The sequence below is a fragment of the Streptomyces sp. NPDC087845 genome (genome assembly GCF_044742755.1).
Lineage (GTDB): Bacteria > Actinomycetota > Actinomycetes > Streptomycetales > Streptomycetaceae > Streptomyces.
Genome location: NZ_JBIUVC010000016.1, coordinates 1 through 115343, shown reverse-complemented (window position 1 = coordinate 115343; position 115343 = coordinate 1). Strand labels below are relative to the sequence as shown.

The window sequence follows — 115343 nt, the reverse complement described above, 5'->3', positions numbered from 1 at the left end:
CCGCGGATCGCGGTCCTTGTCGATGATCTGGGCACGCACGCCCTCCACCAGATCGTGCCTGGTGAAGGCCGTGCACGAGGTCCTGTACTCCTGGTCGAGCACCGCCTCCAGGCTGTCGAGCCCGCGGGCTCTGCGCAGCGCGGAGAGGGTCACCTTGAGCGCCGTGGGCGACTTGGCCAGGATCGTTTCGGCGGCCTGCTTGGCGGCGGGGACATCGCAGGTGCCGAGCCGGTCGAGGATCTCCTCGACGGAGTCGGCCCGATAGCAGAAGTCGATCCACTCGCGGTGCTCCGCCAGTTCGCCACCCGGCGCGGGCGAGGCGTGCCGTCGTATCGTCTCCTGGATCTCGGCGGCCGTACCGGAGGCGGCGAGGGCCGTGACGAGCTGGGCAAGGCGGTGCACCGGTACGAAGTGGTCGGCGAGCCCGCACAGCAGCGCGTCGGCCGCGCCGACCGCGTCCGCGGTGAGTGCGAGGTGGGTGCCGAGCTCACCGGGCGCAGAGCTGAGCAGCCATGTCCCGCCCACATCGGGGACGAAGCCGATGCCCGTCTCGGGCATGGCGACGCGTGAGCGTTCGGTGACGATACGGACGTCGCCGTGGGCCGAGACACCGACGCCGCCGCCCATCACGATGCCGTCCATGATCGCGACGTAGGGCTTGGGGAAGCGGGCGATACGGGCGTTGAGCCGGTATTCGTCGCGCCAGAAGTCCATCGAGGTGCCGTCGCCGGAGCGGGCGTCGCCATGGATCGAACGGATGTCGCCGCCCGCGCAGAGGCCGCGGTCCCCGGCTCCGGTGATCAGGACCGCGGTGACGGCGTCGTCGACCTCGGCTTCGGCGAGTGCTTCGTCGATGCGCAGCACCATGGCGTGATTCAGCGCGTTGAGGGCGCGCGGGCGGTTGAGGGTGATGTGCCGGATGCGTCCCTCGGTGTGCAGCAGAACGGGATCGTCGTGATTCATCAATGCGCTCCGGTCAGCCCCTGTGCCGTATCGCCCGCCGAACGCGGACGATCTTCCGCTGCCATTCTGCGGGGCGCGCCCAGGGCTCGGGCAGGCAGGGGTACGGGGCCCGGGGCCTGCCCTCGAACCGGGGCCTGCCCTCGGACCGGGACCTGCCGGATGTCCGCTGTGGCAGCCTGCCGGAACCGGTTCGACAATTGAGTCACGCCGTACGGGCCGCGCCGTCCGGCAGTCCCGCCGGACGATCTCCGGAGCAGGAATGAGCGATCACGACCGGCAGCCGCGTTCCTCCGTCCCGCCCCGCCCGCTGATCGAGAAGACGCCCAACGGCGAGACCGCGACGGCGCAGCGGCTTGCCATGAACCGGACGGGCAGTTTCGAGTGGGATCTCAAAGCCCGGACGCTGGACGTCGACGACGCGGGCCTGCTGGTCTTCGGGCTGGATCCCCTGACCTTCGATTCACGGCCCGAGTCCGTGGTGGAACGGCTCGAACCCTCGGAGCGGGCCCGGCTCGACATGGCGATCGACGAGGCGATCAGGGGCGGGCGCAGTTCGTACAGCGTGCACATCCGAGTGCCGCTCGACGGCGGCAAGGACCAGTGGGCCCATATCCAGGCGCGGATTCTGCGCCGTGACGACGGGCGGGCTCAGCGGGTCATCGGGGTGGTACGGGACGCCACGGCGGAGGTCACCCATTCGGCCTTCGTGCTGGACCTGGAAAAGCGGCGACAGCGCCAGACCAATATCATTGAACGAACAACGAGTGCGCTGTCGCGTGCGGTGACCGTGGATGATGTGACGGCCGCGCTCACCGGACCGGGCGGGCTGGCCCGGCTCGGTGCGGACGGGCTCGCACTCGGCCTGGTCGAGAACACCTCGCTGAACGTCATCGCGCTCAGCGGCGACCCGCTGGAGGCGATCAACGGGCTGGGCTCCGGAGGGCTGGACCGCCGCTTTCCCCTGGCCGACACCGTTCTCAGCGGACGACCCCGGTTCCTGAACTCGGTCTCGGGACTCGCCCATCGCTATCCCGTGGTGGCTCCCCATGCAGGGCAGCTCAGATTCCGCGCGGCCGCCTATCTGCCGCTCGTCGCCCAGGCGCGTTCCCTGGGTAGCCTTGCGCTCTTCTACCGCGAGGAAACGGCCTTCAACGCGGATGAGCGCAACCTGTGCCTGGGACTGGCCGCCATCGTGGCGCAGTCCCTGCAGCGGGCGACGCTCTTCGACGAGGAGCGCGAATTCGCCACCGGTCTCCAGGCGACCATGCTGCCCCGGCGGATCCAGGAGATCGAAGGCGGCGAGATAGCCGTGCGGTATCACGCGGCCTGGAGCGGACGGCAGGTGGGCGGTGACTGGTACGACGTGATCGCGCTGCCCAAGAACCGCTTCGGGATCGTGGTGGGTGACGTCCAGGGTCATGACACTCATGCCGCCGCCATCATGGGCCAGCTGCGCATCGCCCTGCGCGCGTACGCCGGCGAGGGGCACTCTCCGTCCACGGTGCTGGCCCGGGCTTCGCGCTTCCTCGCCGAACTGGACACGGAACGCTTCGCGACCTGTACGTACGCCCAGGTCGACCTCGCGTCGGGAACCGTACGTGTGGTTCGGGCCGGGCATCTCGGCCCGCTGATCCGGCACATGGACGGCAGGGTGGGCAGCCCTCAGGTGCGGGGCGGGCTGCCCCTGGGGATTTCGACCGACTTCGAGTACGAGGAGTTTCCGGGGACCCGGCTCGACCTGGTGCCGGGCGACACCCTTGTCCTGTACACCGATGGACTGGTGGAAGAGCCGGGGGGCGATATCGAAACCGGTGTGCAGGCCCTGATCCACGAGGTGAGCGAGGGACCCGCGGGCGCCCGGGCCTTGGCCGACCATCTGTCGGACCGGCTCTGGGAGCGCTGGGGGTCCGGGGACGATGTCGCCCTGCTGGTGCTGCGGCGCAGTCCGGACCCGGGGTCGCCGCGGGCCCCACGGTTGCACCTGTACATTCACCAGGCGGACCCGGAGGGCCTGTCCGACGCCCGTACGATCGTGCGCCAGGCCTTGAACGACTGGGACATGTCCGAACTGGCCGACGACGCCGAGCTGGTGACCGGGGAGCTGCTGGTGAATGTGCTTCTGCACACGGAAGGCGGCGCGGTACTCACTCTGGAGGTACTGCCGGAACCCGTCCGGCGGGTGCGGCTGTCGGTGCAGGACCGTTCGAGCGTCTGGCCGAGACGTCGCAGTCCGGGCGAGACCGCGACTTCGGGGCGGGGCCTGCTGCTCCTGGATGCCGTCGCTGCCCGTTGGGGCATCGAGTCCCGCGGCGAGGGAAAGGCGGTCTGGTGCGAGATCGGGTCCTCCGCTCCCCCGCCGCCCACGGGGCGGAAGTGACGAGGGCGCCGAAGAGCGAGAGCACAGATGAGGTGTGGCGTCTGCGCGGGAGGGCGCACTCCTCGACCGGTGGTCCCGGCACAGTTCCCGTGCCGGGACCACCTTTTTACGTCAGTGCTGTGCGGTACGACGCTTGCGCACGGACCACATGATGCCGCCACCGGCCAGCAGGACGGCCACAGCCGCTCCACCGATGATCGGAGTGGCGGACGAGGAACCCGTCTCGGCCAGGTCCGGCGAGCTGGGGCTCGGGGAGGCCGCGGCGGGGGCGGACTCCGAAGGCGCCTCGCTGGGCGTGGCGCCTTCGGTGGGCTTGGCACTCTCCGTGGGCGCCTCCGAGGAGGGCGACTGCGACGGCGTGGCCTCGGACGGCTCAGGGGACGGCGTGGTGCCCTCGCACACCGGTGCCTGCTTGGTCTCGTCACGCGAGAAGTTGTTGCCGTCGCCGGCCTTGACGACAAGATGAACCGTCAGTTCCTTGTCGTGCTTGGGCAGCTCGAGCTTCCTGTGGAACTCCCTGCCGAAGGTCTCGGTGGGCAGGAGGTCCTTGCCGTCGACAGTGACGGTCACCTGGTTGGTGACGTTGCTGTTGTAGGCGGTCAGGTCAAGGCTCACGTCGGTGCAGGTCACGGCCCAGGTGGGGGTGTGAGCTGCAGCCGGGCCGGCGCAGAGGACCGTGCCGGTCAGGCCGACCACCGCCGCGGCCGCGAGTGTCCCCGCAGCGCGCAACGATCTCCTGGGTATGGTCATGAATTCTTCCTCCGCATATGTTTCAACGCCCGAATGGCGGTGGGGCGCACAGTACTGCCCCAGATATCCACGCATGCGCCCGCCCCATGAAGCATCCGGGGTCACAACTGACCCCACATCACCACCGGCTAGGACATGACGGACACAGCGCACAGAGCGTGGCAGAGGCTTTTGACGGGAACTCCTTCCGGGGCGTCGCCAGAGAGTGCGGTCGGAGCCGATGCCGCGCGGCCGTCGGGGACGGCACGCGCGTCAGAGGCGGCGGTACATGATGTACAGCCCGACGAATCCCTGCTTGGGATGGTTGAACCCCTCGGGCAGGGTTCCGAGGATTTCGAAGCCGAGCGAGTGGTAGAGCCGGACGGCGTGGGTGTTCGTCTCCACCACCGCGTTGAACTGCATGGCCCGGAACCCCGACGAGCGGGCCCAGTCCAGCGTGTACGTGCAGAGGGCCCGGCCCACTCCCTGCCCTGAATGCCCGGGGTCGACCATGTAGCTGGCGCCCGCGATGTGCGCGCCGTTGCCCATGTGGTTGTTGTTCATCTTCGCGGTGCCGAGGACCGTCCCGTCGTCATCGACCGCGACGACCGTGCGGTTCGGCGATTCGAGGAGCCACCAGGAGCGCGCCTCGCTCTCGGCGAGGTCGAGCGGATAGGTGAACGTCTCGCCCGCTGCGACGATTTCATGGAAGAACGGCCAGATGGCGGCCCAGTCCCCGGATGTGGCTTCCCTGATCAGCATGTGGGCCAGGATCCCGGTGCCGTTCACTCCGCGCGAGGTAATTTCAGCGGGGACGCCGGGATGGGTGCCTCCGCAGCCCGAGCCGGGCGAGCAGCCCGCGTGCAGGTTCCGGCACGGTTGTCGGTGGATGTCCGGGAGCGGGATCCTGATCACCCGTCCGATCGGAACCGCGTACGAAAGTGAGTGCGGGTTCGGGCGCCGGGCCGGGGCCGGACGCCGGGGCGGGTTCGGGGACCGAAACAAGTCCCGGCCCCGGCTCCGCACCGGGTTTCGTCCCACCACCGCGTTCAAGCCCGGCCCCCGGGCCTGGCTCGGAGGCGGGTTCGATCCCATTGCCGGGATCGGGTTCGGGATCCCGTCGGCGCTCGTTCTCCACCTCAGGTCCGGGATCGCGCCCGGGGCCGGGACGGGGTCGCCACCCGTCGCCCGGCCGCGGAGCCTGACGGGCCTCCCGGGCATTGTCCAGCTCCAGGATCAGACCGACCCGCCGCCACAGCATCTCGTCCGGTTCGTCGGCCTGCATCAGGCGCGCCATCGTCTCCCGCGCGGCAGGCGACACCGTTGGACCGTAGACCGTTTCGGACCGGATCCTGGCGAGGTAGGCGCGCTCGTACGGATCCTCGACCACCTCCGCGAACTGCACCGGGTCCAGTGTGTCCGCGAGCACGGCCGCACGGGCCCATGGTTCCTCCGTGAGGCTCAACAGCCGTTCGATCCGGCGTGAGCGCCACTCACGCGCCCGGCAGTCCGCGCCTCCCTCCAGCCGGCTGCGCACCCAGGCCGGGCTCCTCCCCACCAGGAGGCGCGGTTCCCGGGCGGCGAACCCTGAGAGCTCCTCGGCGAGGTAGAGCCATACCACCGCCCGGTACCGGTTGAGATAGAAGGTGATCGGCGTGAGGCATCCCGCACGGGCCAGCTTGGTGAACCGGTCCGGGCTGATCCCGAGCAGCCGCGCCCCTTCCGCCGTCCCCACCGTGCGCACCTGCCCCCGCAGCGTCTCCGGGAACCCGGCCTGCGCCCGCAGCCGGTCGACTTCCTCCCTGCGGACCCTTGCCCTTCCCCCACCACCTTGCTGCACCAGCACCCGGACCAGCCCCATATGCACGGCGATGGCGAACTCACCGCGCTTCAGCTGGAGTTCCTGCGCGGCCGTACCCGCGGCCATCGTGCTCGCCGTCTTCGCACACCCGGTTTCGATGACTGTCATGACGTTCTCCCCCCGCGACCCTCAATTACTCTCTGTGAGCAGAGTAGTCCGGGGGAGCCACCGTTCGTACGGCCTGTGGACAACTCCCGCGACAAGGTCAGGGCTGGGTGCCCTCTTCGCTCCCCTCCTGCCGCGCGGCGACACCGAGGTGCTCTCCGACCCTGTTCACGAGCAAGGTCATCTCGTACGCGACCTGGCCGACGTCGGCCTCGGCCTCGCTCAGCACGCACAGGCAGCTGCCCTCGCCCGCGGCCGTCACGAAGAGCAGCGCCTCGTCGAATTCCACCATGGTCTGCCGGGCCTTCCCGGCCCGGAAGTGGCGTCCCGATCCACGTGCAAGGCTGTGCAGCCCGGACGAGACCGCGGCGAGATGCTCGGCGTCCTCACGAGCCAGGCCCGTGCTCGCCCCCGTCACCAGTCCGTCGTTCGACAGCACCAACGCGTGCCGTATGTGCTCGACCCTGCTGGTCAGATCGTCAAGGAGCCAGTCAAGTCCCCTGTCCAGCGCCATTTCCCCGCTCCTCCCCGCTCATGCGTTCCCCGTGCCCCACGTTTCGCGTAAGCCTTGCGCACTGGTCACGTACGGGCAAGCGCTCCTCCGTCATGTGGCCGGGTCCGGGCCCCGGGCCACGCAGCGGAAGAGCGCCGGGAGAGTCGGCTCACCGAGTCGAGGAGCCGGGCCGTGTGCATCCCGCCCCGGCGTACTCGACCACGCGGTTCAGGACTTCCCTGCCGGAGTCCCGGTCGCGTGCATCTCTCAGGACGACGGGTGTACCGAGGCCGAGGTAGAGGGCACGGAACACTTCGCGTTCACCGTACGAACGAGCGCCCGCGAAGCAGTTGGCCGCGACGACGAAGGGGATCCGCCGGTGCTCGAAGCGACAGCGGCGACAGCGGCGACAGCGGCGACAGCGCGGCAAACGAGAACCCGACCCGTGGGGTGTGGTCGCTTTCTTTACGATGTGATTTTCTTTGCGGTGCGGCTTCTTTGCGATACGGCCGTCGCCCGCTCACACGCTGCCCGGACGAGTCCACCGGGCGATGGGTCTGTCCGAGAGCGTCTGCCGGCCGCGGTCGAGAGCGCGCGGGCCCGCGCACGAAGGCATGGGCCCGCTGACCGCAATCGTCCGGCGCCTACACTGGGTGTTTCGGGTGCGAGGGACAGCCCACGCGGACAGGGAGAGCAAGAGTGTCGACAGCTGCCGACGGCGGTTTCGAGGATCCGCCCGCGGAGGTACTGGTGGAGGCGGCCGCCGCCTTCGGCCTGCTGGCGACGCCTGCGCGGCTGCACATTGTGTGGGCCCTGTCCCAGGGCGAAAGCGACGTCACCGGCCTCGCGGACCGGGTGGGCGGCACCCTGCCCTCGGTGAGCCAGCACCTGACGAAGCTGAAGCTGGCCGGTCTCGTACGGTCACGGCGCGAAGGCCGCCGGCAGGTGTACCTGGTCGACGACCCCGATGTGGTGACGGTCGTACGATTGATGGTCGGCCAGCTCGCCGCACGCGCCGGACACCCGCCCGAGCAGTCCGTACACCTCCGTGGGCTCGGTGCCTGAGAGCAGTGCCGCCGCGAGTCCCGGCAGCACCGATCCCGATGATCCGTCCGCCGTCGTCGTGCCGATGCCGGGCACGGCGGCCGGCCCGTGCGATGCCCCTGAGGGCGCACCGACCGCATCGCCGAGTGCCGCCCCGACCTCCTTGCAGGTGCTCCGTTCGCTGGACAGCGGTCCGCGGGGGCTGCTGGAGGCGCAGGCGGAGGAACGGCTGGCGCGGTTCGGCGAGAACACTCTGCCGGCCTGGCGTCCGGTCTCCTGGCCCCGCCGTTTCCTGCGCAGCCTGCGGGATCCGTTCACCTCGGTGCTTCTCTGCCTGGGCCTGGTCTCGGCAGCGGTGGCCTCGTGGGGCACGGCGTCGGTGACACTGGTGCTCGTGGTCGTCAGCTGTCTGCTGCGCTCCGCGGAGGAGCATCGGGCCGACCGCTCGACGGCCGCCCTGCGTGAGCTGGTGGCGACCACCGCGACCGTACTGCGCCGCACCGGCCCGGACGCCGCGCCGCAGACGCGTGAGCTCCCGGTCGGCGAGCTGGTACCGGGCGATGTGATCAGGCTCGGGCCTGGGGATCTCGTGCCCGCCGATGTGCGGCTGCTGCGCGCGAGCGGCCTGACCGTGCATCAGTCGGCCCTGACCGGTGAATCGGCGCCGGTGGCCAAACAGCCCGTCGACACGCCGGACCGATACCTCACGGCCGCCGCCGGGCCCGCCGTCGAGGCCGGGCTGTTCGGGCGGCCCGAGCTGTGTTTCCAGGGCAGCAGCGTGGCCTCGGGCAGTGGTACCGCGGTGGTGACGGCCACGGGTGCGGACACCAGGTTCGCCGCCGCGTACGACGGTTCGGCGCGCCGCCGGGGCACGAGCGCCTTCGACCGTTCGGTGCAGGGGATCTCCTGGACGCTGATCCGGTTCATGCTCCTCACCCCGCCCCTGGTGCTGATGGCCAACGCGGCTCTGCGCGGCCGCGGTCTGGAGACGCTGCCGTTCGCCGTCGCGGTGGCCGTCGGTCTGACTCCGGAGATGCTGCCGGTCATCGTCACGACGGCGCTGGCCAGGGGCGCTTCGCTGCTCGCCCGGAACCGCGGGGTGATCGTCAAACGGCTGCCCGCGCTGCACGACCTCGGGGCGATCGACGTGCTGTGTCTGGACAAGACCGGGACACTCACCCAGGACCGGCCGGTCGTCGAACGGTCGCTGAACGGGTCGGACCGGTCCGACCCCGAGGTACTGCACTGGGCCGGGGTCAACGCGCTCTGGACGCTGCAACTCGCCGATCTGCCCGCACCCGACGCACTGGACGAGGCGGTACTGGACGCGGCCGAGGAGCAGGAGGAGGCGCTGTCCGCGTACGACGGCGTGGCCGCGCTGCCGTTCGATCCGGTACGGCGCCTCGCCACCGCGGTCGTCCGCAGCCCAGGAAAGCTCGGTACGCACACCCTCGTCACAAAGGGGGCGGTGGAAGCGGTGCTCGGCCGTTGCGCCCTGGAGGACGACGAACGGGAGCGGCTGAGGGCCTTGGCCGCCCGTGAGGCCGCGAACGGTCTGCGGCTGCTCGCGGTGGCCCGTACCGAGCGGCCCGCCCGGCTCGGCGCGTACACGACGGCCGATGAACGGGGGCTGGCTTTCCTCGGCTTCGTCGCCCTGCGGGACGCGCTCACGCCGAGCGCCGCGGAAGCGCTGGACGTGCTGGGCCACCGGGGCATCGCTGTGAAGGTCCTCACCGGAGATGATCCGGGGACGGTCGCCCGGGCCTGCCGGGACCTGGGCCTCGACCCGGGCGAGGTGGTCTCCGCGGAACGGATCGACGCGATGTCGGACGGCCGGCTCGCGGAGGCCGTCGACCGGGCCACGGTCTTCGCCCGCTGCACACCCGAGCACAAGGCCCGGATCGTCTCCGCGCTGCGTGGCTCCGGGCACACCACCGGATTCCTCGGCGACGGCGTCAACGATCTGCCCGCGATGCACGCGGCCGATGTCGGTATCTGCCCGCGCAACGCGGTCGACGTGGCGCGGGAGACCGCCGATGTGGTGCTCGCCGAGAAGGATCTCGCCGCCATCGATCACGCGGTCACGGCGGGCCGGCACTGCAGCGGGAACATCGCCACGTATCTGCGCATCACGCTCTCGTCGAATCTCGGCAATGTCATCGCGATGCTCGCCGCAGGGCTGATGCTGCCGTTCCTGCCGATGCTTCCGGCGCAGGTCCTGGTGCAGAACCTGTGCTTCGACGTGGCGCAGCTCGCCTTCGCGTTCGACCGGCCCGCACCCGCGGTACTGCGGCGGCCCACGGTCCTGCGTCCGCGCGACTTCCTCCGCTTCATCACGGGCTTCGGTCTGCTGAACGCCACCGCCGACCTGGCCACTTTCGCCGTGCTGGCCTACGCGTTGCACGGTTCGGCGACATCGGTGGGGCAGGAGGCCTTCCACTCCGGATGGTTCACCGAGAACCTGCTCACCCAGGCTCTGGTGATGCTGCTGCTGCGCACCGGGCGCCGCACCGCCGAGGATCGCAGCGGCGGACCGCTGCGCGCGGCCGCGTCGGGTCTCGCGGTGGTCGGGCTGCTGCTGCCGCTCACCCCGCTCGGTCCATTGCTGGGCATGATCGCGCTGCCACCGCTCTATTACCTGTTGCTCGCAACGGTGCTGGCTCTGTACGCATACGGGCTGTGGGCCGCCCGTGCCCGCTACGAGCGGAAGAGGAGAAACCCATGACCCCGTCGCGCGTCGCCCACCCGGACTCCGGCTCCCGTGCGGGCTCCGGCGGTGGGCACGTGGCGTGTGCTCGACGCGCCACGCTCGACGACGTGCCCGCACCGGAACGGCTGCGGGGCTGATGCTGGACGAGGTGGGGAGGGACATCGGTGGCGCCGACGCCCCGTGGCGGGCGGTTCACCGAGCGGCTGCGTCACTCTGCCACGTCCGCCGCGTTCCTGGTCGACGATCCCGCACTCCGCACCGTCGCCGGTGCGGTGGGAGCGTGCGACGCGCATGCCCTCGGCCCGGCGAACCCGAGCGGTCTGCACGGGCACGTCACCCACGTCAGCACCGATCCCAGCCGGCGCCACCGCGGGCATGCCCGGGTCTGCCTCGACGCCCTGCTCACGTGGTTCCGTGAGGAGGCCCGTGTCACCGTGGTCGATCGGAACGCCACGGCGGACGGCGCCGCTCTGTACGAGTCGTACGGCTTCGAGGCTCCCCGTCACCCCGCGCCCCGGCTTCGGACGGCCCGGGCACCGCGCTGAACGCCGAGTTCCCGGTTCCGGAAGCGTGCGCTCAGCCGTACGAAAGGTCCGCGCACGGGTCGTCGTCGGCCGATCGGACCCCGTCGGCGACGGCGGGTGCCACGGCGGAGTGTGCCGGTGCCCCGGGGACGACCGATGGGTTCCGGGCGAAGGTACTGCCGAGGATCACCTGGATGCCGGCGGTGCCTGACGGCGTCGTCCGGGCTCCCGCGAAGAGCCGTGCGGTGGTCTCCGCCTCGTCCCGCAGGCCCGGTGCGTACTCGATGACGGTCGAGGTGTGGTCCTGGCTGCTCGCCGTGGCCGTGGTGGTGACGGTGAAGCCCCGGGAGCGCAGGAGTCCGGCGGCGCGGGCCGCGAGTCCCCTGACGGTGGTGCCGTTGTAGACGGCGATGCTGATGCCCGCGCCGGAGACCGGGCTGGTGGCCGCGTCCGAGGCCGGGCCGTGCTTCTCCCCCTCGGTCCCGGCCGGTCCCCTGCCGCTGGCGTCCTGGCCGTCGACCGTGCGGTCGGACTTCAGCAAGGCCCAGAGCTCGTCGGCGTCCGGTTCGACGATCGCTACGCGTGCGCCCTCGTAGCGCCAGGGGACGGTGACGAACTTGGTGTTGTGCAGATCGACGCTCCTCATCGACATGGCGAACGAAAGGAGCCGGTCGGCCGAGCCGAGGCCCGGGTCGACGGTCAGCGCGTCGGTGGCCGCGTCGGCGAGGGGCAGCAGGGTCGTCGGGTTCAGCCCCCGTGACCTGACCTTCTTGATGAGGGAGGCCACGAATGCCTGCTGACGCTTGATCCGCCCCACGTCCGAACCGTCGCCGATACCGTGCCGGAGCCGGACGTAGTCGAGTGCCCGCTGTCCGGAGACGGTCTGCGGACCCTTCGTGAAGATCCGGGCTCCTCGGGTGGACCGCTTCGGGTCGAGGTCGCGCTGGTGGATGTCCTGGGGCAGACACACGAGTACGCCCCCGACGGCCGTGGTCAGCGCGGAGAACCCGGCGAAATCGACGACGACGGTGTGGTCGACGCGCAGGCCGGTGAGCTGTTCGACGGTGTTCTGGGTGCAGGCCGGGTTGCCCTCTGCCGTCTCCCCCACCGAGAACGCCCCGTTGAACATCACGTCGTGCCGCGGCACGGTCCACCTGCCCCCCGGCACCTTGCAGGCCGGGATGTCGACCAGTGCGTCACGGGGAATGGACACCGCGACGGCGTGTCTGCGGTCGGCGTACACATGGAGAAGGAACGCGGTGTCGGAACGGCCCACCGCGCCCGTGCCGCCGCCCAGCCCGCTGTTGTCGCCCGAGCGCGAGTCCGACCCGATGACCAGGACGTTCTGTCCCTTCGACGAGCCGGGTGGCCGGTCGCCGGAGATCCCGTCCGCACTGAACGTGTCGATGCCACCGTTCAGTTCGAGGTAGACCCATCCGACGCCCGCGACGAAAAGGACGAGGCAGGACAGCCAGGACGTCGCCGTCCGCCGCAGGCTGCTGTCCCTTCGCCTGTCCGCCGCCGTGCGGCTTCCTGTCATCGGCCATCCCGTCCGTCCGGATTCCCTTGGGGGGAGACACGCCCCGCCGCCTCACGGTTGTACAGTTGCGCAATGTAGCAAGTATTGTTGGGTGGATCACCGGCCCTGCCCACAGTCAGCCTGACGCACGGCCCGCGGACGCCGCGCGAAAACACCGAAAGAAAGGGCGGGACGTACATGTTGCGCAACGGCCTCGAACCCTGGCACCTGTTGATCGTGGCGATTGTGGTGATCGTGCTGTTCGGCTCGAAAAAGCTGCCGGACACGGCCCGCGCCCTGGGCAAATCCATGCGGATCCTGAAGAGTGAGGCGAAGGCCATGAAGGAGACCGACGCGAGTCCCGGCGCCGATCCACGCACATGAGGCTCCGGCCCACCGACGTGAAGCAGCCCTCACAGCTCAATACTTCAGGGATTGCGCAAGCAAGGGAACCACGGGCGCGACGCCGTCGTTGACCCGGGTGACAGCGAAGGAACGCTGATCACCGAATCGCTGGACCACTGGACCACTGGACCAACAGATCAATGGAGGAAGTTCATGGGTGTGACCCTGGCCAAGGGCGGCAACGTCTCCTTGTCGAAGGAAGCGCCCGGCCTGACCGCAGTGACGGTCGGCCTGGGCTGGGACGTACGGACGACGACGGGCGCGGACCACGACCTGGACGCGAGTGCGCTGTTGTGCTCGGACGCCGGAAAGGTCCTCTCCGACCTGCACTTCGTCTTCTACAACAACCTGACGAGCCCGGACGGTTCGGTCCAGCACACCGGTGACAACCTGACCGGTGAGGGCGAGGGCGACGACGAGTCCATCAATGTCGACCTGGCCGCTGTCCCGGCCGATGTCGCCAAGATAGTCTTCCCGGTCTCCATTCATGACGCGCAGAGCCGCGGGCAGAGCTTCGGCCAGGTCCGCAACGCGTTCATCCGCGTGGTGAACCGGGCGAACGGCGTCGAGCTGGCCCGCTACGACCTCAGCGAGGACGCGTCGACCGAGACGGCCATGGTCTTCGGCGAGCTGTACCGGCACGGCGCGGAGTGGAAGTTCCGTGCCGTCGGACAGGGTTACGCCTCGGGCCTGGCCGGTATCGCGTCCGACTACGGCGTCAACGTCTGACCGGAGGAACGCCACGGGCGTTGAGCACGGGCCGCTCCCCTCTCCCCCGCACCGGGGCGAGGAGAGCGGCCTGTCCGCTCTGTGTACTGCCGTCCGGTCGTCTCGTACGGGAACGGGTTCTGATCGACGCTGCCTCACCGGCACCGGCATGACTCCCGGCGACTGACCGCACAGAAGGCCGTCATCCGGACTTCGCGTTCAATCGAGTGGGTTGTCGGCGTCCTGCGACTCAAGCACGAGAGAACTCCACCGGACACGGTCGCGACCGTGAAGATCGGGACGCTCGCTGCGATGGACCGTCGGCAGGCCATGTGCAGCACCCAGCTCGGATGTCTCAGCGAGGGACACGTCGAACATGTGGCGCCCTGCGGGCACGGGGCCGTGGCGGAGGTTGACGAAGAACCGGCCGCCAGGCATCAGCAATGTGGCGATCCTGGCCATCGCACGCCCGCGTTCCTCGGCATCCAGATGCATCCACACCGCAGTGGCAAAGACCGCGTCGAACCGCCCTGTGTGCTGGCTCAGCGTCAGGTTCGGGAGAACATCGTCGACCCAGTCGATCCCGCTGTCCGCATGGATTCGCTGTCCGTGCGCCCGCAGCTCCGCGGTCGGCTCGACCGCCACGACGCTGTGCCCGAGGGCCGCCAATGCGGCAGCATCACGCCCGGTGCCCGCACCCACGTCGAGGATGCGCCCGGGCTCGGCAGGGACCAGCCGCAGCACGTCGCGGTGGACTTCGCCGAAGGTGACTTCCTCGTACTGGACCGCCAGCGTGTCCGCCGCCTCGGCATATCCAGCCGTGCCCCTGGCCGGGCAGATGCCGTCCCCGTTGGTGGGCAATTGATCACTCATGACGGCAGGCTACCGGCCTGCGGATGCCCGACATCACCCTGTCCTACGGCGGCGACAGTTGGAGTGGCCCGTCAGGCAGACCGCCCCGGCCTCACCGGTTCGAGTTCCGTGGTTGCGACGGGGGCGCACCCGGGGCGCATTTCAGAAGCTTCGGAATTACGCCGGTTCCTCGCCCTCTCCGTACGGACGCGCCGACCGGCGAGCGCTCGGCCCTCCTGATCACTTCCCGCCCGGGCGGCGTCCGTCCCGACCGCTCACCCGGCTTCTCACTCGGCCGGAGCTCCGGGGCGCCTGTCGTGCGGAACCGGACAGCCGGAAATGCCCTGACCGGGGAACGTACCGAGCCCGGACACCTCGTAGCCGCTCGGGTAGCCCTTGATCTCGGGGTTCTGCCGGGCGTAGTGCGGGGTGGAGCGCGGCGGCAGCAGTCGCACCGCCCGTGCCCGCAGTCGCAGGGCGCCACGGGTGAGGTTGCGGGCCGCGGGGGTCGGGCGTTCGTACCGGAATGCCCGCACCAGCGAATCGTCGAGAAGTGCGAGGGCCGCCTTCCGCGCGACGGGCGCGAAGGGACGTGGATACCAGGAGCTCATCAGGTCCAGCGTGGCGTCGGAGACGCGGCGTCCCCCTTCGTCCCAGCCGAAGTTCTCGGCCTCGTAGCTGTCGAGGGTGCGCTCGAAATCCTCGTACGTCTCCGGCAGGTCCTTGATGCCCATATGGGCACCCAGGGTCCGGTAGTAGACGGCGCATGCCCGCAGTTCGTGGTCGGACAGCCGACGCCAGCCGTAGTGGTCGAGCCACCGCTTCGGGGTGACGACGAAGGTGCACAGCACGTAGCGCATGTCGTCGTTGCTGATGTCGTAGCTGCGGTGCATCTGATTGATCCGGCGGATGGCCGTGCGTCCCGGGGCGCTCTCGAAGCCGTGCTCGACGACCGCGTCCAGAAGGAGTGCGGTGTCGTCGTAGCGCTTCTGTGGACGGTCCGTCAGTTCGGCCGTCTCGGCGAGGAGTCGTCCGATGCTGGGAACGGCATAGGTGCGGTACAGGGCCAGTTCGAGGGCGCGGGCGAGGTCCCAGGGGAATTCACAGGTGGCCGTGATCCGGTAGATCCGGAGGAAGTCCCGCTCCGGATCGAGGCGCTGAATCTCCTTCAGCCGGTCATACCGCCGCATCCCGCTGCCCCCTTGCCTCGGCCGGAGGTCCAACTCTACGTCGGCGGGGAACACCATAGGTGGTAGTTGTATGCGCAAGTGCCAGACGTGCGGATGCTGTTCGAGCGGCTGTCGCTCGAGCACGTCATGCACGCACAGATCCTCGGAAAGGCGGTCTCCATGATCGACATAATCGGCAGTCTGCGGAAGGTCGTGTCCCCGGACCGGAAGGGCGAGCGGCCCGCCGCCCCTCTCGACGAGGGCCGGCGCAAACAGCACAACCTGTTCGAGGCGGCCGCCACCTATGTCTCGGCATCCGTCGAGGAGGATCAGGCGCGGATCGACGAGGCGAGCGGCTGGGTGTCGCCCGAGGCGCTCTCCTTCGGTATCAGCGAGCTGGCCTGCCGGGCCGTCATCGCGCTGGCCCGCGAGCGAGACGAGTCACCGCAGACAGTGGCCCGCACGCTGCTCGGTCTGCCCACCGACTGAAGAGCCCCGTCCACCGAGCTGCGGGCCCGGCGCCCCCTTGTCAGGGCCTCGACGAGTGGGTTACCGACTCGTTAAGGTGCGCCGACGGAAAACCACGACGGACAAGGAGGGTGCCGTGGCCGGCACGAGCGACGCAGTCGCCGACGACGACGCACTGTATGTGCTGACCGCGGTGCTGCTGACACCGGCGCAGTTCCCTGGCGTGCTCGGTGACGACTACCCCGCCGCGTGCGCGGCGCTCGCCCTCGAACCGTACGCCGAGGGGTACGGGCTGGTCCTCGGCCAGGACAGCGGTGGGGCACGGTGGACCGTCGTCGTCGACGACGTATCGCTGGTCGCGGTCGCCATCGCGGCCTGGGACTGCGGAATGGAGTACGACCTCTCCCCCGACGAGCGTTCGGTGGTCTGCGCTCTGCCCGGCTGGCCGCTCGCGGTGCGGGTCGCCGCTCCAGGTGTGCCCGCCCCGCACGATCCGGTGCCGGACCCGGGTGCCGAGGGTACCGATCCCGCGCCGCTGGCACCCCCCGACACGGAGTCGTGGGGTCCGGCCCAGCGGCGCATGGGAGCGGACGAGATAGCGCACCAGTGGGCGGCCTGGCGTGAGCAGCTCGACGACGGGACGGCCTTCGCCGCTCCGGGCAGTGAGGCGGGCGCGGCCGGGGGCCGGGCCGACGACCGCACCGCACCCGCCGCGGTCCCGGCTCAGAAGGACGATGCCGCCACCGGCGCGGCGAGTGAGGGCTCGGGCGAGCACCCGGCGGAGCCCGAAGGCGCGGGCAAGAACGGGCCCGAGGGGCGAGCCGGGGCCGGAGTCCTCGGCGGGGGCGATACCGAAACCGGAGACGAAGCCGACGTCGAGATCGAGCCCGGAGCCGAGAACCGGACCAGGACCGACGAGGCCCCTACCACCGCCCGCGACCCCGCGCAGGACACTCCTTCCCATGCACACCCCGGTGTGTGCCGGGCCCTCGCGGAGGCCCATGCCTATGTGGACGCCCCGCCGCCGCCGGGCCGCGTCCGTTCCTCCTTCGCCACGAATGACGCCCGCATGCTGCGCGCCGACGGGCCCGGCTGGTCGCTGGTCGCCAGGACCGACGACATCGCGTTCATCCTGCTGGACGAGGAACCGGGCGAAGTGCTGCCGATCGGGCGTGGCACGGAACTGCCCGGCTTGCTGAACGCCCTGGACGCCATGGCGGTACGGCCGGCCTGAGGGAACTCCCGGTGCGCGGCGAAAAGCCGGATACCGTTTCCTGCCCGACGCCCCGGTGCCCACCGCACGGGACCTGCATGCTCCGGTTACACGCGCTCCAGCGCCCGACGCGGCCCGGCCGGCAGCTCGACCTCGACCGGGTCACCGGGCCGGACCACACCACCGACCGCGACGACGCCCCTGATCCCGGCCTTGCGCACGATCCGGCCCGCCGCGTCCCGGCCGACCACCTTGCTTGAGGAGCCCGTCCTGGAAGGTGTCGATCTGCAGACATGGGTCGCGCAGGCCGGCGACCTCGACGACCGCCTCGTCGCCGAGGTACAGCAGAGCGCCGCGGCGGGGAGGGCGAGGAGGCCGACCCCACTGGTGGTGACGTTCTCCCCGAGATCGCCCGGGGCGACTTCGAAACCGGCCGCCCGCAATGCTCCGAACAGCTCCGCGTGGATGAGGTGAACCTGGCGCAGATTCGGCTGGGTGGGATCCCGCGCGACCCGGGAGCGGTGCTTGACCGTGATCCCCGCGTGCACATCGCCCTCCACACCGAGCCCGGCCGGCAGGGTGACGCTCTTCCGATTCGGCTTGGTGAACGAATAGGTCGCGCTCCTGCTCACCGCCGTCACTGTCCCACTCACTGCGGAACCCCCATGGTGGTCGGCTTGCTGTCGGCGACTTGTTGTCAGTGGCCTATTTCCTTGCGGGTGATCCTGCGGAGCCTGCGCCGCTGACTCGGGTCCAGCAGCAGGTAGGCGACCGCCGGGACTCCGATCAGGACCAGCAGTGACAGCCAGAACCCGATGAACGGCATCAGGATGACTGCCGCGACGACTCCCCCGATGGCAATCTTTGCGCTGTTCGACATCGTCCATGCCTCCTTCGCGGCCCGGAGCCGCTCCTGCTGTGAGAACGCCTGTGCGTGCCCATCGGTTCCAGCCGGCCGCGGAGTCCTCAGCGCAGGGGTTCGCCGACCTCGTGCATGTGCTGGAGTGCCTGCCGGTAGGACTCGATCAGCCCGGTCTCCGTGTACGGCATGCCGAGCGCCTTGCAGTGGGCGCGGACCATGGGCTGCGCCAGGCGCAGATGCGGGCGGGGCATGCTCGGGAAGAGGTGGTGCTCGATCTGGTAGTTCAGCCCGCCGAGGAACCAGTCGGTGAGGACGCCGCCGCGTACGTTGCGCGAGGTGAGGACCTGACGCTGGAGGTGGCCCCAGCGGTCGCCGTCGGGGTCGGGCATCTCCATGCCCTTGTGGTTCGGCGCGAAGGCCATGCCGAGGTGGAGCCCGAACAGCGCATGGTGGACGAGTGCGAAGACGACGGCCTTCCCCGGGGACATGACGGTGAGCAGCAGTGCCGCGTAGAGACCGAGGTGCGTGACCAGGAGCAGTGCGGAGAGGGCCCGTTCCCGGGCGGGCTGCTGCCGCAGGTACTGGAAGCCGGAGATCTTGAGCGCGATGCCTTCGAGGAGCAGCATCGGGAAGAACAGCCGGGCCTGGTTGCGCGTGAGCCAGCGGGCGAAGCCTTCGCGCTGGGCTGCCTGCTTCTGGGTCCAGACCAGGGCGCCGACGCCGACGTCCGGGTCCTTGTCGATGTGGTTGGGGTTGGCGTGGTGACGTACGTGCTTGTCGTTCCACCACGCCTCGTTCATGCCGAGCAGCAGATTGGCGTGCACGAGGCCGATGGCCCGGCCGGTCTTGCGGTCGCCGGATATCTGCGCGTGTCCGGCGTCGTGTCCGACGAACGCGGTGCGGGACCAGAAGATCGCCAGCGGCAGTGCGAGCAGCAGGTTCCACCAGGTGTTGCCGAGGAGGAACATGCCGGTGAGCACAGCTCCCAGCGCGACCAGATTGGTGGCGATTCCCGCCGTGTACCACCCGGTGCGCCGATCGAGGAGCCCCTGCCCCTTCACCGCCCGCAGGAGGGGAGCGAAGTCGCTCCCCTGGCTCGGGGCGGGTGTGGCGCCGTCGGCACCCACAGCAGTTCCCGAACTGTCACGGGCGCCTTCCACAACGGCGGCTACGGCCTGGGGCATGATGTCTCCGGTCTCTGAAAGGCTGCGCTGACCTGTAGAAACGTAGGGTCACCGGGGGTGTGGCAACCATGGCGCCACCACCCGGGATTTCCGGGGGCCAGCCCCCTCCCCCCGGAGGGGGCTGGCTGCACCCCGAGGCGTGGCACGCGGTCGCGCGGGGCCGTCGGGCCGCCCGGAAGTGGGATGGATCACGGCGATTCCGCCCACCGGAAGGCGCAGCGGTGGAGTACCCTCGGCGACTCGTACTCCGACTAGTCAAATTTGAGGAATTCGGCATCGCTGTGCACAGGCTCCCTGCGGCAACGCTCTCCGAGATCTCCGCACTCTCCGGCTGCTCCGTGGCCTTCCTGCCCGCGGACCCGTCCCGTACGGGCCGCATCGCCTTCTGGCATCCGGACGGCAGCAGTCCGCCCGACGCCCCCGGATCCGTCGAGGAGCTCACCGTCTTCGGCGCCGACGCCCGGGTGTACGTCGTACCGGCGCGGCTGCTTCCGGTCCGCGACGCGCTGCCCGTGCTCACGCGCGCACGAGGCTCGGCGCACGCCTCCGGCGCGGCCGCGTTCTGGGGCGCCGCCGCTCTCCTCGCTCTGCAACTCGCCGCCCGCGGCTTGCTGTTGCCCGGGCTGACCGCCACCGATCACGACGCCTGGCGAACCGGTCCGCTGACCGCCGACGATCAGTCGCGGATCCGTACGCTCGCCGCCTCGATGCCGCCCCTGGCCCATGCGGTACCGCTCGACGGGACCGCGCAGCCCGTGCTGCTGCCCGAACCGGAGCGGCTGCTGCGCGCGTTCCTCGACGCGGTGGCGGACGGGCTGCCGCGCACCCCCGCCGCGGCCTTCGCCGCCGGCGGCCCGGCTTTCGCCGTCGACGCGCCGCAGCATCTGCCCGGTCAACGGGCCTGGGCCACCGATGTCGCCGCCGGGCACGACGCGGGCGTCCGGCTCTCGCTGCGGGTCGAGGTGTCGGGGCCGACCACGCCGGACCAGGACCGCGAGCAGCCCGCCGGGCCGTCCTTCCGCGCTGTCCTGCAGATCCACAGCGTCAGCGATCCGGCGGTGGTCGCCGATGCCGCCGAGGTCTGGGCCGGCTCGGCGCCGGCCGCCGCCTTCGGCCCCCGGGTCCGGATGGACGCCCTGCTGGCGCTGCGCCGGGCCGCCCGTGCCTGGCCCACGCTCGCTCCGCTGCTGTCGGCCGCGGTGCCCGACTCCGTGGAGCCCGCCGACGAAGAGCTCGCCGAACTGCTCGGCCCCGCCGGACGGGCACTCGCCGCGACCGGCGTACAGGTGCACTGGCCGAAGGAACTGGCCCGCAAGCTCACCTCACGTGCCGTCGTCGGCCCGCCCGGAGACGGAACGGACCAGGAGCACGCGGGTTTCGCCCGCACCGGGTCGGACGCCCCGCCGCTGCTGTCGTCCGACGCGCTGCTGACGTTCAACTGGTGGTTCGCCCTGGGCGATCAGCAGCTCAGCCGCGCCGAGCTCGACCGCCTCGCCGAGGCCAACCGGCCGGTGGTGCGGCTGCGCGGCCAGTGGGTGCTGATCGACCCCGAAGAGGCACGGCGTGCCCGCGAGACCCAGGACCGCAAGGTCACTCCGATCGACGCGCTCGGAGCCGTGCTGACCGGTTCCACCGAGGTCGACGGCCGCCGGGTCGACGTCCTGGCCACCGGCTGGCTGGAGCAGCTGCGCCGCCGGGTGGCCGAGCCGGAGTCCGGCGGGCAGCAGACGATCGGTCAGCCTCCGGCTCTCGCCGCCACTCTGCGCGACTACCAGCTGCGCGGACTGAACTGGCTGCACACCATGACATCGCTCGGTCTGGGCGGCTGTCTCGCCGACGACATGGGGCTCGGCAAGACCATCACGCTGATCGCTCTGCATCTGCACCGCCAGAGCATCGAATCGGCCTCCGGGCCGACGCTGGTGGTCTGCCCCACCTCGCTCATGGGGAACTGGCAGCGGGAGATCGAGAAGTTCGCGCCCGCTACGCCGGTGCGCCGCTTCCACGGTGGATCGCGCAGCCTCACGGATCTGGCGGGCGGCGAATTCGTCCTGACCACGTACGGCACGATGCGGCTCGACGCGGCGAAGCTCGCCGGCATCGGCTGGGGCATGGTGGTCGCCGACGAGGCGCAGCACGTCAAGAATCCGTACTCGGCAACGGCCGGGCAGCTGCGGACGATCGGGGCACGGGCACGGGTGGCGCTCACCGGCACCCCCGTGGAGAACAACCTGTCCGAGCTGTGGGCGATCCTCGACTGGACGACGCCAGGTCTGCTGGGCCGGCTCGGCACCTTCCGCACCCGCTACGCGCGGACCGCGGAGGGCGGCGATCCGGCGGCGGCCGAGCGGTTGGCCGCACTGGTGCGGCCGTTCCTGCTGCGACGGCGCAAATCGGATCCCGGCATCGCGCCCGAGCTGCCGCCGAAGACCGAGACGGACCGGACGGTGTCGCTGACGGCGGAACAGGCGGGGCTGTACGAAGCGGTGGTACGGGAGACGCTGGCCGCGATCTCCGGCGCCGACGGCTTCGCCCGCCGGGGCCTCGTCGTGAAGCTGCTGACGGCTCTGAAGCAGATCTGCAACCACCCCGCGCAGTATCTCAAGGAGAAGGAGCCCCGGATCGAGGAGCGCTCGGGAAAGGTGGAGCTGCTGGACGAACTGCTCGACACGATCCTGGCGGAGGACGCGAGTGTGCTCGTGTTCACCCAGTACGTGCAGATGGCCCGGCTGCTCGAACGGCACCTGGCGGCGCGTGGGGTGCGCACGCAGTTCCTGCACGGCGGCACACCGGTCGCGGAGCGGGAGGCCATGGTGAACCGTTTCCAGGCGGGCAAGGCTCCGGTCTTCCTGCTGTCGCTGAAGGCGGCCGGCACCGGACTCAACCTCACCCGGGCGGCCCATGTCGTGCACTTCGACCGGTGGTGGAACCCGGCGGTCGAGGCGCAGGCCACCGACCGCGCGTACCGGATCGGGCAGACGCAGCCGGTGCAGGTGCACCGGCTGATCGCCGAGGGCACCGTCGAGGACCGGATCGCCGCCATGCTGGCCCGCAAGCAGGGACTGGCGGACGCGGTGCTCGGTTCCGGAGAAGCGGCACTGACCGAACTGACGGACGCGGAACTGGCCGATCTGGTGGAGCTGCGAGGGGGCACGCGATGAGTGACGCATTCGACAGAGACGGGGACGAATCCGTGACCGGCGACGGGAGGGACGCCCCGGTGCAGGAACGTACCTTCGCCGCGCTGCCGCCCGCGCGCGGCCGCGGCTTCGCGGAGACATGGTGGGGCCGGGCATGGCTGAAGGCCCTGGAGGACACCGCGCTGGACGGCCAACAGCTCAAGCAGGGCCGCAGGTTCGCCCGCGAGGGCCGGGTCGGTGCGCTTTCCGTACGGCCCGGCCGGATCACCGCGGTCGTCCGGGACCGGGACTCGTCGGCATACCGCAGTGATGTGCTCCTCCAGGAGCTGAGCGAGGCGGACTGGGAACGGTTCCTGGACATGGCCGCCGCCCGGGCCGGGTACATCGCGGCGCTCCTCGACCGCGAGATGCCGCCGCACCTGGTGGAGGACGCGGCGGCGGCCGGTATGGAACTCCTCCCGGGGATCGGCGATCTGGACCCGGAGTGCACCTGCGGGACGTGGGACCACTGCCCGCACACCGCCGCCCTCTGCTACCAGGTGGCGCGGCTGATGGACGAGGATCCGTTCGTCCTGCTGCTCGTGCGCGGGCGCGGCGAACGCCGGCTCCTGGGCGAGCTCCAGGAACGCATCGCGGCCCGCGCCGAGGGGTGGGCGCCGTCCGGGTCGGCCGTCTCCTGCGACGGGTCCGGTGGCTCGGCTGAGAAGGCGAAGGACCGGGGCGTACGGGCGGACGAGGCGTTCGCCGCACGGGACATCCTGCCGCCGCTGCCCGCTCCTCCGCCGCTGCCGGCGGAACCGGGCCCCGCGCCGTCGCTGGGCACGGAGACGGAACCGGAACCCGGCGTCGATCCGTCGGCCCTGGAGTTGCTGGCGAGGGACGGTGCGGCACGCGCCCACCGGATGCTGGCGGACGCGCTCTCCCCCGGCCATGAACAGCAGCCGCCACCAGCCGGGTTGACGCCGCAGCAGGACGCCGTGCGGCTGGTCGCGGATGCCCGGCCCGAGCCCTGGATCGCGACACGGCTGGCCGTCGGATCGGGGCGGTCCCGTGCCGGACTCGACGCGGCGGTGCGTGCGTGGCAGTACGGCGGGGCGGCCGCGCTCACCGTGCTCGACGAGGAGTGGACGCCGGATCCGCAGACCCTGGCCAGGGCCCGGGCCGGCCTCGCCGCGGCCTGGGAGGAAGGCGAACAGCCCCGGCTCCGGTCCGCCGGCAACCGCTGGACCTCGGTGGACGGCGGCGTGCAGCTCAGGTACGGGCGGGACGGGCGTTGGTGGCCGTACCGCAAGGAGAGCGGACGCTGGGTTCCGGCGGGCCCGGCGGACGACGATCCGGCGGCAGCCCTGGGAGGTCCGTGCGGATCGGACGGCTGACGCCGCCGTTCATGAGGTCGGCTCAGCGGCGAAACGGCGGGACCGGGCAGGACGTCCGGCCCCGCCCCCGTCTGGCATCCCGTTCTGCCCAGGAGTTCATTTCCACGTCACCATCCGTTGATGCTCAGGGCAGAACCTGACGGCCGTCCGAACCGTTAGCACCCCAGGAGGCCCCATGTCCGCGCGTGTTGTCCGTCGTTCCCTTTCCGTCGGGCTGCCGCTCGCCCTGCTCGGGACGGTGTGTGTCGCCGGGACTGCGACGGGCGCGCAGGACCGGCACGGGCGTCCGGAGCGCACCGCGCGGGTCACCGGGAGCGCCGTGCTCGGTGACGTTCCCCTGGCCGGTTTCAGCAACGGGCTGCTCCCGGGGACGGTCGCCGACGACCGCGGTGTCATGCTCGGCGGTATCGGCAGCGACATCTACCCGGCCGACCGCAAGGACGAGTTCTGGACGGTGACGGACCGCGGCCCCAACGGCCAGATCAAGATCGACGGGAAGAAGCGGCGCACCTTCCCGGTCCCCGGTTTCGACCCGGCGATCGTCAAGGTACGAATCAGCGGCAAGCGCGTCCAGGTGCTGGGGGCCATACCCCTGACCACGCGCTCCGGCGCCGCCGTCACCGGTCTGCCGAACCAGCGGATCCGCGACGAGGCCCCGTACACGTACGACGCGAAGACGCCGCTCGCGTACGACCCGAACGGCCTCGACACCGAAGGCATCGTCCGTGCCGCCGACGGCACGTTCTGGCTCGTGGACGAGTACGGCCCCTCGCTGGTGCACGTCTCCGCCCGGGGCCGGGTGCTGACCCGCTATGTCCCGCAGGGGCTCGGGCTCGCCGGTGCCGACTACCCGGTGGTGGAGGCGCTGCCCGGCGTGCTGCTGCACCGCAAGGTCAACCGGGGGTTCGAGGGGCTGGCCCAGCTGCCGGGTGGCGATCTGGTGCTGGCGGTGCAGAGCCCGCTCTCGCTGCCCGACCAGGACGCGGGCGAATCCTCGCGCAATGTGCGGCTGCTGCGCTTCTCGACGAAGAAGCGCGCGGTCACGGCGGAGTACGCCTACCGGTTCGACGCCGTGGACGTCGTGGACCCGGGTGAGGACGACACCTCCGAGCTGAAGATCTCCTCGGTCGTCGCGATCGGACGGGACCGTCTCCTGGTCGAGGAGCGCACGGACAAGGCGGCCCGCTTGCACCGGGTGACGCTCCCGCACGGCTCCGGCATCCTGGGTTCCGCGTGGGACGATCCGTCGGTATCGCCCTCGTACGAGGAGCTCACCGACCCGGCGGCGTCGGGCGTACCGGTGCTCCGGAAGAGCCTGGTCGTCGACCTGGGCAAGGTCGCGGGCATCCCCGGAAAGATCGAGGGCGTGGCGGTGACGGGCCGCGACACGCTCGCTCTCATCAACGACAACGACTTCGGGATGACCGACGGCGCCGAGGCGTTCGACGCGAACGGCCGGCTGGTCGACAGCGGCATCGAGACGTCGGTGACGCTGCTGAAGCTGCCGCGCCCGCTGCGCGGCTGACGCCGTAGCCACCTCCGGGAGGTTCGCCGGCTCCGGCCCTCGACCGGCGAGCGCCTCCCGGAGGTGGCACTCGGCGACGCCCGCCGCCGCCCCGTGGTCCGGGAAGTCTCCGTCGAGGAGCCGCAAGGGTCCGGCGGCGTCCACGAGCACGTGGTCGGGGCCGCGTCCGCCGTCCGCCGTCTCCGCTCCCGCGTCTGCTCTCCGCAGCCCCGGCCCCGTGCCGGGGTTGTCCACCTTCTTGATCCGCCGCGCTCCTTCGTCCACGCACCCGATTCGGGCTGCCGTCTTCCGCAGCCCGCGCGACGCCCGTACGGTAGGGCGCGCGAAACGCGGGGCCATGCATCGGACAACGCCTTCCCGTCGTCGGACAGAGGAGCCACGGGGTGTCGGGGGATTCGGGCAGCGGACTGTTACGTGATGCCGTCGGGCTGCGCGAAGTCCTCTTCCAGAGCATCACGGCGATGGCGCCCGCCGCCGCCATCGCCGCGTCCATTCCGTCCGGAGCAGCGTTCGCGGGCGGGAGTCTTCCGCTGTCCGTGGTGGTGGCGCTGATCGCCTGTCTGTTCACCGCCTCGTGCGTCGCGGAGCTGGCCCGCCATCTGCCGGCCGCCGGTTCGGTCGCCACCTACTGCGCGCAGGGGCTGCATCCGGCCATCGGCTTTCTCGTCGGCTGGGGCTATGTCTTCGCGGAGGCGCTGGTCCCCGCGCTGCTGCTGCTCCAGCTCGGTTTCGCGACAGCGGGCACCCTGCACCAGGAGTGGTCGTCCTACCCGGCGGCCCTGTGGTGGCCGTGGTCTCTGCTGGGCGCGGTGATCACCGCGTTCGCCGGGTTCTTCGGTGTACGGGACGGCGTTCGCCCTCGGCGGCGTCGGGGTGTTCCCGCAGACCTTCGCGCGTCTCCATCCGCGCCGCCGCTCCCCCGTCACCGGGGTGGCCGCGCAGTTCGTGATCGCGGTCGGCGCGGCTCTCGGGCTCGGCTTCGCATACGACCCGGTGACCGCGTTCGTACTGCCGGCCACCGTGATCGTCACCGTGATCACCGGGGTGTACATCGTCGTGAATCTGGCCTGCGCCGGGTACTTCCTGCGCCGACGGCGCGACGCGTTCAACCCCGTACTCCATCTCCTCTTCCCGGTGCTGGGCATCGCGGCGTTCGTGCCCGCGCTGCTGACGGCCGCCGGGATTCCGGTCTTCGACTTCGTCCCGTAGCTCAGTGCGCCGGTCTCCTACGCGGGTCCGGTCGCCGGTGTCTGGATGGTGATCGGGATCGTTGTCCTGGCGGTGCTGCTGCGCAGACATCCGCAGCGGGTGGCCCAGACCGGACGGATCCATCTCGACGAAGCCCCGGGGCATTCCGGGGAGACCAGGACAGGAGCAGTGCAGCGATGAGCGATCCCCGTATTCTGACCGTCCGCCCCAAGGAGGGCGAGTACGCCTGGACCTTCGGCGGAGCGGCGCCGGTCGCCCGTATCGAGCCGGGGACGTTCCTCGACGTGTATACGGAGGACTGCTTCGCCGGCCGGGTGCGCTCCGAGAAGGACCTGGTCTCCGAGGTCTGCGAGTTTCCCTTCCTCAACCCGCAGACCGGCCCTTTCCATGTGGTGGGGGCCGAGAGCGGCGATACCGTCGCGGTGCACTTCGTGTCCATCGAACCGGCCAGGGACTGGGCGGCCTCGACGACCGTCCCTCTCTTCGGCGCGCTCACCTCCACGCACACCACCGCGTCACTGCAGGCTCCGCTGCCGGAGGTGGTGTGGATGTGGCAGCTCGACCGGGCGCGCCGCACCTGTCTGTTCAGCGCTCGGGACAGTGACATCCGAGTGGAGCTGCCGATGGATCCGATGCACGGCACGGTCGGCGTGGCGCCGGCCAATCTGGAGGTACGGTCCGCGCTGGTGCCCGACGCGCACGGCGGAAACATGGACACACCCGAGATGAGGGCCGGCGTCACCTGCTATCTGGGGGTCAACGTCGAGGGTGCGCTGCTGAGCCTCGGGGACGGTCATGCCCGTCAGGGCGAGGGCGAGACCTGCGGGGTGGCCGTGGAGTGCGCGATGAACACGGTGGTGCTGGTCGAGCTGCTGAAGGGCGTCACGACTCCGTGGCCGCGCATCGAGTCCGACACCCATGTGATGTCGACCGGTTCCGCCCGGCCGCTCGAAGACGCCTTCCGGATCTCGCAGTTGGACCTGGTGCAATGGCTGGCGCGCGACTACGGGCTGTCCGAACTCGATGCCTACCAGCTGGTCAGCCAGGCCGGCGAGGCCCCGTTGGCCAATGTGTGCGACACCAACTACACCTGTGTGGCGAAGATCCGCAAGGAGTGGCTCCCCGCAGGTGACCCCCATCGCGGACTCCACCGCCATCTGCGGGAGACCGCGACGCCGCTGTCCGCCCCCTGACCCCGTTCTCTTCCCTTCCCTCTTTCCCCCCACGCACAGGAGTGTTCATGCACCGCAGAAGGATTCTTCAGGGCGCCGCGGCGACGGCGGCCGCAGCTCTGCTCCCCGCGTCGGCCCGCGCCGCGGCTTCCACGACGGCGGGCGAAACGGACTATCCGCTCGCCCACTGGACACCCGCCTCCACGTCCAATTACACGGAGTCGAACCGCCCTTCGGCCTATCCGGTCCAATACGTGATCATCCATGTCACCCAGGAGACGTTCTCGAACACGATCGGGATCTTCCAGAATCCGGCGAAGCAGGTCTCCGCGCACTATGTGGTGCGCTCGGCGGACGGCTACGTGGCCCAGTGCGTCCGGGAGCAGAACATCGCCTGGCATGCCGGCAACTGGGACTACAACACCCGCAGCGTCGGTATCGAGCACGAGGGCTGGGTGGACCAGCCGGCGTACTTCACCAACACCCTGTACGAGAAGTCGGCGCTGCTGACGGCCTCGGTCTGCGACCGCCACGGAATCCCCAAGGACCGTGCGCACATCCTCGGCCACGCCCAGGTCCCGGGCACCGACCACACCGATCCCGGACCGAACTGGGACTGGGTGCGCTACATCCGTCTCGTCAATCTCTACTCGGCCGGCTGACACGTCTCCACCGCCGCATCCGCTCACTCTCCGCATCCAGGTTGTCGCAGACGTCGACGGCGGCCACGATGGGGCATGTACGACGGCCCTGGACGGGAGAGTGAGTTGACGGACCCCTGGGTGGCCCTCGCGACCGATGCGGACCTCGGCGAACGGCTGCGCCAACTGCGACATGCCCACGAGGTGTTCACCACGGCAGGTCGGCTGGAGCGGCCGGTACGTCCGGTGGTCGGCGAGTCGTGGCGGCGCTCGGCACGGGCCCGGGTCAACCCGGACGGCGCACCGCTGGTGGAGCTGGGTGCGGACGAGATCGGGCCGTACCGGGACGGGCATCCCCTGGCCCCAGCCATGCCGGTGATCCGCGAGCTGATGAGCTCGTACGCGACGGACGGCGAACACCTTCTCGCGGTGTGCGACGCGCTCGGCAGGCTGCTGTGGGTCGAAGGACACCCGAGGACCCTGCGGGCCGCGGCCCGGATGAATTTCGTGGAGGGCGCCCGCTGGGCCGAGTCCGTGGCCGGCACGAACGCGCCGGGTACGGCCATCGCCGTGGACCGGCCGGTGCAGGTCTTCGCCGCCGAGCACTTCCTGCGGCCGGTCCAGCAGTGGACCTGCGCGGCGGCACCACTCCACGACCCGCACACGGGTCGGGCCCTGGGCGCCGTGGACATCACCGGCGGAGACCGGCTCGCGCATCCGCACAGCCTGGCGTTCGTGCAGGCGGTGGCGCGCGCCGCCGAGTCACAGCTGGCACTGCTCGCGCCCACGCCCGCCGGGGAGACCGTGCGGCTCAGTGCGCTGGGCCGGGACGAGGCACTGCTCGTCGCGGGAGGCCGCAAGATCCGGCTGAGCAGGCGGCACAGCGAGATCCTGGTGACGCTGGCCCGCCACCCCGAGGGCCTCTGCGGCGACGAACTCCTCGTCGAACTGTACGAGGACGAGTCGGTGACCCCGGTGACGTTGCGAGCCGAACTCTCCCGGCTGCGCCGCCTGCTCGGCCCCGGGCTCCTCCGCTCGCGCCCCTATCGTCTCTCCGCGCCGGTCGACGCCGATTTCGACACGGTCGCGCGGAGACTGGCGTCCGGCGCGGTGGCAGCGGCGCTCAGCGCCTACGCGGGTCCGCTGCTGCCGGGCTCGCAGGCGCCGTCCGTCATCCGGCTGCGGCAACGGCTCGACGAGCAGTTACGGGCGGCACTGATCGCGCGCGCCGACCCGGGTCTGCTGGCCGACTGGGCGTACAGCCCGTGGGGCGAGGACGACCTCCCGGTCTGGCGGGCGCTCGCGGCGGCCGCATCCGCGGGACAGCGCCCCGCGTTGCTGGCCAGGGCGCGCTCGCTGGACACCGAGCAGGGACAGCCCCTTTCGCCTGCAACGGGGTCGCAACGTGGCGCCGCCTACCTTCGCGCCGAGGGCCGTCCAACGGCGGGCGGCACCGGATCCGGGAGGCCACAGAGATGACCCGTTACGCTGCGCCGGGCACCGAGGGATCAATCGTCTCGTACGAGTCCCGCTACGACCACTGGATCGGCGGCGCGTACGTCCCGCCCGCCCGCGGCCAGTACTTCGAGAACCCCAGCCCCGTCAACGGCCGCCCCTTCACCGAGATCGCCCGCGGCACTGCCGAGGACGTCGAGCGGGCGCTGGACGCGGCACACGCCGCGGCCCCCGCGTGGGGAGCGACCGCGGCGGGCGAGCGCGCCTCCGTGCTCAACAGGATCGCCGACCGGATGGAGGCGCACCTGGAGGAGCTGGCGGTCGCCGAGAGCTGGGACAACGGCAAGCCGGTACGGGAGACCCTGGCCGCCGACATGCCCCTGGCCATCGACCACTTCCGCTACTTCGCCGGTGCGTTGCGCGCCCAGGAGGGCTCGCTCGGCGAGATCGACGACGACACGGTCGCCTACCACTTCCACGAGCCGCTGGGTGTCGTCGCGCAGATCATCCCGTGGAACTTCCCCATCCTGATGGCAACGTGGAAGCTGGCTCCGGCGCTCGCGGCGGGCAACGCGGTGGTCCTCAAACCGGCCGAACAGACCCCGGCCTCCATCCACGTATGGCTGAAGCTGGTGGCCGACCTCCTTCCGCCCGGTGTCGTCAACATCGTCAACGGCTTCGGCGCCGAGGCGGGCAAGCCCCTCGCCTCCAGTCCGCGCGTCGCGAAGATCGCCTTCACCGGTGAGACCACGACGGGGCGGCTGATCATGCAGTACGCCTCCGAGAACATCAAGCCGGTGACGCTGGAGCTGGGCGGCAAGTCGCCGAACATCTTCTTCGACGACGTATGGAACGCGGACGACGACTTCCGTGACAAGGCACTCGAAGGATTCACCATGTTCGCCCTCAACCAGGGCGAGGTCTGCACCTGTCCCTCACGCGCGCTGATCCAGCGCGGGCACTACGGCGAGTTCCTTGAGGCGGGCATCGCCCGCACCGAGAAGATCGTGCCGGGGCACCCGCTGGACACGGACACGATGATCGGCGCCCAGGCCTCCAACGACCAGTTGCAGAAGATCCTTTCGTACCTGGACATCGGCCAGCAGGAGGGCGCGAAGGTCCTCACGGGTGGTCAGAGGATCGAGTACGACGGGGAGCTGGCGGGCGGATACTACGTGCAGCCGACCGTCTTCGAGGGCGACAACCGGATGCGGGTCTTTCAGGAGGAGATCTTCGGGCCGGTCGTGGCGGTCACGTCCTTCGCGGACTTCGACGACGCGATCAAGACGGCCAACGACACGCTGTACGGCCTCGGCGCGGGCGTATGGACCCGCGACATCAACACCGCGTACCGGGCGGGTCGCGCCATCCAGGCCGGCCGGGTCTGGACGAACTGCTACCACGCGTACCCGGCCCACGCTGCCTTCGGCGGGTACAAGCAGTCGGGGATCGGCCGTGAGAACCACAAGATGATGCTGGAGCACTACCAGCAGACGAAGAACCTCCTGGTGTCGTATTCGCCGAAGAAGCTGGGCTTCTTCTAGGCGCACGAGAAAAGGCGCCTGACCTGGGATTTCACCCGGCAGGCGCCTTTCACTCAGCCCGCTCTCGACCGAGCCCGGCTTGCGCGCTAACTCCCATTTTCTCCCACTGCTGTACCCCTCCCGACCAGTGCTTCCGGACCAGTCACGGACCAAACCCCCGGTTCAACCCTCGGGTGCGTCACCTTGGCTGACGCGCTGCCACTCGTTCATGGACTGCTCGATGAGGCGGTTCGCCTGCTCTCGAAGGCCGTCGAGGAACTTGGCGTAGTGGCGAAAGAGAACCTCGATGCTCTGACGGGCGCGGCGGGCGCATTCGGCCGGGTCCACTCCGGAGTAGAGCCAGAACGAGGTCCCGGCGTGCCGGAGATCGTAAGGTCGCTTCGCCAGGCGAGAAGTCCTCTCGGTACGAGTCAGGGCGTGCTCCCGGGCCCGCGCCCACGTGATGCCGTAGGCGGCAGCGTCCACGTAGTTGCCAGCCTGGTTCCGGAAGAGTCGACCGTCGGGTGCCACATCGAACCGTTTCACATGGGCACGCAGCATGCGTACGAATTGCGGCGGGATCGGAATAGGTCGCGTCGCGTTTGCCGCGCGACGCTTGAACGAGTGCACCTCGTGCACCTCACCGTCGTCGGTCCGCTCCTTGCCAGACGTGACAACCCCGCCCGAGAGGTTGAGCATCCCCCATCCAGTCTTCGGCAAGTGACATTGATTGATCCGAAGATGGAGGACCTCAGCTGGCCGCATAGCCGTGAAGAGGCGTTGTAGAGGTCGTAGCCCCCGGGGGCTTTGTTGTGGGCACTGTTTGAACGTGCCCGTTGACCGCCTTCTAACTCAGGCCGTCGGCGTGTGGCCAGGGCCATGGGCAGGGCGCGTCCGGCTCCGGCGATACCGACCACTGACCGAGCACACCCGCCGCTTCGACGAATACTCCTCCCACGAGTTCGCCGACGAGCCCGACGCCTACGACCCGCACCTGACGTCGAATTCACCCCGATCCCCGGCGACGGCCTGCCGGCCGACGGATTCAGCCAGGCCGCGCGAGCCGGCCAAGGGGCGGATGCCGAGCGGGCCGGGCGCGTGTCGGCGAGCACCTCACGGTGCCGTAGCACTGCGTCCGAGGGCTGATCCCGGGGACCGGGTTGAGGTCACAGCAACCGGTCGACCAGCCCGTCGATGTAGTCCGGGGTGAGCGGGCCCATGCCGAACAAGACGCGGATATACATCGGGGCCAGGATGTGATCCAGCACCCCGAGCGCGTCGGGTGCGTGCTCGCCACGTTCGCGGGCGCGATCGAGCATGGACTGCAGTTGCCGGGTGCGTTCGGCGCGGAGGTCGTCACGAGCCTGCAGGCCTTGCTGACCGTTGCTGGACAGGGCGACGGCCAGGTGCAGCACCGCCGGACCGTCGGGTCCAGTGATCTCGCGGGCCACCTGGGCCGCGTAAGTGCGCAGGTCGCCGGCCAGGCTCCCGGTGTCGGGCATCGGCGACTGCGTGTTGAGGCGGGTGAGCGCCACGTCGCTGAGCAGGGTTTCCAGGCTGCCCCACCGGCGGTAGATGCTGCTGTCGGCTACGCCTGCACGGGCTGCGACGTCGCCGACGGTGAAGTTGCCGTAGCCGCGCTCGCTGATCAGGTTGGTCACGGCCTGGTGTACCTGCGCGCCGACGCGGGCGCTGCGCCCACCGGGCCGCCGGGCTCGCTGACTCTCGTTCATGCCCCCACCTTAACGCAGTCGTGACTTGCGTTTGCGGAGCGAGCCCTCTTATAGTCACCTAACGCAGTCGCTGACTGCTTTAGGGTGCTCAGGTGTATCGCCACCCGCGCCGACCGTGGCCGGGTGCAACTACCGATTGAGGGGGATCCCCATGGCTGCATCGCATGCGACCGTAGGCAGTCGATCAAACCGGGCCGTGCTGCTCACGGTGGCCTGCCTGGGCCAGTTCATGGTCCTGCTCGACAACACGATTGTTGGAGCGGCGCTGCCCGATATGCAGCTCCGGCTGCACACTCAGCTGACCGGTCTGCAATGGATCGTCGACGCGTACGTACTGCTGGTCGCCATGCTGCTGCTGTCCGGCGGTGTCTTCGCCGACCGGTTCGGCCGCAAGCGGGTGTACCTGACCGGCGTGGCGGTGTTCACCGCCGCGTCGCTGCTGTGCAGCCTCGCCCCCTCGGTCGGCTGGCTGGTCGCCGGCCGGGTGCTGCAGGGCATCGGGGCCGCGGCGCTGAGCCCTGCCTCGCTTGCCCTGCTCGCCGCCGCATATCCCGTGCCGCAAGAACGAATCAAGGCGATCGGGCTGTGGGCCGGATTCAGCGGAATCGGTCTGGCCGCAGGCCCCGTGGCCGGCGGGGTGCTGACAGAAGCCTTCGGCTGGCCCGCCATCTTCCTGGTCAATCTGCCCATCGGCGTGGTCCTGCTGCTGGTTGGCCTACGCCACCTCGGCGAGTCCTGCAATCCGAGCGCCCCCGCGATTGACATCCCGGGCACGGTGCTGTCCGTTCTGGCGGTGGGGGTACTGACCTACGGGCTGATCGAGGGTGCTGCCCGCGGCTGGACCTCACCGGTCATCCTGGGCAGCTTCGCCGCCGCGGTGATCCTCCTCGCCGCCTTCGTGGCCGTCGAAGCGCGTCGTTCCGCTCCGATGCTGCCGCTGCCGCTGTTCCGGCAGCGCCTGTTCACCGTGTCCAACACCGCCATGGTCGTGGTGGGGTTCGCGCTCATGGGTTCGTCGTTCTTCTTCTCCCAGTTCTTCGTCTACGTCCAGGGCAGCTCGATCCTGCGCGCCGGCCTGCAGACCCTGCCGGTATCCCTCGCCATGGTGATCGTCAGCCCGTACGCGGGTCGGCTCGCCGCCCGGTACGGCTTCCGAATCGTGGTTACCACCGGCCTGGCCCTGGCCGGCCTGGGACTGCTGGCGCTCGGCATGGTGCACGCCGACACCGGCTACGGGAACGTGTGGTGGCGGCTGGGACTCACCGGCATCGGCTTCGCCCTGGCCATGTCCCCACTGACAGGCGCCGCCATCCAAGCAGTCAGCCCGCAGGAAGGCGGCCTCGCATCAGGCATCAGCAGCACCACCCGGCAGATCGGCGCGGTGCTCGGCGTGGCGGTACTCGGAGCCATCGTCCGCACCCGGCAATCCGGCGGCGCCTCCTTCGAGACCGGCCTCAACAGCGCCTTCCTCGCTGCCGGCACCGTCGCTTTGGCCAGCGCCTTGTTCACCGGCCTGTGGCTGGCGAGGTCCAGGCCCGCGGAAGGCTCCGCGGCGCCGCACCGTTCCACCGATCCAGATGCGGTCACCACCTCGAACGAGGCATCCGTGAACAGCCGTTGACAACAACCGCCTTGGCCGGGAGAAGCGGCTGCGCGCCGAGAGCGTCGACACCACCATGCCGCTGCCCAGGACCCCAGGGCGAACGCTACTTCCAGGTCACCGCGTACCGACCGCTCGCACACGATAAGGGCGTCCGCCGTGCACGTACCCGCCGACCCCACAGTCCTGCACCCGATGCCTGACCAGCCGCGGGTGGCACTGCTCAAGCCGTTGGTCACGTCCCCGCTGATCGACGTCGGGGAGTACTCCTACTACGACGACCCCGACGACGCGACCGCGTTCGAGACCCGCAACGTGCTGTACCACTACGGGCTGGAGCGGCTGGTCGTCGGCAAGTTCTGCGCGCTGGGCACGGGGGTACGGTTCATCATGAACGGCGCCAACCACCGCATGGACGGCCCCTCGACCTTTCCCTTCCCCACCCTGGGCGGCTCCTGGGCCGACCACTTCGACCTGCTGACTGGCCTGCCCAACCGCGGGGACACCGTCGTCGGCAATGATGTCTGGTTCGGCCACAGCACGACCGTCATGCCCGGCGTACGCATCGGACACGGCGTGATCGTCGCCAGCAGCTCCGTGGTCACCAAGGACGTCCCCGACTACGGCATCGTCGGCGGCAACCCGGCCCGTCTCCTGCGCACCCGCTACAGCGACAGGGACATCGCCCGGCTGCTCGCGCTGGCCTGGTGGGACTGGCCCCTGGAGCTCATCAGCGAGCACGTACGGACCCTCATGTCCGGCAGTGCCGACGAGTTGCAGGACGTGGCACCCTCCCTCCCACACCCGTAATCCACCGCCCACGCGCTCGCCATCACCTCTCGGAAAAGAGCCGCCACCATGCCTGCCGCCACCGATCGAACCTCCTTCACCGACTGGCTCCACGGCCATGCCACCCCGCTCAGCCACCTCGACCCGGCGGCGCCCCTGGACGACCTGGAACCGCTGCGCGACATCCTCGACGGTGCCCGCGTGGTCGCCCTCGGCGAACACTCCCACTTCATCAACGAGTTCGCCGCGATGCGCCAGCGCATCCTGCAATTCCTCGTCGAACGCTGCGGCTTCACCGTCCTGGCCTTCGAGTACGGCTTCTGCGAAGCCATACCCCTCGATGCCTGGACCCACGGCACGGGAGCGGACGACGACCTCTCCGCACTCCTGGCAACCGCGGTCCCCATCGGACTCCAGGAACCACTGCGGTTCATCCGCCGCCACAACCGCACCGCCGCGAAACCGGTCCGCTTCGCAGGAATCGACATCCCGGCGGCCGGCGGGTCGCTGCTCCCCGCCCTGGCCCCGGTCGCCGACTACCTCCACCACACCGACCCGGAAACCCTGCCGATGGTCCAGAGCGCGACCACGATCGCCGCGTCCTTCGCCGGTGACTCGGCAGCCGTGGCCGCACCCGCATGGGCGCGTCTGACCACCACCGACCAGGACACCCTCAGCGCGCTCTTGGCGCGGCTGCTCATCCGATTCCGTTCCCTGAAACCGCTGTACCTCTCCCGCGGAGACCGGCACAGCTACGACACCGCCCTGCGATGCCTGGAGGCCGCCTGCCACGGCGACTACACCTTCCGCGCCATGGCCGCCCTCTTCGCCGGAGACGGTCTCACAGCCGACACCTCCGCCCGCGACCTCTACATGGCGGAGTCACTTCTGTGGCACCTGAACCGACTCGAACCCACGGCCCGCATCGTACTGATGGCGCACAACGCCCACATCCAGAAGACGCCGATCGCCTTCGACGGCCACCTCACAGGGCTCCCCATGGGGCAGCACCTGCACCACGCCCTCGGTGACTCGTACTTCGCTCTCGGCCTGACCAGCGTCACCGGCCACACCGCCGACATGCGTCGTGACGAGGCCGCTCCCTTCGGATTCACCGTCCACGACACCCCGCTGGAGCCACCCGCGCCGGGAAGCATCGAAGCGGCCTTCGCCGAGACCGGCCTCGGACTCGCCGTCGCTGATCTTCGTCAGGCCCGGGCCGAGAACCTCAGCGCCCCTGACCGCATCCGTATGCAGGGGATCTACCAGCACGCCCCGGTCATCGACGCGTTCGACGGCATCCTCAGCACACCCGTCTCCACCACCACCGAACTGGAGAAGCCATGACCAGCAGGTTCACCGAATTGGTCGTCGATTGCCACGATCCGCAGCGGCTCGCGGCCTTCTGGTGCGAAGTCCTGGACTTCACCGTGCTCGACCGGAGCGAGGGCAAGGTCGAGATCGGCTCCTGGGAGCCGACCGTCGAAGCTGTCCGAGCCGGCCAGATGACGCCAACACTGGTGTTCATCCAGGTGCCCGAGGGAAAAACCGTGAAGAACCGGCTCCACCTCGACGTGAGCCCCATCGACGCCAGCACCGACAACGAAGTCGCCAGACTGCTCAGCCTCGGCGCCACCACAGTGGACGTGGGCCAGGTCCCCACCCGCAACTGGACGGTCATGGCCGACCCCGAGGGCAACGAATTCGACGTCCTGCGCACCCTGGCACCCACCACCCACGCCACGCCCACTGCATAGCCAGGATTTGGCGCAAGACCGGGCCGCTCCAAGACTGTCCCCGGGCGATCTCGGCACCGCGCGATAGAGGCCAGACCATTGACAGCCGCGCCGACCCTGGGCAGGTGAAACGTCCCCATCCGCATCGGCCGGGTCAATGTCGCCCTCGCCGCCCGCCGCTACTCCCCCGTCTCTTCTTCGCGGTCCTGCAAGAGGACAGCTCTCCGGGCCCTCGAATCCGCCTGACCGACGCCTGGAACCGGCCCGACAGCACGACAGCACCCCTCCACGGGAAACACCGCCGTCGGGCCGCCCGGCTCCGTCTGATCATGCCGCCTGGCCGTAGCCGTCCGAGGCGGGCAGGCCATCGCCGCGCATCGACTCCACCAACCTGGTACGCCGCACCGCGGCGGTGACCGCCTCCGGCCCCCTCGCCCGCCAGGAGACCGCGGTACACGCACGACCCCGATCGCCTGAGCCCCGGCCCGGCCCGGCCGCCCCGGAAGCTAGTGGGCACGCCGGCGTTCCGGCGGTGTGATGCGAGGGACGCCGAGGGCGGTCTCCAGTTCGTGCCGCAGGCGCTGGTTGTCCAAGGTGACCTGCTGGATGCAAGCGGCGGCGAGTGTGAGGTGGGCGGTGAGTTCCTTGTTGTGCCGCTTTAGGTTTGCTTTCCGGGCAACCAGCCTGTGTTAGCGGCTGGTTGAGGCATTGTCTGCGGACGGGCCGGGCCGGGATGCATCGGCGATGTCGCGGACGATGTCGGGGAAATGGCGGCGGAAGGTGGTGTTACTCAGGCCGAACTCGCGGGCTAGTAGTACTTCGTTAGGTTGATTTGATCTTGGGCATTGGTTTCGTCATGCTGCTCCTGTGGACTTGGGTGAGGTCGAGCAACTCCGGGACGAGGTGGCCGGGTTCGTGGCTGAGGTGTTCGCGTCGGTGTCGCGCAGGGATCGGCGGGCGAAGGGCGACTGTTATCTGCGCGGGTTGATGCTGGACGGCCGGAGGAAGTCGATCCAGCCGATGGCCGAGCGGCTGCCGGACGGCGACATGCAGGCCCTGCAGCAGTTCGTGAACCAGTCGCCGTGGGACCACGCCGCGGTGTTGCGGGCGGTGGCTGTCAAGACGGTCCCGGCGGTCCGTGACCGGTCAGGACACGGAAGATCGGCTCGACTCCGAACACCTGCCGATGCTCGTCGATGAATGCTACGAGCGCTTCGACGGCCGGTCGAGCTCGGCCACGAAGAAAGCCGACGCCGCCTTGAGGATCTCGTTCGCCCGTCGCAGCTCGGCGTTCTCGGCCTTCAGCCGCTTGATCTCCGCGGCCTCCTCCGAGGTCACCCCCGGCCGACTTCGACCCGGACGTTGCTGACCCACGTCCGCACCGTCTCGGCGGCGCAGATACCCAGCTTCGCGGCGACCGCCTTCAACGCGGCCTACTCAGTTGGTAGTTGGGGCGGATCTCCGCGACCATGCGCACCGCACGCTCACGAAGCTCGGCGAGGCAAGGGGATGGACGGGCCATGACTCGATCCTCTCAGGGAATCGAGCCTCCAACAGACCCGGAGCGCTTCACTGGCGGATGCTGCGGATTCCTGTCGGTGGTCGTGCAGCGGATCGGGGACGTGGTGCAGTGGTCGGACTGGCAGGTCCCGCACACGGAGGTCCGACCGCCGGAGTTTCACTCCGACGCGGCCCAGTACGACGCCGAACTGGGCCGCACTGAGGCAGTGGTGGCAGATGCCTGCGTAGCCCGGCAGAGTGCGGCCAGCCCGCTTGGCCGACCGGCCAACGCGGTTCCCTCCTGATCGCAGACCGCCGGCCGGCTCGCCAACCGCAACTCATGATGTCGGTGTGGACGGCGAAGCGCCGGCTCTCCGGCCCGGGCTGCCAATCCGGCCTCTTCGAGGTGAAATGCCACAGGACAGCAACACTCGGCTCTCGTCGAAGCGGTGCCCGTGCTGGCGAACCGCCCGCCGACCACCCGCGCCGGAGCCAGCCAGCCGGCTCGCCGCAAGGCAGTTGCGCCGAACCTCTTGCCGGGTCGGCGCGCCCTCCTTAATGTGAACCTTCAAATCTCTGAACGTGCATACAGCAAGCTCCGTTAGGGGCCATTTTGAACGATCAAATCTATCCAGGGACACCCGAAGCCGCCGCCCCCGCGGCCCCCGGTCCGGCCCCCGCCCGCGGTCCGATGGTGGGATATCTCGACTACGCCAGGGTCGGCCCGCTCTCCCGCCCGGCCGCCGCCGCGCTTACCGCCGCAACCGCGCTCGCCACCCGCGTCGCCCCCGCCGATCTCGACCGGCTGTTCGCCCTCAGCGACGCCGCCCGGACCTCGGCGGCCCGGCTGCTCGACGCCCGTCCGCACGAGGTCGCCCTCGCCCCGTCCACCAGCAACGGCCTGTTCACCGTGGCCGCCGCACTCCACGGCCCCGGTACCGTCCTGGTGCCCCGCGGCGAGTTCCCCGCCAACCTCTACCCCTGGCTCCGCTTCGCCGACCGCGGCGGCCCCGCCGTCCGCCTCGTCGACCCGGCCGGGCAGCGGCACATCACCCCCGACCTCCTGCGTCGCCACCTCACTCCCGACGTCACCGCCCTCACCGTCAGCGCCGTCGACTCGCTCACCGGCCACCTGGCACCGCTCGCCGCCCTCAAGGAGGTCCTCGGCCCCGGCCGGCTGCTGATCGTCGACGCCATCCAGGGCCTGGGCGCCGTCGCACTCGAAGCGGACGCCGCCGACATCCTCGTCAGCGGCGGCCAGAAGTGGCTACGGGCCGGCTGGGGAGCCGCACTGCTACTGATCCGCGACCGGTGCGCCGAGCGCCTGGCTCCCGGGCTCGGCGGCTGGGCCGGCGTCGCGGAGCCCTTCGCGCTGCGGCATCCGGCGCCGCCGCTGCCCGGGGCCGCCGCCCACCTCGCCACCAACCCGGACTTCCCGGCCGCCGCGGCCATCGGCGCAGCCATCGACGACCTGTTCGACCAGGGCGGGCCGGCCGCCATCGGCGCCCGTATCCGCGCCACCCTCGCCGACCTGCTCGACCGCGCGCGGCGGGCCGGCGCCGACGTCCTGCTGGACGGACTCGGCCCCCACGAACGCGCCGGCATCGGCACCTTCCGCCTGCCCGGCCACGACCCCGCCACCGTCCACCGCACCCTCGAAGCGGCCGGGCTGATCACCACCCGCCGCGACGAGTGGATCCGACTGTCCCCCCACGCCTCCACCCCGGGCGCCGCGGCCGACCTGCTCGCCGATGCGCTCCACACCCTCACCCACCCCACGACCCACCACTCCCAGGAGCCGATATGTCCCACCACCTGAGCCGCCGCAAGCTGCTCCAGCTCGCCACCGCCTCCGCCGCCGGGCTCTCCCTGGCCGCCTGCGGCGACAACGGATCGGGCGGCAACGCCGGAGGCGGCGACGGCGACAGCGGTCACATCACCGTCTGGAGCTGGACCACCGCCGCCGAGGCCCTGCGCGCCGTCGTCCCCTCCTTCGAGCGGGACAACCCCGGTATTACCGTCGAGGTCCAGGACGTCGGCGAGCCAGCGATCTGGGACAAGATCACCGTCGGCCTCGCAGCGGGTGGCAAGGGCCTCGCCGACGTCCTGCACGTCGGTGTCGACTACCTGCCCGGCTACCTGGACAAGTTCCCCGACGGCCTCGCCGACCTGTCCAAGCTCGGCGCCGACCAGCACAAGGACGCCTTCGTCGAGGGCCTGTGGCCGACCGTCATGGACGAGGACAAGGCCGCCCACGCCCTCCCGTGGGAGGTCAACCCGCTCGGTCTCTTCTACCGGCGGGACTACTTCGAGAAGGCCAAGGTCGACCCCGCCGGCATCAGCAACTGGGACGACCTGATCGCCGCAGGACCGAAGATCCGCGCCGCCAGCGGCGCCCACCTGCTCGGGCTCGACAAGACCGGTGCCACCCAGGACGTGGACTTCTTCCAGAACCTGATGCAGCTCCAGGGCGCCTTCTACTTCGACCGCGAGGGCAAGGTCACGCTCGCATCCCCGGCCGCCGTCCAGGCCCTCACCGTCGTCAAGCGGCTCAACGACGGAGGCCTGCTCGCCGACACCGCGGGCCAGGGCACCGGGAAGCGCCTGCTCAGCCAGGGCAAGCTCGCCACCGTCGCGGACGCCGCCTGGGCCGCCGAGTACCTGGCCATCAAGTTCCCCGGCCAGAAGGGGAAATGGCGCGTCATGCAGCCCCCCGCCGCCGTGCCCGGGGGCGGGCGCAGCGCCATCGTCAACTCCACCTATCTGGCGGTCGCCGCGTCCAGCAAGCGCCGCAAGGCCGCCTGGCGATTCATCGAGTACGCGCTCACCAAGCCCGCCGAGATCAACCGGATGTTCGCCTCCGGCGGCGTCTTCCCCGCCCTCAAGTCGGCTTACGCCGACCCGAAGTTCAGCGCACCCCACCCTTTCTACGGCGGCCAGAAGGTGCTGAAGTCCTTCGTCGACTCGCTCGGCTCCAAATCCGAAGCCACCAACTTCACCAGCGACTACACCCGCGCCCTCAAGCTCGCGAGCGACGCCCAGAGCCAGGTGCTGCTCAAGGGCGCCGACCCGGCGAGCGCCCTCAAGGACGCAGCCAAGCAGCTCGCCCAGCAGACCGGTCGGCAGCAGGCGGCCTGAGAACCATGTCCCTCGCCCCGTCCGAACGCGCTCCCGCCACCGCCGCCGCCACGGCCGGCCGTGGCGCCCCCAAGCATTCCGGCCGCGCCCGCCCGGGCCGGCGCCGACTGCTGACCCGCGCCTCCGTCCCGTACCTGCTGATCATGCCCGCGGTGCTGGGCTTCGCGATCTTCAAGGCGTATCCCATCGCCGACTCGCTCTGGATCAGCCTCACCACCGGCAACGGGGACGACCGGCACTTCGCCGGACTCGCCAACTACCGGCGTCTGCTGGACGATCCGCTGTTCTGGACCGCGCTGAAGAACACCGCGCTGATCCTGGTCGTCCAGGTGCCGCTGATGCTCGGCCTCGCCCTGCTCGTCGCCATCGGCCTCAACTCCACCAAGGTCTGGCTGCGCCCGCTCTGGCGGCTCGGCGTCTTCGTCCCCTCGCTGACCGGTCTGGTCGCCGCGGGCGTGATGTTCTCCGTGATCCTCAACCACGACGCCGGACTGCTGAACTGGGTCCTCTCCGGGTTCGGCGTCGACCGGGTGAACTGGCTCGGCAGCCCCTCCTGGGCCCGCGTGGGTGTCGTCCTCGTCCTCACCTGGCACTACACCGGCTACAACGCGGTGCTGTACCTCGCAGGTCTGCAGGGCATTCCCAAGGAGCTGTACGAGGCCGCGATGGTCGACGGCGCCGGTCCGATCCGGCGCTTCGTCTCCATCACCCTTCCCCAGCTGCGGCCGATCCTGCTCCTCACCGTGGTGCTCTCCACCATCGGCACCCTGCAGCTCTTCGACGAGCCGTACGTCCTCACCGGCGGCGGCCCCGACAACGCCACTTTGACGGTCACCATGTACCTCTACAACAACGGCTTCAAGTACTTCGACTTCGGCTACGCATCGGCCCTCGCCTACGCGCTCGCGCTGATCGTGTCCGTGCTCGGCATCCTGCAGGTCCGCCTGATGGGAGAGCGCCGGTGAAGCCCCGCGGCCCACTGCTCACCCTGTTGCTCGCGGGCGCCTTCGGGCTCTGCGTCGGCCCGTTCTACTGGCTCGCCATCGCCGCCACCCAGGACGACAAGGACGTGTTCTCCTGGCCGCCGAAGCTACTGCCCGGCGGCCACCTCATGGACAACCTCCGCGGGCTCCAGGAGTCCATCGGGCTCACCCGCGTCCTGCTCAACACCGTGCTGGTGGCGGGCGTCCAGACGGTCGGCGCGGTCGCCATCTCGGTCCTGGCCGGCTACGCCTTCGCCAAGTTCGACTTCCGCGGGCGCAACCTGTTCTTCGTCCTGCTGCTCAGCACCCTGGTCATCCCCGACACGGTGATGCTGATCCCGATCTTCCAAATGATGATGGAACTGGGCCTGATCGACTCCTACCAGTCCGTCATCCTGCCCGGCCTGGTCACCCCGTTCGGCATCTTCCTGATGCGGCAGGCACTGCGCTCCATGCCCGACGAACTCCTGGACGCGGCCCGCGTCGACGGCGCCGGCGAACTGCGGGTGCTGTGGCGGATCGTCATCCCGGTCAACCGGCCGGTCATCGCGGCGCTCGCGCTGTTCGTCTTCCTCGGCAGCTGGAACCAGTTCGTCTGGCCGCTGATCGCCCTGCGCAGTCCCGAGATGTACACGCTGCCCGTGGCCACCGCCACCCTGCAGGGGCTGTTGACCACCAACTACGCGCAGGTCCTGCTCGCCGCCGCCATCGCTGCCATCCCCGTGATGGCCCTCTTCCTCGTCCTGCAGCGCCAGTTCATCTCCGGCCTGCTGGCCGGGGCCACCAAGGAGTGACCACCGTGACCACCGAACCACGCCCCGCCGGCGAGCGCACCGAGAGCCCGCAGGCGCTCACCGAGCCGGACACCGCCCCGCAGCAGCCCGTCCCGGCCTGGCGCCCGAACACGCCGGCCGGGGCCACCTCCGACACCGTCGGCCACCGGCAGCTCGCCACCGGCCTGATCCACTCCACCGGCGCCCCGCTCACCGTCCACCTCACCGGGCTCGGCTGCGACCGGCTGGAGACCGCCGTCACCCCGGTCGGCAGCGGCGTGGCCCTGATCGAGGTCACGGCGGCGGCCGCGGCCACCGTCCGTGCCGAATGGCGGGTCCCCTGCCTCGGGGCCACCGCCTACTGGACCCCGGACACCAACGCCTCCCGCTGGCTGCCGCCGTCCTGGACCGCCCCCCGGACCGTCTCGCTCGCCCTGGGCGCCCCCGTCGCCAGTCTGGTCGGCACCGACGACCGCGCCCTGTGCACCGCCGCCGCCGGCGAGACCTCCGCACCCGTGCGCGTCGGAGCCGGCGTGGTGGAGGAAAGCGGCGAGTTCGCCTTCACCGTCGAACAGGACCTCACCCCGGACGGGCCGCCGCTGCGGCTGCGGATCGACCTCAGTGGCCGCCACTTCGCCGCCACCCTGCAGGCCGTGACCGCCTGGTGGGCCGAAGGCCTGCACCACCCCGGCATCGCCCCCGCCGCCCGGATGCCCGCCTACTCCACCTGGTACAGCCTCCACCAGAACGTCGACACCGCCGCCGTCGAACGCCAGGCCGCCCTGGCCGCGGCCATCGGCTGCGAGAGCATCATCGTCGACGACGGCTGGCAGACCGCCGACCGCGCCCGCGGCTACGGCCACTGCGGCGACTGGGAGCCCAACCCGGCGGCCTTCCCCGACCCCGCGGCCCACGTCGCCGAGGTCCACCGGCTCGGCCTCGCCTACCTCCTGTGGTACGCACTGCCGTTCATCGGCCGGCACAACGACGCCTGGGACCACTTCAAGAGCATGATCCTGCGCGAGGAGCCCCACCTGGACGCGGCCGTGCTCGACCCCCGCCACCCCGAGGTCCGCGCCTACCTGGTCGAGAAGGTCTCCCGCGCCGTCGAGCAGTGGGACATGGACGGTCTGAAGCTCGACTTCATCGACCGCTTCGCCGTCACCGACCCCCCGCCCGCCCCGGCCGGCGCCGACCGCACCGCCGTCCACGAGGGCGTGCTCCAGCTGCTCGCCGACCTCGACGCCCGCCTGCGCCGCACCCGGCCGGACGTGATCGTCGAGCACCGCCAGCCGTACGTCAGCCCAGGGCTGTGGCCGTACGCCACCATGGTCCGCGCCACCGACTGCCCGCTCAGCCCCGCCGAGAACCGCCAGCGCACCGTCGACTGCCGGCTCACCGCGGGCCCGCTCGCCGTCCACGCCGACATGATCATGTGGAACTCCGCCGAGACGCCCGAGTCCGTCGCCGTCCACCTCGTCAACGCCCTGTTCTCGGTGCCGCAGATCTCCGTCGACCTCGCCGCCCAAAGCCCTGACCAGCTCGCCACCCTGCGCTTCTGGCTCGGCGTCTTCCGCCGGTACGCCGACGTCCTCCAACTCGGCGTCCTGGAACCCGTTCGACCGGACCTCGGCTACCCCCTGGTCCGCGCCCGCGACCACCACACCACCGTGGTCGCACGCTACGCGCCGCTGCCCGTCGCACTCCCGGACCGGCTCTCCGCCGACGGCCCGCAGACCCTGCTCATCGCCAACGCGGACGGCGACCCCGTGGTGCTCCTGACCGCCACCCGACCGGAACAGGCCCTCGCCCGCGTCCAGGACTGCCGTGGTGAGATCCTGTCCGAGACCGTGCTCGATTTTGTCGCCGGGGTGAACTCGGTGACCGTGCCGACCGGTGGCCTGCTCACCCTGACCCGCGAGCACTGACAACCGGGGGCTGGGGGCGGCCACCCGCCGCCCCCAGCCCGCCGACCACCGCCCACAGAGGAACGATGACCGCTCGACAGGTGACCATCGAGGACGTCGCACACGCGGCCGGAGTCTCCCGCCAGACCGTCTCGAACGCCCTCAACGCACCCCACCGGCTACGTGCCACCACCCTCGCCCGGGTCACGGCCGCCATCGACGAGCTCGGGTACCAGCCCGACCAGTCCGCCCGCAGCCTGCGCACCGGCACCCGCAAGGTCATCGGCTATCCCGCCCCCGCCGACAACCCCGCCGACCCCAACCCCCTGATGGGCGGCTTCCTCCAGGCGCTGGTGACCGCCGCCGACGCCGTCGGCCACCGCATCCTGGTGTTCCGCTCCGACCCCCAGCAGGGCGCCGGAGCAGTCGCCAAGTCCTTCAACGGCCTGATCGCGGCCCGCCAGGTCGACGGGTTCGTCCTCTCCGACGTCGTCCACGACGACCCCCGCGTCGACGTGCTCACCAAGGCCGGCTTCCCGTTCGCCGCCTTCGGCCGCACCGCCCCCGGCCGCCCGCAGAACTGGGTGGACATCGACTCCACCGCCGCCACCGCCGCCCTGGTCGGACTCCTGCTCGACCAGGGTCACCGCCGGATCTGCTACCTCAATTCCGCCGCGTCCCTGCCCTGGCTCGCCGACCGCAGGGCCGGCTTCCTGCAAGCCGCGGCCGCCGCCCCCGACGGCGCCTTCGAGGTCGGCGTCCCCGACGACGACCCGGCCGCGCTTTCCCACGCCGTCCAGCGTCTGCTCACCGGCCCCGACCGCCCGACCGCCCTGGTCTGCGCAAGCGACTGGCTCGCCCTGACCGCCTACCAGGCCGTCCGCGCCGCAGGCCTCGCCGTCGGCGACGACGTCGCCGTCACCGGCTTCAACGACATCCCGCTCTGCACGCTGCTCCAGCCCGCCCTCACCAGCGCGCGCCTGCCCCTGGCCGCCATCGCCCACGTCCTCGTCGACCGGCTGATCACCACCGTCGAGGACCCCTCCGCCGCCCCGGCGAGCGGGCTGCTGCTTCCTGCGGAGCCGGTCGTGCGCGGCAGCACGCCGGGGCGGTAGCGGTGGCCGCCGGCCGTCACGCCAGCTCGGCGGCCTTGCGTAGCAGGACCGACCCCTCGCGGAGGTTGCGACACAGCCGGGCGGCGAGTTCCAGCTCGGCCCATGCCTTGACGGTTCGGCCGAGCCGGACGAGCAGCTCGCCGCGCACCGTCGGGAGCAGGTGCGAACCCGACTGGCGCCCGGAGACGGCCAGCTTGTCCACGATGGACAGCGCCTCCTGCGGTCCATCGCCATCGCGGCGGCGACGGCCCGGTTGGGCTCGACCACGGGTGACGGAGCCACCCGGCCGAGCGCCTCGTAGAGCAGCACCGCACGTTCCCAGTCGGTCTCCGACACCGACGGCGCCGACGGCCGACAACGCACACACGGCGCTTGCTACGAGCAACTGCGCGGCCGTCGCGCGGTCCCTCCCCGTCTCGCCTTGCGCGTTCGTCATCCGTTCCCCTCCCTCCCCCGGTGGGCACAGCCTCCCATGCCAACGCCCGGCTGCTGATGGCAAACACCGCAGTACAAAAGCAAGGCACCCGCGTACGGGGGAAGACGCGGGTGAAGCTTTCCTGGGCCTTGACCCCGAATCCTGGACACGGGTTGTGCGGCTGGTGTCAGCGTAGTTGCTGTTGCTTCGGCTGCTGTCTCGTAGGCGATCGGGCTGCGGTGTCCGAGGCGGGAGTGACGGCGCCTTGTGTTGTAGCGGTTCAGCCAGCGAAATGTGGTGAGGCGGGCTTCGCGCGCGCTGGCCCAGTGCTTGCGGCCCTGGAGTGTCTCGCGTTTGAACGTCGCGTTGAAGGACTCGGCGAGCGCATTGTCCGCGCTGGAGCCGATCGCGCTCATGGACTGATGGACGCCGGCTGTGTGGCAGGCATCGGCGAACGCCCGGCTGGTGTGCTGGGTGCCGTGGTCGGTGTGGATGACCGCTCCGGCGAGGCTGCCGCGGGTCCGCTCGGCGGCGGCCAGCCCGTCAATGACGGGCTCGGTGCGCATGTGATCCGCGATCGCCCAGCCGGCCAGGCGGCGTGAGGCGAGGTCGATGACGGTGGCCAGGTAGAGGAACTTCCCGCCGTCCACGGGGAGGTAGGTGATGTCGCCGCGACCGCCTTGAACTGCGGCGGATAGTTCTTCATGACCACGAGATGTCCGTTCTCAGATCCTTAGGATCCAGTGTCTCGTGTGTCCAAGATCAGGGGTCAAGGCCCACTCCTGGCAGCAGCCGAGTCCGGTGTCAGCTGTCGAAGCCGAGACCAAAGCGGACCAGGGTCTTGAGCCAGAGGTTACACCGGCGGGCGTTCTCGTCCGCGCGGGCGAGGGACCACTTGGTGATGCCAATTCCCAGGAAACGGACCGGCTCCGGCGGGAAGGGCAGGGGCTTTTTCCGGATCATCTCCAGCGCAGTGCGCCGGGTGCGGTCGCCTGCGAGCAGGTCGAGCATGACCTCCGCGCCGAAGCGCATGGCATCGACGCCGAGTCCGGTGCAGCCGACGGCGCAAGCGACCTTCCCGCGGTGACTCGTGTCGAAGAACACGCAGAAGCGGGTACTGGTGTCGATGGCACCGCCCCACGCGTACGTGGAGCGGACCCCCTCCAGTTGCGGAAAGGTCCGGAAGAAGTGCCGGGCGAGGGTGGCGAACTGGTCGCCGGTCTCACCGACCACGCGGTGGCCTCGCAGGTGGAAATACCAGCGCGCACCGTGCAGCGGCACATCCAGAGGTTGATGGTCCAGGCCGGGGTGACCACCCGCATCCAACTCGGCTGGTACGCCCGCCCCACGGCTGGGCTAGGACCAGTTCGTGCTAGGCGGCCGTCTCTGACGGGTCTCTGCCAAGGCAGATATCCGCCAGCGCAGAATGGTCGACACGCAAGTTGCCGCCGCGAAAACTCTTCGCAGCACCTGGAACCACCCATTCACCGGGTGCGTGGAGGAGAGTCATCCATGACCAGATTATCCGCGAGGCGGAGGTCCCGGCTGCTGGCAGCGGGGCTGTCGCTCGTACTGCTGCCGGCAGGGCAGGCCGTCGCAGCCGGGGCGTTGGGGACGGCGGGGGCGGGCACCGGCCGTGCCGCGTCACCCGTGCACGCACCCAGCACCGCGCGAACCGTCACCCTGATCACCGGTGACCAGGTGACCGTGACCGACCTCGGCGCGGGCCGGAAGTCGGTCTCCGTGGAACGTCCCAAGGGCGCGACAGGAGCGGTTCGCAGCGAGATGTCCGACGGCCGGATCACCGTCATACCCGACGAGGCCCGGCCCTACCTCCAAGCGGGCGTCCTCGACGCCGAGCTCTTCGACGTCACCGCTCTGATCGAGCAGGGGCTCGGTGACCCGTCGTCCGACGGCCTCCCGCTCATCGTGACGTACACGAAGAACGCCCGCAGCGCGACGCCTCACGGAGCCCGCCAGGTCCGTGGGCTGCCGAGCGTGGGCGGTGCGGCCCTGGAGGCGTCGACGTCCGGGGAGTTCTGGCGCACGGTCGCACCGGACGTCACTTCCGGGGCGCGCAGCGCGGCTCCGGGCCGTGTGCGTCTGGCGGGCGGCGTCGCGAAGATCTGGCTGGACGCACGCGTCGACGCCGCGATGGAGGCCAGCAACGCCCAGATCGGCACCCCCGCGGCCTGGGAGGCCGGGCTGACCGGCAAGGGTGTCAAGGTCGCCGTCCTCGACACGGGCGTGGACCTGACCCATCCCGATCTCAAGGACCGGGTGAGCGAGACCAAGAGTTTCATCGACGGCGAGGAGGTCGCCGACCGGCACGGCCACGGCACGCATGTCTCCTCCACCGTCGGTGGCAGTGGCGCGGCGTCCGACGGCAAGGAGAAGGGAGTCGCGCCCGGCGCCACGCTCGCCGTCGGCAAGGTTCTCAACAACCAGGGCTCCGGATCCGATTCGCAGATCATCGCCGGGATGGAATGGGCGGCCAAGGACGTCCACGCCAAGATCATCTCCATGAGCCTCGGATCGCGGCAGGGCAGTGACGGCACCGACCCGATGGCCCAGGCGGTGAACACCCTCTCCAAGGACACCGGCGCCCTGTTCGTGATCGCGGCCGGCAACTCCGGCTCCCCCGGCAGCATCGGCTCCCCCGGCGCGGCCGACTCCGCGCTGACGATCGGCGCGGTCGACTCCGCCGACAGGCGTGCGCCGTTCTCCAGCCAGGGCCCGCGCCTCGGCGACAACGCGCTGAAGCCCGACCTGTCCGCGCCGGGCGTGGACATCCTCGCGGCGCGCTCGCAGCTCGTGAGCGGCAGCGGCCCGTACACATCGATGAGCGGCACGTCCATGGCCACCCCGCACGTCGCGGGCGTGGCGGCGCTGCTCGCCGAGAAGCACCCCGACTGGAGCGGACAGCAGCTCAAGGACGGGCTGATGAGCACGTCCAAGCAGATCAGCGGCACATCGTACGAGGTGGGTGCGGGCCGCGTGGACGTCCCGTCCGCGATCGCCGCGCAGATCACCGCGACCGGCAGCGCCGACCTCGGCTTCACCAGCTGGCCCTACGAGACGAACAAGCCGGTCACGAAGACACTGACCTACACCAACGCCTCCGACCAGCCGGTCGCCCTGGCGCTGGCCGTCGAGGGCGCTCCGGGCAACGTGGTCACCCTCGCCGACTCCACCCTCACCGTGCCGGCACACGGCACCGCACAGACCACGGTCACCGGTGACGGCACCGCCGCACCCGTCGGCGCCACCTCCGGGCGGATCGTCGCCAAGGCCGGCGACACGGTGGTGGCGCACACGGTCTTCGGCCTGACCAAGGAGAACGAGCGCTACACCCTCACCGTCCATGTCAAGGACCGCGACGGCGCGGCGTCCGCCGCTAACCTGACCGTAAAGCAGCTGGCCAAGGACGTAGACCCCTTCCCCGCCACGGTCGGCGAATCCGGCACGCTCCAGCTGCGTCTGCAGCCCGGCATGTACACCCTGTGCAGCTTCCTCGACGTGCGTGGCAGCAAGGGCAAGGACTCGCTCGGCCTCGGTCTGCTCACCGAGCCCGAGGTCACCATGGACCGTGACCGCGAAGTCACCCTCGACGGGACGAAGTTGCGGGAGATCCGGGCCGAGGTGGACCGGCGGACCGAGACCCGTCAGCTGCTGATGAAGTTCAACCGGTCCGCGAACGGCGCATCCTTCGCGCCGGCCGTGCAGGTCCCGCCGAAGTACGACAGCATCTTCGCCGCACCGACCCGCAAGCCCGCCACGGGCACCTTCGAGTACCGGACCGTCTGGCGTCTCGGCAAGCCGCAACTCGATGTCGAAGCAGGCGGCAAGCGGCTCGGCGAGACGACCGTGCAGTACGGATCGGACATGTTCACCGGGCAGAAGCGGATGTCCCTGGTGGACGCGGGCGCCGGAAGCCCCGCCGACTACGCCGGCAAGGACGTGGCGGGCAACGCGGTCGTCGTGCGCCGCACCGACGCGATCACGTCCGCCGAGCTGGCCCAGAACGCACGGGATGCGGGCGCCAAGGCTCTGTTCGTCACCGATGAGGCTCCCGGACGGCTGATGGCCAACTTCAGCGCGGCCGACGGGGAGACTCGTCCCCTGTACAGCGCGACGGTGAACGCGCAGGACGGGGCGCGCCTGATCGAGGCCGCTCGACTCCACCGGGGCGTGGAACTGACCGGCACCGAGTTCACGCCCTATGTCTACGACCTCAGCAAGGGATACCCGGGGGCGATCCCCGCTGATCTGACCTACCGGCCGGGCAAGAGCGAACTGGCGGTGGTCAACAACAAGTTCCACGCGCCGAAGCCCGCCGACGGCGGCGAGTTCCGCTACTCGATCACCGACAGCTTCCCCGTCGGCTTCGGATTCCAGGAGAAGATCAAGTTCCCCGCGGAGCGCACCGACTACATCAGCGCCGGCCCCGACCAGGGCTGGCACGAGTCCATGTCCAGTGGCCCGGGTGCCCTGGAGGAGCGCAGCGGCGTCGTGCATTACCGCGGCGGCAAGCGCTCCGGGACCGAATGGTTCAAGCCGGTCTGGCACCCGTGGCTGGGTACCGGTCTCGGCTGGGGCCAGCGTCGCGCGGGCAACGACCTGGAGTTCAACACGCCGGGCTGGGGCGACTCGGGACCGGACCACACCGGCTTCGGCGAAGTGTTCAACCAGAAGTCGCTGACCCAGTTCACCGAGGTGTACGTGGACGGGGTGCAGGTCGATCGGAAGCAAAGCTCGGGGGTGCACGCCTGGGGCGTGAAGCCGACCGAGCAGGACTTCAAGGTGGTCACCGACACCACGATGGACCCGGACGTCTGGCGGCTTTCCACGAAGGGCCACTCCGAATGGACCTTCAAGTCGTCCGCCACGCCGGCCGACCGGTGGACGTATCTGCCGGTGCTCAACCTCGGGTTCGGCGTCGACACCGACCTGCAGGGTGATGTGCGGGCCGGAAAGCGGCTGGATCTCGGGATCTTCTCCGAGTACATAGAGGGCGCGACGGACACCGGGAAGATCACCGGCTCCACGCTGGAGGTCTCCTTCGACGACGGCGCGACGTGGACGTCCGTCGAACTCGACGGGGTACGCGGCAAGTCCGCTGCCTGGGCCGGCTCCGTGCGGGTGCCGAACGGCGCGCGGTACATCTCCGTGCGGGCCTCGGCCTCCGACAACAAGGGCGGCTCGGTCAAGCAGGAGATCATCCGCGCGGTCGGCGTGCGGAAGTAACCGACCGGGTGGGAGCCGCGCAGTCGGCGGCGCGGCTCCCACCTGCCGCGTGCGCGGTGCAGGGGCCGCACCGTGCACGTAGTGCTGCTCGCCGCACAGAGGACATCGTTCGGCGGGGCGCGGCTCGCCCGTGGCTGGGCCTGCCTAACGTACGGGGAGTACACCACCTGCCCGGGAGGCCCCGTGACCCGTACTCACCCGAAGAGATTCGCGCATCCTTTCGAGGCCGTCGAACCACCGCGCAATGCCGAAGTCGTGATCGGCGTGGTGTCGGTGACGGCCCTGGTGTTGATCATCGGTGCCCTGTCAGAGTCCCCGGTGTGGCTTCTGGGGCTCCTTGTGTTCCTGCCGGGGACGGCGTCGGCGCTGTGCACCGTACGCCAGACGACGTTTGTGTCTGCATGGACCACGCTTGTGGTGGCCGTCACCGTGGTGGTCCGGCACGGCGACGGACGGTCGTGGCTCGACAGGATCCTGATGATGCTGCTCACCCTCGCCCTGGGCGCGGCCTCTGTCTACGCCTGCCAGCGTCGAATCCACCGCGAGCACGAGACACTGCGGCTTCGCTCCACCGCCGCAGCAATGCAGCGCCACATCCTGCGCCCTCTGCCTCTGCTCACCGACGACGTCCTGGTCGACGGCGTGTACGAGCCCGTGCAGGAGGACCGGCTCGTCGGCGGCGACATCTACGACGTCGTCGTCTCCCCATGGGGGACCCGGGTTCTGATCGGCGACGTCCAGGGCAAGGGCCTGCCCGCGGTCGGCGCCGCGTTCGCCGTCATCGGCGCCTTCCGTGAGGCGGCCCACCGGGAGCCCACCCTGACCGCGCTCGTCGATGCCCTCGATGCCTCTGTCGTACGGCACAACTCCTATGCCGCACAGACCGGCGACGACGAAAGATTCGTCACCGCGCTCATCGTCAACGTCGACGCGCACGACGAGGTACAAGTCATCAACTGCGGGCACATTCCGCCACAGCTGCTGCACGACACCACCGTCACCACACCGGCCATCGGCTCCGGCGTCCCCCTCGGTCTCGCCGAACTCGCCGCTGAACCCGCGACCGTCGACTGGTTCCCCTTCCCGTCCGGTGCGACGCTGCTGCTGACCACCGATGGGCTCACCGAGACCCGCGCCGCCGACGGTACGTTCTACCCCGTCACCGAACGCCTCACCGAGCGCGCGTCGCTCTCCCCCACCGAGCTGCCGCACGCCCTCTACGACGACGCGCGTGCGTTCGCCGGAGGGGGCGGCCAGCACGACGACGTCGCGGTCCTGTCCGTCCGACGGTCACCGCACCGCTGAGTGCAACACGGCGCACGTACACGCAAACGCTCGACCCCTCGGACGGCATGAAGGACACGGAATGCAGCGGCGCATACACGCCGCGCGCCGCCGGCTCGGCCTCGTCCCACGGCCACCCCGGCGGCCGTGGGACGAGAATGCGTGTGGCCGTGGAGTGTGCAGGACTCCGCGACACCTCAGGTGACAGCACCCGTCGGTGCTTGTCGGCGTACCGGAACGTCAACGTGGATTCGTCCGTGCCCTGCCGCGGATGAGTTCAACGGTCTCATTCCCACCACCCGGTCCACAGCGGGTGGTTGACGAGCAGGGCAACGACGGCCTGCGCCGTCGGCCGGCCGCTCCGGGTGCCGATGGGCAGAAGGGCGGCGGCGGGCAGCAGCCAGAGGATGAAGGGCTGCCAGATGCGTTCCGTCTCCGCCTTGCTCATCCCGGACAGGTCGGCCGCCAGGAGCGCCATCAGAGTGAGCAGAATCAGCCGTTGGGGTGCACAGGTGGTGCCGGTACGCAGGGCGCGTACCGGCACCGGGGGCGCCGGCCGCGGCGCGGCGGAGCCCGGCGACCGTGGCGAGGCCCGCAGCGATCGTGGTGCAGGCGAGAATTCGCCCAGACCCAGTAGGAGTACGGGCGGAAGCCGCCGGCCCCCTGGTAGTAGCGCTCGACCAGCAGCCGGTAGCCCTCCCACCAGTCGTAGCCTGCCAGGGGTGAAGAGGACCGGGACGACCAGCGCTCCGGCGAGGAAGAGGGGGACGCGGCGGGCGGTACGGGCGAGGACGAGGACGGCCAGGCCCCAGTGCGGGCCTGGTCGCCTCGTCGGAGGACTGGTGCACGCTCGCCGTCGACGGACCCATGGCCCGCACGGTGCAGGACGTCGCGCTCATACTCAGCATCGTCGCGGGGCACGACCCGCAAGTCCGCTGTCATGGCCCGCGAACGCAGCCACGCCCTGACAGCCCGCCCGAGCTCCGGAGCGGTGGCTCCGACGACCGTACCTGCCAGTCCATCAGATCGGAGAAGTCACGCCCGATTCCGCAGCAGGTTCCCCCTGGCTCGAACACGGGGGCGCCCTCGCAGGCCTCCGGGTGCTCGGCCTGTCCCGCATTCTGTCCGGCCAGTTCTGCACGATGATCCTTGGTGATCCAGGAGCCGACGTGATCAAGGTGGAGAACGTCGAAGGAGGCGACGACACCCGCGCCTGGGGCCCGCCGTTCCAGGGCGAGGACGCCGCGTACTTCCACACCGTCAACCGGCACAAACGCCTGCTGCAGCCGCGCGAGCACGCTGGACGTCCCGAAGTCCGGTGAGCACACGGTCCACACCGCGCCGACAGCAGCACTGGCCAGCAACGCGACCACGGAGGCGGGTGGGGACCGCGGCTCGCAGAGGTCGGCCAGGGCAAGCGCATACGGGACGCATCGACATGTCCGCAACGAGGCGTGCTCGGCGGCACATGGCTCCCTCCTGCCCGGCGCGGGCAGGAGGGAGCCATGAGGCAAGACCGTCACCGGTCAGGCGGACATGTCGGACGAGGCTCGGCGGAGCTCGCGGACGAACTCCTCCGCCCGGGGCCATGCGCCGTAGCCGGAGGCCGGGTTGAGGTGTCCGACCGGGCCGAGGTCCACGAGGCGGCTCCCCCATGCCCTGGCGAGATCAGCGACGCGATCGGCAGCGGCCAGGGGGTCGTTCGTGCTCGCCGCGACGATGCTGGGGAAGGGCAGGGGTGTCCGCGGCGTCGGCGTCCAGCCGTTTTCGCGCAGGACTTCCGGGGTGGGGTAGCCGTCCGGCAGCGGGGTGTCGAAGTCCGGCGGCGCCGCCAGCAGCGCGCCCTTGACGGAACGCCGGAGTCGTTGCGCCCAGTGCACGGTGGTGATCGCCCCGGCACTGTGGGCAACCAGTACGACGGGCCCGGAGATGTCCGACAGCATCTCGTCCAGTGCGGCGACCTGGGCGTCGCGGCTCAGCCTGTCCTTCTCCAGCGGGGGAACGGTTCGGGCGCCGGCGATCTTGTCGGCGAGGACGGTCTGCCAGTGGTCCGGCACATGATCGCGCAGTCCGGGGACGATGACGACCGTCGGCTGTGCGCTGAGACTCATGACCGCAACTCCGGGGTCTTGAGCGCCGGGTCGGGGAGCAGCCCCAGGCGGCGCAGGTCATTTTCGTAGGAGAACTTGCCGATGGTGAAGGCCACGCTGCCAGCGAGCGCGACGAGCGGGATCACCTGCAGAGCGCCGAGCAGGCCCAGATGGTCCGCGAGCATGCCCGTCACCGCGGGCCCGGGGGCCAGCCCGAGCAGGCTGTTGGCCAGCGTGAGGGTGGCGAAAGCCGTCGCCGCAATGGCGGCGGGGGTCAGATTGGCCACCATGGCGGCCGCCGGACCGGCGGTGCCGCCGGCCACCAGGGTCCCGGCCGCGATCAACACAAGCTGCAGCGGGCCGACCGGCAGGTGGAATCCCGCCATCAGCAGCACGAACGACCCGAGAGCACAGACGATCGCAACGATCCACTTCCGGGCCGCGGCCTTCCGGCTGAGGCGGTCCGCGACGATCCCGCAGAGGATCATGCCGATGCCACTGATCAGCGCGAAGACCCCGGCGGCCAGGCCGGCCTTCGCAGGAGGCATGTCGTAGTACCGGTCGAGGAAACTGGGTATCCACGCGAGCAGGGCCATCGCGATGAACATCTGCAGCCCGCTGCCGATGTAGGCGCAGACCACGGAGACCGAGGAGAACAGCCGCGGCAGTTGGGTCCGGATGGGGGCGTGTTCGCCGGACACGGCGCTGTTACGCATGGACGCCGGGCCCAGCCTCTTCTCGGTGACCACGAAGCCGTAGACCGCGGCCAGGACCAGCCCGAGGATTCCCATCGCGCCGAACGCCCAGCGCCAGCCATACTCCTGGGCGATCACACCGCCGATCGACACGCCCAGCACGGATCCGAACGACCCCCCAGCCATGAAAGCTCCGGAGAGCGTGGCCCGCAAGCCGATGGGGAACACGCTGAGGACCACCGCGATGCCGACGCTCCCGTAGGCCGCCTCTCCGACGCCCACCATGAACCGGCCCAGAAACATCTGGCCGTAGCTCGCGGAAATGGCGCAGCCCAGGGTCGCCAGGCTCCACGCCGTCGCGGCGATGACCAAAATCTCGACCCGGCCCCAGCGGTCCGCCAGAAGCGACAGGGGGAAGGTGAGCACTCCGACCATCAAAGCCACGATGCCGCTGAGAGAGCCCAACTCGGCGTCGGAGAGCAGCCATTCCTCTTTCAGCAGGGGAAAAACCGCGTTGAGGACCTGTCGCGACATGTAGTCGGACAGCAGAAGCCCAAAACCGAGGGCGAACACCAGCCAGGCATAGCTACGGGATACAGCCGGTGCGGCGGGAGACGTCCCTGGCACCGTTGTGCCGGTAGTGTGCAGTCCCATTGGCATCACCTTTTCGTCTCTGGTCGGGGCTCAGAAAGGTTTGTCGCCGACAACCCCCGCGCGCTCCATCTTGCGGACGGCGGGCCAGTAGTCCTGGACGGCGTAATGCTGGGTGGAGCGGTTGTCCCAGATGGCGACGCTGTTCTTCTGCCAGCGCCAGCGCACCTGGTACTCGGGGACGGCCGCCTGGCTGATCAGGTAGTTCAGGAGACTGCCCGCTCCGGGCGCGTAGTCCTGGCCGAAGCGCACGTTCTCAGGCGTGTGGTAATTGACGAAGTGCGTGGTGAAGGCGTTGACGAAGAGAATCTGCTCGCCGGTCTCCGGGTGGGCACGCACCACCGGGTGCTCCGGGTCCGGGAAGCGGGCCTTCAGCTCGTGACGTTGCTCCGTCGGCATCACGGCACCGAAGGTCGCCTCGATGCTGTGCCGTGCGCGCAGGCCCGCGATCTGCGTCTTGATGTGCTCCGGCAGCCTGCGATAGGCCTCAGCCATATTGACCCAGATCGTGTCACCACCCACCTCTGGTGTTTCCACGCAGCGCAGCACGGCGCCCATGGGCGGGCACGCGCGCCAGGTCGCGTCGCAGTGCAGCGCGTTCTCGTAGTGCTCGGGTTTGCTGTCCAGATCCTTGTAGATGCGGACCAGCCCTGGGTGGTCGGGGTCGCTGCCGACCGCCGGATGGTCCTCCAGCGGGCCGAAGCGCCCGGCGAAGGCGATGTGTTCGGCGCGCGTGATGTCCTGGTCACGCAGGAAAAGGACCTTGTACTGCAGCAGCAGCGCCTGGATCTCGGCGAACAGATCGCCGTCGCGCGCGGCGTCGCCGAGGTTCACACCGGACAGCTCGGCGCCGATGGTACAGGTCAGCGGCTCAACCTTGATCGAGGTACGGAGGACGCCCGGACGCACCAGGGCGGGCGTGTCTTCCATCGGTAGGACGGTCTGGGGCATGTGCTCACTCCTTGGGGTCACGTGCGCGGCACGGCGAGCTCAGAGGACGAAGACGGAAGATCCCGTGGTCCGTCCCGCTTCCAGGTCACGATGGGCCTGTACCGCGTCCTGAAGGGCGTAGCGCTGGTTGGTCTCGATCTTGATGCGACCGGCCGCGACGTGCCCGAACAGCTCCCCGGCCAGGGCGTCCCGCTCCGCCGGCTCGGCGATGTAGTCGGCCAGCGCGGGTCGGGTCACGAACAGCGAGCCCTGGATGGCCAGTTGCATGGCGTCGAGCGGCGGGACGCCGGAGGACGTACCGAAACACACCAGCAGGCCACGGCGTTGGAGCGAGGCCATGGATCCGGCGACGGTGTCCTTGCCGATACTGTCGAAGACGACCGGGACGCCCTTGCCGTCGGTCAGTTCACGCACCCGCTCGGCCACGTTCTCGCGCCGGTAGTAGATGATGTGCTCGCAGCCGTGGGCGCGGGCGACCTCGGCCTTCTCCTCGCTGGAGACCGTGCCGATCACCGTGATGCCGAGCAGCTTCGCCCACTGGGAGATGATCAGACCGACGCCGCCGGCCGCCGCATGGAGCAGCACGGTATCGCCGGAATTCAGTGGGTGGATCCGGCGCAGCAGGTACGCCGAGGTGAGTCCGCGCATGGTCATCGCCGCGGCGGTCTCGCAGTCGATCTCGTCCGGCAGCCTGATGAGTGAATCCGCGGGCATGACCCGCTCCGTGCTGTAGGCACCCAGCGGACTGCCGGTGTAGGTCACACGGTCGCCCGCGGCGACATGCGACACACCCTCGCCCACGGCCTCGACCACACCCGAGGCCTCCACGCCGAGCCCCGCAGGCAGCGGAGCCGGGTACAGGCCCGTGCGGAAATAGGTGTCGGCGAAGTTGAGTCCGACGGCGACATGCCGGATCCGTACCTCGCCCGGACCCGGGTCGCCGACGACGACCTGTTCCCATCGCATGACCTCAGGGCCACCGGTTTCGTGGAATCGAATGGTGTGTGCCAAGGCGTGCTCCATTTGCTCGTGTGTGGGGCGGCGGCGGGGCAGGCACCCGGGCCGCCGCCAGTGGGGTCGAGTCAGCTCTTTAGGTCGCGCAGCATGGAACCGCGTTGGCCGGGGCGGCGGTTGGGCGCCATGCCGAGCTGGGCCAGGGTCTCGTCGGCGTCCGAGTACCAATCGCCGATCTTGTAGATCTTCTTCGCCTCCTGCCCGGTGGCGATCTCACGCCCGAGCGCATGGGCGATCTTGACCATCTGCTCGACCTGCTCCACGGAGGACATCCGCTCGCCCTTGTGCCGCCACAGGTTGTCCTCGTTGCCCACCCGCACGTGTGTGCCGAGGGCGATGCCGATCGTGTTCATCGGCGCCACCGCACGCATGGACGCCTCGATGGTGAGCACGGAGCCGTCCGGGACACGGCGGATGAACTCGATCAGGTCGGCCGGGTGCCGGCCGGCGAACCCGCCACCGATCGCAACGTAGTTGAGCACCAGCGGCCCGCTGTAGATGCCCTTGCGGATCAGCCGCTCCACGGTCTCCAGCTGCGCCATGTCGGCGAGTTGGAAGTGCGGCTGGATGCCGTTGGCACGGAGCCGCTTGAGGTGCTCGAGGTAGAAGTCCGGCCCGGCCTCGACCACCATGTCCCGATAGGCCTTGTAGTACCCCGGCTTGGCGATCGAGGTACCCTCGATGTCCTCGTCGTCGAAGAGCTCGACGATGTTCATCTGGTTGGTATTGATCGCGATCGTCACCTGGTCGGGCCTGGGAGTGATCTCGGCCAGCATGTGGCGGGTGTCGTAGCTGAGCCACTTGGCGTCGCCGCCCTCGTCCTCGGGGGCGAAGGAGATCGACCCGCCGATCTGCAGGACCATGTCCGGCACGGCCTCGCGCAGGCGGGCCATCAGCTCGTTGAACATGGAGATGCGCTTGGATCCGTGGCCGTCCAGCTCGCGCACGTGGATGTGCGGCACCGTGGCACCGGCGTTGTAGCAGTCGACGGCCGCCTGCACGTGCTCGTCCATGGTGAGCGGTAGGTCGTCGGCGTCACCGGGCAGCCACTCCGGCCCGTAGGGCGCGGCCTGGATGACCAGCCTCTCCTGGTTCTCCGGATACAGGGAGTCGTCGAAGAAGTGCATGGTCCATCTCCTTTATCGGATGGGTCTTCACTCGCCGCACGCATCACTGCTGTCGATGCGCGGCCCGGAGGGCTTGCGAGGAGCGGACGCTGGATTGCAGACGGGCCCCCGGGCTCGCCTGGGGTCGGATACGATCAGCGGGCCCGGAAGGGATCATTCGGCTGCGGGCAGGGTTTCTGCCCGTTCCGAGGGGTCGGCATTTTCCCTTGCGGTGAGGCAACGTTAAGGGCGGGTTAACGTGCGCGCTTGACCGAAGGTGACAGAAGACTTGCCGCTTGGGGACATGCCTTGCCCTCGCGGCCGTCGTCCCCGGACCCGGGCAGGGCCATGCCGAGACAGGGCATGAACGGTCGGCCCCACCCCTGTGCGGAAACTCTGGTGGTCACTCCTCGCCGGAAGGCTGCTGCCTGGTCCTGCGGACCCGCCACTCCCTCGGACTGCAGCCGAACCGCTCGCGGAACCAGCGCGAGAAGGCACTCGGTGCCGAGAATCCCAGGAGCCCGGAAATTTCCGTGAACGAGCGGCGCGGGTTCGCCACGAGCTGCTCCGCGAGCTGGGTCCGTGTGGCGTTGAGAACGGCGGAGAACGTCTCGCCCGAGGCCGCAAGGTGCCGGTGGATCGTCCTCCGGTCGATGCCGAGGCTGTCTGCGACCTGCTCGATCGAACAGCGCCCGGTGGGCAGCAGGACTTCGATCAGCTCACGCACGCGGTCCAGCACGGTGGTGTCCTTCGAGACCGCGATGGACTCGAAATACTGCCGGGCGTAGGTCCGCAGCAGCGGGTCCGACATGGGGTTGGGAGCCCTGAGCTCGCTGGCGTAGAAGACGATCCCGTTGAACTCCCTGTCGAATTCCACTACCGGGCCGAAGAGGCGCCGGTGGGTACCGGGATCCGTCGGCGCATCGTGCGTGAAGCACACGGACAACGGCTGCCACCGGGCACCGAGAAAGCTGCGGAGGACTCCGTGGAAGGCGCCCACGGCCAGCTCCGTGGCCTGGCGGGCGGCCACGGCCTCACCCAGCTCGAGGCTCACCTTGAGGGTGGCCAGGCCGTTCGCCCCGGAGAGCCGGCTGCGCAGCATCTCGTTGTACATGTGCTCATGGCGGACGAGAAGTTCGAGGGCGCTGCGGACATCGGGCTCGTCGCGCAGGACCAGACTGATGGGGCCGAGATTGGAGAAGCTCCGTCGCTCGGCGAGGAGCAGGCCAAAGTCCCCGCGTCGTGAGGCCGCCGCCGAGAGTTCGAGCAGCCGGGCGACCGCCACGCCGGGGATCCATCTGTCCTGGACCGCGAGGCCGACAGGGTCCAGGCCCACACGCTTCATCAGGGCCCTCGCACCGATGCCGAGCGACTGGCTGACCTCGACATAGTTGTTCAGCGCTGCATTGCGGACAAGAGGCTTCATAGGCGCACTCCAGGGGCGTTGTCCCCAAGTGATAAGTGAGATGTCACGTCACGTCAAGCCATGGGCCATGCCGTGACCTAGCGTTGCACCGCTGCGGTGGCTCCGCCCGGATACGGCGTCCCGGCCGATCGGAAATCCAGCGGAGTACACCATCGCAAACAGTCCAAGTGTTGACCAGCCCTGAAAAACCGACACGGAATTTCCTGCAGATCACAAGCCCCCGGCGAGCGGCCGCACGCCGCGGTCCCGCTCGTGTCCTGGAGCGGGGGGAAGCTCAGCATGCGCTACAACCGCTGCTACCTCGAATCCGCACAGCGCTTTCCCGACATTCCCCGCTTGGAGCCGACGGGCGTGGAACTGTTCGACCTCGTCGACGCACTGACAGGGTCACCGGAGCTCCGGCTCGAGGTCGACTTCGACGTCGGCGACCTGCTGTTCCTCAACAACCATGCGGTTCTTCATTCCCGCACGGAATATGAGGACTTCACCGAGCCCGAACTGAAGCGCCACGTCCTGCGGCTGTGGCTGGCCGTGCGGCAGGGACGCGACCTACCGCCCGATTTCTGGGGAAATCCGCACAGCACCGGCGGCGGTCCCGGTCGCGGCGGGGTTGCCCCCACGACGTGATCGCGACACAGAACTCCGTGGGCGTCGGCGGCTGCCGTACCAACGGTGACCGCCGCCAACCCAGAACGAAGAGGAAACCGAATGAACAACCTCGCCACGCTCCTGACCGAATCCGCCCGGGCCGACGGCGACCGCGTCGCCGTTCGCCAGGATGAGAGCGCCCTCACCTATGCCCAACTGAACGACGTGAGCGCCCGGTTCGCCACACTGTTGCAGACCAAGGGCGTCCGGCCGGGCGACCGCGTCGCGTTGGTCATGCCCAACGTCACCTGGTTCCCGGTCGCGTACTACGGCATCCTCCGCTGCGGTGGCGTGGTGGTACCGATGAATCCGCTGTTGAAGGCCCGTGAAATAGCCTTCGCTCTCCGGGATTCCGGATCGCGGATCGTGGCGACACTCCCGCAGTGCGCGGACCAGGTCGCAACGGCCGCGGCGGGCATCGGGGCCGACTGCCTGGTCACCGACTCGACGGCGTGCGACACCCAAGTGCGGGCCACCGAACCGATGGCCCAGGTCGCCGACCGGGAGGAGGACGACACCGCCGTGATCCTCTACACATCGGGCACGACAGACACCCCGAAGGGCTCCGAGCTGACCCACCGCAACCTGATGACCAACGCCGCCACCGCGACCGAGACGCTGCTCCACGTCGGGCCGGGCGACGTACTGTTCGGGGGCCTGCCGCTGTTCCACGCCTTCGGTCAGACCTGCGCTCTCAACACAGCCGTCGCCGCGGGCGCCACGTTGACCTTGCTACCGCGGTTCGAGCCGGCCAAGGCGCTGGAGATCATGCATCACGACGGGGCCACCGTCTTCCTGGGCGTCCCCACGATGTACACAGCCCTGCTCCACACCGAGATCCCCGACGGCTACGACCTCTCGCGACTGCGCCTGGCCGTTTCCGGCGGTGCTTCCTTGCCTGTCGAGGTACTGCACGACTTCGAACGAGCATTCGACGTCACGGTGCTGGAGGGCTACGGGCTGTCGGAGACTTCGCCCGTCGCGTCGTTCAACCCTCCGGACAGGCCACGCAAGGCCGGCTCGATCGGCCTCCCGATCCGCGGGGTCGAGCTCAAGGTCGTGGCGGACGACGGCACCTCGGTGGGCCCGGGCCAGGTGGGTGAGATCGCGATCCGCGGCGACAACGTGATGAAGGGCTACTGGAATCGTCCGGACGCGACCGCGGATGCCATCTGGGACGGTTGGTTCCACAGCGGCGACCTGGCCCGTGTCGACGAGGACGGCTACTACTTCATCGTCGACCGGAAGAAGGACCTCATCATCCGCGGCGGATACAACGTCTGCCCACGTGAGATCGAGGAGGTGCTCTACGAACACCCGGCCGTCGCCGAGGCCGCGGTAGTCGGCGTCCCGCACGAGATCTACGGAGAGGAGATAGCCGCCGTCGTGACCCTCCGGGACGGTGCACAGATCACCTCCGATGAAATACGCGACCATGTCAAACAGCGGGTGGCGGCCTACAAGTATCCGCGGATCGTCACATTCACCGACGCGCTCCCCAAGGGAGCAACGGGCAAGATCGTCAAGCGGGAGATCGTCGTCGAGCAGAAGGCGTCCACGGACTGAACCGATCTGGTTCGACGGCGGCAACCGCAGGAAGAAGCCGCGCGCGATGCGCAGTGAGCGTGCCCGCAGATACGGATGGTGTCACCAGTGCAGGGCGGCACGCGCCCCCGGGCGGCGGAGCACCTCGGGGTGGTGCCACGGCGTGCGTGGCCGCCCTGTCAGTTCTGGAGTTCCCCGAGCCAGCGCAGAGCACTCCGGCTCGGCAGGAAGCAGTACTCACCGCCGCGAGTGACGACGAAGCGCGATAGCGGGGTGAGGCGACGTCGAAGCGGCCGCCGGGGAATGGTGAAGCCGGTGACTCCGTCATGGGATCCGGTGATGGGGTCTTTGGTGTTGCCCGCGCCGAAGAAGACGCCGTCGTTCATCCATTCCGACTGGACGAACTCGAACTGCCGCCCGAGGTGGGCTCCGATGAACGCGAACATCAGGCCGCGGTCGGCCCCGTCGTCCTCCAGGACCCCCTCGGGCAGCGGCGGACCGTAGGCGGCGCCGCGTCTGATCATGCGGTGCAGTCGCACTTCTCCCGCCACCGAGGCGTCGCGGGGGTTGGCCCGGCGGATGTGGCAGCCGCCGGGCGTAATGAATCCCGCCGGATCGTCTCGCTCGTACAGGAAGGCGTTTCGGCGGTGCCGGTCGGCACCGAGAGCGGGGTCGTCGTGTTGCGGACTGAGCGCGAGGGGGGCTCCGCTGCGCCAGCGTCCCATGATCTTGGCCGCGAGCAGTTCCTCGTCTTCAGGAGAAGTGGCGTTGTCCCGCAGACAGCGCCGGAACGCGGCGACGTCCTGGTGGAGCTTACGGAAGACCGCGTAGCTGCCGTTGCGCCCCAGCACCTCCGGCTGCGGGGTCTGGAGACCGCTGATCTCGTCCCGGTAGCCGAGCACGAACTCCCCCGCCTTCAGCGGCGACTCGAGCCGGTTCGACCCGGCGATGCCGCTTCCTTCGACGGCTGGATGGCTGACGCCGTCGCGATAGCCGAAATGCTCGGTCTCGGTGGGCAGCGCGTAACAGTCCTGCCGCCAGATCGCGGTCACACCGGAAAGGTGGTCGTACGCGGGGCGAGCCCGATCGAGGGCCGCCTCCAACCGTTGGGGGTCGGGCGCGACCGCCGTGAGCACCACATGGACATCCGGCGTGCCCAGCGGCGCTTCCCAGTTCTCGGGGCTGCTCTCGCCGACATCGCCCAGCGTTTTGGCCCGGGCGGACATCCCCTGCCGGAACTCCCAGGCGAACGTGTCCAGTGATGCGCGCGGCACACCCAGGGCCTCCAGACCGTGGCAGGAGACCGCGACACTGACCCAGGTATCCCCCCGGGGGCTGACCGAGTCGGCGGCGGAGGTCACCACCGCGCTCGCGCGCCGCATCAGCTCCCGCCCGTCCGCCCGGTCATCGACGCGGAACACAAGGTAGGTCGCCGCGTAGGGAGTTGGCCGAGGGCTGAGGACCCCTCGCTGAATATCGTCGAGTTCCAACGCGACTTGCGTAGGCCCGCTCACGGTTCGCCTCCCTGCGACGCTACTTCGAAACGAGGTTCCGCCAGAATCTCTGCAGACTTTCGTCGCCGCCGAACAGCGAACTGAAGATCGTGGAGTCCGCCAGCAGCACATCGCCGGCCCGCTCACCGCTCGGAGGCATCCACAGGAACATATTGAACTCGGTGTTGCCGGCCTCGGTGAACGGATGCGGCCTGGAGGTGTCGATCGGCTGCCTGGCCAGCACATGGATGACATCCGGCTCGTCGGTCGTCACGGCGTAATGCGGAAGGTGCATATGGAAGTTGAAGTTCGTCACCCCTTCCAGCCACCCTTTCGCGTCCAGGTCCCTCACCGTGGAGAGCGGGGCGATCTTGTTCTCCTCCCGCACCGCGGGACGCAGTCCGTAACGGTTCTCGACCGGCACCGCGAGGCCGTGCATCAAGTCCCGGACGTAGGTGGCGAATCGCTGCTGGCGGGGGACCAAGAGGTCGCCATGGTGGTGGTACTCAACGTCCCGCACGGCCAGATCGTCCGATGCCCCGACGTCATGGTGAGGCCCCAGGACCAGACGGGCGTCCTCCCGGCCGAGGAAGCCCCGCAGTGCCTCAATCTCCTCGGGCTGGGCCTCCTGCCCGGTGACCATGTGGTCCAGCCCGAACACGAAGAGAGTGTCGGTGTCGGCCAGTACGCGCTCGTCGAGCGGGGTCCGGAATCCGGCCTGGTCGATGCGCTGATACACCGGAACGGGGTGCCCGGTGACCTCCTCGACGAACTGCTGAAACGGCACCCAGGCCCAGAAGAACAATTCCAGTGAGCCGGCGATGCCCTGCTGAAAACGCAACGGGTCGGACCACTTCGGATCCTCGTAGGCAGGCCACGCCACCCGCCTGACCTCCGTCATCGTGGAGAACCGGTTGTCCAGCTCAGCCGGATTTCTGCCCGCCTCGGCCGGATAGCTCCATGAGACGTAGATGCTCACCCGTCTCCGACCAGGCGTGTACTCGCGCGGGACGTGGTTCTGGTTGTAGGTGCGCGCGGTCCTGACCTCGCTCATCTCGTCTCCGATTCCGCAATGGGACAAGCACACGACAGCCTAGCCCGCCCTCATTGCAGCTGGTCGAGCATCTCCGACAGGGCACCCTTGATCCGCAGGGCCTTCTTGATCTCGTCAGCGGACACGTACGGGTACTCCCCGTACTCGATGAAGCTCGGACAGTGGTGTTCGCGCACAAACCTGACGAACGCCTCAGGGTTGGTCCGCCAGTCCTCGGGGAATCCCTCGAGGTTCTCGAAGGCCGTGTTCACCCCTGCCTTACCGAAAAGCGCGACGGCGTCCTCGGTGTACTTGTCGAAGTCGGTATCGAAGATCCCCTGATACATGAAGCGCGTGTCGTCGTCGAAAAGCACCCAGCGCAGATAGTGCAACTTCAGTGGCGCGAGGAGATAGGGGTCTTCCTCCAAAGCCTCGGCCAGAGTGTTGCCGTAGGCACGTATCGCGTCGGCCCTGCCCGGCTTGACCTTCGCAATGATCGTGAACCCGTAACACGCCGGTGTCTTCGGAAACACGGGACCGTATTTCCCCTGCTCGAGCTGGTCGATCTCGGGTATGACGGCCGCCTGCGGCTTGATCTCCATGTCCGCTCCTCCCGCCACCTGTCGGCCGGGAACAATCCCCATGATTGTCCCACGCAGCAGGCCCATCCGCCTCGTGAGCAGCACTGTCATGGTCCCGGTCGCGCGTGCGGGCAGCACCGTCGGCAGCCTGGCCGGATCCCGGCAGGACATTGTTCTTCGCGGCATCGCTCACCGCATGCATGGTCCTGCCCGGGGCAGGACCAAGTACGTCGCCCATTGCCGACAGGCCGGCAATGGGCGACGATCGGTCGCGAGGTGCTTCACTTGTGGGAGGGGATCCGTGTCCGACGTCAAGGCCGAGCTCGACCAGCTGATGCACTCCTTCCTCGGTGCGTTCACCAACACCGGCGGAAGTCGGCCGAACGTGGACGTTGTCCGTGAGGTGTTCATTCCGCAAGGAGTGGTTATCAAGACCGTCGGGGGCGAGCCGGTGATCTACAACCTCGACGCGTGCGTCGAACCCCGGGAGAAGGTCCTCGCCGATGGGACGCTGACGGATTTCTCCGAATGGGAAGTTGCCGAGCGGACCGAGATTTTCGGGTCGATCGTGCACCGATTCAGCGATTACCGCAAGTCCGGTTTCCTCGATGGCGAGTGGTTCGAGGGATCCGGCCGCAAGACCACCCAGTGGTTGCAGTACACCCTGGTGATGAGGCGTGGTGCGGCAGGCGGGTGGCCGGGCAGGCCCCCTGTTGCGGGAGACTGCCCGGCCGCGCTGTTCAACTACCGGACGTCGTAGGCGCGGGTGATGGTCTGGGTGACCGCGTTGCCGTTGGAGTCGGTGAGGGTGGCCTTCAGCATGACCTGCTTGCCGGCGGCGCCGGTGTGGTCGAGGACGGCCGTCCACTTGCCGTGCTGCTGCTCGGTCGGCGCCTGGGTCCAGGTGGTGCCGCCGTCGTAGGAGTAGGACATGGAGGCCGCTGTGATCGTGCCCGGGGTGTACCCGGCGTGGCCCTCGGCCGACAGGCCGACCTTGATGCCGCTCTGCGCGGGCAGCGTGTTCGTACCGTCCACCGGCAGGTCGTACGCCGGGAAGAGGATCGGCAGGCCGCGGGAGTAGACGTCCGGCTCCAGGTGGGAGCGGAAGCTCCAGGTGGTGGTGACATCGGTGGAGCGCAGCCAGTTCCGGTCCGAGGTGTCGATCTTGGACAGGTTCTGGGTGAGTTCGTACGCGGAGTCCTCGGCCGGCACCTTGAACACGTCGTACGGATAGGCGCTTCTGGCGATCTGCTCACCGTTGCGCTTCAGCACCAGGTTGCCGAGGTCACCGAACGACCCGCCGTAGGACCAGTGGTCGCCGGAGGCGTCGAGCCAGAGCGCGCTCTGGAAGCCGATCAGATCGCCCTGCCGCTCGGCGGCCAGCGCCAGCTTGCCGGCGCTGTCACGCGGCGCGGCCGGCCGCAGGAGACCGTGGTACCACTCCTCGGTACGCCGGTCTCCGGCCCGGTAGATGCGGTCCTGGTCGCTCATGAACGCGGCAAACGGGAAGCTGGTCATCGCGCCGTGCATCCAGGCGTCGTCGCCGGTCGTGTAATAGGCAGTACGGGTGCCCGGCACATGGACCGGGTCGAACAGGCTCACCGTGACAGTGGTGTTCTTGTTCCGGGAGGGACGGATGAACAGTCCGTCAGTGTAATCAGCCTCCTTGCCGAGGGCATTCCACTTCTCGGTGACCTGGGCCAGCTTGGAGTCTCTCGGCTGGTAGACCCGGTCGGACTGCAGCGGGCCCTGAGTCGGGAACGAAAGGTTGTAGACATAGGACGAGCCGCTCTGGGAACCGGTCGCGCGCCAGGTGGGCCGGAACTCGAAGGAACCCTTCTGAGCGCGCCCGTCGACGGAGGCGTAGAACTTCTGCACGGCGCTGCCGGCCATGAGCGATCCGCTCAGCTGCCACGTGTCGTCCCACGTGCGGGCGTAACTGAAGGTGGTGTGGGTCACCGTCGAGGGGCGGTCGGTGTGCGCGCTCAGCCGGTGGGCCTTGCGAGCGTCGAGGACGACGGTGGTGTCACGGGTGATCCGCAGCTGCGGGCGCCCGAGGTAGCCGATGGATTCGGCCGCGTTGTTCGCATCGTAGGTGGCCACGAAGCCGGCGAGAGCGTAGTCACCCGGCCGCACGCTGTACATCTGCTCGGTCGCGCCCTGGTTGCTGCGGCGCTCGCCCTTGTCGGTGTCGAGGCTGACCAGGTCCAGGGAGGAGGCGCCGGTCGCGGGCTTACCGTTGCGGTCGATGGTTTTGACCCGAAGGGTGACCGTTTCCGGCTGGACGTAGAGCGTGACCGGCACGGAGACGTGCGCCTTGCTGCCGGTGGCCGTGATCCGGCCGGTGACGGCACCGTACTGGGCGGCCTTGAGACGGGCGGTGGGGTCGATCCGCACCGGCACCTGGACGGTGGCCCCCGCGGGAACGGTCACCTTGCCCTGCTCCAGCTTGATGACGCCGGAGTTGACGTCGCTGCCGTCGTTGCCGTGCACACCGCTGACCCTGAGACTCAGGGCGAGGTCGCCGGCGCTGGTGTTGGTGAAGGGCACCTGCACGATGGTGCGGTCCGAGGTGTCCTGCGGCCAGTTGTAACTGCCGCCCTGGACGGCGGGCGCGGAGAGCACCTTCTGGTGCACCGCCGCGATCACGTCGAGGACGCCGGACCCGGTCTGGTCGGCACCGGCAACCTTGCCGTCGGTCCGGGCGGAGGAGACCAGGGCGGCCTTGATCTGCTGCGCGGTCCAGTCCGGGTGGGCCTGGCGAACGATGGCCGCTGCGCCCGCGACGTGCGGGGTCGCCATGGAGGTGCCCGACATCGTCTGGTAGGCGTAGACGCCGCGTCCGCCCGCGTTGGCCGCCGAGATGTCGACGCCGGGGGCGGCGATCTCGGGCTTGAGGGTGTGGGTGACGGCCACCGGACCGCGGCTGGAGAACCACGCGGTGGTGTCGTCACGGTCGACAGCGCCGACGGTCAGCACGCCGGGCGCGCAGCCGGGCGAGGAGACGGTCTCGATGCCCGAGCCGGCGTTGCCGGCGGCGACGACGAACAAGGTGTGCGTGTTCTGCGAGAGTTGCTTCGCGGCCTGGGCCAGCGGGTCGGTGCAGTCGCCGATCGCGGGGTTGCCCAGGCTCATGGAGACGACATCGGCCTGCTGGTCGACGGCCCACTGCATACCCGCGATGATCCAGGAGCTTTCGCCGGAGCCGCTGTCGTTGAGGACCTTGCCGATGAGCAGATCGGTCCCGGGGGCGACGCCCTTCTTGCGACCGTCACTGGCCGCTCCGGAACCGCCGACCGTGGAGGCGGTGTGGGTGCCGTGCCCCTGCCGGTCGGCGGTGCTGTTGGAGTCCGTGAAGTTCTTGGACGCGGCAACCCGGCTCACCAGGTCCGGGTGCTCGGCGTCCACGCCCGTGTCCAGCACGGCGACCTTGGTGCCCTTGCCGTCGTAACCCTCGGCCCAGGCCTCCGGCGCGTGCACCTGCTTGGTGGAACGATCCAGCGTGGCCTTGACCTTGCTGTCCAGCCACAACTTCTTCAACGAGGAGGCAGAACGTGAACGGGTGTTGGTGACGTCCTGCCAGAAGGTGGCGGCAGTGTCCTTGCCGGCCTTGAGCGCGACACCGTCCACAGCCGGGAGGCTCAGGCCCCGCTCGGCCCCACGAGGGGCCGCCGGCGCGCTCTCGGCAACGTTCACACTGTTCCGGTAGGTGGCGATGAGCGGCAGCGTGTCGGTGTGTGTGTCGTCGTATCCCTGGCGGATGAGCCCAGTGACGTTGAACAGCTGCTCGTCGACCTTGCCCTCGGCGATCGCCCGGGAGGCGTCCTCCGGGTAGACATAGAGGTCCTTGCCCATCTGAAAGGTCTGCACAATCGGCTGTGTGCCGTCCTCGCGGGGCAACACGGCCGCCGAGCTGCGGCCCGACGTGTCCGTGGTCACCAGCACCTTGTCGCCGGTGATGAGCGTGACCGCGACCTGCTTGCCGCCCGTTGCTGCGGCCCCGCTGCCGATAACAGGTCTCTTCCCCGAGGCACCGTCAGACGGCGTATCCGCCGCCCCGGAAGGCGAGACCGAAGTGACGGCCAGGACGGCGGCGGTCGCCGCGCCCAAAGCTATACGCGCTATGGGATGCATGAGTCTCCCTACTTGAACCGTGAACATGCCATGCTGCGGCTGCATCCTGGCAGACATACGCATCACTTAGGGTTGCCGTGCGTGACGGGTTTCCCACGTGGCGGAATTCCGTCACGCGGTCAAGTCAATTGGTTCGTCAGCTCGGTGAATCTTCGGGTCCGGCAGGTGGGGGTATACTTCGCCGGGCCGATGCTCGCCCGGATGTTCTCGCCGAAGGGGGCACGCGGCACATTCCCCCATTCCTCGACCAGCAGCAGGCTCCGGCCTCCCTCAAGCTCCTCCCGTGACGCCGATACCTCTGGATCCGTGCGGGCTCCGATCCGCCGCCGGGGAACGGGCCCGGCAGCTCATGAGCGAGGTGCGGGTTGGACCACGCGTCGGTCGTGGCTCGCCAGGATGCGAGGTTGCGGGCAAAAGGGCTCCAGTGGCCGGATTGGCCAGCGGGTCCCGGACACAGCACGGGCTCCGCACTCCGTCTCCGGGAGCCACTGCAGCCGCGGCATCTCCCCGGCGAGCGACTCCTCGCCGGGTTGAGGTCGCCGCGGCAGTGAACGTCCGGCAGAGCGACCCTGGTTGAAGGCGGCCGGCTCGCCCGCGCCCTGCGCGCCATCGAGGTCCCGCTGTCCGGTCGCCGACGTTGACAGCCACCGGACCACCGCGGGCAGCGGATTCACCGGCGGCCTCGCCGTCGCCCTGTCCCTCCGCGACAACTCGGGCTTCCGGCCCGGGTCTGAACGCGTATTCGTTCAGCCGCGGCGCCGGTCTCGGCTTCTCGGTGCCGTACACAGTCGAGACCGCCGCCGCGCGCGCCGCCCCGACGCCCTTCCTCAAGTACATCGCCGCCGTGATCGCCGGTGTCGTCATCATGGCCGCCGCCATCGCGATGTCGTTCCTCATCCCCAAGCCGCCGAGAGGCGATTGGGACTCGGTCAGGTGCCTGTCGGCGTGGGTGCGCGTGCCGCCGCTCCGGTGGATGTCTCCAGTCCGGTTCACGGGTCCGCCGGCGGTGAAGCAGGAACCCGCCAGGAGTTGGCGGCCACCCTCGCAGGGGGCCACCAACAGATGAAAGGTCATCGGCTCTCAGGCCGAAGATGCGGTCAAAGCCAGCCCGTACGTGCAGCGTGCCATCCGAGTTGCAGGCGCGACTCCACTCCGGCAAGGTCCATCAGACGGCGTATCCGCCGCTCCACGGTGCGTATGGAGAGACCGAGTTGGGATGCCGCCCGCCGATCGGAGATCCCTGCCAGCAGCAGGGCTAGGACCTCCAGTTCTTCCTCGGTCGGCCGCTGATCGACTGCCGGCTCCTCGCGCACGCCCGTGACAGTGGTGTACATCGGTCGTGCCTGGGCCCATTCCCTCTCGAAGAGATGGACCAGGGCCGTCAGCAGGCCGCTGCGGTGCACCACGATTGCGCTCGGCTCACCGCCGGAGTCCGCCATGTCCAGTGGCACCATGGCGCGCTCCCGGTCCGACACAACCATCTTCAGCGGCAGCGAATCGACCATGCGAAGCTCGAGGCCTGCCATGACGGCCGCCCGCACGTCCCGCACGACGTCGTGACCGTCGAGATAGTTCTTGGCAGCCACGACCCGGAAGTCAACCCCGCGGTCCAGCGCGGAACTCTCCGACGTGTCGGTATCCTCGCGCGGCACCGCGATCGGCGCGCCGACGAGGAAGACAAGCAACTCCCGCTGGGCGCCGCACTGCAATTGGTGGAATCGGTGTGCGACCTGCTCCACACCGACGACCAGCTCCACGACACCGCCCGTAGTGTGTGCGGCGGTACTGCGGTACTGCTCGGTCAGCATCGAGAACGCGGTCTCGGCCTGGTGCAGCGCGTTGCGCTGCTCGACGAGGAGCGGGGCCAGGGCCACCGAGGGCGGTGTGAGCCGGTAGTAAGCAGGCTGAAGACCGGCCTCGCAATCGGCCGAGTCGGGTGCCCTACCCCCGGCCTCGGTGGCGACGGCCACCAGGCCGCGCGCCGCCAGGTCGAGCAGGATGCGCACGCTCTCGGCCTTCGCGAGTCCGGTCTGCCGGGCGAGGTCCTGCGCGGAGGCTGTCGGGCGGGCCAGCAGTGCCGTGTAGATGGCCTCTTCGTCCCGGCCCAATCCCAGCGCCTGCAGCATCCGGCTCCTCCTCGGGCGGCCAACGTGTCCGGCCCTGGCGCAGGTCGCGTGCACCGAGCGGATTCTCCTCAGCCGAACCCTATCCCTCTATCAGGTTGGCGCCATCGCTGACTGCCCGGTCGGTTTCCCGGCCAGGATGCCGGTCACTCGGGCTCCAGCCCGCTCGAAAGTCGACGTGCGCGAGGTCCTGATGGCGCTCCTCGCCAGCGAACCCCACCTGGCACCGACCGCCCCGGACTCATACTTATCACCGACAAGGCGGGCCGGCTCCCCCGCCGAGGTCGCGACGTCCCCCGGAACTTCTCCAGCACCCTGATCGGCGTCGCCGGCCCCGCCAAGAGCTTCCAGGTCCGCACCGGCAGACCGTCATCGCGAGCATCGTTCACTGCTCGAACAGCCCGTTGCGGCGCACCTCCCCCGCGGCTGTCACTGTCACCGCACATGGGTCCGGCCATCACGGACGGCTCGCTCCTGCAGACCTGGGACGCGCACTTCCTCAAGGACGCCACCAATCCGGCAGCGGCAAGACCACGACGGTTCGGATGCTCGTCGGCCTGGAGCGCCCCGACGGCGGCACCATCCGCATCGGTGGACGTGACCGCTCGGCGCCCGCCCGGGGCAGAGCCGAGCGACTCGCCCGCGCACCCGAGATCCAGATGGTCTTCCAGGCTCCGTACCTGTCCCTCGATCCGCGGGTGACCGTGGGCCGGTGCGTCGAGGAGGTCCTGCGCCTCCACTTCCCGATGGAGACGACGGCCCGGCAGGAGCACGTCGCCGAACTCCTCGAACAGTTCGGGCTCGGCGAACGGGAGGCGGCCGCCCTGCCCGGCAAGCTGTCCGGCGGCCAACGCCAGCGCGTAGCGATCGCCCGCGCGCCGGCCGCCGAACCGCGCGTCCTCGTCCCCGACGAGGCCGTGGCGGCTTTGGACGTGTCCATTCGGGCGCAGGTGCTCGAACTCCTGGGCGCCATCCGGCGCGAGGTCGGCATCGGCTTCCTGACGCGCCTCACCACCCCTGCACACACCTGCTGCTCAGCTCCGTCCCCCGACGCGGCGTCTGTGATCGGACCACACCGCGACGCGTGAGTAAGCCTGTCAAGAGGTGAGGATGGAGATGCCGTCTCCGAGCAGTTTCAGCCCGAGAACGAAGAACAGGACAGCCATCACGGCGACATTGTGCTGAGCTGCCCAGTCTTTCCAATTGCCGAGCGTGGTTTTCGCTCGCTCTCCTCCGAGTAGGAAGACTCCCAGTGGGGCCAGCAGGCCGAGGGTGGCGATCAGGACGAAGATGGCCAGCGACGCGATCTGCTGCCCGACCGGCAGTCCGGCCGAGCCAATGGAGGCGGCAGCGGCGATGGTCAGCGGGGCGTTCTTGGCGTTGAGTGCGGCCAGGGCCAGTCCGAGTCCGAAGACCTTGACCGGCGTGAGGCGGTCGATCGCACCCATCCACTTCGGCAGCTGGGCCTGTGAGGGATCCTTTGGGCGCCGGTGCCATTGCCGGGCGCCGAAGAGGACGAGGAGCACGCCCAGAGCGAGCTTGAAGGCTCCCACCCAGGTGGCCGGTTGATTGTGGGCGGAGGCACCTGCGGGGGAAGCGACTGCCAGCATTGCCGCGCCCAGTGCCGAGAGTCCCAGGATCCAGCCGACGGTGAAGAGGGGTCCGTTGAGACGTCCCCGAGGCGTGGCGAGTATGAGGATGATCGCGATGATCGGGAGCGGGCTCATCGTGACGGCGGCCGCAAAACCCAGCACGTCACCGAGAACTGCGCCCATGGTTGCCTCCAGGTGGGGATCAGGGTGACTGTCCAGTTGAGCAACGTTTGGTGGGTGCCCGACGGCCTGCGCGGGCAGCCGTGGGACTGTCGTGAACGTGCCCAGGGTCCGCAGACGGACCCTGGGCCGTGGGTCGCGCCCTCTCCGGAAGCGGCCGTTCTGAACAGCAGATTTCTCGGCGGTCAGCACCTGTCCGGCACCTTTCCCAGACGTTTCAGAGTGCTGAGCACCTCGTCGCTCAAACCCGTCTATGGTGCAGCGGGGACGGCGTCCGGGTGGAGCGACGGGTTGTTGCGCGGTCGGCTGTGCCGTTGTCTTTCACGGCCACGCGGAAGCGGCTGCCCGAGAACGTGACGACGACGTACTCGGCACGCCTCAATTCCATCTTCCTGCGCCTTTCCGGATCTGTCCTCGGGAGCTCCGCAGGACGCGGGAACCCAGGCCTTGGCCTGCTGGCCACCCGCATTGCCACCTTCCCGGAACTGGAGGGCAAGTCGGCTCCCGAGGCAGCTTTCTTGCTCAGCATCGTGACGTACGCCCCTACGGCCTATCGGGCACGGACCACAGCCGGTCATGGTGAGGGGAGTCGTGAAGTGATCAGGCTGGATCCCGCTGTGGCGGAGCTTCTCCGGAATCCGCCCCGGGTGATCACATGCTCCATGGCCGGGGGTGCGAGGCGGTGCGTGTTGAGTAAGGATTACGGGTGAGGGCGATGGCGCCTCATGTCCGAGCGCTTGGCGGCCCTCGGACTGATCCGTGGCAGGAGAATTTCACGATGACTGCGACGACAGGTGCAGCCCAATCAGCTCAGCCCGAGCGCCCGGGCAGGTCGGATGGCGTCTGTAGCGAGTTCACCGTCTTTACCAAGATCAAGCCGGGCCATGCAGATGCGTTGCGTGAGGATCTCGTCGCGCTCGCCGACGCGGCAGCCAACGAGAACGTCCATGCGGCGGTGCGCCAGATCGGCACCCTGCATGACGCACGGCACGTGATCTTCGACAACGACACCCGGTTTATGTTCGCCAGTGTCTTCGACGGCTCCTGGGACACGTACATCGACGACTTCGCCCAGACAGTAGTCGGGGCCCGCTTCGACAAGGTCTTCTCGCACAGCGAAGGGTTCCCCGGCGTCACTGACCCAGGGGTGAAGGACTGGTTCGTCGCCCAGCAGGAGCCCGCGGGGGTCTTCGTCAGCGCCTATCCCGATCTGACCGTTCAGCAGATCTATAAGGACCAGCGTGTGGACGACGCGTTCCAAGCAGTGCTGGACACCCCCGAATTCCGGGCGGCGCTGGACAACCCGGCCAACGCGGAGTTGCTGGCCACGCCGGCCTTCCAGAAGCTGATGGAGGAAGCCGCGGCCTAAGGGCTGTCCCGTAATCCCTGGCAGGCGTGCGACGACAGCTACGGCACCTCGCCGCGTTTGGGGAACGCCCGAGTAGATCCAGTATTCGGGCTACCCTCCGCCTTGCGGTGCACCACATCCGACGCCGCACACTGATCCACCAGGGATTACGGGACAGCCCTCAGAACCCGGACACAACCAGCCCTCAGAGCCGGCCCAACATCAGTGGGCCGCATCGGGCGCGGGTCGGCCACTGCGGGTCTGTCCAGGCAGAGGCCGATATGGAGGCACAGGCGGTCATGAACACGGCGGCAAGTAGGAGCGCAGCCAGCGTGCGCGTAGAGATCGACGACGTCCAAAGCGGGGCACTGCGTCCACGGCCCGTGCCGTACGAGGGAAAGTTCATGTTCCTGCGCGTCGATGACCGCCACGCCGGGCGCGCCCTGCTGCGGCGGCTGCTCCCGGTGACCGCGAGTGGTCTGCCCAGCGTGGACCCGAGCCAGGACGCCTGGGTAGCTGTAGCGTTCACCTACCAGGGACTGGAGGCCCTGGGGGTACCTCAGGTGTCTCTGGACAGCTTTCCGCGGGCGTTTCGTGAGGGCATGGCCGCCCGGGCGGAGCTGATCGGTGACGTGGGCGAGAGCGCCCCGGCCCACTGGGAGGCACCGTTTGGAACGGGTGACGTTCATATCGCGTTGAGCGCCCTGTCTTCCGATACGGCGCAGCTGGGCAAGGAGCTGGAACGGGCCCGCGTCGCGTACCAGGACACGCCCGGTGTCCAGGTGATCTGGCAGCAGGACGTCCACCAGCTCCCGACCGGGCGCACCACCTTCGGATTCCGCGACGGCATCAGCCATCCCAACATCGAGGGCGTCGGGCTGCCCGGTTCCAACCCGCTGGAAGTCCCCATCAAGGCCGGTGAGTTCATCCTGGGCTACCCCGACGAAACCGGCAGCCTGCCGCCCATGCCCAGCCCCGATGTGCTGGGGCGCAACGGGACCTACGTGGCCGTTCGCAAGATCCACACCAACGTGGCGGCCTGGCGCCGGTACCTGCGCGTGAACAGCTCCAGCGCCGAGGAAGAGGCACTCCTGGCGGCGAAGATGGTCGGGCGCTGGCCCAGCGGGGCGCCGCTGGCACTGACGCCGGAGCATGATGACCCGGAGCTGGCGGCCGATCCGCACCGCATCAACAACTTCCTGTACCGGGAGAACGACGACCGGGGGTTCCGGTGCCCCGCCGGTGCGCACATCCGGCGCACCAACCCCCGCGACTCCACCATCATCGGCGACGCACGGATGCACCGCCTCATCCGCCGCGGCACCACCTACGGCCCGCCGCTGCCCGAGGGCGTGCTGGAGGACGACGGCGCCGACCGGGGCCTGGTCGGCGTCTTCATGGGAGCCCATCTGGAACGCCAGTTCGAATTCATCAAGGCTGAATGGGTCAACGACGGCAACTTCATCGGCTATCCCGGCGAGAAGGACCCGGTAGCCGGGCACCACGATGGAACCGGCAGCGTCACCATCCCGGAGAAACCGGTCCGGCGACGCCTGCGGAACCTGCCCAGCTTCGTGGTCACCCGCGGCGGCGAGTACTGCTTCCTGCCGGGCCTGCGTGCCCTGCACTGGCTCGCCGAACTGGAGGACTGAGGGCAATTCCTGCCCCCTGAGGCCCCACCACGGTCTTCGAGAAGAGGTCGAAGTCATGGCAACACAGTTCGTCCCCTACACGCCGGACGTCGAAGACGACGACCCGTACTTCGACCAGAACCTGCACACGGTGATCGAAAAGACCGAGAGCTACATCACCGAGTCAGTTAAGGCCGGTGGCACCGGACGGGCCCTCCGCGACGCCCATGCCAAGGGCTACGGGCTGGTCCGCGGGGAAGTAGAGATCCTGGACGGGCTGCCCCCCGAATACGCCCAAGGAATCTACGCGACTCCGGGAACCCACGATACGCTTATCCGCTTCTCCAACGGCTCGCCTCACGCCGGAGCCGACGCACGGCTGGGCGCCGCCACCGGACTGGCGCTGAAGATCTTCAACATCCCCGGCCCGACCCTGCTGGAAGACGAACCGGACACGGGCACCTTCGACTACGCCAACATCAACGGACCGATCTTCTTCTGCAACACGGTCGAGCACTACCTGTTCATCCAGGAATTGTTCCTGAACGCGCCAGCCTACTTCTCCCAGGGCCGACCCGGCGCACATCGTTTCTTCACCGATTTCGTGACCGGAAAGGGAACGCTGGACCAGGACAACTGGGCGTGGGACGAGTTCCTGGCCTTCCTGCGCCTGTCAAAGACCCCTCCGGCAAACCTGCTGCTGTCGAGCTACTGGACGATGGGCGCGGTCCGGCACGGGGACTACATCGCCAAGGTGCGCATCACCCCCGACCCGCTCTCCGCCGCCGCGGTGGTCCGGCGCGCCATCGACCCGGCCTCCGCGCAGGAGGTCTTCCGACCGGCCCTGCAGGCCGAGCTGCAGGAGCGGCCCTACACCTTCGACATCCAAGTTCAGCTCTGCACCGACCTGGAACGGATGCCGGTGGAGGACACCACCGTGGAGTGGCCCGAGCAGCTCTCGCCGTCCGTCACCGTGGCCAAGCTGCGGTTGCCGCAGCAGGACATCTCCGGCCCGGAAAACCTGGAGAGGATGGACTCACTGTCCTTCACGCCCTGGCGGGTCACCGCCGAGCACGCGCCCCTGGGCAACATCATGCGGGCCCGCAAGGAGGTCTACCGGCGATCCTCCATCGAGCGTCACAAGCTCAACCAGCAGCCGCGCACAGAGCCGCGCAGCGCCGACGAGGTGCTTGGCGCCTGACCCGGCCCGCCACCGCGACAATGCGTCAGCCAAGGCGGCCGGCCCTCACGGCCCGCTGCCGTCACCGGCCTGGCACGCGTCAAGGAGAAGGCCAGTCAGGGCTTGCCGGGAAACAAGCTGTCGCTTCCGGGATCGCGCCTCGTTGTTGTGGTACGGGGATTCCGGCGGGGCCCGATCCGATGCTGACGGCGAAGTTCCGGGCGTTGTTCCCGCACTTGGACGAGCGCCAGCGTCGGCTGGCCATAGGGGCAGAGGTACGGTCGCTGGGACCTGCTCGTGATCCCGCCCGAGACCGAGCCCGCCGCCGCGGTCCGTCTCGTGGCCGCGGCGGCGATCCCCGGAAGCGTTCTCACCGCCGACATGCTGATGGCCAACGAAACCGCTATCAGCAGCGGCATACGGGACGCCCGAAACCGCGAGGACACCTGGGATACCGAAGGCGGAGCATGCATGTCGTCCTTCGGGCACCCCATCGGGCGACAGGCCCTCCCCGCACCCGGGAACACACGGCAGTGAGAAGCAAGGCGACCCTCATCCTCATCGCGGCGGTGATCGTCACGACCGCCGTCGGAATGCACCTGATACACCTTCTCAACGCACAGCACGACGCCCGCATCGCCGCCTGTCACTTCAGCGACGCCCTGTCCGGTGTCCCTCCCCTCGTAGCGTGGAGTCCGTGATTGCAGGGGAAGTTGGGATTCATGGGGTCCAAGCAACGGACGTACACGCCTGAGTTTCGTGAGGGTGCTGTACGTATCGTGATCGAGACGGGCAGGTCGGTCCCGGAGGTCGCCGAGGAGCTCGGCGTGCACTCCGGCACGCTGCACAGCTGGGTGTCGCGGTGGCGGCGCAACGGGTCGGCGTCGTCCGACCGGCCGGGCGAGCCGGTACCGGGTGAACGAGAAGAACAAGCGGATACGCGAGCTGGAGATGGAGCGTGATGTCCTCAAGCGATGCATGGTCCTCTGGGTAAAGTGACCGAGACGGAACCGGCCGCCCTGGCCGCGTTCATCGGTAACCAGAGGACCGAACACCATGTGCCACACCGTCTGACCTGTCGAGTTCTGGAAAGTGTCGGAGTCCTGGTTCTACAAGTGGCGCAACAAGCCCATCACGGCCCGCGAGATCCGGCACGGACAGCTGGCCGAGGTGATCCGGCAGATCTTCGAGGGCTCCGGCGGTACCTACGGCTCGCCGAAGATCTGGCTCCTCCTGGTCCGAGAGAGCTGGTGCGTCTCGGTGAACACCGACGCCCGCCTGATGGCCGAACTCGGCCTGGCCGGACGGAAGATCCGCCGACGGCGCGGGCTGACCAGGCCCGGCAAGCGGCCCGCGGCCCCGGACTTCGTCCGCCGTGACTTCACCGCCGATGCTCCGGACCAGGTGTGGTGCGGCGACATGACCGAGATCCCCACCGGTGACGGCAAGCTCTACCTGGCCACCGTCATCGACCTGTTCTCGCGTCGGCTGCTCGGCTACGCGATGGGCGCACGTCATGACACCGAACTGGTCGTGGCGTCCTTGAACATGGCCGCGGCCACCCGAGATGGTGACGTGAAGGGCGTGATTTTTCACAGCGACCGCGGCAGCGAGTACGCGTCCCGGCGCTTTCGCCGGGCCTGTCGCCGCTTGGGCGTGACGCAGTCCATGGGCCGCGTCGGGTCGTGTTTCGACAATGCCGTCAGCGAGGCGTTCAACAGCGTGCTCAAGGTCGAGTACGTCCACCGCCACACGTTCGCCACCCGCACCGAGACCCGGCTGCGGATCGCGACCTGGATCACCGGCTTCTACAACACACACCGACTACACAGCGTGTGTGGGTATCGGAGTCCGATCGACTACTACCACGATCACCGGGCCAACCCCGCCTTGGAGCTGGCCGCTTAGAAGATCTCCACGGTTCGAGGGGATTGACAGCGAGGTAACTCCCGGAAGGGAATCGAAACGACATTCACAGAAGGTGGCACAACCGTACGTGTCACCTGGACTTCGAAGGCGAGGCGGATCACTGAGAGTGGTCGCGTCACAGAAGTTGAGCCAGAACCACTGATACTCGCCACCTCGACGGGGCCTGACCTGCCCGGCAAGTCGCCTGACACTCCATCAGAACGAGCGTCAAATGAGCGTCCCGAGCGTTATCTCAGCGTCAAGGTATCGCCCGTAACGCCTACGCCGCACATAATGCGCACGCACGAAACCGCAGGTCAGGCGCCCTTTGTGACCGGTTCAAGGATCGCCACGCACTCCACCTGATGCGTCATCGAAATCACGTCGTCGGAAGCAACGTCCAGAGAACCAGCAGGTCAGGCGTGGTCTTGCGCTCCCAAGGAGCGGCTTCCACCGTCGAAGCGTGCCGCACCGGGGCAGGGTGCGCTCCCAGTCGGCGCCGGGGTGCCAGGAGCCCGCGGCGTCGCCCCGTGGGACATCCTTGTGGTCGGCTGCCGCGCCCGGGGGTCGCCGGCCGGCAGTTTCCGGCCGACGTCAGGCGATCTGCGGTGTGAGGGAGTGGAAGGGCTGTCCGTCGAGCGTCCAGTGCGGGTCGGGCGTGATGCCCAGGGCTACGTAGACGTGGGCGGCGACATCGGCGTGGCGGAGGCTGTCCGGTGCGGTGGAGGGGGTGATGCCGGGGCTGTTCGCGGCGATCCAGGCGGTGCGCTCCAGTGTGCTGCGCCCGCCGTGGCCGCCTTCGTCGCGGTGGCCGTGGTCGGTCACCGCGATGACGGTCCACTCCTCGGAACGGGCGTCGGGACGTTCGCGAACGGCGGTAAGGAGCTGTCCGAGTCGTCGGTCGGCGGTCTCGATCGCGCTCCGGTACTCGGGGCCGCAACCGAGGTAGTGGGCGGTCTCGTCGACGGCGCCGAGGTAGACGAAGGAGGCGTCCAGGTCTTCGCCGGAGCTGAGAACCCTTACGGCTTCGTCGGTCACGCTCTGGTCGCACTCCTCCCATGCCTGCGGAGTGTCCTCGCGCGGGGCGATGTAGGCGAGCCTGCTCGGGGCCGCGAAGACCGGGCCTCCCTGCCTCGCCAGGAACAGGGGTTCCCAACCGCCGACCGCGAAGGTCCGCTTCCCGTGCTCGGCGGCCAGCCGGGTGGTGAAGTCGGGGAACACCCCGAGCCGGTTTCCGGTGAAGTTGTTGCCCCAGACTCCGTGCTTGGCCGCGCCGACACCGGTGACGATCGTGGTCCAGCAGGGGCCCGACATGGTCGGTGTGTCGTCGTCGATGTGGACGGGCGCGAGGAAGCCGGCATTCGCGAGTTCGTCGAGGTTGGGGGTGTCCAGCAGGGGCAACTGATCGAGGCGGACGCCGTCGATGCCGACGACCAGGACGCGGGGTGTGGGCATGTTCTCGGTTCCTTCGTGAGTCGGGTGCAGAAGGCGGCGGGGGGTCAGACGGTCCGGCGCAGCCGGATCAGGCGGCTGGCGTAGTCGCCGGCGGGCAGCCGCAGGTCGATGCCCCGCCGGGTCAGGACGGCGCCGCTGTAGGCGATGCCCTCGTCGATGTCGAGGTAGCGGGCCGCGGGGTCCAGGGCCGGCAGGGCGAGCCCGGGAGGCTGGTGGCCGAAGCGGGTTGCGGGGCGCCAGGCAAGGACGGCGTGTTCGGTGTCGTCCTGGGACGCGTAGTGCACGGCTGTCACTCCGTCGAGGCCGTGGAGGCGGTGCCGGCGGCCGTGCTGGACCAGGGGGCGGATCTGCTTGTAGCGGATGACGAGTGCGGTGGCCTCGTCGAGCTCCTCCTCGGACCAGGCGGTGAGGTCTGCGCCGAGGCCGAGCGCTCCGGCCATGGCGACGTGGAAGCGGAACCGGAGAGGGGTGGTGCGGCCGGTCGTGACGTTGGGGCTGTCGGTCACCCAGGCAGCCATGGCCTGGGCGGGGAAGAGCTGGCTGAAGCCGTGCTGGATGCCGATCCGGTCGACGGGATCGGTGTTGTCGGAAGTCCAGGCCTGGTCGGTGCGGGCGAGGATGCCGAGGTCGATCCGTCCACCGCCGCCCGCGCAGGCCTCGATGCGGAGGCCGGGGTGGTCGGCGCGGAGGCGGTCCATGATCCGGTAGACGGCACGGGTGTGATCGATCCACAGCCGGTCGGGGTCCGGGTGGCCGGCCCATCCGGCTTCGGTGACGACCCGGTTGACGTCCCACTTGAACCAGTCGACGTCGTGGTCGCGCACCAGCTGGTCCAGGGTCCGGTGGGCCCAGTCCTCGACGTCGGGGCGGGCGAAGTTCAGCATGAGCTGGTTGCGCAGCTCGGTGGCGTCCCGAGTCTCCGCGTGGATGACCCAGTCGGGATGGGCACGGTAGAGGTCGCTGTCTCGGTTGACCATTTCCGGCTCCACCCACAGTCCGAAGGCCATGCCCAGGCGGTGCACCTCGTCGGCCAGTGGGCGCAGCCCGTCGGGGAACGCCTCGGGCCGGGGTGTCCAGTCGCCGAGGCCCGCCCGGTCGCCGGTACGGCCGCCGAACCATCCGTCGTCGAGGACAAAGAGTTCGGCGCCCAGACGCGCGGCCAGCCGGGCCAGGTGCAGCTGGCCCGGTTGGTCGACGTCGAAGCCGGTGGCTTCCCACGAGTTGTAGACGACGGGCCGGTCCTGATCGGGGGCGGGCAGGACGTTGGTGCGGATGTGGGTGTGCCAGGCGCGGCTGGCGGCGCCGAAGCCGCCCAGGGTGTAGAGGCCGGCGAAGACGGGGGTGCGCAGGCTCTGGCCGGGCTGAATGGTCCAGCTGAGTCCTTCGTGGCCGAAGCCGCCGGTCCAGGTGGTCCGGCCGACCGGGTCGCGGTGCACGGTGATGCGCCAGCTTCCGCTCCAGGCCAGGGCGGTGCTCCAGACCTCGCCGTGTTCCTCGTCGGCGGTGCCGTCGTCGAGGGCGAGCCAGGGGCTGGCTTGGTGGCTGGTGACGCCGCGGCGGCTGGTGAGCACGGTCTCGGCGACCGGGAGACGGTCGCGGTGCAGCTGGAACTCGCTGTTCCAGCCGCCCACGAGGTGGCTGAGCCGGTAGTCGGGCAGTGCCGGTACCGTCCAGGAGGCCGAGTCCAGCCGGTCGACGTTGATCGGGCCCGAGTCGTCGGCTCCGGTGTGGGTGAGTTCCGCCCAGCGCTCGATGACGTCACTGCCGGGGCGGACGCGGTAGCACAGTTCTGCGGCCAACGGGTAGCGGCGGTCGGCCAGATGGAGGCGAAGTTCCCCGTCCCGGACCGTGTGCCCGGTGAAGGACCACTGGGCACCGCGGGTACCGTCGGCGAACCGCGCTTGGACGCCGGCCGGCCCGAACCGCGCACCGGTCTGCGGGGCCAATTCGTCCGGGGTGGGGTCTGCCTCGAAGCTGCTCGCGGCAGGTGAGGTGGCCGCGGGCAGTCCACCGAGGGCGTCGGTGTCGAGCGATTCCCCCCAGTGCAGATGCCGGGGGCTGCCGTCTGCGCCGACGCGCACGGCGTAGACGCTGTTCGGGGTCCGCAGGACCGCCAGCCCGCGGGCGGGGTCGAAGGAAACGGATGAGGGCGTGGGAGGCACAGGAGGTCCCGAGGGGTGTCGAGCGTCGGTGAGAACCGGGCGGCCGGCCATGGGGAACAACGGTGTATGCGCCCGGAGTTGGGCCAGAGCGTAGGACTGCCCGAACAAGAAAATCAATACTGGACGAAGTTATTTATTTGCCGGTAGGTTGCCGCCGTGTTTCCAAACCACTCGCAGCCACTGGTCACCGCACCGGCCGAAACCGCCATCCTCGCCCTGCTGTTGGCCGAGAGCCCGCTCAGCCGGGTGGAGCTGGCCCGTCGGACGGGCCTGTCATCGACCGCTGTGACCAAGGCCGCGCGACCACTCATCGACGACGGCTACCTGCACGAGCTCCCCCCGGAGCGCACCGCTCCAGGGGCCGGACGTCCCGTGAACCCGCTGGCCGTCACTCCCGACCGGGAGTTCGTCGTCGGGGTGAAGATCAGTGCCGACACCCTCTTCGGCGCGGTCTGCGACCTGCGGGCCCAAATGCGCACCACCGCCAGCCGGCCGTTGGGCGACCGCGACCCGGCCGCCGTGTGCGGGCTACTGGCCGACCTCGTCGCCGAACTTCTCGACGTGAACCCCGAGTACCGGGCCCGCACCCGGCACCTGGGCATCGCGGTCTCCGGCGACGTGGACCGCACCTGCGGGCGTGTCCGCTACTCCGTGCTCCCCAGCTGGCGCGACGTGCCGCTGGCCGACACCCTCGCCGCGGCGACCGGCCTGACCGTCACCGTGGAGAACGACGTCAAGGCCATCACCACTGCCGAGCACTGGTTCGGCGAGGGCATCGGCACCGAGTACTTCGCGCTGGTCACCATCGGAGCCGGGATCGGTTCCGGGATCGTCATCAACGGTGAGCTGGTCGCCGGCGCGTACGGCGTCGCCGGAGAGATGGGGCACATCAGCATCGACCCGGCCGGGCCACGGTGCCACTGCGGCCAGGTCGGCTGCGTCGAGGCCATCGCCTCCAGCGACGCCGTCCTCGCCGCCATCCGCTGCGCCACCGACACCCCGGACCTGGACTTCGACGGCGCCGTTCAGCTCGCCCATGGTGGAGACCCCGCCGCGCAGGGCGCTTTCGCGAAGGCGGGCCACGCCATAGGCGTCGGCATAGCCACGCTGGTGAACCTCGTAGGTCCCGAGCGCGTCGTCGTCACCGGCGAGGGGCTCGACACCTACGACCTCTTCGGAATGCACATCAGGGACGCCTACGCCGAGCACTGCTTCAAAGCAGCGGCGAAATGCCCGCTGACCCTGCGTCCGCTCCCCTGGGAGGAGTGGGCCCGCGGCGCCGCCGTCGTCGGCATCCAGGCCCTCTTCCCCTGAGCGGGCGTCACCACCCCGATCACCGGCCCAAGCTTCCGGTGCAACCGATGTCCATCACCGTCTGCCAACTGTGAATGCCGGACACCGGCTGCACCGGACAACAACACGTACACCCAACCCTCTCAACCTGAAGGACGCGAAGTGAGCGCACGGAATGCCCAGCTTAGCCGCAGAGGATTCCTCAGCGGATCCATTCTGTTCGTCGCCGGAGCGGCGGTCGGCTGCAGTACCGACCCGGCCGGCGGGTCCTCCTCCGGGGCGAAGACCACCCTGAACGTCTGGTCCCACGCCTACGGCGAGGCCGGCACCCAGCAGGCCCTCACCCGTTATGCCGCTGCGTTCACCAAGGCCAACCCGGACATCGCGGTCAAGGTCACCTGGACCCCGGGCGACTACACCAGCAAGCTCAACGCGACCCTGCTCACCGACTCCGCCCCGGACGTCTTCGAGATAGGCGACTTCAGCGAGAGCCTCGCCCGGCGCGGCCAGATAGCCGAGCTGGACGACATCTACGGCAGCGCCAAGTCCGACTTCAACCCGGGCGCCCGCGAGATGGTGACCGTCGACGGCAAGCTCTACGGCGTCAAGACGCTCGACGACGTCATGATGCTCTACTTCCGCAAGAGCGTGCTGTCCAAGGCCGGCATCACCCCGCCCGACAGCTTCGACGCGCTCGTCGCCGCGGCCAAGGCCCTGACCTCCAAGAAGACCAAGGGTCTGTTCGTCGGCCAGGACGGCCTGGGCGACAGCGCCATCCTGGCCGTTTTCTCCAACGGCGGCGACCTCGTCACCGACGACGGCAAGGCGGCCTTCGGCTCCCCACAGGCCGCCGAGGCCGTGGCCGGGCTCAAGCGCCTGCACGACGACCGGTCCCTGCTGCTCGGTTTCACCACCGACTGGTGGGATCCCGCCGCCCTCACCCAGAACGTCGTCCCGATGCAGTGGGGCGGCCTCTGGTCGATGCCCGCCATCAAGACCGCGCTCGGCGACGACTTCGGCATCCTGCCCTGGCCCGCCTTCAAGGCCGGCGGCAAGCCTGTGGTGCGCGTCGGTGGCTGGAGCACCTGCGTCAACGCCAAGGGCAAGAATGTGGACGCGGCCAAGAAGTTCGTCCAGTGGCTCTGGATCCAGCAGACCGACCTCCAGAAGGACTGGTCGCAGAGCTACGGCCTCCACATCCCGCCCCGCACGTCCGTCGCCGCCTCCGCCGACAAGCTCACCCAGGGGCCCGCCAAGGAGACCGTCGAGCTGGCCGCCACGTACGGCAGGAACAACCCCAGCACCTGGAACAGCGCCGTGAGCTCCCTGTTCACCGCGGCTGCGGCGAAGGTCGTCAGCGGGCAGGGCGATGCGGCCCGGCTCCTGGCCGACGCGGCCAAGAAGGCCCAGGGCGAGATCGACAAGCAGCGCGCATGATGAAGTCCGCACCTCCGCCCACGCTTCACCACGAGCGTGTCGGGTGCCCCGCGGCCGAGCCGCGGGGCACCGCCCCCATCCGCCGTTCCCGCCCGGACCGGCGTGCCTGGGGAGCGTTCGCGCTGCTCGCCGGGCCCCTGCTGATCGGCCTGGGCGTCTTCAAGTACGTCGCCATCGGCTGGAGCTTTCTGCTCAGCCTCAGTGAGGCCCGCGGCACCATCGCCCTGGGTCACTGGGTCGGCCTGGACAACTACCAGGCGCTGCTCTCCGATGCGGTGTTCCGCAAGTCGCTCGTCCAGATCCTGCTGTTCACGGTGTTCATCGTGCCGGTGACGTTCGCCGCCTCGCTGGGACTGGCGCTGCTGGTGCACCGGATCCGGCGCGGCCGGGCCGTGCTGCGCACCGCCTTCCTGATCCCGGCCGCCGTCTCCTACGTCGCAGCCTCCCTGCTGTGGAAGATGTGCCTGTTCAACGGGCTGCCGGGCGGCATCGCCAACATGATCGGCGGATGGTTCGGCATGGATGCCGTCCCGTGGCTGCAGACCACCTCGCCGCCGCTGTACTGGGTCGTCCTCGTCACCCTCCGCCTCTGGCTCCAGGTCGGCTTCTACATGGTGCTCTTCCTGGCCGGGCTCCAGGGCATCCCCAAGGAGATGTACGAGGCCGCCGCCCTCGACGGCGCCACCGGCCTGCGCCTGTTGCGCAGGATCACCCTGCCGATGCTGCGCAACACCTCGGTGGCCGTCCTGATGCTGCAGTTCATCGCCGCCTTCCAGGCCTTCGACGAGTTCTACAACCTGTTCAACAGCGGTCTGTCCGGGGCATTCGCGGCCCCGATCCGAACCCCTCTCGGCTATCTCTACGACACCGCGATGGGCTCCCAGAACTACGGCCTCGGGTCGGCCGGAGCCTTCGTGCTCACCGCCCTCATCGTCGTTGTGACCCTGCTCCAGGGCCGGCTCACCGGCTTCGGCAAGGGCGAGGAGTGAGCAACATGCCAACCACCCGACAACTGCCGCAGGTACTGCGCCGGTCCGTGCGCGGCGTGCTGGCCGGCCTGCTGACGGCAGTGTTCCTGACGCCCTTCTATCTGATGCTGCGCAACGCGCTGATGGACACACAGGACCTGACGTCACCGCACTGGACCTGGTGGCCGTCGACCATGCACTGGGAGAACTTCACCTCGCTCTTCAGCGACCCCACCCTGCACATGGGCCAGGCCCTCGGAAACTCGTTGCTGATCGCCGCGATCACCGCCCCGGTGTCGACACTCCTCGCCTCGGCCGCCGGGTACGCCCTCGCGCGGATCCCGATACCCGGCCGCGGCGTCATGCTCGCCCTGGTGGTGGCCACGCTGATGATCCCCGGCTCGGTGACGTTCGTCCCCACCTTCGTCGTCGTAGGCTCCATGGGCGGGGTCAATACTCTGTGGGGAATCATCGCCCCCGGGCTGTTCAACCCCTTCGCGGTCCTGCTCTTCCGCAACTTCTACCTCCAGTTCCCCAGCGAGATCGAGGAGGCCGGACGCCTGGACGGGCTCGGCTGGCTCGGCCTCTACCGCCGGATCGCGTTGCCGTCGTCCGGAGCGATGCTCGCCTCGCTCGGCGCGCTCGCCTTCATCGACAGTTGGAACGCCTTCCTGTGGCCGCTGGTCATCGGTCAGGACCCGTCCGCGTGGACGGCCCAGATCGCCCTGTCGACGTTCCTCACCTCACAGACCATCAACCTGCCCGGACTGTTCGCCGGCGCCGTCGTGACCATCGCACCACTGGTGGCCATGTTCCTGGTCGCCCAGCGCTACATCGTCGAAGGCATCGCCACCAGCGGACTCAAGGGCTGAGCCGCTCCTGACTCCGGACCGCCGGTCCGGGCCGCACCACCTGAAGATCCAACCCCCACACCCACCCCCACCCCACCCTTGGAGGGGACCATTATGAGATCCGACAGGTCGGCACCCGCCGTCAGGAAATTCTTCTCCCGAATCCTGCCTGTCACGGCAGCCGCGGTCACCCTCGTTCTCGCGGGAACCTCCGGCTCCGTCGCAGCGGCCCCCAGCACCACCACCGTCACCACCACTCCGATGACCGGGCCTCAGTTGGCAGCCTCCTGGACGGGACCGCTGAGTACCCGCGGGCGGTACATCGTCGACGCCGGCGGCAACCGCTTCAAACTGAAGGCCGGCAACTGGGCCGGCGCCCAGGGCACCTGGGAAGGCAGTGGCGACGTCAACGACCCCGCGAACCACCAGGCGGACCAGATGTCGCACAACATCCCGTTGGGCCTGGACCGCGCGCCGATCACGCAGATCATGGCCGACTTCCACGAGCTCGGGCTGAACAGCATCCGCCTGCCGTTCGCCAACGCGATGATGCGCGACACCGCGGTCGTACCGGACTCCGCGGTCGCGGCCAACCCGCAGCTGAAGGGCAAGACCCCACTGCAGGTGTACGACGCGGTGGTCGCGGCCCTGACCGCCGACGGGTTCGCGGTCATCCTCAACAACCACACCACCTCCTACCGCTTCTGCTGCGGCCTGGACGGCAATGAGCGCTGGAACAGCGGCCAGTCCGCCGAGCAATGGCAGCAGGACTGGCTCTTCCTGGTCAACCGCTACAAGGCGAACAAGCGTGTCGTCGGCGCCGACCTGCGCAACGAGATCCGCCGCGACACCTGGGACGACCCCAACTGGGGCTGGGGTGACGACCACGACACGTACGCGGCCTTCGAGCAGGCGGGCACCCGCATCCTGCAAGCCGACCCCGACATGCTGATCGTCATGGAGGGCATCAACTGGTACGGCATCCCGCTGGACGGGCTGAACTACGGCAGGCCGATGCTGACGCCGGTCCGTGAACTCTCCAACACCCTGATCACCTCGGGGAAGCTGGTCTACGCCGCGCACTTCTACGGCTACACCGGGCCGAACTACACGGGTGCCGACAGCGGACCGGGCCACACCAACGACTGGCCGTACGAGAACTTCCCGCTCGACAAGCTGAAGCAACTGGTACACGACGAGGCCCTGTTCGTCACCCAGTCCGGCCAGCACTTCACTGCCCCCGTCTGGATCAGCGAGTTCGGTGCCGCCGGCCGAGGATCGGACGACACCAAGGAGAAGACCTGGTTCACCAACTTCACCGACATCCTGGTCGAGAACGACACCGACTTCGCCATCTGGCCGCTGGTCGGGTGGACCGGCGCCAACGGCGCGCCGCAGGACAACTGGGCCCTGATCTCCTACGACGCCGCCGGCAAACGGCAGAGCCTCAGCGACCCCGGTGACTGGCGGTCCGCCGACTGGAACAAGCTGATCAACGCCTCTGGCGTCACCGGTCCGGTCGCGCAGGTCGACCACTGGAACATGCTCGACCTCGACTTCCGGGACCACAACGTCTCCTCCCGCATGCTCGCCCAGGGCGACTGGAGCCCCGGCTACCGCAAGGGCAACTGCCCCGACAGCCAGCGCCTGACCGGCCTCGGCCGCAGCGACAAGCGCGGCCTGTGCACCGACGCGAACCAGCCCGCCAAGGGAGCCGGTGACTGGGTGGCCGTCCATGACGAGCGCTACGTCACCCACGGCGACTGGGCCTCGGGCTACAACAAACTCCAGTGCCCCGACAACACCTTCGCCGTCGGCTACAGCGTCAACGGCAACTCCATGGCCGGCCTGCTCTGCGCGCCGTCCGCCGCGCCTCTGCCGCTGAACGGCCGCAACGTCTGGTTCGACCAGGGCAACAACCGCCCGGCCACCGGCGGCTCGGTCGAAAGCGACTGGGCTCCCGGCTACTACAAGGGTCAGTGCGCCGACAACGAATACGTCGCCGGCGTCGCCTTCACCTGGAAGTGGAACCACGGCGGAGTCCCCGACGCACTGCTCTGCCGTCCGCTGAGCTGACCCACCCCCATCAGTCCCATCGGTTTTATCAGTTCCATCATCGAGGAGACCACGGCCATGCCACGACTCGAGGTTGCCGCAGACGGCTTCCGTCTCGACGACCGACCGCTGCGGATCATCTCCGGCGGGCTGCACTACTTCCGGATCCATCCGGAACAGTGGGCCGATCGGCTTCGCAAGGCGCGCCTGATGGGACTGAACACGATCGAGACCTACGTCCCATGGAACCTCCACTCGCCCCATCCGGGTGAGTTCCGGCTGGACGCAGGTCTCGATCTTCCCCGATTCCTCGATCAGGCCGCCGCCGAAGACCTGCACGTGCTGCTCCGCCCCGGCCCGTACATCTGCGCCGAGTGGGAGGGCGGCGGCCTGCCCTCCTGGCTGCTCGCCGACGAGGACATCGAACTGCGCAGTCGCGACCCCCGCTACCTGAAGGCGGTGGACGACTACCTCGGCGCCCTGCTGCCGCCCGTCCTTCCTTACCTCTCCACGCGTGGCGGACCGATCCTCGCCGTGCAACTGGAGAACGAATACGGCGCGTACGGCGACGACTCCGGCTACCTGGAGAGTCTTGCGGAGCTGCTGCACCGGCACGGAATCGACGTGCCGCTGTTCACGTGCGACCAGCCCTCCGACCTGGAGCGCGGCGGCCTCGACGGCGTTCTGCGCACTGTCAATCTCGGCAGCAGGGTGGACGCCGGGCTCGCCGAACTGCGCACGCATCAGCCGTCCGGGCCGCTGATGTGCAGCGAGTTCTGGATCGGCTGGTTCGACCGCTGGGGCGGCACGCACGTCACCCGCAGCGCGGCCGACGCCTCGGCGGACCTCGACCGGCTGCTCGCGGCCGGTGCCTCGGTCAACATCTACATGTTCCACGGCGGTACCAACTTCGGTTTCACCAACGGCGCCAACGACAAGGGCACGTACCGCAGCAGCGTCACGTCGTACGACTACGACGCGCCTCTGGACGAAGCCGGCGATCCCGCCCCCAAATACGCCGCCTTCCGCGAGGTCATCGCCCGATACGCGCCCGTCCCCGAGGAGCCGGTACCCGCTCCCGCGCCCAAGCTTGCCCCGGCCGTCGCCGAACTCACCGCATGTGCAAGCCTCCTGGACCAGCGCGAGCGGCTCGGCAGCGCGGTGTACGCCGACCGCCCGCAGATCATGGAGCAGCTCGGCCAGTCCTTCGGATTCATCCTGTACGAGACGGCGCTCCCGGCGGCCGGGCCGGCCGTCCTCCGCATCGCCGAGGTGCACGATCGCGCCCAGGTCTTCATCGACGGCCAGCCGGTCGGCGTCCTGGAACGCGAGAGCCATGAGCACACCCTCGCCTTCCACACCCCCCGGCGCGGCGCGCAGTTGACCGTGCTGGTGGAGAACCGGGGCAGGGTCAACTACGGGCAGGGCATGCACGACCGCAAGGGGCTGCTCGGCGAGGTCACCGTCAACGCGCCGGCCCCGGAAGGCTGGTACAGCAGGCCGCTGCCTCTCGACGATCTGGCCCGGCTGTCCTTCACCACGTTCGATCCCGCCTCGCCCCCGGTCGGCCCCACGTTCCACCGTGGGCACCTGGACATCGAGCAGCCGGCCGACGGCTACATCGCCCTGGACGGCTGGACCAAGGGCAACGTCTGGATCAACGGCTTCGCACTCGGCCGGTACTGGTCCCGAGGACCGCAGACCACTCTCTACGTCCCCGCACCGATCCTGAATGCCGGCCGGAACGAGATCACGGTCCTCGAACTGCACAGCTCCACCACCCGCACGGTGGAACTGCGGGACACTCCAGATCTGGGCCCCCTCGAGGACTGACGTCCGCGACACCGGTCGGTACGCCTCAGCCGGTGGACCGACCGGCCACGCCGAACCGACGACAGAGGAATCCATGCACAGCAAGCGACGTCTCACCGAGCAGCGGCTCGACCGGGTGCTGAACCAGCGCATCCGGCCCGCGGTCCACACCCGTCCCGTCCCGGTCGAGATCGCGATCTGGAACGTGCCGGGTGAACCGGTCCCCGTGTCCGACGGCCTGGCCGCACCGTACGAACTAGTGGCGCTCGGACACCGGTGGGGGCCGCCCTGGTCCACGAGCTGGTTCAGGATCAGCGGCAGGGTTCCGGAGGGGTGGGCCGGCCTGCGGGTCGAGGCGGTCATCGACCTCGGCTTCGACGTCACCGGCGCGGGCTTCTCCGCCGAGGGCCTGGTCTACCGGGCGGACGGCAGCGTGGTGAAAGCCCTCAACCCCCGCAACGCCTATATTCCGGTCGCCGATCCGGCGGTCGGCGGCGAGGATTTCACCTACTACGTCGAGGCCGCCGCCAACCCCAACCTGGTCGATGACCACATCCCGTCCCGAACCGGCGACCGGCCCTCCTGGATGACGGGGGCCGGCTCCGAGAGCGCACCCTTGTACCAGCTGCTCCGGCTGGAGTTGGCGGTCTTCGACGCGCAGGTGTGGGAACTCGTCCACGACCTGGACGTCCTCGGGGGGCTCATGCGCGAACTGCCCGAGGCAGACCCGCGCCGCTGGCAGCTCCTGCACACCATCGAGCGGGCCCTCGACGCAGTCGACCTGCAGGACATCGCCGGCAGCGCCGCCGCCGCCCGCGAGGTGCTGCGCCCCGCATTCGCCGCCCCCGCGGCCGGCGGCGCCCACCGCATGTCCGCCGTCGGGCACGCCCACATCGACACCGCCTGGCTGTGGCCGCTGCGCGAGACCGTCCGCAAGGTCGCCAGGACGCTCTCCAACGTCACCCATCTCATGGACGACCACCCGGGCTTCCTCTTCGCCATGTCCCAGGCCCAGCAGCTGGCCTGGCTCAAGGAGCACCGCCCCGAGGTCTACGGCCGGGTCCAGGAGAAGGCGAAGAAGGGGCAGTTCCTCCCCGTCGGCAGCCTGTGGGTGGAACCCGACACCAACATCACCGGCGGCGAGGCCCTCGCCCGGCAGCTGATCCATGGAAAGCGCTTCTACCTCGACGAGTTCGGCGTCGAGACCGAGGAGATGTGGCTGCCCGACACCTTCGGCTACAACGCGGCCATGCCGCAGCTGATGAAGCTGGCCGGGGTCCGGTGGTTCCTCACCCAGAAGATCTCCTGGAACACCACCAACAAGTTCCCGCACCACACCTTCTGGTGGGAGGGCATCGACGGCACCAGGATCTTCAGCCACTTCCCGCCGGTCGACACCTACAACGCCGAGATCACCGGCGCCGAGCTCGCCCACGCTGTCGGCAACTTCCAGGACAAGGAGGCAGCCAACAGCTCGCTGCTCCCGTTCGGCTACGGAGACGGCGGCGGCGGCCCCACCCGGGAGATGCTGGCCCGGGCCGAGCGTCTCGTCGACCTGGAGGGCTCGGCCAGGGTTGTCATCGAGAGCCCCGCGGACTTCTTCGAGCGGGCACATGCCGAATACCCCGACGCGCCGGTATGGCAGGGCGAGCTGTACCTGGAGTTCCACCGCGGAACGCTGACCAGCCAGCTGAGGACCAAGCAGGGCAACCGGCGCAGTGAGCACCTGCTGCGAGAGGCGGAGCTGTGGTCGGCGACCGCCGCCGTGCGCGCCGGATTCGCGTACCCGTACCAGGCCCTGGACCGGCTGTGGAAGACAGTCCTTCTGCACCAGTTCCACGACATCCTGCCCGGCTCCTCCATCGCCTGGGTGCACCGGGAGGCGGAGCAGACCTACGCCGCCGTCACCGCCGAGCTGTGCGCGATCACGGACGCCGTCCAGCGCGCCCTGGCCGGTGAAGGCAACCTGCCCGTGGTCTTCAACGCCGCTCCGTTCGCCCGCGACGGTGTCCCGGCCCTCGGCGCCACGCTGCGGACCCGGCCGCCGGGCAGACCCGTCGCCCCGGTCCCCTGCGGGGACGGTTTCGTGCTGGACAACGGCCTGGTCCGCGTCCGGATCGATGCCCAGGGCCTGGTGACCTCGGCGTACGACATCGCGGCCGAACGCGAAGCGCTGGCTCCCGGCGCCGCCAACCTCCTCCAGCTGCACCAGGACTTCCCCAACGAGTACGACGCCTGGGACATCGACGCTTTCTACCGCAACACCGTTCACAACCTCCTCGACGCCGACTCGGTCGGGGCGGAGGAAGGCGGTGTCCGGATCGTGCGGACCTTCGGTGACTCCCGCATCGAACAGCTCGTCTCCCTGTCCGAAGACTCCCGACGTCTGGACATCGACACCGAGATCGACTGGCACGAGAAGGAGAAGCTCCTCAAGGCCTCCTTCCCGATCGACGTACGCGCCGACCACTCCAGTGCGGAGATCCCCTTCGGACACGTCCGGCGCCCCACCCACACCAACACCAGCTGGGACGCCGCCAAGTTCGAGATCTGCGCCCACCGCTTCCTGCACCTCGGCGAACGGGGGTGGGGCGCGGCCGTGGTCAACGACTCGACCTACGGGCACGAGGTCACCCGAGACGTCCGCGCCGACGGCGGCACCACCACCACCGTCCGGCTCACCCTGCTCCGCGCTCCCCGCTTCCCCGACCCGGATGCCGACCAGGGCCACCACCGCCTGCGCTACGGGTTCGTCATCGGCGCCGACATCGCCGACGCCGTCCGCGAGGGCTACGCACTCAACCAGGCGGAGCGCAGCCTCCCCGGCTCGGCCGAGGTCCAACCACTCGTCACCACGGACAACGAGGCCGTCGTCGTCGAGACGGTCAAACTTGCCGACGATCGTTCCGGCGACATCGTCGTACGCCTCTACGAGGCCCACGGCGGACGCGCCCGAACCGTCCTGACCGCCGGCTTCCCGCTGGCGTCAGCGGCCGAGACCGATCTGCTGGAACGCGAACTCGACCCGTGCGAGAACGTGGACGTCGTACAAGTGGACGGCCGAGGGATGCACTTGGCACTCCGCCCGTTCCAGATCCTCACTCTCCGGCTGAGACCCCGGACGGGTGACTGACCGACGCCCTCCGGGAGGGACCGCCTTCCCCGTCCGCAACGTGCTGGTGGGATCTCCCCCACGGGAGTGCCGCGGTATCCGGAGACCGGGCAATCCTGTCAAAGAGCCGTCGGAGCAAGTTTCCTGGCAGGCCATCCGTCCGTACCCGCCCTCGGTCCGGACCGCACCGGGGCGCTGCCCTCACTTCCGGTCGAGTCGTCGCGGGGCTCCGAGCAGCCGTGATCCTTGAGCCACTCCATCGGCTCCACGATGCCGGCGACAGACCCCCCGGGGCCACCGACCTTACAAGCGATCAGCCGCCCCACGACCAAAAAGGTAGGACCACCGTGCCTGCACTCCCCGCCGCCGTCCTGTTCGACATGGACGGCACGCTGGTCGACACCGAGCATCTCTGGCTCCAGGTCACCGCCGAACTCGCCGCCGGCCTCGGCCACACCCTCACCGAGGAGGACCTGCCCGAGGTACTCGGCCGCGCCATCGACCACACCGCCGCCCATCTGTACCGCATGACCCGGACCAGCTTCACTGCGGATACCCTGGCCGGACTCCTCAGCGACGCGTTCAGCAGCAAGGTCGCCGCCGAGGTTCTCCCCCGGCCCGGCGCGCTGGCACTGCTCGCCGAACTGCGCGACGCCGCCGTGCCTACCGCACTGGTCTCGGCCTCCCCCCGCCGCGTAGTAGACCTGGTCCTCGGCAGCCTCGGCGATCACTGGTTCACCGTCACCCTCGCCGCCGAGGACACCGAGCGCACCAAGCCCGACCCCGCCCCGTACCTGGCCGCCGCTGATCGACTCGGGCTGGACCCTTCGGTCTGCGTGGCCGTCGAGGACACTCCGACCGGGGTCGCCTCCGCGCACGCCGCCGGCTGCTCGGTGGTGGCCGTGCCCTCCACCGTGCCGATCGCCGAGGCCGACCGGATCACCCTGCTGGACAGCCTCGAACAGGCCGACCTGGCGCTGCTCTCCGCTCTGACCGTGCCGACGACGCAGACCGCCCCTCGCCCGTAACGCCCGCACCGCACATCATGCGCGCGCACGAACCACAGGTCAGGCGCCCTTCTCAGCAGGCTCCAGGATGGCAACGCACTCCACATGGTGCGTCATCGGAAAGATGTCACGATCGGCGAGAACGCAAGAATACGCAGGTCAGACCTGGTTTCTCGCGGGTAGAGAAGGGGATGGTTGGCACCCGGGCGTCAAACGAGCGTCACGGCTGTTGCATGCTGACTCCGCCGGGCGGACTGCTCATGCCTGTACCTCGTCAGCACCGGCACCCGGCCTTCCACGACGGACGGCAGGGCGTACGGCGGCTCGCACCGCACGCCCCGCACCTCGTCACCGGCTCACCACCGATCCCGCTTCGACAACCCCGGGCAGCGTGCCTGGACTGGCACGGCACCACCTTCCGGGGCCGCAACGCCGGCGGCCGGCTCCGACAGATAGCGACCGCCTCCGCCACGGCTCACCGGAGATGCTGGCTGAGTTGTGTCAGTTGCCGAACCAGGCGAGGGCGGCCACCAACATGGCGCTGACGCCGGTATCCAGGGTGGGTTGGATGACGGGGGCGAAGGTCGGGCTGTGGTTGACCGGGACGTCCTGGGCGATGGTGCCGTTCTTGGCGGCCTCGGCGTACAGGTCGGCGTCGATGCCTCCGATGCCCCAGTAGGTGAATGGCGCGCCGAACGCTTGGGGGATCTCGCTCATGTCCTCGCTGGCGGTCTGCAGGTCGATGGTGTGTGCGTCGTGGCCGAAGTGGGCGGCGAACGCCTCAGCGACGCGCCGGGTAGCTTCCTCATCGTTGACGGTGGGCGGGAAGGCGGCCGTCTTCTCGATCTCGGGTGCCTTCGGCGACCCGGACGCCTCGCACTCGGTCCGGACGATGCGTTCGATCGCCTTCAGGACCTGGGTGCGCGTGGCATCGTCGCAGGTACGGACGTTGAGCTGGATGACGGCGTTGTCGGGGATGACGTTGGGGCCGCTGCCGGCGTGGATGCTGCTCACGGTGACAACGGCGGGGGTGGTGGCGGCGAGTTCTCGGGAGACGATGGTCTGCAGGCGCACGACGATCATGGCGGCCATCACCACGGGGTCGACCGCGGCCTGGGGCATGGAGCTGTGCGCCCCTCGACCGTGGACGGTGATGCGCAGGTTGTCCGCGGCCGACAGGAAGGGTCCCGGACGGGTGCCGACGTAGCCGGCCGGATAGGGCAGGACGTGTTGGGCGAGCACCACGTCGGGCTGGGGTGCCTTTGCTGTGAGCCCGTCGTCGATCATGGCGTGTGCGCCGTCGCCGTTCTCCTCCGAAGGCTGGAAGAGCGCCACGAACGTACCGCGCCAGGCGTCCTTGGCCTGAGCCATCAGCCGTGCGCAGCCGATGAGAGCGGTCACGTGCACATCGTGCCCGCAGGCGTGCATGACCGGCTGCTCGGTGCCGTCCGAACCGGTCAGGGTCACGGTGGAGGCGTAGGGCAGACCGGTCTGCTCGCGTACCGGGAGGGCGTCCATGTCCGCGCGGGCCATGACGGTAGGTCCGTCGCCGTTGGCCAGCACGCCGATCACGCCGGTGCCACCAATGCCCTCGGTGACCTCATAACCGAAGTCCCGCAAGGCGTCGGATGCCTTCCTCGCCGTGCGGTGCTCCCGCAGGCCGAGTTCGGGATTCCTGTGCAGATCCCGGTAGAGGTCCTCGAGATCTGAGCGGATTTCGGCGAGGCCGGACAGCACGGCATGGGTACAGTCGGTCACGATGGCTCCTTGCGCGGGTGGGACTGCTCTTCTTTCCCGTTTCGGTCAGCGGGATCGGTGCGGCGCCGCTGCGTCGCAGCCACCTTCGACCGGGGCTGCCAGTCCGGGCTGTTGGGCAGGTTCCAGCGCGGTGAGCCGGAAGGCCAGGGCCAGGGTGACGCCCAGGCCGACGCCGATCCCCGGCACGCCGAGGTACACGCAGATCACCGTGACTCCGGCGACCGCAACGGCGGCGGTGGCGTACAGACCGTCACCGCCGAAGACAGCCGGCACCCGACCGAGGACGACATCGCGCAGGGCGCCGCCGCCGGCGGCGGTCACGGTGCCCAGCAGGACGGCCGGCAGCCAGCCCGAGCCGACGGCCAGCGTCTTGTTCACACCGGTGATCGCCCAGAACCCGATAACCGCGGCGTCGAGCGCGGTGAACAGCCGGCTCCAGGACTCCTCACTCAGCTTGATGAGGAAAACCACCACGGCACCGGCGACGGCGGTCGGCAGGTAGGCGTAGTCGGTCAGCGCGACAGGTGTGCCGTGCTGCAGCAGCACGTCCCGAAAGGGCATCCGACAGCAGTGGGAGTCCTCTGGGGCTTTTCTGGGACTTCCGGCTCCATCAACCGGAACGAACGTGAAACAGCTGAAAGGTCATTCACGCAGGTCAGCTGCCTTAAGTCACTCATCGTGGCAGGTCACAGAGTCGCCTGGTCTCTTCCGGGACAACTGACCGCCCGGCATCGCCTCGCGCACGCCTGAGAGTATGGGGAGCCACCGCTGCCCCACCTCCTGGAGTACGACATGCCCCGTCGCGATCTCATGCTCCTGGTCTCCCGCGCGCCGGACGGGGCAGAGCCGGGAGAGCCGTTCGCCGGGGCCACCGACGCGTCGGTGGCGGTCGCCGCCGCGTTCGCACGGCCGACACGGCTTCCGCGGCCGACCGGGCCGGACGCGCTGCCGCACCGGGCAGGTCCGCGCCCGGACCACTGACTCGGGATGTCGGACGACACACAGCACGCGGGCCGTCGCACACGCGGTCATCCGCTCGCCGGTTCCTCCCCCTCCCCCGGTCGCCGAAACCCTGACGACCCACCACTTCCCACGATCCCGGAGACACCGCCATGCCACGCGTCCTCCTCGTCGAAGACGACCCCTCCGTGCGCGAGGGCGTCGAGATCGGGCTGTGCCAGCGCGGGCACGAGGTCCACGCCGCCGTGACCGGCGAGGCGGGCCTTGAGGCGCTGGGTGCCTTTCGCCCCGACATCCTGCTGCTCGACCTGATGCTCCCCGCGATGAGCGGCGTCCAGGTGTGCTTCCGGGTACGCGAGACCAGCCAGTTACCGATCATCATGCTGACCGCGCGCGGCGACGACCTCGACATCGTCGTCGGCCTGGAGGCCGGCGCGGACGACTACATCGTCAAGCCCGCCCGCACCGAGGTTATCGAGGCCCGCATACGTGCCGTGCTGCGCCGCGCCGAGAGCCCGATCGACGCAAGGCCCGCCGTCGAGCACCACGGTGAACTCGACATCGACCGCGCCGGTCACGCCGTCCTCAGGTCGGGCGACCCGGTCGCCCTCGCGCCCTCCGAACTGAAGCTGTTGCTGCACCTGTCCGCGGTACCGGAACAGGTCTTCAGCCGGCAGCGGCTCCTGAAGGAGGTCTGGGATCACAGTTTCCACAGCGACATCCGCCTGGTGGACGCCTGTGTGCGCCGACTGCGCGCCAAGATCGAGGATCCGTCCCGCGACCCTCGCTACATTCAGACCCTGCGGGGCTACGGCTACCGCTTCGGTCCGCTGTGAGGATGCCCGGCGCGGCCGCCGCGTTCGGGCTGCGCACCCGGCTGGTGATCGCGTTCCTGCTGGTGGCCGCTGTCAGCGCCGTCACGACCGCCGCGTTGACCTATCGGCAGGCGCGCAACGCGGTTCTCGTGCGTGCGCAGGACACGGCCGTCACCTCCTTCCGCGAGGAGGTCGAGCAGTTCGTCCCCCGCCTGCCCCTGGATCCGGATGCGCTGCGGTGGGACCTGTACGACATCGCGGCGCGCGCCAAACCACATCCGTGGATCGTCTTCGCCGAGTACGGTTCGTTGCGCGTCTCCTCGGGTGACCGGCCTGTCTCCGGTGTTCTCACCCCGGAACTGCGCCGCACCACGCTCACCTCGGCACACGGCAGCTTCGAGCGGGTCATCAAGGACGGGAACGCGTATCTGACCATCGGGATGCCGGTGATGACCCGGGTCGTCGCCGGTGGCGCCGCGGTGCCGAGCGGCCTGGTTCTCTTCGCCGTGATGCCCATGACGAACGAGGACGTGGACATCGACTCCCTGGTGACCGCTGCCCGCGACGGCGCCCTGCCGGGGCTGGCCGTGGCCCTGGTGCCCGCACTGCTCGCGGCGCGCAGCGTGCTGCGCCCCGTCCGTGAACTGCGGCGTGCCGCACACTCCATGGGCGGCGGGCAGCTCGACACACGTATCACCGTACGCGGCCGGGACGAGATGGCCGACCTGGCCAGGACGTTCAACGAGTCGGCGGCCCGCCTCGAACGCTCCGTGGAGGAGTTGCGGGAAGCCGGAGCACGGGCCCGGCGCTTCGCCTCGGACGTCTCGCACGAGTTGCGCACCCCGCTCGCCGGTATGCTCGCCGTCACGGACGTGGTGGACGAGGAAGCCGGGACGCTCGCCCCGAACACCGCTCGGGCGGTGCGCCTGATCAGCGCCGAGACCGGCAAATTCGCCGTGCTGGTGGAGGATCTGATGGAGATCTCCCGTTTCGACGCCCGCGCGGCGGAACTCAACACCGATGAGGTGGACGCGGCGGAGGCCGTACGCAACACCCTGTCCGGCAGGCAGTGGCTCGGCCGGGTCCGCGCCGAGCTCCCCGACGGCCTGCGTATCCGCCTCGACACGCGCCGCTTCGACGTCATCGTGGCCAACCTGGTCGGCAACGCCCTGCGCCATGGTGCCGAACCGGTCACCGTGCGGCTGTCGGCACGCGGGGACGCGCTGATCACCGAGGTGCACGACAGCGGCCCCGGGATCCCACCGGACGTTCTGCCGCACATCTTCGACCGCTTCTACAAGGCGGACGCCGCGCGTTCCCGCTCGTCGGGCAGCGGCCTCGGGCTCGCGATCACCAAGGAGAACGTGCAACTGCACGGCGGTACGGTCCACGCGCGGAACGCGGCCGGCGGCGGCGCCCTGTTCACCGTGGAGCTGCCCTTCGACGGGCCCACGTCCGGGAGCGGCGCGCCGGACGGTCCGTCACGCGCGCACGGTGGCACGGGGCCGGCGGAGAGCCGCGACCGGACGGAGACCATCGCGTGAAGAAGTCGCCGTTCCGTGGGCGTCGGACGGTCCGACTCGCCGCGCTGCTGATGCTCGCCGGGGGCCCGCCCGTGGGCTGTGGCATCCAGGAGACCGCCGTGATCGAGGCCGGCAGGCCGGTTGTCGCCGATCTGCTTCCCCCGCGCGAGGAACGGATGCTGTTGTTCTTCCTCTCCCCCGACGACGAACTGCTGCCCGTGCCACGAACCGTCGAAGCACCGTGGCAGAACGGAACCGCGGGCTCCGCCGGGTCGGATGACGCGTCGTCCCGTCCGGACGAGTCGCCCGGACGGGACGGCCTCGGCGGTTCGTCTCCGCCGGGCGCGGGGATGAGCGAGTCCCCCTCGCCACTCGCGGCCGTCACCGCCCTGCTCGCCGGACCGGAAAAGGCCGAACGGCGGGCCGGGTTCCACAATGCCGCTTCGCTGTCTCGTGCGGCGTCCACCGCGAACCGGATCGTCATGGGTGACCGCACCGTCGAGGTCATGCTGCGTATGCGGGTGAAAGGGCTGACCGCCGCCGCCCGCGGCCAGATCGTCTGCACGGCCGCGTTCGCGGCGCATGCGCAGGGGGCTGTGTCCGTGACCCTGGTCGGGCAGGACGGGCGCCTCGCCCCGGCCGACTGCCCCGTTCGACCGGTCCGGGTGCCGACACGCTGAGCCGTGGCGGCGGGCGGGCGCCTGGCCCGGCACCGGTCGAGGAGCCGGCCTCCGTATCGTGCGGACGAGCCGACGTCGTTCCCGCACCGACCCCTGGTGGCGGCGGCACGGGAAAGAGCGGCCCGCCGGAACATCGGTTCCGGCGGGCCGCTCGTCCCGGCTCACCCGGGGCCGTGCTCCGCCCGTCGGTCTCTCATCCGGTTGCGCGGCGCCCCTGGTTGTCGGCCCGGGTCTCGCCTCACCTGCCGAAGAAGGCGTTGTGGATGGTGACCGTCGATTCGTTGTCGTCCTTGTCCGTGACGACGGCCTTCAGCGAGATCGCCTTGCCCTTCGCCGGGGCCTTCACCGTGATCCTGTCCGCCGTGACCGGGACGGGCAGCCACGTCGTGTCGTCGTACGACACCAGGACCCGCAGGGTCTTCAGGTTGGCGCCGGCCGCCGCGCCTTGCACCTCGACGGGGACGGTCTGCTTGCCGCCTGCCGGAACGGTGGAGTCCAGCGCGAGCCGCGGCAGGAAGCGGACCGTGGAGACCGGGAGCATGGTCGGGCTCTCGGTGCGGGCCGAGTCGAAGGTCCACGAGGCGTCGATCCGGGTCCCGGTACGGTTGAACTCCGGGTTCCGGTGGATCGTGGTCGACACCGTGTACGTGGCGGGTTCCGACGGCAGCGCGAAGGGCTCCTGGTCGATGGCGACGTCCTTCTTCACGAACAGCTCACCGTTGCGGTGGACGGTGGTGCTCGCACCCGAGTACCGGGCGATCCCGAAATGGCCCGCCCCGTCACTGACCAGCGGCAGCGAACCGAAGATGGTGTCGCCGTCGCGCACGATCCCCTCGTTCGCGTTCATCCGCGGCCCCGGTGCGCCGACGTTGTAGGTCTCGGTGTACGTCTCCCCCGCCTTGTACCGCCGCGGCTCGTCGAGGCCGTAGAGCGCTTCGAAGTTCCGCTGGCCCGAGGGATCCGCCCCGCCCAGTACTCCCGCGACGATGTTCCAGGCGGCCCCGTCGGCCGTGGACAGATACACGTTGCGCGTTCCCGGTGCCGGCTGCACGGTGTAGGGGGCGTCGACGCCGCCTCCGTAGTCCAGTACGCCGTGCGCCGCGAGGGCGCCGTCGAGGCCGGGTACGGACGATCCGACCTTCGCCTTCACCAGGGCCATGTCCCCGGGCTTGTAGGTCTTGCTGTATCCGGTGGCCAGTTCCTTGACCGGGCCGCCGGTGAGGACGTTGTACTCGTTGCTGCCCCGCTGCCAGTGCGCGGACCACTGCTGGGCGAGGACGCCGTCGTCCATCTCGGGTCCCTGGTACGCGGTGCGCAGATGGTCGAAGCTGCCGAACTCGCCCCCCTCGATGATGAGGGTCTCGGGTGTGCTCACGGTGTACATCATTCCGGCGCGCGTATAGCGTGCGGCCGCGTCCGGCACCTCGAAGTCGACGGGCCGGGTGGTCCGGGCGTCGAGGGTGACGGTGGTGGGACCGGTCACCGAGAACCGCGGGTTGTTGATCAGGTCGACGCCCTTGCCCGGGGCAGTGGGGTCGACCAGCATGTCGGCGGCGAGACTGTAGGTACCTCGCGGCAGTCGGACCGTGGTGGAGCCCGACGACAGGTCCGGGAAGAACCGACGGCCCGTGGCGGACCCGTCGTAGCCCTTCAGGTCGGCCTGCCAGTTGGTACTGGCCGCACCGTCCCGTCCGACGGTGTTGAAGGTGACGTCGTACGACTCGGCCTCGCGCTCCACCGATGCCGCGGTGCGCACGCTCCGGCCGCCTCCGGATGCGACGACCGTGACCGAGTACGAGCCGTCGACCGTACCGCCGAGCCGGGTGTCGGCCGTCAGGTCCACGGCGGCGGTACCGCCGGCCGGGATCGTGATCCGCTGTGCCCCGAGGGTGAAGAACCCGGCCGGGGCGGGCTTCTCGTCCCCGCCGGTGGGCGCCTCCAGCGACAGGTCCAGCGTCACGTCGGTGGTGCCGCTGTTCCGGTACCTCACCTGCTTGGCGACGGGTGTGTCGTCGGTGTGGGGCCACTGCTGGCTACCCAGGGCGACCGAGGCCGGTTCGGAGACGACCGTCTGGTCGATCGCCTTGTCGACGGCGAGCCGGCCCGCCCCCTGCTGGAAGACCGAGTGGGTGCCGCCCTTGGCCGAGCCCGTCAGGGCCGCCTTGATCTGTGCGCCCGTCCAGGTGGGGTTCTTCTGCTTGAGGATCGCCGCGGCGCCCGCGACGTGCGGGGTCGCCATCGACGTGCCGCTCTTGCTGACGTATCCGGGAGGGTTCTGGTCCGGGGTGCCGCTCGCCGCTGCCGCCGTGATCTCCACGCCCGGTGCGGTGATGTCGGGCTTGACGGCGCCGTCCCCGGTGCGGGGCCCGACGCTGGAGAAGTCGGCGATCAGGTCGTCGTCGTCGACGGCACCGACCGTCAGCGCCGCGTCGGCACTGCCGGGGGATGCGACCGTGCCTGGGCCCGGCCCGTTGTTGCCCGCGGCCACCGCGAACAGGACGCCCTTCTCCGCGGAGAGCTTGTCGACCTGGGCTTCCAGAGGGTCGGTCCCCGGGGTGTCGGGGCTGCCCAGGCTCATATTGATGATGTCGGCCCCCTGGGCGACGGCCCAGTCGACCCCCGCCAGGACGCTGGAGTCGTCACCGTTGCCCTGATCGTCCAGCACCTTGGCGTTGATCAGCCGGGCCCCGGGCGCCACGCCCTTGAACCGGGCGTCCTTGGCCCCCGTACCGGCGGCGATGGAGGCCACGTGCGTGCCGTGTCCGACCCGGTCCCGGGCGTCCGGGGAGCCGCTGAAGTTCCGTTCCGCCACCACCCGGCCCGTCAGGTCCGGGTGGGTGGCGTCGATTCCGGTGTCCACGACGGCGATCTTCACACCGGTGCCGTCGTAGGAGCGGGCCCAGGCCGCCGGAGCGCCGATCTGGCCGGTGCTGCGGTCGAGCGACGCCTTCCGTACGCCGTCCAGCCAGATTCGCGCGATGCCGGAGGTCGTGGCCGCCGACCCGTCGCCCCGCCGACGGGTCAGCGCGTCCCACAGGGAACCCGCGCTGTCGGTGGTGCTGGTGACGGCGTCGGCGTCGAGGGCCGACAGGGTCCGGCGGACGGTGGTGCCGTCGGAGGAACGCACCTCGGCGCGGGCGGCCCCGGCCGCCGACCCCCGGTAGCCGACGATCACCTTGAGGCCGGCCCGGTTGGCCTTGAGACTCTCCGGTTCGGTGAGTCCGGTGATGTCGAACAGCCGCTGGTCCAGCGTGCCGTCGGCGATCAGCCGCCGGGCATCACGCGGCATCACATAGGTACGGCCGTCGTAGGTCCGGGTGAAGAAGGGAATGTCCTGTCTGCCCTTCGCCCGCTGGATACCGCCGACCCTGCCACGGGAGTCCACGAGGACCCGGTCACCGGTGATCAGGGTGACGGTGCGCACGGCCTTGCCGACCGTCCCCGTGTCCTTGGCAGCGACCGGGAATGCCGGGTCCGGGCCGCTGGTCCTCGCCGATGCCGGGCCGGTCATGCCCGCCGTCAGGACGACGGCGGCCGCGGCCACGACGGCATGCGCCTGTTTTGATCGTTTACGCAAGATTGCCCCTGCTCAGGAGTGAATCGGGCGGGCGACGCCCGGCCCGCATGGGGCGCTCTCGAATACTCGTGCGGCCCCGTGGACTTGAAGTATTCCGGGGGCGCTCGGAGGCACTCAATGACCGTTGTGTAACAACGCTTCACCACGTGGGGCCGGCCGGGCCCCACGTGGTGACGACTCGTCAGGATGTTCGTGAACAGCATTCCCTGCGCGCACGCATGGGTCGTCCGCGCCCCTGCGGCGCCCGCTGCGGGCCGTCGGCGTCGGCTTTCGCTACGTCATGCGCCGGCGCGAGCGGTAGTGCGGTGGTCGGGGCCGTGATGGTGCGTGCCATGGCGTGGCGCGGGCTTCCTGCCGGTCGGCGAACACGGCCCGGCCCTGCGCGGCGGTGCGGTGGCTGCGCGACGCGTGGTCCGGGAGGTCGTTCTTCGCTGGTCGGGGTGGGCGCCGATAGGCTCTCGCGCAGAGCGTCCTGTGCGGCGCGCAGCCGTTCGGCAAGCCCGCTGGTCTTCATGATGGCCTCCCGCATCAGGACGTGCTGCGCGGTCTCTTGGGCACGGGCGGTGGTGAGCAGGGGGTAGGCGGCACGCAGGAAGCGCCAGCCGTACTGCTCGGGCATGGAGGGGTCCTGGCCGTCCTCAATCATCTGCTGGAACTGACGGGTGAAGCACCGCGGAACACCGGCCCAGCCCTGACGGGGTACGCCCCGCCGTCCACACCCGGGGATCAAGCGGATGGACTCCCCCGCGGGCCCGGTCGATCCCCTCCCCCTTCCCCCCGGCACCAAGCGCGTCACGCGGGTCGAGCAGAACGCCGGAGCGCTGGACGTCGAGCTGGACCCGGATGCTCTCCCCCTCCTGGACGCCCTCACTCGACAGGTCGCCGGCGCCCGCTACTGAGGCCGCCCTGCACGTCCCCGCGCCACACGGCCCCGGCCGGACGTGCACCTGCGGCGATAGCATCCGCTTAGACGGTCTTGACCGCGTCCTTTTCCCGAGGAGTGACTCATGAAGAACTTTCGCCTGCCCGGCACCGACATGGTGGTGCCCAACGTCGTCCTGGGCCTGATGCGCATCCAGGACAAGACGGACGAGGAGGTGCGCACCCTTGTCAGCACGGCACGCGACGCCGGCATCACCTTCCTCGACCACGCCGACATCTACGGCACCGGGGTACACGGCTGCGAGCGCCGCTTCGCCGAGGCGCTCAAGCTGTCCTCTTCGGAGCGCGAGCAGTTCGTCATCCAGTCGAAGGCCGGCATCGTCAAGGACGGCCCCTACTTCGACTTCTCGTACGAGCACCTCGTCGCCTCGGTGAACGGCTCGCTGGAGGCGCTCGGCACCGACTACCTCGACATCCTGCTGCTGCACCGCCCCGACGCGCTCGTCGAACCCGAGGAGGTCGCCCGCGCCTTCGACGAGCTGTCCACCGCCGGCAAGGTTCGTGCGTTCGGCGTCTCCAACCAGACGCCGCACCAGATCGAGCTGCTCCGCAAGTACCTGGCACAGCCGATCGTCGCCAACCAGCTGCAGCTGTCGATCACGCACGCGCCGGTCATCGCTCAGGGCATCACCGCCAACATGCAGGGCACGGACCAGTCGATCGTCCGTGACGGCGGGATCGTGGACTACTGCCGACTCAACGACATCACGGTGCAGGCGTGGTCGCCGTTCCAGGCCGGGTTCTTCGACGGACCGTTCCTCGGCTCGGACCGCTACCCCGAGCTGAACGCGGTGATCGACCGCCTGTCCGAGAAGTACGGAGTGCCCGGCGAGGCGATCGCCGTCGCGTGGATCACGCGTCACCCCGCACAGATGCAGGTCGTACTCGGTACCACCACGCCCGAGCGCGTGACCGCTGCCGCCCTCGGCTCGGACATCCCGCTCACCCGCCCCGAGTGGTACGAGCTGTTCCGCGCCGCCGGCTACCAGGTCCCGTAAGCCCGGCCGCGCGCCCGGCCACGCGGGTACCGCGCACGACCCTGGAGGGGACCTCTCGTGGCGGTCCCGGATCGTGTTCCGGCGCCGCGCACGTCGTCTGCCGGGCGCAGCGTCATTCGGCTGCACGGTGCCGAGCCGGACCAGGGCGTGCGCCGAGGCCGAACCGGGCTCGGCGTGGTAGACCACCATCAGTTCCCGGCGCAACCGCCGCCACCTGCGAAGACGCAGGATCCGGGGCCTGGGCGATGTGCTCGTCCAGGACCGAGAGCGCGATGTTGGCCAGCAGCGGCGACAGGATTCCGCCCTGCGGGGTCCCCAGTGCGTGTGTCCGTGAAGGCTCCGTCCCGGGACAGGATCCCAGACTTCAAGAACGCCTTCACCAAGGACAGCACCCGCTTGTCCCCGATTCGATTCCTCACCCGTTCCATAAGAGCCGGGTGCGAGATCACGTCGAAGCACGCCGTGATGTCGCCCTCCACCACCCACTCATATCCATGGCTGGCGAGATAGCGAGTCTCAGCGATCGCGTCATGAGCCCGGCGGTTCGGGCGGAACCCATAGGAACACGGCAGGAACTCCGCTTCGAACACCGGCTCCAGCACCAGTTTCAAGGACGCCTGGACCACCCGGTCCGCCACGGTCGGAATACCAAGACGACGAAGCTTGCCGTTCACCTTGGGAATCATCCGTTCACGGACAGATGAGCATCCTGTTGCAACACCTTCGGCATCCGAGCGCAGGTCGAGCTGATCCGCCGGACCAGCTCGGCCTTCTCCGCCTTCGACCCGGCTGCGATGGCCGGCTACTTCTCCCTTGCAGGTCCGCACCTGAGCCGACTGCCGCCGGCAGGAGCAGCGGGCGGGCGGCCCGCGGCGTGAAGCCGCGGGCAACTCTCGCCTGCCCGCCCACGATTCGCCCTCGGCCGTCGGAAGCGCCGGCTCGCCACCGGCCCGGAAGGCCCGTCACCAGGTTCCCACCGAAGCCGAGCATCTCCACAGTCCGGCCGTGCGTCGACACCCACCCCGACTCCGGCGCCACGACCACGCACAGCCGCAGATCCCCCTGCGCAGCGGGCGACAGACGCTGCTCGTCCCTGCCCTCGATCACACCCGGTCAACGAGCCGAAAGCCCATCAGCTTCGGCTCGACGATTGACCCAAAATTGCTTGCCGATCATATTACGATCCCTCCATGAAGCCTAGATCAAGGGTGCGTTACGAGAAGAATGGTCACCTTGCCCGAATAACACTCGACAGGCCCGAGGTCCTCAATGCAATGGACTTACGCATGCATGAGGAACTCGCCGAGATATGGGACGACTTTGAAACCGACGACGATCTATGGGTGGCCGTTCTCTCCGGCGCTGGAACCCGCGCTTTCTCCGTCGGTCAGGACTTGAAGGAAGCGGCCGACCGGGTCCGCGAGGGAACCGCGAGCACGGCCACATTCGGCAGCCGCGGAAAGGCGGGCTGGCCACGATTGACGGAGCGGTTCGATCTGGCCAAGCCGGTCGTCGCCAAGGTACAGGGGTACGCCATGGGTGGCGGCTTCGAACTTGCTCTCGCCTGCGACATCGTCATTGCCTCCGTCGGCGCGACCTTTGCACTGCCTGAAGCCAAACTCGGTCTGATGGCGGGGGCGGGCGGAGTCTTCCGGCTCACCCGGCAGTTGCCGTGGAAGACGGCGATGGGGCATCTGCTGACCGGTCGTCCGATGGACGCACAGCGCGCCTTCGAACTCGGCCTCGTCAACGAGGTGGTCCCCGTCAAGGATCTCGACGACTGCGTCGACGGCTGGGTGGCCGACATCTTGCGCTGTGCACCGCTCTCCGTCCGGGCCATGAAGGAAGCGGCCACGAAGTCCGCGACCATGCCGCTGGAGTCGGCATTCGCGACCCGCTACCCCTGGGAAGAACGGCGCATGCACAGCCAGGACGCGCTCGAAGGCCCACTTGCTTTCGCCGAGAAGCGCGAGCCTCGCTGGGAGGCTCGTTGAGCACCCGTTGACAGCCGGGCGGTGAGCGTCCGTCCCTGACGTGCACCGCCCAGCCGCGCCGGTCCACGGCCTCGATGGCCCATGCCTCACTCCTGGACACTACGTGCCTCGTTCGGATGAACTACGAATTAAGCGGAGTGATAATCGACAGTCCCCGTCCGGCGGCCCGGGCAGAACCTTCTACTGATCGGTCGCTTCTGGAAGTATCAATTCGCATTTGAATACTCTGCCACCGCCCGTCGCCTTTGAGGCGGCAGTCGCGGAGGATCTTCCAGGTCTTCAAGCGGGCGAATGCGTGCTCGACGCGTGCACGAACCTGTTTGTGCGAGCGGTCGTGCTGCTGCTTCCACTCGGGGAGTTCCTCGCCGGACCGGCGGCGGTGCGGCATCACGAGTCCGGTGCCCAGGGGCTGTCCCATAATCCCTGGTGAATCGGCGTGCGGCGTCGGATGCGGTGCATCGCAAGGCGGAGGGACGCCCGAATAATGAATGTTCTCGGGCATTCCGACAACGCGGCGAGGTGCCGCAGCTGTCGTCACACGCCCGCCAGAGATTACGGGACAGCCCTCAGGTAGCCGCCGTCGGCGATCGTCATGGTCTTGCCGACGGCGGCCTGGCCCCGGATTCCTCCCATGCCTTGCGGTCGTTGCGGTTGCCTGGAAGGGGTCGGCCGACCAGAACGAGCTGGTCGATGATGCGGTCTGCGGCCGACTTCGGCCACCCTCAAGGGCTGGCGTCTCCGCCGAAAGCTCCGCTGCGGCGCCGACCTCATTACCGGCAATCGTGACGGCCGTCCTCGTCCTTCACCACGCCTCAACCCGAGGTTGGAAAAGGCTCACCGATCCGCCCGGGCCACGATCGCTACCTCCCCTCGGGCCCGGGAGGAAAGGCCGGATACTCCCGGATCCATGGATCACCTTGTCCCGGCACTCGCGTCGCCGGCCTCGTTGTACCGTCCCCGAAGGCGCTGCGCTCGGCTCACTTCGCCACCGCGCCCGCTGCGAACTTGCCGACCTTGCCGAGGACGTCCTCGCTGTAGAGGCGCAGTGCCTGCTGCAGCGCGAATTCCGCCATGTACGCGCGAAACGTGTCCGGCGGTTCCTCCGCCAGGTTCAGCATCCGGCGGTTGGTCACGACCGCGGTGTTGTCCAGCCGGTCGATTCCGTTCCGCAGCGCCGAATCCAGCTCCACGGGATCGACCACCTCGTCGAACAGCAGCCCGCCGTCAGGCTCGTTGGCCCACACCTTGCGTCCCCACAGGACGATCTGACGGGCCCCCCGGCTCCCGATCGCCCTGGCCAGCCGGAAATTCGACGCGCCCGGCACGATGCCCTCCTGGGCGGCGGGCAGGCTGAAGAATGCGTCTGCGCCGGCGACCACCCGGTCGAACACCAGAAGGAGTTGCGCCCCGCCACCGATCGCGAAGGTGTCGACTCCGGCCAGCCACGGTTTCTCGATGGCGGGGCTGCGCCAGGACGCATCGTGGGGCACGACGATGCCGCGCACCAACTTGTTGATGTAGCCCATCTCCCGGCGCATCAGAAAGTCGACGAACGAGATCTGGCCCGCGTGCAACCGCTTGAGGTTGATGCCCGCGCTGAACACCCGGCGACCCGCGTACCGGGGATGTGACATCGGCCCGCCACGGAACACGCCCACGCGCACGGCCGGGTCCAGCAGCGCCAGGTCGACCGCGGTCTCCACATCCTCGACCTGCTGGTTGTCCTCGGCGTTGAGACAATCGTCGCGGCAGAGGGTGAGCTCTGCCGCCGGGCCGGTTCGTTCCAGTCGGACGGAGTGCAGAGTGATCGACCCGGTGCGCTGGAATTCCGGGAGCAGGCGCAGCGCGCGCTCGGTCGGCCGAAGCATCGAGTCCATGAGGTGGGTCCCGGCGGAGACCGACCCCAGTACTTCCCGCAGGAACAGGCCCTGATCGATCTCCAGTCCCTCCTTGTGGGCCTGGATACGGTTCAGCTCCGCGGTCATCCGATCGGCACTCGGCAGCACACCGGGGAACCTGACTTCGGCGGCCCGCACCAGTTCGTGCAGTCGGAGCCGGATCGCCCCGCCCTCGGTGAGGTCGTCGTACACGGCTTCGACGTGTCTGCGGAGGAAGGTGTGCCGGGCTTGTCGTACGGCGAGCTTGGCGCGTGCGGCCCTCTCCTGTTGCTCCGGGTCGCGCTCAACGGGTTCCGGGAGCGATGCGAGCTGCTCCTCGGCACGGGCCGCGTGTCCGGTGAGAGCTCGAACGGCCGCGTCCAGGTCGCCTGCGCCGGTCCGGGGACGACCATCGAGGATGGTGTCTGAGGTCATGTCACAACCTTCCTGTCGGACGCGAATACTGGGTGTCCGGTCCGTTCCGGCCTTCCCGGTCAGCTCTCGGACGCATGGCCACTCCGACGTAGCACTCGGTCGCAGGCAGCGAGGTGCCGGCCGAGCGCCTCTTCGAACGTCGTGGTGGTCGCCTCCAGAAGCAGCTGTCGCCGGACGGCCACGTCCGCGCCTTGGCGCGGTGTGATCGCGAGCGCGATGGCGACAGCGGCCTCCAGGCCGTCCGCGATTTCGTCGAGCAGTCCCAGCTCCAGCGCGGTGGTGGTCTGCACCGGCGTGTCGAAAAGGGTGGCCCGCCTGATCCGGGCGACCCCGACCTGGTTCGCCAGTCGGTAGAGGGCCATGCCCGGCCACGCCGAGCCCGGGCCGGATCCCGACGGCAGTCGTAGAAGCACGTCGGGCGTGCCCAGCCTGCAGTCGGTGGTCAGCAGTATCTCCAGCGCGGTACCGCCGCAGTCGCCGTGCACGACAGCAACGGTGGTCGCGGACAGCCGCTCGATCCGTCGCAGGGTGCGTTCCCATTTGTTGACGAGGGCTATATCCACATCGCCGACGGGCGTGGAGGCCGGTGTGCTACCGGTCAGGTGCAGCACGGCGATGCTGTCCGGCCCGCCTTCCTCGACCTGGTCGGCGAAGGCCTGCACGCGGGCGATCAGTTCACGCGACAGCGGCTGCGTCCCGTCGATCCGAAGCTGCGGACAGACGCCGGTGATGTCGTCAGTGGTGGTCATGGTGATGTGCTCCTTCTGATCGGCGGAACTACCAGCGGATGAGGGCTGTCTCAATGGTGGAGCCAGGGCCCATCGTCATGAGGACTCCGTACTCACCGCGGCGTGTCAGCCCCTCGCCGCACAACCGGTCGTAGGAGAACAGAAAGGAACCGCTGGAGAGGTTCCCGTAGTCACGCAGCACGCCGGTGGTGTGCCGGACATCGTGCGGGGTCAGGCCGAGATTGATCCGCACGGAGTCGATGACCTTCTTGCCCCCCGAGTGGACCGTCCAGTGCGCAATGTCGCTGCGCCTCAGGCCCGTGCCGGACAACAGCCGGTCGACGACGAGTTCGGCGTGTGCACCGACCACGTAGGGGACATCCGGATCGAGGAAGAAGCTGAACCGGCTCTGCTCGTCGTCCCAGTCGTAGCGCATCGCATCGATCGCTTCGGGGATGATACAACTGGTGAACTTCAAGACCTCGGGGCCCGGGCGCTGTTCCGGGTCCTCGGCAATAACCGCGATCGCGCCCGCCCCGTCCCCGAACAAGCTGTTCACCACCGAGGTGCGCATGGTGCCGTCGAACACATAGGCCGCAGAACACGATTCCACGCACACCATGAGCGCGAGCTGACCCGGGTTCGCCCGAGCCCAGCCGGCTACAGCGTTCAGACCGTTGAGGCCGGCGTTGCACCCCATTCCCACCACGTCCAGCCTGCTGCAGTGCCCGTCGATATCCAGCTCGCGGATCAGCAGGGCGCTGAATCCCGGGGTGAGAAATCCCGTAGAGGTCACACAGCACAGGTAGCCGATGTCGGACAGGTCGGCGTTCACGTTCTTGAGGCAGTCCTGGACGGCGCGCGCGCCCACCTCGATTCCCTGCTTCTTGTGCTTGGCCAGCAGAGCGCCCTGCTCCTCGAACAGTCGCCCTCCGGTGGGACTTTCCGGCGGCAGGGTGAGGAACCGGCGCTCGATGGCGCTGCTCAGGAATACCGACCGCACACGTGGGTCATCGATCTCGAAGATGTCCAGAAGCTCGCGCTGGGAATAGGAGGTGGGCGGAACAGCGGTGCCGATGCCCACCAGCCGTGCACGGGACCGGTCGGAGAGCGTGGTGTCCGGTGCGGAGCGCAGGACACCGGGGTGCGGCAATTGGGCCAGCGGGGTCATCGGTACATCCACCCCCAGGTGCGAAGCTTGCTTCTCGTCCGCCTGGTGAAGCGACTATGAGGCAACATCGTTGACCTTCCTGGAAATGAGGGACCCGATTTCCGGGCTCGCCTCCGACTTCATGATCTCTTGGTGGTCGAAGCCCACTTGGTGGCTCTCGAGGTCCTTCGCAAGGCCGTCACGCCACAAGTGCGACGCGGGGGAAGCGCCTCCGGTCTCGGCGTCGAGGAACAGCACCGGGACCCGGGACGGTTGGGGTATGTGCTCGGCCATGGCGCGGTGATTCGCCCTGGTGATCAGGACGAGGTTCTCGATGACTTGATCCGGAAGTGTCGAGAGTGGACTCTCGAGCTCTGTCAATGCTCGCCGCAACTCATGACCGCCGGGGAGCTCGGCTGCGTTCGCCGACGGTAGTGCCAGGCCGTCCAGGGCCGTGCGGACGAGTTCCGCCGCGGTTGGTTCGCCGCCCGGATCCGGACCGTGGTAGGAGTCGAGCAGCACGAGCAGCGATGGATCTTCTCCGCTCGCCTCCATCTCGACCGCCAACTGCTGGGCGACGGTGCCTCCGAATGACCAGCCCACCAGTACACATGGGCCATCGCCCCGGATCTCCCTGATCCGTGCGAGGTGGATGGCCGCGAGTTCCTTGACCGTCAGCGCTTCGACGTCATGGCTGGACAATCTCGGGTCCTGCAGGCCATGCACCGGATGCCCGGCCGGGAGATGACGCACCAACGAGGACCAGCACCAGCTCAGCCCGTTCGCCGCGGGCAGCAGGAAGATCGGCGGCAGGTCGCCCTCGGCCCGGTAGGTGAGTACACCGAATATTTCGCCGTCAGCTTCTTGGAACAGCGTGTCGTGAAGGTCGGCGATGGTGGGGTGTTGGAAGAGGGTGTGGATGGTGGTGTGGGTGTTGAGGGTTGTGTTGATGCGGTTGGTGAGGCGGATGGCGAGGAG

Annotated in this window: 89 protein-coding genes and 13 pseudogenes (1 of these 102 running past the window's edge); 58 read left to right on the top strand and 44 right to left on the bottom strand. The window is 69.3% G+C overall.

Annotated elements, in window-relative coordinates; all coding sequences use genetic code 11:
* On the bottom strand, positions 1-963 hold the 5' portion of the coding sequence (locus ACIOMQ_RS32385; RefSeq protein ID WP_362207134.1) for an enoyl-CoA hydratase/isomerase family protein. 123 nt of this gene lie to the left of the window's left edge; 963 of the gene's 1086 nt are visible here — the first part of the coding sequence; the start codon lies at positions 961-963; its stop codon lies off the left edge, out of view.
* Between the two features lie 259 nt (positions 964-1222).
* Between ACIOMQ_RS32385 and ACIOMQ_RS32380 the strand changes: the two genes are divergently transcribed.
* Positions 1223-3340, top strand: a complete 2118-nt coding sequence (locus ACIOMQ_RS32380) for a SpoIIE family protein phosphatase (protein WP_402191444.1) — start codon at positions 1223-1225, stop codon at positions 3338-3340.
* Positions 3341-3451: 111 nt separating this feature from the next.
* On the opposite strand, the gene ACIOMQ_RS32375 is transcribed toward ACIOMQ_RS32380, so the two are convergent.
* From ACIOMQ_RS32375 to ACIOMQ_RS32355, 5 genes and pseudogenes are all read right to left on the bottom strand, one after another.
* The gene (locus tag ACIOMQ_RS32375; RefSeq protein WP_401758260.1) at positions 3452-4090 is read right to left on the bottom strand and encodes an LAETG motif-containing sortase-dependent surface protein; all 639 of its coding nucleotides are present in this window, start codon (positions 4088-4090) and stop codon (positions 3452-3454) included.
* A 252-nt stretch (positions 4091-4342) separates the two neighbouring features.
* Positions 4343-4831: a GNAT family N-acetyltransferase gene (locus tag ACIOMQ_RS32370; protein WP_401269461.1), complete on the bottom strand. Its 489-nt coding sequence runs from the start codon at positions 4829-4831 to the stop codon at positions 4343-4345.
* A 43-nt stretch (positions 4832-4874) separates the two neighbouring features.
* Positions 4875-6038, bottom strand: coding sequence for a DUF6397 family protein (locus ACIOMQ_RS32365; RefSeq protein ID WP_402191440.1), 1164 nt, complete (start codon positions 6036-6038; stop codon positions 4875-4877).
* A 97-nt stretch (positions 6039-6135) separates the two neighbouring features.
* Positions 6136-6549 carry a roadblock/LC7 domain-containing protein gene (locus ACIOMQ_RS32360; RefSeq protein WP_362207128.1) on the bottom strand — a complete coding sequence of 138 codons (414 nt, stop codon included), beginning with the start codon at positions 6547-6549 and terminating at the stop codon, positions 6136-6138.
* A gap of 149 nt (positions 6550-6698) precedes the next feature.
* Positions 6699-6916 (bottom strand): annotated as a pseudogene (locus tag ACIOMQ_RS32355) (ATP-binding protein); the annotation flags it as partial.
* 311 nt (positions 6917-7227) lie between these two features.
* Between ACIOMQ_RS32355 and ACIOMQ_RS32350 the strand changes: the two are divergent.
* Genes ACIOMQ_RS32350 through ACIOMQ_RS32335 form a run of 4 tightly spaced genes read left to right on the top strand, consistent with a single transcriptional unit; the run spans position 7228 to position 10827 of the window.
* The gene (locus ACIOMQ_RS32350; protein WP_362207126.1) at positions 7228-7593 is read left to right on the top strand and encodes a metalloregulator ArsR/SmtB family transcription factor; all 366 of its coding nucleotides are present in this window, start codon (positions 7228-7230) and stop codon (positions 7591-7593) included.
* Complete coding sequence (gene mgtA / locus ACIOMQ_RS32345; protein ID WP_401269466.1) at positions 7577-10297, top strand: magnesium-translocating P-type ATPase; 2721 nt, start codon at positions 7577-7579, stop codon at positions 10295-10297. Before ACIOMQ_RS32350 ends, mgtA begins: the two co-directional genes overlap by 17 nt.
* Positions 10294-10419 (top strand): hypothetical protein, encoded by a 126-nt coding sequence (locus ACIOMQ_RS32340; RefSeq protein WP_362207123.1) that lies wholly within the window; start codon positions 10294-10296, stop codon positions 10417-10419. Before mgtA ends, ACIOMQ_RS32340 begins: the two co-directional genes overlap by 4 nt.
* Before the next feature lie 27 nt (positions 10420-10446).
* Positions 10447-10827 (top strand): GNAT family N-acetyltransferase, encoded by a 381-nt coding sequence (locus tag ACIOMQ_RS32335; RefSeq protein ID WP_402191438.1) that lies wholly within the window; start codon positions 10447-10449, stop codon positions 10825-10827.
* 31 nt (positions 10828-10858) lie between these two features.
* Here ACIOMQ_RS32335 and ACIOMQ_RS32330 read toward each other — a convergent pair whose 3' ends face one another.
* Positions 10859-12346 carry an LCP family protein gene (locus ACIOMQ_RS32330; protein WP_402191435.1) on the bottom strand — a complete coding sequence of 496 codons (1488 nt, stop codon included), beginning with the start codon at positions 12344-12346 and terminating at the stop codon, positions 10859-10861.
* A gap of 177 nt (positions 12347-12523) precedes the next feature.
* Between ACIOMQ_RS32330 and tatA the strand changes: the two genes are divergently transcribed.
* Both tatA and ACIOMQ_RS32320 read left to right on the top strand, forming a co-directional pair.
* Positions 12524-12709 (top strand): Sec-independent protein translocase subunit TatA, encoded by a 186-nt coding sequence (gene tatA / locus ACIOMQ_RS32325; protein ID WP_362207117.1) that lies wholly within the window; start codon positions 12524-12526, stop codon positions 12707-12709.
* Positions 12710-12883: 174 nt separating this feature from the next.
* Entirely contained in the window at positions 12884-13459 is a 576-nt protein-coding gene (locus ACIOMQ_RS32320; RefSeq protein ID WP_189280859.1) for a TerD family protein, read from the top strand.
* 198 nt (positions 13460-13657) lie between these two features.
* On the opposite strand, the gene ACIOMQ_RS32315 is transcribed toward ACIOMQ_RS32320, so the two are convergent.
* Together ACIOMQ_RS32315 and ACIOMQ_RS32310 are read right to left on the bottom strand one after the other, a co-directional pair.
* Positions 13658-14311: a class I SAM-dependent methyltransferase gene (locus ACIOMQ_RS32315; protein ID WP_401269477.1), complete on the bottom strand. Its 654-nt coding sequence runs from the start codon at positions 14309-14311 to the stop codon at positions 13658-13660.
* A 266-nt stretch (positions 14312-14577) separates the two neighbouring features.
* Positions 14578-15480, bottom strand: a complete 903-nt coding sequence (locus ACIOMQ_RS32310) for an oxygenase MpaB family protein (RefSeq protein ID WP_401269479.1) — start codon at positions 15478-15480, stop codon at positions 14578-14580.
* A gap of 159 nt (positions 15481-15639) precedes the next feature.
* Here ACIOMQ_RS32310 and ACIOMQ_RS32305 point away from each other — a divergent pair, with 159 nt between their 5' ends.
* Both ACIOMQ_RS32305 and ACIOMQ_RS32300 read left to right on the top strand, forming a co-directional pair.
* Positions 15640-15948: a hypothetical protein gene (locus ACIOMQ_RS32305; RefSeq protein ID WP_362207168.1), complete on the top strand. Its 309-nt coding sequence runs from the start codon at positions 15640-15642 to the stop codon at positions 15946-15948.
* Positions 15949-16063: 115 nt separating this feature from the next.
* A complete protein-coding gene (locus tag ACIOMQ_RS32300; protein ID WP_401758273.1) occupies positions 16064-17161 on the top strand; it encodes a hypothetical protein in 1098 nt (365 codons plus the stop codon).
* Positions 17162-17247: 86 nt separating this feature from the next.
* Here ACIOMQ_RS32300 and ACIOMQ_RS32295 read toward each other — a convergent pair.
* From ACIOMQ_RS32295 to ACIOMQ_RS32285, 3 genes and pseudogenes are all read right to left on the bottom strand, one after another.
* A pseudogene (locus ACIOMQ_RS32295) lies at positions 17248-17781 on the bottom strand (MOSC domain-containing protein).
* A 56-nt stretch (positions 17782-17837) separates the two neighbouring features.
* Positions 17838-18020, bottom strand: coding sequence for a hypothetical protein (locus tag ACIOMQ_RS32290; protein ID WP_362207109.1), 183 nt, complete (start codon positions 18018-18020; stop codon positions 17838-17840).
* A gap of 86 nt (positions 18021-18106) precedes the next feature.
* A complete protein-coding gene (locus tag ACIOMQ_RS32285; RefSeq protein ID WP_362207107.1) occupies positions 18107-19186 on the bottom strand; it encodes an acyl-CoA desaturase in 1080 nt (359 codons plus the stop codon).
* A gap of 281 nt (positions 19187-19467) precedes the next feature.
* Between ACIOMQ_RS32285 and ACIOMQ_RS32280 the strand changes: the two genes are divergently transcribed.
* From ACIOMQ_RS32280 to ACIOMQ_RS32240, 9 genes and pseudogenes are all read left to right on the top strand, one after another.
* On the top strand, positions 19468-22347 hold the full coding sequence (locus ACIOMQ_RS32280; protein ID WP_402191432.1) for a DEAD/DEAH box helicase: 2880 nt from the start codon (positions 19468-19470) through the stop codon (positions 22345-22347).
* Complete coding sequence (locus ACIOMQ_RS32275; protein WP_402191430.1) at positions 22344-23702, top strand: SWF or SNF family helicase; 1359 nt, start codon at positions 22344-22346, stop codon at positions 23700-23702. Before ACIOMQ_RS32280 ends, ACIOMQ_RS32275 begins: the two co-directional genes overlap by 4 nt.
* A gap of 175 nt (positions 23703-23877) precedes the next feature.
* Positions 23878-25227, top strand: a complete 1350-nt coding sequence (locus ACIOMQ_RS32270) for an esterase-like activity of phytase family protein (protein WP_362207101.1) — start codon at positions 23878-23880, stop codon at positions 25225-25227.
* 461 nt (positions 25228-25688) lie between these two features.
* Positions 25689-26012, top strand: a pseudogene (locus ACIOMQ_RS32265) (amino acid permease); the annotation flags it as partial.
* 52 nt (positions 26013-26064) lie between these two features.
* The gene (locus ACIOMQ_RS32260; protein WP_402191498.1) at positions 26065-26436 is read left to right on the top strand and encodes a hypothetical protein; all 372 of its coding nucleotides are present in this window, start codon (positions 26065-26067) and stop codon (positions 26434-26436) included.
* Positions 26437-26612: 176 nt separating this feature from the next.
* Positions 26613-27629, top strand: a complete 1017-nt coding sequence (locus tag ACIOMQ_RS32255) for an acetamidase/formamidase family protein (RefSeq protein WP_362207166.1) — start codon at positions 26613-26615, stop codon at positions 27627-27629.
* Positions 27630-27676: 47 nt separating this feature from the next.
* Positions 27677-28270, top strand: coding sequence for a peptidoglycan recognition family protein (locus ACIOMQ_RS32250; protein ID WP_362207099.1), 594 nt, complete (start codon positions 27677-27679; stop codon positions 28268-28270).
* Positions 28271-28375: 105 nt separating this feature from the next.
* Positions 28376-29728 (top strand): GAF domain-containing protein, encoded by a 1353-nt coding sequence (locus ACIOMQ_RS32245; RefSeq protein WP_401269494.1) that lies wholly within the window; start codon positions 28376-28378, stop codon positions 29726-29728.
* Positions 29725-31248 carry an aldehyde dehydrogenase family protein gene (locus ACIOMQ_RS32240; RefSeq protein WP_362207095.1) on the top strand — a complete coding sequence of 508 codons (1524 nt, stop codon included), beginning with the start codon at positions 29725-29727 and terminating at the stop codon, positions 31246-31248. Before ACIOMQ_RS32245 ends, ACIOMQ_RS32240 begins: the two co-directional genes overlap by 4 nt.
* Before the next feature lie 162 nt (positions 31249-31410).
* Here ACIOMQ_RS32240 and ACIOMQ_RS32235 read toward each other — a convergent pair whose 3' ends face one another.
* On the bottom strand, positions 31411-31926 hold the full coding sequence (locus ACIOMQ_RS32235; protein WP_401758286.1) for a hypothetical protein: 516 nt from the start codon (positions 31924-31926) through the stop codon (positions 31411-31413).
* Between the two features lie 467 nt (positions 31927-32393).
* Entirely contained in the window at positions 32394-32960 is a 567-nt protein-coding gene (locus ACIOMQ_RS32230; RefSeq protein WP_362207092.1) for a TetR/AcrR family transcriptional regulator, read from the bottom strand.
* A 151-nt stretch (positions 32961-33111) separates the two neighbouring features.
* Here ACIOMQ_RS32230 and ACIOMQ_RS32225 point away from each other — a divergent pair, with 151 nt between their 5' ends.
* From ACIOMQ_RS32225 to ACIOMQ_RS32205, 5 genes and pseudogenes are all read left to right on the top strand, one after another.
* Complete coding sequence (locus tag ACIOMQ_RS32225; RefSeq protein ID WP_362207090.1) at positions 33112-34581, top strand: MFS transporter; 1470 nt, start codon at positions 33112-33114, stop codon at positions 34579-34581.
* Between the two features lie 138 nt (positions 34582-34719).
* Positions 34720-35370 carry a CatB-related O-acetyltransferase gene (locus tag ACIOMQ_RS32220; RefSeq protein ID WP_402191428.1) on the top strand — a complete coding sequence of 217 codons (651 nt, stop codon included), beginning with the start codon at positions 34720-34722 and terminating at the stop codon, positions 35368-35370.
* A gap of 48 nt (positions 35371-35418) precedes the next feature.
* Positions 35419-36696 (top strand): erythromycin esterase family protein, encoded by a 1278-nt coding sequence (locus ACIOMQ_RS32215; RefSeq protein WP_401758295.1) that lies wholly within the window; start codon positions 35419-35421, stop codon positions 36694-36696.
* A complete protein-coding gene (locus tag ACIOMQ_RS32210) occupies positions 36693-37106 on the top strand; it encodes a VOC family protein (RefSeq protein ID WP_362207085.1) in 414 nt (137 codons plus the stop codon). Before ACIOMQ_RS32215 ends, ACIOMQ_RS32210 begins: the two co-directional genes overlap by 4 nt.
* An 846-nt stretch (positions 37107-37952) precedes the next feature.
* Positions 37953-38222: pseudogene (locus ACIOMQ_RS32205) on the top strand (transposase); the annotation flags it as partial.
* Here ACIOMQ_RS32205 and ACIOMQ_RS32200 read toward each other — a convergent pair.
* Positions 38221-38607, bottom strand: a pseudogene (locus ACIOMQ_RS32200) (IS3 family transposase); the annotation flags it as partial. The pseudogenes ACIOMQ_RS32205 and ACIOMQ_RS32200 sit on opposite strands and share 2 nt — an antisense overlap.
* Positions 38608-39198: 591 nt before the next feature.
* On the opposite strand from ACIOMQ_RS32200, the gene ACIOMQ_RS32195 reads away from it, so the two are divergent.
* The 6 genes from ACIOMQ_RS32195 (at position 39199) to ACIOMQ_RS32170 (ending at position 46501) form a co-directional block, all read left to right on the top strand.
* Entirely contained in the window at positions 39199-40404 is a 1206-nt protein-coding gene (locus ACIOMQ_RS32195; RefSeq protein WP_401758298.1) for an aminotransferase class V-fold PLP-dependent enzyme, read from the top strand.
* The gene (locus ACIOMQ_RS32190; RefSeq protein ID WP_401941507.1) at positions 40389-41723 is read left to right on the top strand and encodes an extracellular solute-binding protein; all 1335 of its coding nucleotides are present in this window, start codon (positions 40389-40391) and stop codon (positions 41721-41723) included. Before ACIOMQ_RS32195 ends, ACIOMQ_RS32190 begins: the two co-directional genes overlap by 16 nt.
* Before the next feature lie 5 nt (positions 41724-41728).
* Positions 41729-42688, top strand: a complete 960-nt coding sequence (locus ACIOMQ_RS32185) for a carbohydrate ABC transporter permease (RefSeq protein WP_402191425.1) — start codon at positions 41729-41731, stop codon at positions 42686-42688.
* Positions 42685-43500: a carbohydrate ABC transporter permease gene (locus tag ACIOMQ_RS32180; RefSeq protein ID WP_266366389.1), complete on the top strand. Its 816-nt coding sequence runs from the start codon at positions 42685-42687 to the stop codon at positions 43498-43500. Before ACIOMQ_RS32185 ends, ACIOMQ_RS32180 begins: the two co-directional genes overlap by 4 nt.
* 5 nt (positions 43501-43505) lie before the next feature.
* Positions 43506-45407 carry a glycoside hydrolase family 36 protein gene (locus ACIOMQ_RS32175; RefSeq protein WP_402191423.1) on the top strand — a complete coding sequence of 634 codons (1902 nt, stop codon included), beginning with the start codon at positions 43506-43508 and terminating at the stop codon, positions 45405-45407.
* Between the two features lie 65 nt (positions 45408-45472).
* The gene (locus ACIOMQ_RS32170) at positions 45473-46501 is read left to right on the top strand and encodes a LacI family DNA-binding transcriptional regulator (RefSeq protein WP_401758306.1); all 1029 of its coding nucleotides are present in this window, start codon (positions 45473-45475) and stop codon (positions 46499-46501) included.
* A 16-nt stretch (positions 46502-46517) separates the two neighbouring features.
* Here the strand turns inward: ACIOMQ_RS32170 and ACIOMQ_RS32165 are convergent, their stop codons facing one another.
* The 3 genes and pseudogenes from ACIOMQ_RS32165 to ACIOMQ_RS32155 all read right to left on the bottom strand — a co-directional run.
* Complete coding sequence (locus ACIOMQ_RS32165; protein ID WP_401270276.1) at positions 46518-46703, bottom strand: hypothetical protein; 186 nt, start codon at positions 46701-46703, stop codon at positions 46518-46520.
* A 401-nt stretch (positions 46704-47104) separates the two neighbouring features.
* Positions 47105-47587 (bottom strand): annotated as a pseudogene (locus ACIOMQ_RS32160) (IS3 family transposase); the annotation flags it as partial.
* 133 nt (positions 47588-47720) lie between these two features.
* Positions 47721-48158 (bottom strand): annotated as a pseudogene (locus ACIOMQ_RS32155) (FAD-dependent oxidoreductase); the annotation flags it as partial.
* A 270-nt stretch (positions 48159-48428) separates the two neighbouring features.
* On the opposite strand from ACIOMQ_RS32155, the gene ACIOMQ_RS32150 reads away from it, so the two are divergent.
* A complete protein-coding gene (locus ACIOMQ_RS32150; protein ID WP_362207071.1) occupies positions 48429-52163 on the top strand; it encodes a S8 family serine peptidase in 3735 nt (1244 codons plus the stop codon).
* 183 nt (positions 52164-52346) lie between these two features.
* The gene (locus ACIOMQ_RS32145) at positions 52347-53468 is read left to right on the top strand and encodes a PP2C family protein-serine/threonine phosphatase (protein WP_362207069.1); all 1122 of its coding nucleotides are present in this window, start codon (positions 52347-52349) and stop codon (positions 53466-53468) included.
* A gap of 265 nt (positions 53469-53733) precedes the next feature.
* Here ACIOMQ_RS32145 and ACIOMQ_RS32140 read toward each other — a convergent pair.
* Positions 53734-54252 (bottom strand): annotated as a pseudogene (locus ACIOMQ_RS32140) (hypothetical protein); the annotation flags it as partial.
* A gap of 337 nt (positions 54253-54589) precedes the next feature.
* Between ACIOMQ_RS32140 and ACIOMQ_RS32135 the strand changes: the two are divergent.
* Positions 54590-54667, top strand: a pseudogene (locus ACIOMQ_RS32135) (CoA transferase); the annotation flags it as partial.
* 306 nt (positions 54668-54973) lie between these two features.
* Here the strand turns inward: ACIOMQ_RS32135 and ACIOMQ_RS32130 are convergent.
* The 6 genes from ACIOMQ_RS32130 to ACIOMQ_RS32105 form a co-directional block, all read right to left on the bottom strand.
* Positions 54974-55558, bottom strand: a complete 585-nt coding sequence (locus ACIOMQ_RS32130) for an RBBP9/YdeN family alpha/beta hydrolase (RefSeq protein ID WP_401941498.1) — start codon at positions 55556-55558, stop codon at positions 54974-54976.
* Positions 55555-56805 carry an MFS transporter gene (locus ACIOMQ_RS32125; protein WP_401941495.1) on the bottom strand — a complete coding sequence of 417 codons (1251 nt, stop codon included), beginning with the start codon at positions 56803-56805 and terminating at the stop codon, positions 55555-55557. The genes ACIOMQ_RS32130 and ACIOMQ_RS32125 overlap by 4 nt, the downstream gene beginning before the upstream one ends.
* A 111-nt stretch (positions 56806-56916) precedes the next feature.
* Complete coding sequence (locus ACIOMQ_RS32120; RefSeq protein WP_402191420.1) at positions 56917-57834, bottom strand: TauD/TfdA dioxygenase family protein; 918 nt, start codon at positions 57832-57834, stop codon at positions 56917-56919.
* 39 nt (positions 57835-57873) lie between these two features.
* Positions 57874-58845, bottom strand: coding sequence for a quinone oxidoreductase family protein (locus ACIOMQ_RS32115; RefSeq protein ID WP_402191417.1), 972 nt, complete (start codon positions 58843-58845; stop codon positions 57874-57876).
* A 71-nt stretch (positions 58846-58916) separates the two neighbouring features.
* On the bottom strand, positions 58917-59975 hold the full coding sequence (locus tag ACIOMQ_RS32110; RefSeq protein ID WP_402191415.1) for a 3-keto-5-aminohexanoate cleavage protein: 1059 nt from the start codon (positions 59973-59975) through the stop codon (positions 58917-58919).
* A gap of 382 nt (positions 59976-60357) precedes the next feature.
* On the bottom strand, positions 60358-61380 hold the full coding sequence (locus tag ACIOMQ_RS32105; RefSeq protein WP_362207059.1) for an AraC family transcriptional regulator: 1023 nt from the start codon (positions 61378-61380) through the stop codon (positions 60358-60360).
* A gap of 180 nt (positions 61381-61560) precedes the next feature.
* Here ACIOMQ_RS32105 and ACIOMQ_RS32100 point away from each other — a divergent pair, with 180 nt between their 5' ends.
* Together ACIOMQ_RS32100 and ACIOMQ_RS32095 are read left to right on the top strand one after the other, a co-directional pair.
* A complete protein-coding gene (locus tag ACIOMQ_RS32100; protein WP_402191493.1) occupies positions 61561-62007 on the top strand; it encodes a TauD/TfdA family dioxygenase in 447 nt (148 codons plus the stop codon).
* Positions 62008-62088: 81 nt separating this feature from the next.
* Positions 62089-63594, top strand: a complete 1506-nt coding sequence (locus tag ACIOMQ_RS32095) for a long-chain fatty acid--CoA ligase (RefSeq protein WP_402191413.1) — start codon at positions 62089-62091, stop codon at positions 63592-63594.
* Positions 63595-63752: 158 nt separating this feature from the next.
* Here the strand turns inward: ACIOMQ_RS32095 and ACIOMQ_RS32090 are convergent, their stop codons facing one another.
* Genes ACIOMQ_RS32090 through ACIOMQ_RS32080 form a run of 3 tightly spaced genes read right to left on the bottom strand, consistent with a single transcriptional unit; the run spans position 63753 to position 66701 of the window.
* On the bottom strand, positions 63753-65087 hold the full coding sequence (locus ACIOMQ_RS32090) for a Dyp-type peroxidase (RefSeq protein WP_402191411.1): 1335 nt from the start codon (positions 65085-65087) through the stop codon (positions 63753-63755).
* Between the two features lie 19 nt (positions 65088-65106).
* Positions 65107-66120 carry a hypothetical protein gene (locus ACIOMQ_RS32085; RefSeq protein ID WP_362207054.1) on the bottom strand — a complete coding sequence of 338 codons (1014 nt, stop codon included), beginning with the start codon at positions 66118-66120 and terminating at the stop codon, positions 65107-65109.
* A 50-nt stretch (positions 66121-66170) separates the two neighbouring features.
* Positions 66171-66701 (bottom strand): hypothetical protein, encoded by a 531-nt coding sequence (locus ACIOMQ_RS32080; RefSeq protein WP_401270298.1) that lies wholly within the window; start codon positions 66699-66701, stop codon positions 66171-66173.
* A 280-nt stretch (positions 66702-66981) separates the two neighbouring features.
* Between ACIOMQ_RS32080 and ACIOMQ_RS32075 the strand changes: the two genes are divergently transcribed.
* Complete coding sequence (locus tag ACIOMQ_RS32075) at positions 66982-67440, top strand: DUF4440 domain-containing protein (RefSeq protein ID WP_402191409.1); 459 nt, start codon at positions 66982-66984, stop codon at positions 67438-67440.
* On the opposite strand, the gene ACIOMQ_RS32070 is transcribed toward ACIOMQ_RS32075, so the two are convergent.
* Together ACIOMQ_RS32070 and ACIOMQ_RS32065 are read right to left on the bottom strand one after the other, a co-directional pair.
* Positions 67425-70814 carry a S8 family serine peptidase gene (locus tag ACIOMQ_RS32070; protein ID WP_401270303.1) on the bottom strand — a complete coding sequence of 1130 codons (3390 nt, stop codon included), beginning with the start codon at positions 70812-70814 and terminating at the stop codon, positions 67425-67427. The genes ACIOMQ_RS32075 and ACIOMQ_RS32070 overlap by 16 nt on opposite strands.
* Positions 70815-71911: 1097 nt before the next feature.
* Positions 71912-72940: a helix-turn-helix domain-containing protein gene (locus tag ACIOMQ_RS32065; protein WP_401758335.1), complete on the bottom strand. Its 1029-nt coding sequence runs from the start codon at positions 72938-72940 to the stop codon at positions 71912-71914.
* Positions 72941-73341: 401 nt separating this feature from the next.
* Here ACIOMQ_RS32065 and ACIOMQ_RS32060 point away from each other — a divergent pair.
* Positions 73342-74045: pseudogene (locus ACIOMQ_RS32060) on the top strand (ATP-binding cassette domain-containing protein).
* On the opposite strand, the gene ACIOMQ_RS32055 reads toward ACIOMQ_RS32060, so the two are convergent.
* Positions 74035-74712 (bottom strand): GAP family protein, encoded by a 678-nt coding sequence (locus ACIOMQ_RS32055; protein ID WP_401270306.1) that lies wholly within the window; start codon positions 74710-74712, stop codon positions 74035-74037. The pseudogene ACIOMQ_RS32060 and the gene ACIOMQ_RS32055 sit on opposite strands and share 11 nt — an antisense overlap.
* Positions 74713-75487: 775 nt before the next feature.
* Here ACIOMQ_RS32055 and ACIOMQ_RS32050 point away from each other — a divergent pair.
* The 7 genes from ACIOMQ_RS32050 (at position 75488) to ACIOMQ_RS32020 (ending at position 80776) form a co-directional block, all read left to right on the top strand.
* Positions 75488-76078: a hypothetical protein gene (locus tag ACIOMQ_RS32050; protein WP_401758338.1), complete on the top strand. Its 591-nt coding sequence runs from the start codon at positions 75488-75490 to the stop codon at positions 76076-76078.
* 311 nt (positions 76079-76389) lie between these two features.
* A complete protein-coding gene (locus tag ACIOMQ_RS32045) occupies positions 76390-77709 on the top strand; it encodes a Dyp-type peroxidase (RefSeq protein ID WP_362207041.1) in 1320 nt (439 codons plus the stop codon).
* A gap of 55 nt (positions 77710-77764) precedes the next feature.
* Positions 77765-78889 (top strand): catalase family protein, encoded by a 1125-nt coding sequence (locus ACIOMQ_RS32040; RefSeq protein ID WP_362207039.1) that lies wholly within the window; start codon positions 77765-77767, stop codon positions 78887-78889.
* Positions 78890-79165: 276 nt separating this feature from the next.
* On the top strand, positions 79166-79405 hold the full coding sequence (locus ACIOMQ_RS32035) for a hypothetical protein (protein WP_402191496.1): 240 nt from the start codon (positions 79166-79168) through the stop codon (positions 79403-79405).
* Positions 79402-79569 carry a hypothetical protein gene (locus ACIOMQ_RS32030; protein WP_401758386.1) on the top strand — a complete coding sequence of 56 codons (168 nt, stop codon included), beginning with the start codon at positions 79402-79404 and terminating at the stop codon, positions 79567-79569. The genes ACIOMQ_RS32035 and ACIOMQ_RS32030 overlap by 4 nt, the downstream gene beginning before the upstream one ends.
* A gap of 21 nt (positions 79570-79590) precedes the next feature.
* Positions 79591-79830, top strand: a complete 240-nt coding sequence (locus ACIOMQ_RS32025; protein ID WP_401758341.1) for a transposase — start codon at positions 79591-79593, stop codon at positions 79828-79830.
* A 130-nt stretch (positions 79831-79960) separates the two neighbouring features.
* A complete protein-coding gene (locus ACIOMQ_RS32020) occupies positions 79961-80776 on the top strand; it encodes an IS3 family transposase (protein WP_401758344.1) in 816 nt (271 codons plus the stop codon).
* A 594-nt stretch (positions 80777-81370) separates the two neighbouring features.
* Here the strand turns inward: ACIOMQ_RS32020 and ACIOMQ_RS32015 are convergent.
* Together ACIOMQ_RS32015 and ACIOMQ_RS32010 are read right to left on the bottom strand one after the other, a co-directional pair.
* Complete coding sequence (locus ACIOMQ_RS32015; RefSeq protein WP_401758346.1) at positions 81371-82231, bottom strand: alkaline phosphatase family protein; 861 nt, start codon at positions 82229-82231, stop codon at positions 81371-81373.
* Between the two features lie 44 nt (positions 82232-82275).
* Positions 82276-84312 (bottom strand): alpha-galactosidase, encoded by a 2037-nt coding sequence (locus ACIOMQ_RS32010; protein WP_402191401.1) that lies wholly within the window; start codon positions 84310-84312, stop codon positions 82276-82278.
* 237 nt (positions 84313-84549) lie between these two features.
* On the opposite strand from ACIOMQ_RS32010, the gene ACIOMQ_RS32005 reads away from it, so the two are divergent.
* The 8 genes from ACIOMQ_RS32005 (at position 84550) to ACIOMQ_RS31970 (ending at position 96949) form a co-directional block, all read left to right on the top strand.
* Positions 84550-85707, top strand: coding sequence for an ROK family protein (locus tag ACIOMQ_RS32005; RefSeq protein ID WP_402191398.1), 1158 nt, complete (start codon positions 84550-84552; stop codon positions 85705-85707).
* Positions 85708-85848: 141 nt separating this feature from the next.
* On the top strand, positions 85849-87123 hold the full coding sequence (locus ACIOMQ_RS32000; RefSeq protein ID WP_402191395.1) for an ABC transporter substrate-binding protein: 1275 nt from the start codon (positions 85849-85851) through the stop codon (positions 87121-87123).
* Positions 87120-88112 (top strand): sugar ABC transporter permease, encoded by a 993-nt coding sequence (locus ACIOMQ_RS31995; protein WP_362211386.1) that lies wholly within the window; start codon positions 87120-87122, stop codon positions 88110-88112. Before ACIOMQ_RS32000 ends, ACIOMQ_RS31995 begins: the two co-directional genes overlap by 4 nt.
* Before the next feature lie 5 nt (positions 88113-88117).
* Positions 88118-88963, top strand: a complete 846-nt coding sequence (locus ACIOMQ_RS31990) for a carbohydrate ABC transporter permease (protein WP_401270330.1) — start codon at positions 88118-88120, stop codon at positions 88961-88963.
* A 93-nt stretch (positions 88964-89056) separates the two neighbouring features.
* Positions 89057-91018, top strand: a complete 1962-nt coding sequence (locus tag ACIOMQ_RS31985) for a glycoside hydrolase family 5 protein (RefSeq protein ID WP_401989130.1) — start codon at positions 89057-89059, stop codon at positions 91016-91018.
* A gap of 57 nt (positions 91019-91075) precedes the next feature.
* Positions 91076-92830: a glycoside hydrolase family 35 protein gene (locus ACIOMQ_RS31980; RefSeq protein ID WP_402191393.1), complete on the top strand. Its 1755-nt coding sequence runs from the start codon at positions 91076-91078 to the stop codon at positions 92828-92830.
* Positions 92831-92903: 73 nt separating this feature from the next.
* A complete protein-coding gene (locus tag ACIOMQ_RS31975) occupies positions 92904-95942 on the top strand; it encodes an alpha-mannosidase (RefSeq protein WP_402191390.1) in 3039 nt (1012 codons plus the stop codon).
* A gap of 326 nt (positions 95943-96268) precedes the next feature.
* Positions 96269-96949: an HAD family hydrolase gene (locus tag ACIOMQ_RS31970; protein ID WP_401758366.1), complete on the top strand. Its 681-nt coding sequence runs from the start codon at positions 96269-96271 to the stop codon at positions 96947-96949.
* 480 nt (positions 96950-97429) lie between these two features.
* On the opposite strand, the gene ACIOMQ_RS31965 is transcribed toward ACIOMQ_RS31970, so the two are convergent.
* Positions 97430-98686, bottom strand: coding sequence for a M20 family metallopeptidase (locus tag ACIOMQ_RS31965; RefSeq protein WP_401758368.1), 1257 nt, complete (start codon positions 98684-98686; stop codon positions 97430-97432).
* Between the two features lie 45 nt (positions 98687-98731).
* Positions 98732-99247: a trimeric intracellular cation channel family protein gene (locus ACIOMQ_RS31960; protein WP_401989134.1), complete on the bottom strand. Its 516-nt coding sequence runs from the start codon at positions 99245-99247 to the stop codon at positions 98732-98734.
* Positions 99248-99478: 231 nt separating this feature from the next.
* On the opposite strand from ACIOMQ_RS31960, the gene ACIOMQ_RS31955 reads away from it, so the two are divergent.
* From ACIOMQ_RS31955 to ACIOMQ_RS31940, 4 genes are all read left to right on the top strand, one after another.
* A complete protein-coding gene (locus ACIOMQ_RS31955; protein ID WP_362211410.1) occupies positions 99479-99667 on the top strand; it encodes a hypothetical protein in 189 nt (62 codons plus the stop codon).
* Between the two features lie 131 nt (positions 99668-99798).
* Entirely contained in the window at positions 99799-100482 is a 684-nt protein-coding gene (locus ACIOMQ_RS31950) for a response regulator transcription factor (RefSeq protein WP_362211413.1), read from the top strand.
* Between the two features lie 2 nt (positions 100483-100484).
* Positions 100485-102005: an ATP-binding protein gene (locus ACIOMQ_RS31945; RefSeq protein WP_401270344.1), complete on the top strand. Its 1521-nt coding sequence runs from the start codon at positions 100485-100487 to the stop codon at positions 102003-102005.
* Positions 102002-102664, top strand: a complete 663-nt coding sequence (locus ACIOMQ_RS31940; RefSeq protein WP_362211419.1) for a hypothetical protein — start codon at positions 102002-102004, stop codon at positions 102662-102664. Before ACIOMQ_RS31945 ends, ACIOMQ_RS31940 begins: the two co-directional genes overlap by 4 nt.
* A gap of 238 nt (positions 102665-102902) precedes the next feature.
* Here ACIOMQ_RS31940 and ACIOMQ_RS31935 read toward each other — a convergent pair whose 3' ends face one another.
* Together ACIOMQ_RS31935 and ACIOMQ_RS31930 are read right to left on the bottom strand one after the other, a co-directional pair.
* Entirely contained in the window at positions 102903-106241 is a 3339-nt protein-coding gene (locus ACIOMQ_RS31935; protein WP_402191386.1) for a S8 family serine peptidase, read from the bottom strand.
* Positions 106242-106692: 451 nt separating this feature from the next.
* Positions 106693-106911: pseudogene (locus ACIOMQ_RS31930) on the bottom strand (hypothetical protein); the annotation flags it as partial.
* Between the two features lie 64 nt (positions 106912-106975).
* On the opposite strand from ACIOMQ_RS31930, the gene ACIOMQ_RS31925 reads away from it, so the two are divergent.
* Together ACIOMQ_RS31925 and ACIOMQ_RS31920 are read left to right on the top strand one after the other, a co-directional pair.
* Entirely contained in the window at positions 106976-107140 is a 165-nt protein-coding gene (locus ACIOMQ_RS31925; protein WP_402128543.1) for a hypothetical protein, read from the top strand.
* Positions 107141-107248: 108 nt separating this feature from the next.
* Positions 107249-108181 carry an aldo/keto reductase family oxidoreductase gene (locus ACIOMQ_RS31920; RefSeq protein WP_402191382.1) on the top strand — a complete coding sequence of 311 codons (933 nt, stop codon included), beginning with the start codon at positions 107249-107251 and terminating at the stop codon, positions 108179-108181.
* Between the two features lie 188 nt (positions 108182-108369).
* Here ACIOMQ_RS31920 and ACIOMQ_RS31915 read toward each other — a convergent pair whose 3' ends face one another.
* Positions 108370-108867, bottom strand: a complete 498-nt coding sequence (locus ACIOMQ_RS31915; protein ID WP_402191380.1) for a reverse transcriptase domain-containing protein — start codon at positions 108865-108867, stop codon at positions 108370-108372.
* Between the two features lie 504 nt (positions 108868-109371).
* On the opposite strand from ACIOMQ_RS31915, the gene dpgD reads away from it, so the two are divergent.
* Complete coding sequence (dpgD, locus tag ACIOMQ_RS31910; protein WP_362211434.1) at positions 109372-110175, top strand: enoyl-CoA-hydratase DpgD; 804 nt, start codon at positions 109372-109374, stop codon at positions 110173-110175.
* Between the two features lie 235 nt (positions 110176-110410).
* On the opposite strand, the pseudogene ACIOMQ_RS31905 reads toward dpgD, so the two are convergent.
* The 6 genes and pseudogenes from ACIOMQ_RS31905 to ACIOMQ_RS31880 all read right to left on the bottom strand — a co-directional run.
* A pseudogene (locus tag ACIOMQ_RS31905) lies at positions 110411-110578 on the bottom strand (transposase family protein); the annotation flags it as partial.
* A 162-nt stretch (positions 110579-110740) separates the two neighbouring features.
* Positions 110741-110858 (bottom strand): annotated as a pseudogene (locus ACIOMQ_RS31900) (IS5/IS1182 family transposase); the annotation flags it as partial.
* Between the two features lie 294 nt (positions 110859-111152).
* Positions 111153-112487 (bottom strand): (3,5-dihydroxyphenyl)acetyl-CoA 1,2-dioxygenase DpgC, encoded by a 1335-nt coding sequence (gene dpgC, locus ACIOMQ_RS31895; RefSeq protein ID WP_401270357.1) that lies wholly within the window; start codon positions 112485-112487, stop codon positions 111153-111155.
* A gap of 59 nt (positions 112488-112546) precedes the next feature.
* On the bottom strand, positions 112547-113236 hold the full coding sequence (gene dpgB, locus ACIOMQ_RS31890; RefSeq protein ID WP_362211440.1) for an enoyl-CoA-hydratase DpgB: 690 nt from the start codon (positions 113234-113236) through the stop codon (positions 112547-112549).
* 28 nt (positions 113237-113264) lie between these two features.
* Positions 113265-114386, bottom strand: a complete 1122-nt coding sequence (dpgA, locus tag ACIOMQ_RS31885; protein ID WP_362211444.1) for a 3,5-dihydroxyphenylacetyl-CoA synthase DpgA — start codon at positions 114384-114386, stop codon at positions 113265-113267.
* A gap of 54 nt (positions 114387-114440) precedes the next feature.
* A partial coding sequence (locus ACIOMQ_RS31880) for an alpha/beta fold hydrolase (RefSeq protein WP_362211447.1) occupies positions 114441-115343 on the bottom strand: 903 nt, incomplete at its 5' end.

Excerpts from the sequence above, each read along its gene's own strand:
- ACIOMQ_RS32380 (WP_402191444.1), top strand. The coding sequence starts at position 1,223 with ATGAGCGATCACGACCGGCAGCCGCGTTCCTCCGTCCCGCCCCGCCCG.
- ACIOMQ_RS32375 (WP_401758260.1), bottom strand. The coding sequence starts at position 4,090 with ATGACCATACCCAGGAGATCGTTGCGCGCTGCGGGGACACTCGCGGCC.
- ACIOMQ_RS32370 (WP_401269461.1), bottom strand. The coding sequence starts at position 4,831 with ATGCTGATCAGGGAAGCCACATCCGGGGACTGGGCCGCCATCTGGCCG.
- ACIOMQ_RS32365 (WP_402191440.1), bottom strand. The coding sequence starts at position 6,038 with ATGACAGTCATCGAAACCGGGTGTGCGAAGACGGCGAGCACGATGGCC.
- ACIOMQ_RS32360 (WP_362207128.1), bottom strand. The coding sequence starts at position 6,549 with ATGGCGCTGGACAGGGGACTTGACTGGCTCCTTGACGATCTGACCAGC.
- ACIOMQ_RS32340 (WP_362207123.1), top strand. The coding sequence starts at position 10,294 with ATGACCCCGTCGCGCGTCGCCCACCCGGACTCCGGCTCCCGTGCGGGC.
- ACIOMQ_RS32330 (WP_402191435.1), bottom strand. The coding sequence starts at position 12,346 with ATGACAGGAAGCCGCACGGCGGCGGACAGGCGAAGGGACAGCAGCCTG.
- tatA (WP_362207117.1), top strand. The coding sequence starts at position 12,524 with ATGTTGCGCAACGGCCTCGAACCCTGGCACCTGTTGATCGTGGCGATT.
- ACIOMQ_RS32320 (WP_189280859.1), top strand. The coding sequence starts at position 12,884 with ATGGGTGTGACCCTGGCCAAGGGCGGCAACGTCTCCTTGTCGAAGGAA.
- ACIOMQ_RS32315 (WP_401269477.1), bottom strand. The coding sequence starts at position 14,311 with ATGAGTGATCAATTGCCCACCAACGGGGACGGCATCTGCCCGGCCAGG.
- ACIOMQ_RS32310 (WP_401269479.1), bottom strand. The coding sequence starts at position 15,480 with ATGCGGCGGTATGACCGGCTGAAGGAGATTCAGCGCCTCGATCCGGAG.
- ACIOMQ_RS32305 (WP_362207168.1), top strand. The coding sequence starts at position 15,640 with ATGATCGACATAATCGGCAGTCTGCGGAAGGTCGTGTCCCCGGACCGG.
- ACIOMQ_RS32290 (WP_362207109.1), bottom strand. The coding sequence starts at position 18,020 with ATGTCGAACAGCGCAAAGATTGCCATCGGGGGAGTCGTCGCGGCAGTC.
- ACIOMQ_RS32285 (WP_362207107.1), bottom strand. The coding sequence starts at position 19,186 with ATGCCCCAGGCCGTAGCCGCCGTTGTGGAAGGCGCCCGTGACAGTTCG.
- ACIOMQ_RS32275 (WP_402191430.1), top strand. The coding sequence starts at position 22,344 with ATGAGTGACGCATTCGACAGAGACGGGGACGAATCCGTGACCGGCGAC.
- ACIOMQ_RS32270 (WP_362207101.1), top strand. The coding sequence starts at position 23,878 with ATGTCCGCGCGTGTTGTCCGTCGTTCCCTTTCCGTCGGGCTGCCGCTC.
- ACIOMQ_RS32255 (WP_362207166.1), top strand. The coding sequence starts at position 26,613 with ATGAGCGATCCCCGTATTCTGACCGTCCGCCCCAAGGAGGGCGAGTAC.
- ACIOMQ_RS32250 (WP_362207099.1), top strand. The coding sequence starts at position 27,677 with ATGCACCGCAGAAGGATTCTTCAGGGCGCCGCGGCGACGGCGGCCGCA.
- ACIOMQ_RS32240 (WP_362207095.1), top strand. The coding sequence starts at position 29,725 with ATGACCCGTTACGCTGCGCCGGGCACCGAGGGATCAATCGTCTCGTAC.
- ACIOMQ_RS32235 (WP_401758286.1), bottom strand. The coding sequence starts at position 31,926 with ATGCTCAACCTCTCGGGCGGGGTTGTCACGTCTGGCAAGGAGCGGACC.
- ACIOMQ_RS32230 (WP_362207092.1), bottom strand. The coding sequence starts at position 32,960 with ATGAACGAGAGTCAGCGAGCCCGGCGGCCCGGTGGGCGCAGCGCCCGC.
- ACIOMQ_RS32225 (WP_362207090.1), top strand. The coding sequence starts at position 33,112 with ATGGCTGCATCGCATGCGACCGTAGGCAGTCGATCAAACCGGGCCGTG.
- ACIOMQ_RS32215 (WP_401758295.1), top strand. The coding sequence starts at position 35,419 with ATGCCTGCCGCCACCGATCGAACCTCCTTCACCGACTGGCTCCACGGC.
- ACIOMQ_RS32210 (WP_362207085.1), top strand. The coding sequence starts at position 36,693 with ATGACCAGCAGGTTCACCGAATTGGTCGTCGATTGCCACGATCCGCAG.
- ACIOMQ_RS32190 (WP_401941507.1), top strand. The coding sequence starts at position 40,389 with ATGTCCCACCACCTGAGCCGCCGCAAGCTGCTCCAGCTCGCCACCGCC.
- ACIOMQ_RS32185 (WP_402191425.1), top strand. The coding sequence starts at position 41,729 with ATGTCCCTCGCCCCGTCCGAACGCGCTCCCGCCACCGCCGCCGCCACG.
- ACIOMQ_RS32170 (WP_401758306.1), top strand. The coding sequence starts at position 45,473 with ATGACCGCTCGACAGGTGACCATCGAGGACGTCGCACACGCGGCCGGA.
- ACIOMQ_RS32150 (WP_362207071.1), top strand. The coding sequence starts at position 48,429 with ATGACCAGATTATCCGCGAGGCGGAGGTCCCGGCTGCTGGCAGCGGGG.
- ACIOMQ_RS32130 (WP_401941498.1), bottom strand. The coding sequence starts at position 55,558 with ATGAGTCTCAGCGCACAGCCGACGGTCGTCATCGTCCCCGGACTGCGC.
- ACIOMQ_RS32120 (WP_402191420.1), bottom strand. The coding sequence starts at position 57,834 with ATGCCCCAGACCGTCCTACCGATGGAAGACACGCCCGCCCTGGTGCGT.
- ACIOMQ_RS32110 (WP_402191415.1), bottom strand. The coding sequence starts at position 59,975 with ATGCACTTCTTCGACGACTCCCTGTATCCGGAGAACCAGGAGAGGCTG.
- ACIOMQ_RS32105 (WP_362207059.1), bottom strand. The coding sequence starts at position 61,380 with ATGAAGCCTCTTGTCCGCAATGCAGCGCTGAACAACTATGTCGAGGTC.
- ACIOMQ_RS32095 (WP_402191413.1), top strand. The coding sequence starts at position 62,089 with ATGAACAACCTCGCCACGCTCCTGACCGAATCCGCCCGGGCCGACGGC.
- ACIOMQ_RS32085 (WP_362207054.1), bottom strand. The coding sequence starts at position 66,120 with ATGAGCGAGGTCAGGACCGCGCGCACCTACAACCAGAACCACGTCCCG.
- ACIOMQ_RS32080 (WP_401270298.1), bottom strand. The coding sequence starts at position 66,701 with ATGGAGATCAAGCCGCAGGCGGCCGTCATACCCGAGATCGACCAGCTC.
- ACIOMQ_RS32070 (WP_401270303.1), bottom strand. The coding sequence starts at position 70,814 with ATGCATCCCATAGCGCGTATAGCTTTGGGCGCGGCGACCGCCGCCGTC.
- ACIOMQ_RS32065 (WP_401758335.1), bottom strand. The coding sequence starts at position 72,940 with ATGCTGCAGGCGCTGGGATTGGGCCGGGACGAAGAGGCCATCTACACG.
- ACIOMQ_RS32055 (WP_401270306.1), bottom strand. The coding sequence starts at position 74,712 with ATGGGCGCAGTTCTCGGTGACGTGCTGGGTTTTGCGGCCGCCGTCACG.
- ACIOMQ_RS32050 (WP_401758338.1), top strand. The coding sequence starts at position 75,488 with ATGACTGCGACGACAGGTGCAGCCCAATCAGCTCAGCCCGAGCGCCCG.
- ACIOMQ_RS32040 (WP_362207039.1), top strand. The coding sequence starts at position 77,765 with ATGGCAACACAGTTCGTCCCCTACACGCCGGACGTCGAAGACGACGAC.
- ACIOMQ_RS32025 (WP_401758341.1), top strand. The coding sequence starts at position 79,591 with ATGGGGTCCAAGCAACGGACGTACACGCCTGAGTTTCGTGAGGGTGCT.
- ACIOMQ_RS32015 (WP_401758346.1), bottom strand. The coding sequence starts at position 82,231 with ATGCCCACACCCCGCGTCCTGGTCGTCGGCATCGACGGCGTCCGCCTC.
- ACIOMQ_RS31995 (WP_362211386.1), top strand. The coding sequence starts at position 87,120 with ATGATGAAGTCCGCACCTCCGCCCACGCTTCACCACGAGCGTGTCGGG.
- ACIOMQ_RS31990 (WP_401270330.1), top strand. The coding sequence starts at position 88,118 with ATGCCAACCACCCGACAACTGCCGCAGGTACTGCGCCGGTCCGTGCGC.
- ACIOMQ_RS31985 (WP_401989130.1), top strand. The coding sequence starts at position 89,057 with ATGAGATCCGACAGGTCGGCACCCGCCGTCAGGAAATTCTTCTCCCGA.
- ACIOMQ_RS31980 (WP_402191393.1), top strand. The coding sequence starts at position 91,076 with ATGCCACGACTCGAGGTTGCCGCAGACGGCTTCCGTCTCGACGACCGA.
- ACIOMQ_RS31975 (WP_402191390.1), top strand. The coding sequence starts at position 92,904 with ATGCACAGCAAGCGACGTCTCACCGAGCAGCGGCTCGACCGGGTGCTG.
- ACIOMQ_RS31960 (WP_401989134.1), bottom strand. The coding sequence starts at position 99,247 with ATGCCCTTTCGGGACGTGCTGCTGCAGCACGGCACACCTGTCGCGCTG.
- ACIOMQ_RS31955 (WP_362211410.1), top strand. The coding sequence starts at position 99,479 with ATGCCCCGTCGCGATCTCATGCTCCTGGTCTCCCGCGCGCCGGACGGG.
- ACIOMQ_RS31950 (WP_362211413.1), top strand. The coding sequence starts at position 99,799 with ATGCCACGCGTCCTCCTCGTCGAAGACGACCCCTCCGTGCGCGAGGGC.
- ACIOMQ_RS31945 (WP_401270344.1), top strand. The coding sequence starts at position 100,485 with ATGCCCGGCGCGGCCGCCGCGTTCGGGCTGCGCACCCGGCTGGTGATC.
- ACIOMQ_RS31925 (WP_402128543.1), top strand. The coding sequence starts at position 106,976 with ATGGACTCCCCCGCGGGCCCGGTCGATCCCCTCCCCCTTCCCCCCGGC.
- ACIOMQ_RS31920 (WP_402191382.1), top strand. The coding sequence starts at position 107,249 with ATGAAGAACTTTCGCCTGCCCGGCACCGACATGGTGGTGCCCAACGTC.
- ACIOMQ_RS31915 (WP_402191380.1), bottom strand. The coding sequence starts at position 108,867 with ATGATTCCCAAGGTGAACGGCAAGCTTCGTCGTCTTGGTATTCCGACC.
- dpgD (WP_362211434.1), top strand. The coding sequence starts at position 109,372 with ATGAAGCCTAGATCAAGGGTGCGTTACGAGAAGAATGGTCACCTTGCC.
- dpgC (WP_401270357.1), bottom strand. The coding sequence starts at position 112,487 with ATGACCTCAGACACCATCCTCGATGGTCGTCCCCGGACCGGCGCAGGC.
- dpgB (WP_362211440.1), bottom strand. The coding sequence starts at position 113,236 with ATGACCACCACTGACGACATCACCGGCGTCTGTCCGCAGCTTCGGATC.
- dpgA (WP_362211444.1), bottom strand. The coding sequence starts at position 114,386 with ATGACCCCGCTGGCCCAATTGCCGCACCCCGGTGTCCTGCGCTCCGCA.